Raw genomic sequence first — 100175 nt, forward strand, 5'->3', positions numbered from 1 at the left:
CGATCTCGCTGAAACGCAGCACCCGACCACCCTCGGCATTGGCCATGCGTTCCGCGTCTGCGAGTTCGGAGAATGACGCGAGGGTGGCGCCCATGGCGCCGGGACGCTTCACCCCGACCACGTAGAAGGCGCTGGTGGCGTCGATCAGGTGGCGGTCGTCGGGATGGTTCCAGTCGCTGCGGGCCATGTCATGCACATACAGGCGCGCGCCGCTGTGTTGGTTTTCCGGCTGCAGCCACCAGCCCAGCAACTCGGCGGTGGAACAGAACTTGTGTACGGCTCCGGGGGCCACGGCTTCACCCTTGGGACCGGCGAAGTCGCTGATGACCATACCGCAGACGTGGCATTCCTCACCGTTCTGGAAGGGCACAGGGCCCAGGTTGGCACTTTGTTGGGCAGCATCGTCGCAGCCGCCGAGCAGCAAGCTGAAGAACCCGGCGGCGAGGCCGAGGCGAAGGGGACGGGACAGCAGCATGGGGGCTCCTTGAGTCAGATCGGGCGTCGGCGGAACAGCGCATAGGCCAGCGCGAGCGCGGCCAGGGTCCAGGCGCTCAGCGCCAGCCAGAGGCCGGCGACGGGAACGGCGAGGTCGCGGCCGAGGGTCAGTACGCCGCCCAGCTCGGAACCGAAGTCAGGCAGGTTGATCAGCCGGTACAGGTCGGTGGGGTTGAGCAACAGCAGCCAGGGCAGCAGGTTGGCGCTGAGCTGGCCCTTGCCTATCACCAGCAGGGCGAGCAGGGCCAGGTCGAACAGCAGTACGAAGAAGAACCACACACCCAGCGCCAGGCCGGCGGCGGTGGATTTTTCGCTGACCCGCGCGCTCAGCGCGTAGGCCATCGCCAGGAAGGTCCAGCCCAGCAGGCAGGACGACAGGATGAAGCGGGCGAACGAGCCCAGCAGTTGCCCCAGCGGGATACCCGGCACCAGCAGGCCAATGGCCAGGGCGGCAGCGGAGAAGCCCAGCAGCGTGGCGAGGCCGAGAATCAGGCCGTGGCCAAGAAACTTGCCGATCAGCAGCTGCCCGCGCCCCAGCGGGTAGGTCAGCAGGAGCAACAGGGTGCCGCCTTCCTCCTCGCCGACGATGGCGTCGTAGGCCAGCAACAGGGCAATCAGCGGCATCAGGAAGGTAGCGAGGCTGGTCAGGCTGGCCAGGGTTGCCGGTAGCGAGGTGAAGCCTACCTGGCCACTGGCGGCGGCACCGAGCCAGGCGATGCCGACCGCCAGCAGGGCGAACAGCAGGCTGATGGCGAGCAACCAGCGATTGCGCAGGCCGTCTGCCAGTTCCTTGCGCGCGATGTTCCAGATCGGGTTCATGCCGTGGCTCCCGCGTGCGCGCTCTGCATATGGTGGCGATAGAGGTCCTCCAGCGATGGAGGCAGCACTTCGAGCTCCTGCGCCTGCTCGGCGAGCAGCACGCTGAGCACTTCGTGCTGGCGCCCTTCATCGACCCGTAGCTCCAGGCGTCGGCCATCCAGGGCGGCGACTTCATGGCCGACGGTGCGCCAGTGTTGCGGCCAGTCGCTGTCGGGTTTACCTGCGTAGCGGATACGTACCGGCAGGCCGGCGTCCCGGCGCAGGTCGGCAAGACTGCCGGCGGTGAGCAGGCGGCCCTTGGCCAGGATCGCGGCGCGGTCGATATGCGATTCCACGCCGGGCAGTACGTGAGAGCAGAGGATGATCCCGGTGCCCTGTGCGCGCAGGCGGTCCAGCCATTGGTAGAGCTCGATGGTGGCCAACGGATCGAGGCCGACGGTGGGCTCGTCGAGCAACAGCAGTTGTGGCTCGCCGAGCAGCGCCTGGGCCAGCCCGAGGCGCTGGCGCATGCCCTTGGAGTAGGTTTTCACCCGGCGCTGCGCGGCGTGGCTGAGGCCGACCTGTTCGAGCAACTCGTCCACTTCGGCAGGCCGCGCGCCCTTGAGCCGGGCGAAGTGCTGCAGGGTTTCGCGGCCGGTCAGCTGTGGATAGAAGGTCACGTTTTCCGGCAGGAAGCCGATGCGCCGGCGCACCGCCGCATCGCCCGGCGACTGGCCGAAGACTCGCACCGAGCCTTGTGTCGGGCGCAGCAGGCCGAGGATCAGCTTGATCGTGGTGGTCTTGCCGGCGCCGTTATGTCCAAGCAGGCCGAGGACTTCCCCGGCCCCCAGTTGCAGATCGAGCCCATGCAGGGCAGTGAAGCCGCCGTAGTCCAGGGTTGCGTCACGGATTTCCACGGGGTTCATGGTTGCGGCTCCAGGTCAGCGGCTCGCATCAGCGGGAAGCTGTCGCGCACGCCGGGTGGACGGGTGACGGGAAAGGCGCGCTGGACCCAGCGCAGCAATTCGATGGCGGGGCTGGTCATCAGCAGTTGCACCTGTGGGTACAGCCAGAGCAACTGGTCGACCTTGTCGTTGGGCTCGTAGGCGACGTCGCCGATGCCGTCGGCGTTGCGGTCCCAGCCCAGGTAGTCGCTCCAGTAGTTGCCGCGCCCGTCGGCGGACCATTCCTGGGTCCGGCTGGCGACGTACTTGACCTGCTGGCGGTTGCCGATGAAGGCGTTGCCACTGATGCGGTTGTCTTCGGAGCCGGCGGTCAGGTGGATGCCCAGGGCGCTGCTTTCGAAGCGGTTGTCCTCGATGCGGTTGAACAGTGAGTTGTAGATGAACAGGGCCTTGCCCTCGGCGCCTGCAATCATCGCGTCGCCGCCGCCATCGCCGCTGCGCACGGCTTCGACGCGGTTGCCGGTGAGGGTGGAGTAGGTGATGTAGTTCATCAGGATGCCGTAGTTCTGGTCGTCCACCGAGCGGTTGCCGACCACGGTGAGCTTGCGGCTCTGCATCAGCGCATAGCCGGTGCGCGTGTGCCGGGTGGTGTTGCCGATGACGCGGCTGTTGTGGGTGAACATGTAGTGCACGCCGTAGCGCAGGTCCTCGAAGAGGTTGTCTTCGATGCTGCTGTCGTTGGAGGTGTCGATGTAGACGCCGTCGCGGGTCTGGCGCACCTGGTTGCCGCGCACCAGGGCGTTCTTCACCGCATAGAGGTGGATGCCGTTGCCGCGGTCCTGGGAGCGAACGCTGGGGTCGCCCTGGATGCGGTTGTCGAGCACCTGCACGTCAGCCGTCGCGTCGAGCCAGATGCCAAAGCTGGCGCCCTGCAGGTCATTGCCGCGCACCACGGTGCCGTGGGCGGCCTTGTCGATGAATATCGCCGCGTCCATGGCGGTCAGGTCGCGGCCCCAGTTGCGCAGCGCGCAGCCCTCGATGACGACGCCGGGCACCCGCACGTGCAACGTGCTGCCGGTCCCTTCTCCGTCGAACAGGGCGCCAGGCGCGCAGCGCAGGTGCAGCGGATGGTCGATGGTGAAGTTGCCGCTGTACGTACCGGCCGGCAGCGTGCGGATGTCGCCGTCGCCCTGCAGGGGCAACTGGTCGATGGCTTGCGGTTGTGCCTGGACGCTTGCCGCGAGCAGCAGCGACAGGGCAAGGTCGGGCCGGGTGAGTCCCATGCAACACCTTCTCGTCGATACCCCGCCGGCGCTTGCCGGCGGGGCCAGGGGCCTGCTCGTCAGGCTTTTTCCACCAGCATGCGGCCGACCATTTCCATGTGCAGCGCATGGCAGAACCAGCTGCAGTAGTACCAGTGCAGGCCGGGCTTGTCGGCGGTGAAGGTGATGGAGGAGGTCTGTTGCGGGCTGATCTCCATGCTCACGCCGTGGTTGACCACGACGAAGCCGTGGGTGACGTCCTCGATCTCGTCCAGGTTGGTGATGGTGACGGTGACTTCATCGCCCTGTTTCACGGTGAACTCGGTAAGACCGTAGGCGGGCGCGGAAGAGGTCATGTAGACGCGGACCTTCTTGCCGTCGCGGATGACCTTGTTGTCCTGCATCAGGTCGATGCCGTCGCGCTTGGCGATGGCCACGGTCTCGGCGAAGAACGGGTCCTTGCGGTCCCAGATCTTGCGGGTCTTGATCTGGTCGCGGCGGGCGAGGATGCAGTCATGCGGCTCGGCGAAGGTGGGGCCGTCGTGCACCAGCTTCATCTCGTCGCCGGAGATGTCGATCAGCTGGTCGTTCTCCGGGTGCAGCGGGCCGGTGGGCAGGAAGCGGTCCTTGGAGAACTTGCTGAGCACGATGATCCACTTGCCGTCGGCCTCCTTGGTCTCGGTCAGCGTCGCGTGGTTGTGGCCTGGCTGGTAGTGCACGTCGAGCTTCTGGCGGATGTAGTCGACCTTCTCGCCCTTGTAGGCGCGAATTGCGTCGGCGATGTTCCATTTCACCAGCTGGCTGTCGATGAACAGCGTGGTATAGGCGTTGCCGCGGCCGTCGAAGGTGGTGTGCAGCGGGCCCAGGCCCAGCTCCGGTTCGCCGACGATGACGTCGCGCGGGTCCTTGAGCTTGCCGGAGAACAGGTCGGGCAGCTTGTCGATGGCGATGATGCTGCAGGTGGGGGAGAGCTTGCCGTTGGCGATGAAGTACTTGCCGTCCGGCGAGGTATTGAGGCCGTGGGGGTTCTTCGGCACCGGGATGTAGCGGGTGACGACGCTGTCCTTGCCGTCCTTCTTGCGCCCGTCGACCACCGGCACCTTGCTGTCGCCCAGGGTGATGAAGCGTTTGGCCTTGATCTCCTTCTCGATCGCCGGGACGTCGAACACCACCACCCAGTCGCGCTCGTTGCGCATCATGCCGGCCAGATCGGTGGCCTTCTCCGAGTTGTAGCAGGTGGCGGCCGTGAAGCGGCCGGTGTAGTCCATGTCGCTGTTGTCGAGGTTGCCGTCGACGATGACCTGCCAGGCCACTTCCATGGTCTCGGCATCCAGCGCGTTGTACATGGTGAAGGCGTTGTCGCCGGTGATGTCGAAGCTCGTCCCGTCATTGGGGTGGGGGATGATGAACTCGGCGTTGCAGAACACGTACTGGGTGTGCGGCACCTTCTGCAGGCGCAGGCCGTGGATGGCCTGGACGTTGGGAATGGTGGTGATGCGGTCGCACTTCATGATGTCCAGGCGGATGCGCGCGACGCGGCTGTTGGCCTTGTCGTTGATGAACAGGTACTTGCCGTCGTACTTGCCGTCGGTCATCGAGATATGCGGGTGGTGGCAGTCGCCGTTCTGGAAATGCGCGCTGTCGCCGAGGACGCGTTTGCTCTCGTTGGTCAGGCCCCAGCCGGTGGCCGAGTCGACGTTGAACACCGGGATGCGCATCAGCTCGCGCATCGATGGGATGCCCATCACGCGAACCTCGCCCTGGTGGCCGCCGCTCCAGAAGCCGTAGTACTCGTCCAGCTCACCGGGGGCGATGTGGATCTTGTCCTGGGCCGACTTGACCGCGTCGGCCCAGGCCTCGCGAGAGGTGAACGCGCCCATCGAGCCCGCGGTCACCAGCGCCGCTGCGCCGGTGACCGCGGAGGCACCGAGGAAGCCCCGCCGGCTGAGCCCGGCGATCTCGTCGTGCTGCTGTTTCTTGTCAGTCATTTCCTGCTCCTTCCTGAAGGCAAATGGTCAGATCTGTTGCACTGCAATCAACTGGTCGTCGTCGCTGGCAGTTGCCCGCTTGCCGCGCTTCTTGCGCTTGTTCACCAGCGGCGGGCACTTGTTCTCGTTGTGGTAGGTCATCTGGCAGTCGAGGCAGTAGTGGCACTCGTTGGCGTTGATCCTTCCATCGGGGTGGATGGCCTGGATCTCGCATTCCTTGGCGCACAGCTGGCAGGGCTGGCCGCACTCCTTGCGCCGCTTTAGCCAGTCGAACAGGCGGGCCTTGCCGGGGATCGCCAGCGCCGCGCCGAGCGGGCAGACGTAGCGGCAATAGACCTTGCGGGTGAACAGGTTGAGGACCAGCAGCAACACCACGTAGGCGACGAACCACCACTGGCGGTCGAAGTGCAGGGTGATGGCGGTCTTGAAGGGCTCGACCTCGGCGAAGCGCTCGGCGGTGGAGAGCGACTCCAGGGATAGGCCGAACAGCACCAGCAGGACGATGTACTTGATCGCCCAGAGCCGCTCGTGGACGGCGAAGGGCAGCTCGTACTGCGGCACCTTGAGCTTGCGCGCGGCCTCGTTGAGCAGCTCCTGCAGGGCGCCGAAGGGGCACAGCCAGCCGCAGAACACGCCGCGGCCCCAGAGCAGGATGCTGGCGGCGGTGAAGGTCCAGAGGATGAACAGCACCGGGTCGATGAGGAACAGTTCCCAGCGGAAGCCTTCGAACAACGCGTGGACGAAGGTCAGCACGTTGACCACCGACAGCTGCCCCAGGCAGTACCAGCCAATGTAGGTCAGGGTGAACAACAGGTAACCCCGGCGCAGCCAGTGCAGCAGTTGCGGACGGCGGGTCAGGGTGTCCTGCAGGAACAGGATCACCGCGAGCAGCCCCAGGGCACTGAGCAGCACGCCGATCTGGAAGCTCTTCTGGTACCAGACGCGCAACCACATCGGCCGCTTGGCATCGGCCAGCGCCTCCAGTTCCGCAGCGGTCGGTTGTGGCCGGTCGAGGTAGCCTTCGGGCGTCTGGTAGCCCAGGTCGAAGGTGGTGAAGAGGCTGTCCACCGGGCCGGTCTGGCGCCGCACCAGCAGTTCCAGGTCCCACGGGGTGCCGGGGTCGAAACGCTGCGCGGCGCGGACGATGAAGATCGCCATCTCGACGAAGTGCGGCATGCCCTCGGCATAGGTATCCGACAGGCGCTGGTAGTCGAGGTCGCGGAAGCTGAGGATGTCGCCGAACTGGCGGATCTGCACCCGGTCGAAGATGCCGCCGCGCACATAACCCGAGCCCTTGAACGAGTACTCGCCGCTGCCCATTACCACCACGGCGTATTCGTTCGGCTTCAGGGAGTCCATCAGCTCGCGGTACTGCCTGTCGCCGAGCAGGTTTCGGCCGACATTGGGCGGGTTCAGCAGGGCGGTATAGAGGTCTATGAAAGTGTCTTCGCGCTGCTGCGCATCGCGGGCCTGGTCGACCTTCTCCGCGGCGGTGCCCTTGAAGGCATCATCGATCTGCCCGCGGGTCAGTTTCAGCTGGCGGATCGCGCCATTGCCCAGCAGCTCGCTCCAGCTCGCCGGCTGGTAGGCGTCGGCGCGGACGATGGCGGGCTTGGGCCGCACCTGTCCGTCGTCCTTGATCAGCTTGAGCGACACCGCCACGGTACGGGCGGCGCGCATGACGATCTCGTTGACCACCATGACCGTCACGGTGGCGCCGGCGACGGCATCCACGGTGACCGTCTGCGGATCGCCGGAGCGGCCCACGGCGACCCGCTGGTCGGCGCGCAGCCCGGAGTAGCCGGCGGTGAAGGCGTGAAGTTTCTCTTCGGGAATGCCGATCAGCAGGATCGGCTCATGGTGTTCGAGGACGTAGCTGTCGCGGATCACCGCCTGCGGATCGAGGATCACCTGGAGGTTGATCGGCTTGCCCGAATACGCGGGCATGCGGGTGACGCGGATGCTCTGGAAGGCATAGCCCAGCAACTTGTCGCCGTGGGACAGGCGCCGCACGCCGTACTCGCCTTCGGGTTCGCCGATATGATCGGCCTGGGGAAACACCTGCTGGATGCGCGTCCGCTCCAGATCACTGAGCTCCGCACCCTGGACCACCAGGCCGGCCATCAGCAACAGACAGCCGACCAGGAGCCTGAACCACTCGCGAACGCCCACCATGAGGCCTCCTTCCTCCATGCCCGAACGGGCAGAACTGCGTCAGAAGGCGGTGGGCGCCCATCTCACGCGGCAGGTCACTTCAGGGTGACGATCCACTCGGCCAGGGTCTTGGCTTCTTCCGGGCTCACGGCGTTGGCTGGCATCGGAATCGGGCCCCAGTTGCCCTTGCTGCCGGTCTTGATGCTGTTGGTGATGTGGGCGACACCATCGGCCTGCGGGCCGTACTTGGCGGCGACGTCATGGAAGGCGGGGCCGACGAGCTTCTTGTCGACCGAGTGGCAGGCCACGCAGGCCTTCGCCTTGAACAGCTCCTCGCCGGTGCTGGCCATCGCGGTTGTCTGGACCAGCAGGCCGCCGAACAGCAGGGCTACCAGGGCTTTGTTCATGAACGTCTCTCCTCACAGGCTTGGCGCTTCGAGGCGCCGATCGTTTTCGCCGGCTTCCCGCCCGGCGTCTGTGGCGATTCTAGGAGCGGCCCATGCGGCTTCCGCTTGATGCCAATCAAGAACTTCCGGCGACGTGCTTGAGGCAATCCGTCGCGCTGGATAGCTTGCTACCCGAAACTTCCTACTGAGATTCGCCCGTCATGAATGCCCCTGTGCAGAACGATCCGCCGCTCTTCTACCAGCCTTCAGGCAATGAGGTGGCGCTGTTCACCCACGCCTCCGCGCAGGGCATGCCGGTGCTGATCAAGGGCCCGACTGGCTGCGGCAAGACGCGCTTCGTCCAGCACATGGCGCAGCGCCTGAACCTGCCGCTGTACACCGTGGCCTGCCACGACGACCTGTCGGCGGCGGACCTGGTCGGCCGTCACCTGATCGGCAGCGACGGCACCTGGTGGCAGGACGGCCCGCTGACCCGCGCGGTGCGCGAGGGCGGCATCTGCTACCTGGACGAGGTGGTGGAAGCGCGGCAGGACACCGTGGTGGTGCTGCACCCGCTGGCGGACGATCGCCGCGAGCTGTTCATCGAACGCACCGGTGAATCCCTGGTGGCGCCGCCGGGCTTCATGCTGGTGGTGTCCTACAACCCCGGCTATCAGAACCTGCTGAAGGGCATGAAGCCCAGTACGCGCCAGCGCTTCGTCGCCCTGCGCTTCGATTACCCGACGCCGGAAGTGGAAGCCGGCATCATCGCCCGCGAGGCCGGGGCTTCTTCCGAGCTGGCGCAGCGCCTGGCACAACTGGGCGTGGCCCTGCGCCGCCTGGGCCGGCAGGAGCTGGAAGAGGTCTGCTCGACGCGCCTGCTGGTACTCACTGCGCGCCTGCTGCAGGCCGGCGTGGCGCCGCGTGATGCCTGTCGCGCCGGGCTGGCCGAGCCGCTGTCGGACGACGAGGCCACGGTCGCCGCGCTGATGGACCTGGTCGATGTCCACTTCGCCTGAGGCGACGCTCAGCGCCCGGCACCTGCCGGGCGACCTGGCGATGTGGTTCTTCATCCTCGCCGAGCTGACCGTCTTCGCCATCCTCATCATCGTCTTCGCCGTGACCCAGCACCTGGACGTCGAAGGCTTTCGCGCCGGGCGCGCGCAGCTGGACCTGTCCACCGCCCTGGCGCTGACCCTGACCCTGCTTACCGCCGGCTTCTGCGCGGCGCTGGCGGTGGAGCAGATACGCCACGGCCGCCAGCGCCGAGCGGCCGTGTTGCTGGGCATTGCCGTGCTGCTGGGACTGGCCCATGTGGTGCTCAAGTCCGGCGAATACCATCACCTCGCCGCACGCGGGCTGGACCTGGAGTACAGCACCTTCTTCACCCTGTTCTGGCTGATCACCGGCTTCCACTTCCTGCACGTGCTGCTGGGGTTGGTGATCCTCGGCTGGATGACCCTGCGTTGCCTGCGCGGCACCTACCGCAGCGACGCCCTGGGCGGGCTGGAGTCCGGCGCGTTGTATTGGCACATGGTCGACCTGGTCTGGGTGGTGCTGTTCCCGCTGGTCTACGTGCTGGCGCCTGGCTCATGAGGACGTTGCTGCTCGCCTGGCTGCTGATGCTGCCGATGTCCGTCGCCTCGGTCTGGCTCGGTCACCATGCACCCGACCTGCTGCTGCCGGTGGCGGCGATCCTGCTGCTGGGCCTGGGCAAGGCCTGGATCATCACGCTGCGCTTCATGGAGCTCAGCCACGGCCCGCGACTGTGGCAAGCGCTGCTGCTCGGCTGGCCGCTGGTGGTCACCGGCGTGATTCTGGCCCTGCACGCAACTCCCTGATTTTTCTTCGAAAAAATACCTGACTGGAAGCATTGGTCTTTCTTGATTGCCATCAAGCGAGAGGTCCTAGGTCGCTTCCTACAATGGCCCCGACCGTGACCTAGGAGGGCCCCATGTCAGAGACATTTACCAAAGGGATGGCGAGGAACATCTACCTGGGAGGAGGCGTTTTCTTCTTCCTGGTATTCCTCGCGCTGACCTATCACACCGAAACCACCTTCCCCAAGCGCACCAACCAGAGTGAGCTCACCGAATCGGTGGTGCGCGGCAAGCTGGTGTGGGAGCAGAACAACTGCGTGGGTTGCCACTCGATCCTCGGCGAAGGCGCCTACTTCGCGCCGGAGCTGGGCAACGTAGCGGTCCGCCGTGGCGGTGACGCGGCCTTTGGCAGCTTCCTCGCGGCCTGGATGAAGATGCAGCCGCTGGGCGTGCCCGGTCGCCGGCAGATGCCGCAGTTCCACCTGAGCGACCAGGAGGTCACTGACCTTGCGGCGTTCCTGCTGTGGACATCGAAGATCGACACCAACAAATGGCCGCCGAACAAGGAGGGTTGAACATGAACCCGGGCAATCCCTATCTGAAATTCGCCTCGCAGTCGGTGGCCAAGCCGTACTTCGTGTTCGCCCTGATGCTCTTCGTCGGGCAGATCGTCTTCGGACTGATCATGGGCATGCAGTATGTGGTCGGTGACTTCCTGTTCCCGGCGATCCCCTTCAACGTCGCGCGGATGGTGCACACCAACCTGCTGATCGTCTGGCTGCTGTTCGCCTTCATGGGCGCGGCCTACTACCTGATCCCCGAAGAGGCCGACCGCGAGCTGTACAGCCCGAAACTGGCCATCGTGCTGTTCTGGGTGTTCGCCATCGCCGGCGTGCTGACCATCCTGGGCTACCTGCTGGTGCCCTACGCGGGCCTGGCGAAGCTGACCCACAACGAGCTGCTGCCGACCATGGGCCGGGAGTTCCTCGAGCAGCCGACGATCACCAAGATGGGTATCGTGGTGGTGGCGCTGGGCTTCCTCTTCAACATCGGCATGACCATGCTCAAGGGCCGCAAGACTGCCGTCAGCGTGGTGATGATGACCGGCCTGGTAGGCCTGGCGGTGTTCTTCCTGTTCTCCTTCTACAACCCGGAAAACCTGTCCCGCGACAAGTACTACTGGTGGTGGGTCGTGCACCTGTGGGTGGAAGGCGTGTGGGAACTGATCATGGGCGCGATGCTGGCCTTCGTGCTGATCAAGATCACCGGCGTCGACCGCGAGGTCGTGGAGAAATGGCTCTACGTGATCATCGCCATGGCCCTGATCACCGGGATCATCGGCACCGGCCACCACTTCTTCTGGATCGGCGCGCCGCAGGTCTGGCTGTGGCTGGGTTCGATCTTCTCCGCGCTGGAGCCGCTGCCGTTCTTCGCCATGGTGCTGTTCGCCTTCAACATGGTGAACCGTCGTCGCCGCGAGCACCCGAACAAGGCCGCCGCGCTGTGGGCGCTGGGCACCACCGTGACCGCCTTCCTTGGCGCCGGCGTGTGGGGCTTCCTGCACACCCTGGCTCCGGTGAACTACTACACCCACGGCTCGCAGCTCACCGCCGCCCACGGCCACCTGGCCTTCTACGGCGCCTACGCGATGATCGTCATGACCATGATCAGCTATGCCATGCCGCGCCTGCGGGGCATCGGCGAAGCGCCTGACGCCCGTGCGCAGAGCCTGGAGATCTGGGGCTTCTGGCTGATGACCATCTCCATGCTGCTGATCACCCTGATGCTCACCGCCGCCGGCATCGTCCAGGTCTGGCTGCAGCGCATGCCCGCCGATGGCGCCGCCATGCCGTTCATGGCCACGGTCGACCAGCTGAAGATCTTCTTCTGGCTGCGCCTGTACTCCGGTGTCGGTTTCTTCATCGGGCTGATCTGCTACCTGCTGAGCTTCCGCCAGCGCGGCCGCGTGGCCGTTGCCTCGGGCGCGGCTCAGGTGAGCTGATCGATACCGTCCACCCGGGCCCGACCGCTTTGCGGCGGGCCCTTTTTTCGTTCTGCAGGGGGCGCCATGACCATCCACCTCGAAATCGAAGAAGGCTTCGGCCGCGTCTGGCACCGCTTCATCACGCGCCGCGCCAGCCCGGAGTTCGAAGAGGCGGCAGTCAGCCTGGAGGAAGTGCGGCGCAGCCTGCTGCTACTGTTCCGCGGCACCGGCGGCGAGGCCGGGGTCGGCGTGGAGGCGGCCAGCGCCCGCGAACTGCTGGTGCGCCGCAGCCTGCTGCAGCAGGTGGCCGGCACCTGCCAGCAATTGCCGGTGGCCTGGTTCGACGCTGATTCCCTGCGCCTGCCCGCGCAGTTGGCTGTATACCCCGACGCCGAACTGAACCGCGAGCTCTACCGCTGGCTGGCGCTGCTGGCCGCGCACAGCCAGCCGATGCGCCACTGGGCGCGCGACAACCAGACCTGGACCTGCGCCGTGCTGGAGCGCTACCCGCTGCTGCGCCCGCGCTACCGTCGACTGGTGGAAGCGCTGCTCGGTCTGCGTCCCGACCCCGCTGATCTGCCACCGGCGGAAGCAGAACTGGAGCTGGCGCTGCAACGGGCGCTGCGCGATCCGGGTAGCGTCGAGCGTCTGCCACGCAGTGAAAAGGCGCCGTGGCCGGTGCCGTTGTGGCTCTACCCGCCGCAACGACTGGCCGCGCCGCAGCACACCGACCTGATCGACGGCGACGAGCACGGCCGCTCCGCCCACAGCGAAGCCAAGGGCCTGGCACGCAAGCGCGCCGAGCGGGTCGAGCAGGACCCCGGTCGCGGCGGCCTGCTGCTGTTCCGCCTGGAAAACCTGTTCAGCTGGTCCGAGCACATCGAACTGGATCGCGCCGGCGACGACAGCGAGGACCTCGACGCGGCGAAGGTCGCCGACGACCTCGATCACCTGAGCATGTCCCGACAACGGCAGAAGAAGGGCGGCGGGCTGAAGCTCGACCTCGACCTGCCGGCCGCCGACTTCGACGACGTGCCGCTGGGCGAGGGCATTCGCCTGCCGGAATGGGATTACCGTCGCCAGCAACTGATCGACGACCACGTCTGTCTGCAGCCGATGCTGCCCCGCGATGCCGTTCCGGCGCCGCTGCCGGACTCCCTGGCGCCCATTGCGCGGCGCCTGCGCCGGCAGTTCGAGAGCCTGCGCCAGCAGCCCCAATGGCTGCGCCGGCAACCCCAGGGCGCGGAGCTGGACCTGGAAGCCTGGCTGGACTTCAGCGTCGAGCGGCGCCTCGGCGCCTGCAGCGAGCCCGGACTGTTCCTCGAGCGCCGGCAGACCCGCCGCGACCTTGCGTGCCTGCTGCTGGCGGACCTGTCGATGTCCACCGACGCGCACATCGACAACGACCACCGGGTGATCGACCTGATCAGCGACAGTCTGCTGCTGTTCGGCGAGGCGCTGCAGGCGGTGGGCGACCGGTTCGCCCTGTACGGGTTCTCCTCGCTGCGCCGCCAGCAGGTGCGCCTGACCCAGCTGAAGACCTTCGATGAGCGCCACAACGATGTGGTGCGCGGGCGCATCCGCGCGCTGCGACCGGGCTACTACACGCGCATGGGCGCGGCGATCCGTCGGGCGACGCAGTTGCTGCTCGAACGCAAGGAGCGCCAGCGGGTGCTGCTGATCCTCACCGACGGCAAGCCCAATGACCTGGACCTGTATGAGGGGCGCTACGGTGTCGAGGACACCCGCCAGGCCGTGCTGGAAGCCCGTCGCGCGGGGCTGGTGCCGTTCTGCATCACCATCGACCGCGAGGCGGCCGACTACCTGCCGCACCTGTTCGGCAGCCAGGGCTATCTGTTGATCAACGATCCGGCGCAGCTGCCGGTGCAGTTGCCGCAGCTCTACCGGCAGCTCACCCGCCGGCAGGGCTGACCATTGTGGGGGCGCGCCCTGCGCGCGATCGCGGGCATGGCCCGCTCCTACAGGGTGAAACCACGGGGTCGGATCGGGGACGTAGGGCGAATGAAGCGGGACGCTTCATCCGCCGCGGCGGATAACGCCTGGGGCGTTATGCGCCCTACAGGGTGTTCACAGGTAGCGGCGGAAAGCGGGAATCAGCGCGGCAACCACACCATCATCACCCCGCAGAACACCGCGAGAATGGCGCAGTACCAGGCGAAGCGCCGCAGCCTGCGTTGCTTCGCCAGTTCCTGGTCCACCGGCAGGGGCATCCCGCACTGCGGGCAGTCCGCAGCATCCTCGGGGCTCTCGTGCTGGCAGTACAGGCACTGGCGCATGGCTTACTCGAACTGTTCCAGCCGCGCCACATCGAGCACCTGCACGGTGCGGCCGTTGAGGTCGATGATCTTCTCGTCGATCAGTCGCCGCAGCACGCGGGAGAAGGTCTCCGGCTGGATCGACAGGTGCCCGGCCACCAGTTGCTTGGCCATCGGCAGTTCGAAGCGGCCGTCCTGGTTGCCATGGCGGTTGAGCTGGGTGATCAGGTAGCGCACCACGCGGTGGGTGGAGTTCTTCAGCGACAGCGTCTCGATCTCGTTGATCCGCCGGTGCAGGCGCACGCAGAGAGTGGCGAGCAGGGAGAAGGGCAGCTGCGGGTTGCTGTGCAGCAACTCCATGTAGGTGCGGTTGGCGAAGCGGTAGACCTGCGTGGGCTCCAGCGCCTGGGCCGAGGCCACGTAGTCGGAGGTGTCCATCAGCATCATGGCTTCGGCGAAGGTCTGCCGGCTGCCGACGACCTCCAGCACCTTTTCCTGTCCCTCCGGCGTCAGGCGGTAGATCTTCACCGCACCGGAAATCACGAAATAGAAGGAGTGGGCCGGCTCACCCTGGAGGAACAGCTTGTCGCCTTTCTCCAGGTTGAGCAGCGTGCTGGTGGCGAGCAGCTGCTCCAGCTGTTCTTCGTTGAGCACGTTGAACAGATGGTGGCCGCACAGAATCTGGTGGTGGACGCGATGCGCGAGCATGGCGGAGCGCTCCTGGGCGGGGACAATCCCGCCAGTATGCGCGATGCCGCTGGGCAGCGTGGTGAGACAAGCTGTCACTGGTCGCCCTCCTGGCTCCCGGTCCGGCACTCAGGCCGGGTGGTTGGCGCCCAGGAACAGCAGGTTGTTCTCCAGGTGGATGTGCTGCATCAGGTCGCGGCGCAGCTCTTCCAGGCCGCTGTAGAGCCGGCGCCAGCTGTTGCAGCCGTCCGCCGGCACGGTGAGGTCGTCGGTCAGGTCAGCCAGCGCGGCGAGGGATTGCGAGTGTTCGTCGTGCTCATGGCGCATCACGCCGATCGGGCCCTGCACGTGGGTCAGCGGGATGCCCTGGCGCAGCCAGGGGAACAGCACGCTTTCCTCCTTGCACATGTGCCATTCCAGTTCTTCCTGCATCTTCTTCAGGTGCGCGGTCAGCCCGGCCGGGCATTGCGGATGCGCGGCGTGGGTCTTCTCGACGCGCTCGGCCAGCGGAATCAGCGCCGGCAGCTGTTCGCGATGGACCTTGTGGTAGCGCTCGAGGATGTGGTCGATCAACTGGTCGTTGCTGGTCAGGCGCCAGTCGGTCTGGTCGTTGGCAGGCGGCAGCGACTGCAGTTCGGCGGCGATGCGCTGGGCGTCGAGGCCCTGTTCGCTGGCGGCTTCGCCCAGGCTGCGCTGGCCGGCGCAGCAGAAGTCGAGCTTGTAGTCGTGGAACAGCGCGGAGCTGCCCGGCAGGCTGAAGGCCAGGTCGCTCAGGGTGCGCTCGGTGAGGTTGTCGGTCATGGCGGGCCTCGGGTGGAGTGGGGCACGGCGGCCGCAGTCGTCGTGGCGGTGGTGGTGAGTCTAGGGAAAGCGGCGCGTCGGTCTCCTTGATTGCAGTCAAGCGCCCTCGTGCACCACTTCCCGCTCGTCGCCGCCGGCGACCCGCATCAATTGCTGCGGGTTGCACACCAGCAGCTTCTGCCGGCCGCCGACCACCAGGCCGCGGTCTTCCCAGGCGCTCAGGATGCGCGAGACGGTGTGCAGGGTGGTGCCGGTCATCTCGGCGATGTCCTGGCGGGTGACCGGGAAATCGATGCGGATGCCGTCGGCCTCCGGTCGACCTGACTGCTGCACCAGGCGCAACACGGTGTGGGCGACGCGCCGTTCGACCTCTTCGGTGGCCAGCTCGCAGAAGCGCACGTGGGCTTCCTGCAGGCGCTCGCCGATGGCCTGCACGGTGTTCAGGGCGAAGCCGGGGTGGCGGGCGAGCAGGGGTTCCCACTGGCCGGTGGGCCAGGCGAGGACCAGGCTGTCCTGGCTGGCCGTGGCGGTGGCGGGGTAGTCGCGCCGGCCGAGGGCGCGGACGAAGCCGAACAGATCACCCGGATTGACCACGCGCACCAGCACGCGCTGGCCGTCGCCGGTGAGCTGGGTGGCTTTGAGCCGGCCGTGCACCAGCAGGTAGAAGCTGGTCGCCGGCGAGCCTTGCTCGAACACGGCCACGCCGCTGTTCAGGCGCAGGATGCTGGCCTGGCGGAGGATGTCGTCCTGTTCCTCGCGGCTGCTGTTGGCGAATGGCGGCAAGCTGCCCAGCCAGGCGCGGTTCAGCGAGATATCAGCGGTCACGGCAGTGATTCCCGTCGGTTCGCCGCAGCATAACGGTTAAGCGCTGCGACGAAACTTGAGGGGAATCAAGGGATATCTCTGACCAGGCGGAAACCGAGGTTGTCCGGTGGCTGGCCGGCGCTGCAGCCGCCGCCGCGGGCATCGCGGACGAAGTCGTTGATCGCCGCGCGATGGCGCCCTTCGGCGATGCGGATCGAGCAGTACTCGGCGCGGTGGGTCTGGGTGCCCTGGGCGTCGAGGTTGACCCGCTGGTGGCAGCTCTGGGTCCACTCCCAGACGTTGCCGCCCAGGTCGGCCACGCCGTATTCGTTCAGCCCGTGGTTGCCGCGCGCCTGGGGCAGCGCCGAGGCGCTGGTACGGGTCTCCGCTTCCAGGCGGTAGCGAGCCAGCCAGCGTCGGGCAGGGTTGCTGCCATCATCGTCTTCGATGCGCAGGGCATCGTCGGCCCAGCGCGTGCCGGCGAAGAAGGCCCACTCGCGGTCGGTCGGCAGCCGCCATTGCTGGCCGGTGCGTTTGGACAGCCAGTCGGCGTAGAGCTGCGCGTCCAGCAGGCTGGCACCGGTCAGGGGCAGGTCGTCGCGGGGAGCGCTGTTGTCCAGTGCCAGGTTGTCCAGCGCCAGGCAATCGCCCTCGGCCACGCAGCGGGCGTATTCGCCCTGGCTGACCTGGAATTTCATGACTTCGAAGCGCGGGGACAGGTGTTCACGCTGCGACGGCGCATCCACCGCCTGCTTCTCCAGCCAGTAGTCGCCCGCCGGGCGGAAGTCGAAGTCGCGGGGCTCGAGCCGCACGGTTTGTGGCGCGAGCTCTGGTGCGTACTGTGGCCGCAGCAGGAGGAGGGCCCCGCCCAGCAGCAGTACGGCGGGTACGCCGATCAGGATGGTCTTGCGCATGGTCTGCCTGGTCGCCGGTATCGATTAGGGGGAAAGGGCCGGCCCGGATGGGCCGGCCTCGGGGCTTACTTGATCGCAGTCGGTGGCTGGATCTGGCTCATCAGGTCGTTGTTCCATTGGCCTTCGACCTGGATGTGCGCCGCAGCGCCCAGCAGCACAGCCTCGATGAGGTTGTGGTTGAGGTAGGTGTACAGGCCCGGCTGCAGGAAGGTGTACAGCGCCGCACCGGCCGCGCCGCCCGGGATGAACCAGGTTTCCAGGTCTTCCTCCGGCGGGTTGTGGAACTTGCCGGTGGCCCAGACGTGGTCGCCATGGCCGCCGATGAGGTGCGGGCGGGTATCGCGGTTGGCCTGGGAGTGGACGATCAGCACGGTCTCGCCGACGTTGGCCTTGAGCGCGTTCTTGCCGGTGAGGGCGCCGACCTTGCCGTTGAACACGATGTGGCTGGGGATCAGCCCCTTCATGACTTCCTGCATGTCGTTGTAGCTTTCCATCGGCGTGCCGTAGCGCTTGAACTTGCCGTCCTTGTCACGCGGGACGTAGTAGTCCTGCTCGCCGATGTAGACCACCTTGTCGTACTTCAGGGATTTACCTTCGCGGTCCTTCAGGCCGTCGCGCGGCAGCACCATGATCGCGCCGTTCATGCCCGAGACCACGTGCCATGGGATCATCGCGCCGCCCGGTGCGCAGTGGTAGACGAACACGCCGGGGCGGGTGGCCTTGAAGCGCAGCTTCACTTCCTCGCCGGGCTGGATGATGGTCAGCGCGCCGCCGCCCAGGGCGCCGGTGGAGGCATGGAAGTCGATGTTGTGGGTCAGGGTGTTGGTCGCCGGGTTGACCAGGGTGAGCTCCAGGTAGTCGTCCTGGTGTACCACCATCATCGGGCCGGGCACCGAGCCGTTGAAGGTCATGGCGTGGATCTCGGTGCCATCGTCGTCGATGACCAGCTTCTTCTCCTCGATCACCATGCGGAACTGCACGACCTTGGGCTTGCCCTTGGCGCGCTGTTCATGGGCATGGACGAAGGGCGGAGCGACCAGCTCGACCTGGACGTGCTCCAGCTTCGAGAGGTCCAGGGCCGGACCCATGTTCTTCGGCGCTGCCTCCCCGTCGGCCATGGCCTTGCCGCTGCCGAGCATGCTGCCGGTAACGCCCAGCACCACGGCGCCGGCCAGCAGGGTGCGGCGGGAAAGCGAAATCTCTTCCTGATCAAACATGGATAACTCTCCGTAATCGACGAACTGTCGTTGGCTACAGAAATACCCGGTCGGCAGATTCCTTCTTTGAGCCGGAACAAAGAAGGAATCAGCTGGACAACGTGTCGCAGGCTCTGTTGTGCGGTAGATCGCGTTTACAGTCTTGTACCCATGCAGGCGGGCAAGACCGGGCGCGGCGAGGTAAGATTCTTCCTGCTCTGAATTCCGGCCCGGCGTGCGGGCTGCAACGGACAAGGATCATTCATGCGTCTGTACGGACTGACCCTGCTGGCCCTGATCACCGGCTGCCTTGGCGTGCAGGAAGCGCGCGCGAGCAGCGACGACTCCTGCTACCCGAGCTGGAACCTCAAGCGCGACTCGCTGGACGTGTGCAACAGCTTGCCGTTCCTCAGCCCGGGCAACGACAGCCGGGTCAACCTGCAGCTGCTGCTGGCCGACGCCGGCCAGGCCAGCATTCCCAATCGCGCGCTGACCGACGATGAGCAGCAACTGGGCTACGGCCAGGTGCCGTTCCCGCTGGCGCGCTGGCTGGAAGGTGCCGCGCCAGGGGATTCGACCGACAGCGCCAGCGCTGCCAGCACCGCACCGCTGGCCGACCTCGCCGCGCGTATCGGCCTGCCGGCGGATGCCGTGCAATCCTCCGCGGACAGCTTCGCCAGCGGCGAAGGCAGTCGCTGCCGCAGCAACAACGCGGGCACCGCCCAGGATTTCCTCAGCCAGCTGTTGCTGGTCGACAGCCTTTCCGCCGCCGAACGCCAGGACCTGGCCCGCGCGCGCCTGACCCTGCTGGGCGCCTGCCAGTGGGACGAAACCCAGCTCAGCGTGCTGCTGCCGGGTGACCTGCAGAGTGCGCAGGCCTTGGCCTACCGCAGCTACCTCAAGGGCGCCGCGGACTTCTACAGCGGGCGTTTCGGCGACGCGCTGAAATCCTTCCGCGCCCTGCAGGACAGCGACCAGCCCTGGCTGAAGGAAACCTCGCGCTACATGGTCGCCCGTGCCCTGCTCAACCAGGCGCAGCAGAACGCCTTCGACGAGATGGGCTACCCGGACCTGCGCAAGGTCGACAAGAAAATCCTCGCCCAGGCCGACACCGCGCTGGGCGACTACCTCAAGGCTTATCCACAGGGCCGGTACAGCGCTTCGGCCAAGGGCCTGACGCGCCGCGTCTACTGGCTGATGAGCGATGAAAGCCGACTGGCTGGCGAGTACGCCGAACTGTTCGCCCGCGAGGATGCCGATGACCTCGCCCAACTGGTTCAGGAAGTCGACAACAAGCTGCTGGTCACCGCCCATCCTGCCGACGTGCGCGACGCGCGCCTGCTGGCGGTGCTCGACCTGATGCAGATGCGCCACCACGAACCCAACGAGCCCCGCGCCCTCGACGCCGCCGGGCTGGCCGCGCAGAAGGACCTGTTCGCCAAGTACCCCGGCCTGCACGACTACCTGACGGCGGCCTTCCTGCTGTACGTCGAGGAAAAGCCCGCCGAGGCACTGAAATCCCTGCCCGAAGAGCTGCCGGCCAAGCTCGATTACCTTGCCTTCAGCCAGCAGGCCCTGCGGGGCTTCGCCCTGGAAGCCGGCAATGACTGGATCGCCGCCGAGAAGCTCTGGCTACGCCTGCTGCCGCTCGCCGAGCAACCGCTGCAGCGCGAACAGCTGGAGCTGGCGCTGGCTTTCAACTACGAGCGCAGCGACCGTCTGGTGAAGGTCTTCGCCGAAGGCTCGCCGGTGCATACGCCGATCATCCGCGAGATTCTCCTGCGCCATGTCGCCGGCCCCGACCTGCTGCGCCAGCAGGCGAAATCCACCAGCATCTCGGTGGAGGAGCGCGATACCGCGCTGTTCGCGCTGCTCTACAAGGACCTGCTGCACGGTCAGTACCAGGCCTATATCGACGACCTCGCGCTGTTGCCCACCGACGGCAGCGGCAAGCCGCTGGGCGCGAGCATCGGCTACCTCTACGGCAGCATGCCGCTGTCGCTGTTCCAGTGGCCGGGCGGCAAGAACGACAGCGGCTACGAATGCCCGGCCATCGTCGACGTCGCCCGCGACCTGCTGCAGAGCCCGCAGCCGCCCAAGGCGCTGAACTGCCTCGGCGAGTTCATCCTGCGCAACGGCCTGGACGGCTTCCCGCTGGATACCCAGCCCAGCGAGCGCGAACTGGGCGGCGGCGAATCGCTGTTCCCCGGGACGGCCTACTCGCGCATGGACGGCTACCTCAAGGTCATCGCCGACAAGCAGGCCGTGGAAGAGGACCGCGCCTACGCGCTGTTCCGCGCCATCAATTGCTTCGCGCCCAGCGGCTATAACGGCTGCGGCAGCCAGGACATCGCCCCGTCGCAGCGCAAGCAGTGGTTCCGCACCCTCAAGGGCCAGTACTCCGCCACGCCCTGGGCGAAGTCCCTGAAGTACTACTGGTAAGCCCCGTGCGGCGCGTGCTGGCCCTGGCGCTGGCGTTGCTCGCGGGCAACACCCCGGCGGCCGGCGTGGACGCCGCGGACCACGACGCGTTCTGGCTCTGGAGCGGCGTCGCGCCCCAGCCCGTGCTGGCCCAGGCACGCACTCTCTACGTCCTGCAGGGGCAGGTCAGCGCGCCGCGCCATAGCGATGGTCGCGCCCGGCTGATCGCCCAGGGCATCGCCATCCCGCGCCTGAAACAGGGCGAGGTGTGGGTGGTCTACCGCGCCCACACCTTGCGCTGGAACGAAGACATCTACCGCACCCTGCTCTCGCAACTGCGGCGCTGGCGAGCCGCCGGCAATCCGGTGGTCGGCGTGCAGATCGACTTCGATGCGCGCACGCGCTACCTGAACGAGTACGTCGACTTCCTCCAGGACCTGCGCACGCGCCTGCCTGCGGGCTGCAAGCTGAGCATCACCGGGCTGATGGACTGGGGCAGCAACGCTGCGCCTGAGACCATCAACCGCCTGGCCGGCGTGGTGGACGAAGTGGTGGTACAGACCTACCAGGGGCGCCAGACCATCCCCAACTACCAGGCTTACCTGCCGCGCGTGGCGCGCCTGCAACTGCCCTTCCGCATCGGACTGGCGCAATACGGGGAATGGCAGGCACCGGCCTACCTGGCGAAGAGCCGGTGGTTCAGGGGGTATGTGGTGTTCCTGCAGAACCCTTAGCAGCGCAGGTCGGAATTGCGCAGGGCTCCCCTGCAGGGGCGCCCCACGGGCGCGATCACGGGCATGGCCCGCTCCTGCAGGGAAACTCCGGCGGTCAGTCAGTTCCCGCCACACCCGCACTTTCCGCAATCGCTCCCGCAACCGCCGGCTGCCGCCGGTTCCCGCGCATCGCGGGTCGAGCCGCCCTTCAGGTTGCGCATCAGCAGCGCGTATTGCAGGTCCAGCTCCTCGGGTAGTGGGAGGTAGACCACATGCCCGTCGCCGGGCGCGACGCCGATGGATTCGCCGCGGTTGTTCTCCAGCGCGTGCAGGCGGAAGGTGCGGTTGCCCGCCGGGGTCATCAGTTCGACGCTGTCGCCCATCTCGAAACGGTTCTTCACCCGCACCTCGGCCAGCCCATTTCGGCGCTCGCCGGTGAACTCGCCGACGAACTGCTGGCGCTCGGACAGCGAGTGGCCGTACTGGTAGTTCTGGTACTCGTCGTGCACATGGCGGCGCAGGAAGCCCTCGGTGTAGCCGCGGTGGGCGAGGGACTCCAGGGTGTCCATCAGGCCGAGGTCGAAGGCGCGCCCGGCGACGGCATCGTCGATGGCCTTGCGGTAGGCCTGGGCAGTGCGCGCGACGTAGTAGTGGGACTTGGTCCGACCTTCGATCTTCAGCGAATGCACACCCATCTGCGTCAAACGTTGCACGTGCTGGATGGCTCGCAGGTCCTTGGAGTTCATGATGTAGGTGCCGTGCTCGTCCTCGTACGCCTCCATCAGCTCGCCGGGGCGGTTGCCTTCTTCGAGCAGGACGATTTCCTTCGTCGGCGCGCCGATGCCCAGGGTCGGTTCGACGTTGCGCACCGCGTGGCCCAGCTCGTCCTCATGGGCGGCGTGGGTCTGGTATTCCCAGCGGCAGGCGTTGGTGCAGGTGCCCTGGTTGGGGTCGCGGCGGTTGATGTAGCCCGACAGCAGGCAGCGCCCGGAGTAGGCCATGCACAGCGCACCGTGGACGAAGACTTCCAGCTCCATGCCCGGCACGCGCTCACGGATTTCGCCGATTTCCTCCAGCGACAGCTCGCGGGACAGGATCACCCGCTTGAGCCCCTGCTGGCGCCAGAACTCCACGCTGGCCCAGTTCACCGCATTGGCCTGCACCGAGAGATGGATATCAACCTCGGGGAAATGCTGGCGAACCAGCATGATCAGGCCGGGATCGGACATGATCAGCGCATCCGGGCCAAGGGCGATCACCGACTCCACGTCCTGCAGGAAGGTCTTCAGCTTGGCGTTGTGCGGGGCGATGTTGACCACCACGTAGAGGCGCTTGCCCTGGGCGTGGGCCTCGTGGATGCCGGTGGCGAGGTTGGCGTGGTCGAACTCGTTGTTGCGCACCCGCAGGCTGTAGCGTGGCTGGCCGGCGTAGACGGCATCGGCGCCATAGGCGAAGGCGTGGCGCAGGCTCTTCAGCGAGCCGGCGGGGCAGAGCAGTTCGGGGGAAAACGGCGTGGGGGACATGGCGGCGCAGCGGGTAGTGGGAAAAAGGCCGCCACTCTAGGAAATCCGCGGGCTGCGCGTGCTGAGCGAGGTCAACGGATGCGCTATCCGCGCCGTCAGGCTCTTCGTAGGATGGTGTGGAGCGAAGCGATACCCATCAATACCTGGCGCCGGCAGCATGGGTATCGCTGCGCTCCACCCATCCTACGTCGTGTTCATCCGGTGAGATCGGCTCGGTGCATCACTCCAGCCAGCGCCGCCCCTGCAGCTCCAGCAGCGTCTGCGCCGGTTCCGGCCCGTTGCTGCCGGCGGGGTAGGGGCGCGGGCTCAGGTAGTGCTCGTGCCAGCCCTTGATGATCGGGTCGACCCAGCTCCAGGCCGCTTCCACCTCGTCGCGGCGCATGAACAGCGTCGAGTCGCCCTCGATCACGTCCAGCAGCAAGCGTTCGTAGGCGTCCCAGCGGCGCTTGTTGGTGCTGAAGGCCTGGGCAAGGTTGAGGTCCAGCTCCACCGGTTCCAGCTGCATGCCCTTGCCGGGGGTCTTGGCCATCAGCTGCACGCTGATGCGCTCCTCCGGCTGCAGTCTTATCCACAGGCGGTTGGCCGCGCCGGCACCGCTGCCGATCAGGCTGTTGGGCACCGGCTTGAACTGGATGACGATCTCCGAGCACTTCTTCGCCATGCGCTTGCCGGTGCGCAGGTAGAACGGCACGCCGCTCCAGCGCCAGTTGTCGATCTCTGCCTGAACGGCGACGAAGGTCTCCGTATCGCTGTCGTTGTCGACATTTTTCTCGAACCAGTAGGCCGGCACTTCCTGCCCGCCGATGTGCCCGGCGGTGTATTGGCCGCGCACGGTCTTGTCCTGCACGTCCTGCCCGGAAATCGGCCGGAGCGCCTGGAGAATCTTCACCTTCTCGTTGCGCACCGCTTCGGCGTCGAAGCGCACCGGCGCCTCCATGGTCACCAGGCAGAGCAGCTGCAGCAGATGGTTTTGCACCATGTCGCGCATGGCCCCAGCATGGTCGTAGTAGCTGCCGCGGTTCTCCACGCCCAGGGTTTCGCTGACCGTGATCTGAACGTGGTCGATGTGCCCGTTGCGCCACACCGGCTCGAACAGGGTGTTGGCGAAGCGCAGGGCCATCAGGTTCTGCACGGTTTCCTTGCCCAGGTAGTGATCGATGCGGAACACCCGCGACTCGTCGAATACTTCGCCGATGGCCTGGTTGATCGCCACCGCCGACTCCAGCGAATGCCCCAACGGCTTTTCGAGCACGATGCGCGCCAGCGGCCCGGCGAGACCGGCAATCTTCAGGTTCTGCGCAATCGGCGCGAACAGGCTCGGTGCGGTGGCCAGGTAGTGCACCAGCACCCGGCCATCCGTGCGCTTGAGGGCCTTGGCCACGCGGCCGAAGTCGGCGCTCTGGGAGGCGTCCATCGCCACGTATTCCAGGCGCTGGGCGAAACTGCGCCAGGCCTCGGCGGAAAAGTCGCTGCGCGCCACCTGGGCGCGGCAGTTGCGTTCGGCCAGGGCGAGGTAGGCGGCGTTGTCGCGCTGGCTGCGGGCGAGGGCGAAGATCCGCGTGTCGGCCGGCAGGCGATTCTCCCGGTGCAGGTGGTAGAGCGCCGGCAGCAGCTTGTGCAGCGCCAGGTCACCGCTGCCGCCGAACACCAGAATGTCGCAGGAGCTGGGAAGACTAAGGCTGGCGGGCGTATTCAAGACTTATTCCCTGGGCGTGGCGGTTAGTTTTGTAGTATAACTACAACAAGACTACATAAATTTCAGACAACTATCACCGAGCCTATCCCTGTGAACCTTTTGCAGCACATTGCCCAGTCGCGTCATCTGCTCCGCAAGTCGGAGCTCAAGGTTGCCGATCACGTGATGCAGGACCCTGCATCGGTCATGCACAGCTCCATGGCAGACCTCGCCCACAGCGTGGGCGTCAGCGAGCCGACCATCGTGCGCTTCTGCCGCGCCATCGGTTGCACCGGCTTCCAGGACCTCAAGCTCAAGCTGGCGCAGAGCCTGGCCGCCGGCGCCAGTTTCGGCCAGTTCTCGATCAACGAAAGCGACTCGGTGGCGGACTTCAGCCTGAAGATCTTCGACACCACCCTGCACTCGCTGATGGAAGTGCGCGAGAACCTCGACACCCACGCCCTGGAGCGCGCCATCGCGGCCATCGCCCATGCCCAGCGTGTCGAGTTCTACGGCTTCGGCGCCTCCGGCGCGGTGGCGGCGGACGCCCAGCACAAGTTCTTCCGCCTGCTGCTGTCGGCGGCGGCCTACTCGGACCCGCACATGCAGGCCATGTCGGCGGTAACCCTGAAGCCCTCGGACGTGGCGATCTGCATCTCCCAGTCCGGCCGCTCCAAGGACCTGCTGGTGACCGCCAACCTGGTGCGCGAAGCCGGTGCCACGCTGATCACCCTGTGCCCCAGCCAGACCCCGCTGGCGGACCTGGCCACGGTGAACCTGGCGGTGGATGTCCACGAAGACACCGATATCTACACCCCGCTGACCTCGCGTATCGCTCACCTGGTGGTGATCGACGTGCTGGCGATGGGCGTGGCCATGGCCCGCGGCCCGGACCTGGTGAATCACCTCAAGAGCGTGAAGCGCAGCCTGCGCAGCCTGCGCCTGTCGCCGAAGGTGGTGAAGAACCATGAGGAGCGCCCGGAAGAGGCGTCCTGATCCGTCCCTGACGGTGTCGCCGACCGCCCGTCGGCGTCACCGGGGCTTCACCACCACGTCGTCAAACGGTCATCCGTCGTCAGCATGCTGGCGTCTCCAGCCCTTAGGCCTTGGGAGATGCGAGATGCCCCGCCATATCGACGACACCCAGCTCCAAGTGGATAGCAAGACCCGCCGCAAGCTCGAAGACCAGCGCCGCATGCAGTTCCGTCGCGCCATCGAGGACCGCATGGAGGCCCAGCGCCTCGCCCTCGAAACCTCCGATTACCCCGACCTGATCGCGGCCGCCTACCTCACTTCGGCGAAGGCGGGCCGGCGAAGCGTTCGGCCAGCTGGCTGATCAGCGCCCGCTCTTCACGGATGAAGGCGACGAACGCCTGGGCCACCGGGCTCAGGCGCTTGCCGCGGGCGTGCACCAGACACCAGCTGCGGTAGAGCGGCAGTTCTTCCACCGGCAGCTCATGCAGCAGCCCGGATTGCAGCTCGCGGCTCACCGCGTGGCGCGGCAGCAGCGCCAGTCCCAGACCCGCCAGCACTCCTTCGCGTGAACCTTCCAGCGAGGCGAACTCCAGTGTCTGCGGGAAGTGCGCGCGCTTCTGCTGGAAATGTTCCTCGCAGGCCTTGCGCGTGCCCGAGCCGGGCTCGCGGATCAGCAGCGGGTAGGGCTCCAGGTCCTTCAGCGAAAGCTTCGCGGCGTTGCACAGCGGATGGTCCGGCGGCGCCACGGCCACAATGGGGTTGTTCAGGAAGGGCAGGAATTCCAGCGCCATGTCCTGCGGCACCAGGGACATGATCACCAGGTCGTCGCGGTTGTCCGACAGGCGTTTGATCACCTGGGCGCGGTTGACCACCGTGAGGTTCAGGCTGACGTCCGGGTGCTGCGCGTGGAAGGTGGCGAACAGGTGCGGGGTGATGTACTTGGCGCTCGATTCCACTGCCAGGCGCAGTTGGCCCTGCAGCGAGCCCTTGAGGTCGGAGAGGTTCATGTCCAGCACTTCCAGGCGCTGGAAGATGTCGGTGGTGGCGCGCAGCAGGGCGTCGGCGGCATCGGTCTGGTAGAGCTTCTTGCCGATGTACTCGAACAGCGGCTGGCCGACCAGTTCTTCCAGCTGGCGGATCTGCAGGCTGACCGCCGGCTGGGTCAGGGCCATTTCCTCCGCGGCGCGGCTGTAGGAACGGCTTTCGCACACCGCACGAAAAACCTGCAGCTGGCGAAGGGTCATACGCATCAATGACTTACGCATAGAACACGGCCTGATCGCGACATTTCCGCTCAACTATAAAGCATTCTTTATGGCTACCCCAATAATTATTGATTTTGGTTAATCCTCCCTCCCGCGCTAGGGTAAAAACACGCCGGAACCCGCTCCGGCCGAGAGAGCCAGCTGCCGCGACCGGAGCTGCCGATGGGTTTTTACGCCGGGGTCCAAAAGGCCCGGGCCGAGGGAAAGCCGCAGTGATCAAGAAAATCCTGATCGCCAACCGTGGGGAGATCGCTGTCCGGATCGTGCGCGCCTGCGCCGAGATGGGCATCCGTTCGGTGGCCGTCTATTCCGATGCCGACCGTCACGCCCTGCACGTCAAGCGCGCCGACGAAGCCCACAGCCTGGGCGCCGATCCGCTGGCGGGTTACCTGAACCCCCGCGCCCTGGTGAACCTGGCGGTGGAAACCGGCTGCGACGCCCTCCACCCGGGCTACGGCTTCCTCTCCGAGAACGCCGAGCTGGCCGATATCTGCGCCGAACGCGGGATCAAGTTCATCGGCCCGTCGGCGGAAGTCATCCGCCGCATGGGCGACAAGACCGAAGCGCGCCGCAGCATGATCGCCGCCGGCGTGCCCTGCACCCCCGGCACCGAAGGCAACGTCGCAGACCTGGCCGAAGCCCTCTCCGAAGCCGAGCGCATCGGCTACCCGGTGATGCTCAAGGCCACCTCCGGCGGTGGCGGCCGCGGCATCCGCCGCTGCAACAGCCGCGAAGAGCTGGAGCAGAACTTCCCCCGCGTGATCTCCGAGGCCACCAAGGCCTTCGGCAGCGCGGAAGTCTTCCTCGAGAAGTGCATCGTCAACCCGAAGCACATCGAGGCGCAGATTCTCGCCGACTCCTTCGGCAACACCGTGCACCTGTTCGAGCGCGACTGCTCGATCCAGCGCCGCAACCAGAAACTGATCGAGATCGCCCCCAGCCCGCAGCTCACCCCCGAGCAGCGTGCCTACATCGGTGACCTCTCCGTGCGCGCGGCGAAGGCCGTGGGCTACGAGAACGCCGGCACCGTGGAGTTCCTGCTCGCCGATGGCGAGGTGTACTTCATGGAGATGAATACCCGCGTGCAGGTGGAACACACCATCACCGAGGAAATCACCGGCATCGACATCGTCCGCGAGCAGATCCGCGTGGCCTCCGGCCTGCCGCTCTCGGTCAAGCAGGAAGACATCATCCACCGTGGCTTCGCGTTGCAGTTCCGGATCAACGCCGAAGACCCGAAGAACAACTTCCTGCCGTCCTTCGGCAAGATCACCCGCTACTACGCGCCCGGCGGCCCCGGCGTGCGCACCGACACGGCGATCTACACCGGCTACACCATCCCGCCGTACTACGACTCGATGTGCCTGAAGCTGGTGGTCTGGGCGCTGACCTGGGAAGAGGCGCTGGACCGTGGCCTGCGTGCGCTGGACGACATGCGCGTGCAGGGCGTGAAGACCACTGCGGCCTACTACCAGGAAATCCTCAAGAACCCGGAATTCCGTAATGGCCAGTTCAACACCAGCTTCGTCGAAAGCCACCCGGAACTGACCCAGTACTCCATCAAGCGCACCCCGTCGCACCTGGCCATCGCCATCGCTACCGCCATTGCCGCCCACGCTGGCCTGTGAGGAATTCGTACATGACCGTTTCCAAGAAAGTCACCGTCACCGATACCATCCTGCGCGACGCCCACCAGTCGCTGCTGGCGACCCGGATGCGCACCGAAGACATGCTGCCGATCTGCGACAAGCTCGACCAGGTCGGCTACTGGTCGCTGGAAGTCTGGGGCGGCGCCACCTTCGACGCCTGCGTGCGCTTCCTCAAGGAAGACCCGTGGGAGCGCCTGCGCAAGCTCAAGGCCGCGCTGCCCAATACCCGCCTGCAGATGCTCCTGCGCGGGCAGAACCTGCTCGGCTACCGCCACTACAGCGATGACGTGGTCCGTGCCTTCGTCGCCAAGGCGGCGGTCAACGGCATCGACGTGTTCCGCATCTTCGACGCGATGAACGACGTGCGTAACCTGCGCGTCTCCATCGAGGCCGTGAAGGCCGCCGGCAAGCACGCCCAGGGCACCATCGCCTACACCACCAGCCCGGTGCATACCATCGACGCCTTCGTTGCCCAGGGCAAAGCCATGGCCGACATGGGCGTGGACTCCATCGCCATCAAGGACATGGCCGGCCTGCTGACCCCCTACGCCACCGGCGAGCTGGTCAAGGCGCTGAAGGATGCGCTGCCGCTGGACGTGGTCGTGCACTCCCACGACACCGCCGGCGTCGCCAGCATGTGCCAGCTCAAGGCTGTGGAAAACGGCGCCGACCGCATCGACACCGCCATCTCCAGCATGGCCTGGGGCACCAGCCACCCGGGCACCGAGTCGATGGTTGCCGCCCTGCGCGACACCCCGTTCGACACCGGCCTGGACCTGGAGCTGATCCAGGAAATCGGCATGTACTTCCACGCCGTGCGCAAGAAGTACCACCAGTTCGAGAGCGAGTTCACCGGCGTGGATACCCGCGTGCAGGTCAACCAGGTTCCGGGCGGGATGATTTCCAACCTGGCCAACCAGCTCAAGGAACAGGGCGCGCTGAACCGCATGCCGGAAGTGCTCGCGGAAATCCCGCGGGTTCGCGAAGACCTCGGCTTCCCGCCCCTGGTCACCCCGACCTCGCAGATCGTCGGCACCCAGGCGTTCTTCAACGTCCTGGCCGGCGAGCGCTACAAGACCATCACCAACGAAGTGAAGCTCTACCTGCAGGGCCGCTACGGCAAGGCGCCGGGCAAGATCGACGAAACCCTGCGCCGCCAGGCCATCGGCAACGAAGAAGTCATCGACGTGCGCCCGGCCGACCTGCTCAAGCCGGAGCTGAACAAGCTGCGCGAAGAGATCGGCAGCCTGGCCAAGTCCGAGGAGGACGTGCTGACCTTCGCCATGTTCCCGGACATCGGCCGCAAGTTCCTCGAAGAGCGTGCCGCCGGCACCCTGAAGCCCGAAGAGCTGCTGCCGATCCCCAACGGCAAGGGCGTGGCCGCTGCTGGCGGTGAAGGCGTACCGACCGAGTTCGTGGTCGACGTGCACGGCGAAAGCTACCGCGTGGACATCACCGGCGTCGGCGTGAAGACCGACGGCAAGCGCCACTTCTACCTGTCGGTGGATGGCATGCCCGAAGAGGTGGTGTTCGAGCCGCTCAACGAGTTCATCGGCGGCGGCGGCAACAAGCGCAAGCAGGCCAGCGAGCCGGGCCACGTCAGCACCACCATGCCGGGCAACATCGTCGATGTGCTGGTCAAGGAAGGCGACAGCGTGAAGGCCGGCCAGGCCGTGCTGATCACCGAAGCAATGAAGATGGAGACCGAAGTGCAGGCGGGCATCGCCGGCACCGTGAAGGCCATCCACGTAGCCAAGGGCGACCGGGTCAACCCCGGTGAGATCCTGGTTGAAATTGAAGGCTGACCAAGGACAGACGGGTCTTTAAGGTTCAGTCCCACGGGGGAGCACGATGCTCCCCCTTTTTTTGCCCGGAGGATTTCCGGCGTCGCGCCATTGGTTGATCTGCGTCGGAAAATTCCTTCAGAAAGGCTCTATGTTCCACGCTGGGAAAATTGACTGACCAGGGTGCGGCGATGGGGAGAGTCGTTCTGTTGTGGGTGCTGCTGTGCGGGGCCACCCAGGCTTTGGCGCAGTCATCGGAGATGATGGATCGCCTTGCCGCCCTGGAGCAGGACCCGGCCAAGCGCGAGCAGGCCTATACCGCCGCGCAGGAGCGCATCCTGCTGTGCAGCAAGTGCCACGGCAAGGATGGCAACAGCAAGCGCGACTACATCCCCAACCTGGCCGGGCAGAACCCGCAGTACCTCTTCGACGCCTTCGAGAAGTACGTCGACGGCCAGCGCACCGACTTCGTGATGAACCAGGCGGCCAAGCTGCTGAGCATCAACGAGCGGGTCAACATCGCCTACTACTTCAGCCAGCAGAAGGTCCTGCCCCGCGCGGAGGCGGCGCCGGACAAGGCGCTGGTGGAACAGGGCGCCCGGCGCTTCGCCACCGTCTGCGTCACCTGCCACGGCGAGAAGGCCATGGGGCACGACGGCTTCCCGCGTATAGCCGGGCAGCCGCAGGTCTACCTGACCCATGCCCTGCAACGTTACCGCGACAAGGATCCGAGCCGTGCGGACTCGCCGATGCTGGCGGTGGCGGCACTGCTCAACGATGACGACATCACCTCACTGGCTGCCTATATCAGCCAGCTGCAGCCCTGAAAGCAGCCAGCCGCCCGGAGGCGGCTGGCTGTTGGACTGAACGGCGGAGGCTTACTGCTGCTTGTCGTCGGCCGGCTTGGCTGCTTCAGCGTCCGGCTGGACCGGGGCGGCGGCTTGTTCGGCAGGCGCCGTCGACTCTGCCGGCGCGGTCTGTTCAGCAGGGGCTGTCGGTTCTGCCGGCTTGGCTTCCGGTTGGATCGCAGGCTTGGTTTCCTGCTGGGCAGCTGCGGGGACGGCAGTCTTCGAGGCTTGTTCCTCTTGCTTGCCACAGGCGGCAAGAACGGCGCAGGCAGCGATCAGGATGCAAAGCTTTTTCATGGGAGTGCTCACTCATCGAGGTTGGGCGGATACCGGTCGGCTGACCGGGGCGGCAAGCTTTGCCGTCGGCGCTCGCTGAGGCTATGTGTCGGGATCCGAGACAGGCCGCGAAATTTCCGAATCTCTCGTCTTAACAGCGCCCAAGAAAAAGCCCGGCTTGCGCCGGGCTTTTTCGTCAGTGGATCGCGATCAGAACGCCATCTGCCACTGGGCGATCAGCGCGTGGTTCTGCGCGTTGCTGCCCATCTGCCCGCTGTAACCGATGCCGACGGTGTTGCGCGCCGAGACGCCGACATCGAAGCCGACGTCCAGCAGCAGGCTGTTGCGATCCAGCGCGGTGCCCTGGACGCTGAAGGCGTCGCCGCCGGCGAGGAAGGACTGGCGGGTTTCGCTGTCGATGTCGCCGAAGGTGTGACGCCAGCCCAGGCCCAGGCGCGGGGTGAAGCTCATGCCGTTGCTCAGGGTGTCGAGGCGGGCGATGCGCAGGCCGAGGGTGCTGCTCAGGTTGTCCTGGTCCTGGGAGTCGACGTGCAGCGCGGCGGCGCCGCCCTTCTCGTCGTACGAATCGCGCTCGTAGCGCTGGTAGTCCAGGCGTGCGTAGGGCTCGGCGCTCAGACGGCCGCTGCCCATGGCGTAGCCGGTCTCGGCGAACGCCTGCCAGCTGTCGGCGTCGTAGTCGCCCTTGGGACGATCACTGAAGCCGTCGAACTCCACCCGGCGTTTGCTCTCGCCGTCATGGCTGCTGTAGGCCGCACCCAGACGCACTGCCAGCGGGCCGCTCTGGTGCAGCGCGTAGGCGCCCAGGTGCCAGCTGTCGATGTCGCCGGAGACGCCGCCGCTGCCGTCCAGGTCGGTGTGCGAGTAGCCGCCGAGCACGCCCAGGCGCCAGTCCGGAGTCACCGCCCAGTCGGCACCGAGCAGGGTTCCGCCGGTGTTCTGTTGCAGGTCGCCGCTGTTGTCGTGTTCGTCGAGCTTGCCGTGGCTGCCGATACCCTGCACCCAGAGGCGACCGGCGGCGTTCGGGTCGTTCAGGTTGCGCGCTGCGCTGGGTACGCCGGTGGCGGCGAGCATCGGTGTGTCGCTGCGCTCGGTGGCCGCCAGCAGGCTGTTGCTGCCCAGCTGGCGCACGGCGTTGAGCATGGCGCTGCCGACCTGCTGGCTGCCGGCGATGGTCGCGGCGGCCAGGCTGGCGTTGCTGGCGCCGGCCAGTTGTTCCAGGGCGGAAGTGGCGTTGCTCGCGTCGCTGGTGATCAGCGCGTTGTACAGCGCGCCGCCGTTCTGGCTCTGCAGGGCGGAGCCGGCGTTGCGGCCGTTGCTGCTGCTGGCCAGGTCGCCGAACTGCACGTCGTTGCGGGTCAGTTGCAGGTCGACGCTGTTGGCGCTGTAGCTCAGGGTCGGGGTGAGGAAGGCGAAGTTGCTCTTCACGTCGGCGAACTGGCCGCTGACGCCGCCGGTGGAGCTGATCACCTGTACGCTGCTCTGCCACGGCCAGTTGCCGCTGCCGGCCTGCACGGCGAGGTGCGAGCCGTCGATGCGGGTGCTGCCGTCCACCAGCACGGTGGCGTGGGCGCCGCTGGGCTCCACGCCGAAGGCCAGGGTCGAGCCGCTCTGCAGGTTCAGGTTGCCGGTCACCTGGGCGGCACCGGTTGCCGGCGAGGCGACCAGGGTACCGGCGACGTTCAGCCCGCCGACGCTGCCGCTGCCCGAGTAGGTGGCGCCCTGGTCGATCTGCAGGGTGCCGAGGAGGCTGCCGGTGTTGTTCAGGCTGGCGCCGCTGAAGACTTCGCCGCCTTCGCTGAAGTCGTCGGTGCTGGAGAGCGTCCAGCTGCCCTGTTTCACGTCCAGCCATTCGAAGTTGGCGCTGTTGCCGAAGCTGCCGCCGGCGGCGTCATCGAAGGTCACGGTGTCGCGGCCGCTGCCGCCGTCCACCAGGCCTTCGAAGCGGCTGCCGGAGAGCAGCACCAGGCTGTCGTTGCCGCCACCCATTTCCAGGGCCACGCCATTGCCGCCGTGGATCAGACCATCGTTGATCACGGTGTCGTCGAGGTCGCCGGACAGGGTCACGCCGGAAAGCTTCTCGCCAGTGATGGTGCCGTGGTTCTCCAGGTAGGTGGAGCTGAAGCCGCTGTTGCCGTTGCCGTCGTCGACCAGGATGCCGCGGTCGACGCTGCGGATGATTGCGCCGGCGTAGTTGATGATGGTACCGCCGCCCATGGCGATGCCTTCGCTGCCATTCGGCGAGCCGTCCTTGGAGCCGGCGGCGCCGGTGCCTTCGATGATGCCGTGGTTCTCGATGTGGCCGGTGTAATCGATGTCCACACCGTCGCCGTCGCCATCCGGAACCAGCCCGTTGTAGGAGCCTGTGATGCGCCCGTAGTTGATCACGGTGCCGTCGCCGTCGGAGCCGAAGCCCGAGCCATTGCGGCCGATGATCACGCCGTCGGCGTAGTTGATCAGGGTGGCGCCGACATCGGTGGTGATGCCGTGGCGGCCGCCGCTGATCAGGCCGTGGTTTTCCACGTAGCCGCCCGCTGCGCCCTGGAAGTCGATGCCGTCGTTCTTGGTGTCGGCGGTGATCATGTCCGAGCTGCTGATCTCGCCGTAGTTGGTGATCGTCGCGTTGCCGCCGGGGCGGATGGCGTCGTTGCCATCGCTGTGGATGACGCCGCTGGCGCGGTTGATCAGGGTGACAGTGGCATTGCTCTGCAGCTTGTCGAAGTCCAGCGCCTGGCCGGTGGCGGAATAGATGCTGCCGGCGTTGTCGACCAGCACGTTGCCGGCGCTGAACGGGTTGTTCATGCGGATGGCGTCGTCGTAGCCGAGGATGCGCCCGCCTTCGCGGTTGATGATCTGGTAGAAGCGCGTGGTGCTGTCGCTGCCGGAGGTATCGACCACGCGGCCGGTGGTGGACTGCATCAGGCCGCTGTTGTCGATGACCACGCCGCTGCCGGTGGCCGCGCCCTTGAGGTCGACGCTCTTGCCGCTGGTGACCAGGCTGCCGGTGCTGGTGACGGTCAGGGTGTCCTGGTTGGCCAGGGTGCGGCTGCTGGTCTGCGCGTCGCTGATGATGGGCGATACCGGCACGGCGTGGGCGGTTTCGGCGGCCAGGCTCGCCAGTACCAAGGCGATGCTCAGCGCGAGCGGGGAGGGCTTGTGCAGCATGGTACGGGCGTCCTTTTTCTTATCGAAGTGGCCGCCTTTTATAGCGATGGATTCTTACGCTTTTGTAACGGTGCTGGCCCCTTGCCAACTTCGTCGCCGGGCAGGGACGGGAGAAACCTTATATACTCTGCGGTCTTTTTACCGTTTCCAGTGTGAGAATCGCCGTGAGCCAGCTGCCGCCCTGCCCCCAATGCAACTCCGAATACACCTACGAAGACGGCGCCCAGCTGGTCTGCCCCGAGTGCGCCCATGAGTGGTCCGCCGACGGCTCGGGCGAGGCCGAAGGCGATACCCGCGTGATCAAGGACGCGGTCGGCAACCTGCTGCAGGATGGCGACACCGTCAGCGTGATCAAGGACCTCAAGGTCAAGGGCTCGTCCCTGGTGGTGAAGGTCGGCACCAAGGTGAAGAACATCCGCCTGGTGGACGGCGACCACGACATCGACTGCAAGATCGACGGCATCGGTGCGATGAAGCTGAAGTCGGAGTTCGTGAAGAAGGTCTGAGCCTTCTCGCTGCCCATAAAAAAGCCCGGCCATGTGCCGGGCTTTTTTTGTTCGCCGTTTTCAGCCGTGGAGAGGGCTCAGGATGAGCGCAAAACTTGCGATACCCATCGCTCGCTGTTGCAGGAACTGATGGGTATCGCTTCGCTCCACGCCATCCTACGGGGTGAGCAGTGGCTCACTCCTTGTAGTAAACCACCTGGTTGCTGGTCGCCAGCAGTGCGCCGGACTGGCTCCACAGCTGGGCGCTCTGGTCGAAGAAGCCGTTGCGGAATTCCTGGGCGCGGGCGTCGCCGAGCAGGTAGCCGCTGCCGACCTCGGCCATCTGCGCGGCGTCGGTGTGGAAGTAGGTGGTGATCGACACGGTGCCGGCCGGCACCGGGGTGGCGCGGCGCAGCCAGATGCGCGGGTAGAAGATGTCACTCATCGCCGCCAGGGACAGGAAGTCCAGCGGGCGGTCCTGGGCATCGCGCAGCCAGAGCTGGCTGCGGCTGGTCTCGCCGCTGCCGTCCCATTGGGTGGGGAAGGCACCAGAGACCGGGCGCATCTCATATTGCTTGGGCCAGGCTACCCCCTTGGCGGCGGGGCTCATCGGCTCGAAGTCGCTGGGCGGGGCGAGGTCCGGCGCGGGGATGTCGGTCAGGCTCCAGGTCTCGCGGCGCAGCGCGGTGACCAGGGTGGCGGTGGTGGTGACCTGCTGCTCGCCGGCTTCATCAGCCTGGGTCAGTTGCAGCAGCCAGTGCTGGGTGCTGCGGTTGGTGCGCACCGGCACGGCTTCGACCTGGAAGGCGCCGGCCACGACTGCCGCAGCGTAGTTCACCGTCAGCGACACCGGGCTGCCGAGCAGTTGCGGGTGGCGCAGCGCGCCCTGCAGCAGGACCGCAGCGGTGACGCCGCCGAAGGGGCCGACCATGTTCCAGTAGTCCTGGCTGGTATGGCCCTCGTAGAGGTTGGGCTGGCCGGTCACGGGTTGCAGGGCCACGGCGCGGTCGAACGGGTGCTGGGCGGTATCGGTCATGACTCTCTCGGCGCTTTTTGTTCTGGGGAGAGGGTCTTGTAGGGGAAAGCGCCGAGTCGGGTCAAGGAGACCGAGTGGTCAGGGCGTGACCTCGAACCTGAGCGTACCGATCACCTGCCCGGCTTCCGTGAGCACCTGCACCTGCCAGTTGCCGCTGGGGTCGGTGGGGAAGTTCTGCTTGTGTGTCCAGGCGCGGTAGCCGGCCTCGCGGCCGCCCTTGATGTCGAGGGCGATGCGGTCCACTTCCTGGCCGTTCAGCCGCCAGGCATGGTAGATGCGCTCGTTCAGCCCGCGCGGGGCGTTGATCGCGGTGTAGGCGTAGAGGCCCTGACTCTTGATCTGCGCAACGCTGACCGTTTCCAGACTGTCGCCGGGGGTGCGCTGGGCGTTGTCGAAGCTCTCGGTCACCGCCATCTCGGTCATCCACAGGGTCGAGGGTGGCACCCAGGCGCGGGCGAACCATCCCACCGCGCCGATGGACAGGGTCAGGCCGACGAGGGCGAACCAGCGCCACCATTTGTGGATCTTCACCGTCACCGCCAGGCTCGGGAAGGACAGCAGCACGGCGATGCCGAGTGCCGCCTGGTAGCTCTGCGGGGTGCTCAGGTGGAGGATGATCGGCAGCGCGGTGAGCAGCACCGCGAACAGCGTCAGGGTGTGGTAGCCGAGGAAGGTCCAGCGCCGCACCGACAGCCACTTGTAGTAGACCGGGTCGGTGATCGCCGCGAGGCCAGCCAGCGTCAGCACGCCGGTGAACAGAGCCTGCCCGCTGTTCCAGGTGGTGGTGACGAAGAAGAACGGCAGGCAGAAGAACAGGCTTTCCTGGTGGATCAGCTGGGTCGCGTAGCGCAGCAGGCCCGGTGGCACTTCCCAGCCGAAACGGCGTTTGAAGCGGTCGGTAAGCAGGTTCTCCAGCATCAGCCAGATCCAGCTGACCAGCATGACGATGGCCATGGCGCGGGCGAAGCCGGCGCGGTGGCGGTCCACCATGATGAAGCTGAAGACGCCGGAGCAGAAACCGAACAGGGCGATGACGCGCGGATACTTCTGCAGCAGGCCGAGGACGAGAGTGATGAGGCGCTGCACGCGCTCTTTCCAGATGAGCATGGGGCGGGAAGGCATTGCGGATTGGGGGCGAGATTGTAACCCCGGATGTCGGCGCGGGGCACGGGGAGTGACGGGAGGGGGTTCGGGCGTGGCCCCTCACCCCAGCCCTCTCCCGGAGGGAGAGGGGGCCGTCCGCAGCGTTGGGGCATTTACGGAGTCAGTCGGCGAGCGTCGGTCCTTCAGCCTGTGGAGGACAGTTCCCTCTCCCTTCAGGGAGAGGGTTAGGGAGAGGGCAGCCGCCGCGCAGGAGGACGGGTTCGCGAGCAAGGACTAGGCGTCCCCCTCGGTCCTACGAAAAGCGAGATGTCAGGAGCGGGACTCAGTGCTTCCCGCTCAACTCCTCCCGCGCATAGTCGACGAACAGCTGCGCCGGCTTGGTCAGCTGGGCGCGCTTGAGCCAGGCGGCGACCAGGCCGGAGGTGCTGACCTCTTCGGCGACATCCACTGTCACCACCTTCTTGCCGTCGTAGGTGCACTCGGAATGCGGACGGGTGACCAGCAGGGAGAAGCCGAAGCCCTGGCCGACCATGCCGCGCACCATCTCGATCGAGGGCGAGCTGAAGGCGATGTGCGGGTTCAGCCCCAGTTCCTCGAAGATGCGCACGAAGTAGGTGCGGCTGGGCTGCACGTCCAGCAGGATCATCGGCTCCAGCACCAGATCGCGCAGGGAGACCTTGTCCTGCTTGGCGAAGCGGTGGTTCTCCGGCAGCAGCGCGTAGGGGCGCTGGGCGGGCATCAGCGGGTCGGTGGAGATGGTGGCGTCGAGGTCATGCTCGTAGAGCAGCGCCAGGTCGAAGCGGCCGGCGGTCAGGCCCTGCACCAGCTCCTGCTGCTCGCCATCGCTGATGCGGATTTCCACGCCGGGGTAGCGCTCGCGGAAACCCGAGATCAGGCGCGGCAGGTAGAGCGGGGCGACGGTTTCGAAGCAGCCGATGTCGATCTGCCCGGCCACCACGTCGTTGTCGGCGAGGGCGTTCTGCTCGAATTCGTGGGCCATGCGCAGCAGTTCCTGCGCCTTGCGGTAGAAGCGCGCGCCACTGGGGGTGAGCGACACGCCCTGGGCGTGGTGGCGGATGAACAACTGCACGCCGAAGCTCTCTTCCAGTCCCTTGATCGCCGTGGAAATGGACGGCTGCGCGATGTACAGCTTGCGCGACGCCTCGGCCACGCTGCCGCACTCCACGGTGGTCACGAAATACTTCAATTGCCGCAAGGTATAGGAAGCCACTGCACGCCTCGTTGATGCTTTTTTATACAAGATACCGCGTTGGGCCGGCCGGCGGGGGCGGCCCATGGCGAAGATTTTCCTCGCCGGGGACCACATTTTTCATGGCCTTGGCCGCCTGCTGCGACCCTCCGGGCGCGGGCATACTCCAGCGCAGTGCGTGAAAGCGCCCTGCAAATCCCGTACACGCAGCCTGGAGTAAAGCTCATGCGCATGGCCCTTTGGCAGACCTGCGGCCTCCCCGGCGATGTTGCCGGCAACCTCGACCAACTGGAGCGCCAGGCCGGCGCCGCCGCTGCTGCCGGCGCGCACTTGCTGCTCTGCCCCGAGCTGTGGCTGGGTGGCTACAACGTACCGCAGCGGATGAACGAGCTGGCCGAGGCGGCGGACGGCCCGTCTGCCCAGCGCATCGGCGAGCTGGCGCAGCGCTTCGGGCTGGCCATCGCCTACGGTTACGCCGAGCGCCATCCGCAGGGCGGCAAGCCGTACAACTCGGTGCAGGTGATCGGCCCGTCCGGCAGCGCGCTGGGCCACTACCGCAAGGCGCACCTGTTCGGTGCCATGGAGCGCGAGGTGTTCAGCGCCGGCGATGTGCTGGAAGCGCCGTTCGACTATGCCGGCTGGCGCATCGGCCTGCTGATCTGCTTCGACGTGGAGTACCCCGAAGCGGTGCGCACCCACGCACTGAACGGCGCTGGGCTGATCCTCATTCCCACCGCGCTGACGCCCGAATACGGCGCGGTGCCGGGGGTGATAGTTCCGGCGCGGGCGGTGGAGAACCAGCTGTTCGTCGCCTACTGCAACCACTGTGGCGTGGAGGACGGGCTGGCCTTCCTCGGTGGCTCCTGCATCGTCGCGCCGGATGGCGAGCGTCTGGCTGCCGCCGGGCCCGCGGAGAGCCTGCTGATCGTCGATCTGCACCCGCAGCAGCGCGCCCGCCAGGCCGGCACTTTCCCCTACCTGCCGTGCCGTCGCCCCGAGCTTTACGAGGCGCTGACCCGCTGAATACGGGCCCTGCAGCGGTGCGCAGGCGCGCACCGTGATGGTGCGCAACGCTCCGGGCCGGTGCGTGGCTGCCCAGCTTTTTCATATACCCCGAAGACAAATTTAATAATTTTCCTTGGCAAGGCCTTGGGCGACCATCCAATCCACATTCGAACAACAACGTCCCTCGAGGGCGAGCGAAGCAGGAGTGCCCTGGTGTACGAGCTCAACGATTGGCGGCAGCGTGCTGCCCGGCAGACTTTCATCGACAGCGCGCTGATCGGCGGCCGCCGCGTGACTGCACAGGATGGCGCGACCTTCGCCGCCATCGACCCGGCGACCAATCGCCTGCTGGCCAATGTCGCTGCCTGTGGCGCGGCCGAAGTCGACGCCGCCGTGCGCGTCGCCCGCAAGGCCTTCGAAACCGGCCCGTGGGCACGCATGGCGCCGCGTGAGCGCAAGGCCGTGCTGCAGAAGCTCGCCGAGCTGATGATGGCCCACCGCGACGAACTGGCCCTGCTCGACACCCTGAACATGGGCAAGCCGGTGATGGACGCCTGGAACATCGACGTCCCCGGCGCCGCTGGCGTGTTCTCCTGGTACGCCGAAAGCCTCGACAAGCTCTACGACCAGGTCGCGCCGACCGCGCAGAACGCCCTGGCCACCATCACCCGCGCGCCGCTGGGCGTGATCGGCGCCGTGGTGCCGTGGAACTTCCCCCTCGACATGGCCGCCTGGAAGCTGGCGCCCGCGCTGGCCGCCGGCAACTCCGTGGTGCTCAAGCCCGCCGAGCAATCGCCATTCTCCGCCCTGCGCCTGGCCGAGCTGGCGCTGGAAGCCGGCATCCCCGAAGGCGTGCTGAACGTCGTGCCGGGCCTGGGCGAAAGCGCCGGCAAGGCGCTGGGCCTGCACCCGGACGTGGACGCCCTGGTGTTCACCGGTTCGACCCAGGTCGGCAAATACTTCATGCAGTATTCCGCGCAGTCCAACCTCAAGCAGGTCTGGCTGGAGTGCGGCGGCAAGAGCCCGAACCTGGTGTTCGCCGACTGCCGCGACCTCGACCTGGCCGCCGAGAAGGCCGCCTTCGGCATCTTCTTCAACCAGGGCGAAGTCTGCTCGGCCAACTCGCGCCTGCTGGTGGAGCGCTCGATCCACGACGAGTTCGTCGAGCGCCTGATCGCCAAGGCCCGCGACTGGACTCCGGGCGACCCGCTGGACCCGGCCAGCCGCGCCGGTTCCATCGTCGACAACAAGCAGACCGCCGGCATCATGGCCTGCATCGATCGCGCCCAGAGCGACGGCGCGCAGCTCGCCTGCGGTGGCCGTCAGCTGAGCTTCAATGGCTCGGACAATTTCATCGAGCCGACCATCTTCACCGGCGTGCGCCCGGAGCAGTCCCTGGCCCGCGACGAAGTGTTCGGCCCGGTGCTTGCAGTCATCCCCTTCGACAGCGAAGAAGAAGCCGTGCGCCTGGCCAACGACAGCATCTACGGCCTCGCCGCTTCCCTGTGGAGCGACGACCTGCATCGCGCCCACCGCGTGGCGCGCAAGCTGAACGCCGGCACCGTGTCGGTGAACACCGTGGACGCGCTGGACCCGGCGATTCCGTTCGGTGGCGGCAAACAGTCGGGCTTCGGCCGCGACCTCTCGCTGCATTCCTTCGATAAATACACGCAGCTCAAGACCACCTGGTTCCAGCTGCGCGACTGAATGAAAGACAGGCCGCCGGGGTCGCGCCCGGCGCCTGAGCAACACCCGAATTCCTAACCGAACCGTTCGAGACGGCCGGTGAGACTGCCTAGGTAAGTCCGTCGCCCTCGATCCCCTGAAGACCCCTCAGGCCGGCTGCCGGAGCACCGCCGAGGGATAGAGGAGAAAGTCGATGACCGACCCGAAGAGAGCGCCACGTGATACCCGCGAATATCAGAAAGCGGACGCGGCCCACCACATCCATGCCTTCCTCGACCAGAAGGCGCTGAACGCCGAGGGCCCGCGCGTGATGGTGCGTGGCGAAGGCCTGCACCTCTGGGACAACGATGGCAACAAGTACATCGACGGCATGTCCGGCCTGTGGTGCACCAACCTGGGCTACGGCCGCAAGGACCTGACCGCCGCCGCCACCGCCCAGCTCGACGAGCTGCCGTACTACAACATGTTCTTCCACACCACCCACCCGGCGGTGATCGAACTCTCCGAGACCCTCTTCAGCCTGCTGCCCGACCACTACAGCCACGCGATCTACACCAACTCCGGCTCCGAGGCCAACGAGGTGCTGATCCGTACCGTGCGCCGCTTCTGGCAGATCGAAGGCAAGCCGCAGAAGAAGATCATGATCGGCCGCTGGAACGGCTACCACGGCTCCACCCTGGCAGCCACCGCGCTGGGCGGCATGAAGTTCATGCACGAGATGGGCGGCCTGATCCCGGACATCGCGCACATCGACGAACCCTACTTCTTCGCCGCCGGCGGTGACCTGACCCCGGCCGAATTCGGCCGTCGCTGCGCGCTGCAGCTGGAAGAGAAGATCCTCGAGCTGGGCGCCGACAACGTCGCCGGCTTCATCGCCGAACCCTTCCAGGGCGCCGGCGGCATGATCTTCCCGCCGGAAAGCTACTGGCCGGAAATCCAGCGCATCTGCCGTCAGTACGACGTGCTGCTGTGCGCCGACGAAGTGATCGGCGGCTTCGGCCGTACCGGCGAGTGGTTCGCCCACCAGCACTTCGGCTTCCAGCCCGACACCCTGTCCATCGCCAAGGGCCTGACCAGCGGCTACATCCCCATGGGCGGCCTGGTGCTGAGCAAGCGCATCGCCCAGGCGCTGGTGGAAGAGGGCGGCGTGTTCGCCCACGGCCTGACCTACTCCGGCCACCCGGTGGCGGCAGCGGTGGCGGTGGCCAACCTGCGTGCGCTGCGTGACGAGGGCTGGGTGAATGCGGTGAAGAACGACACCGGCCCGTACCTGCAGCAGTGCCTGCGTGAAGTCTTCGGCAACCACCCGCTGGTGGGCGACATCCAGGGCACCGGTTTTGTCGCTGCGCTGCAATTTGTCCAGGACAAGGCCACCCGCAAGCGCTTCGACAATGAAAACGACATCGCCTGGCGCTGCCGCACCATCGGCTTCGAGGAGGGCGTGATCATCCGCTCCACCCTTGGCCGCATGATCATGGCCCCGGCGCTGGTCGCCGGCCGTGCCGAGATCGACGAACTGGTCGACAAGACCCGCCGCGCGGTGGATCGCACGGCCCAGGAAATCGGCGTGCTGTAAGGCGCCGGAGCCGACTGTAGGGCGGATAACGCGCCAGCGTTATCCGCCCTGCGGCTCCATGAATACCTGATAACAACGCCGCGAGCGCAAAGACGCCCGCGCGATGGAACCCTTTTGTCCGGCTTCTGGCCGGGAGTACTGCCCAGCAACACAACAACGCCAATCCGGCTGTGGGAGTCGTTCCATGAAAGTGTCCTTGCTCACGCGCATCTCCATCACCTGTGCCCTTGCTGCCGCTGTCGGCAGCGTTAATGCACAGCCCCAAAGCATCACCGTCATCTCCTTCGGCGGCGCCACCAAGGCGGCCCAGGAGCAGGCCTACTTCAAGCCCTTCGAGGCCAGCGGCGCCGGCAAGATCGTCGCCGGCGAGTACAACGGCGAGATGGCCAAGGTGAAGGCCATGGTCGATGTCGGCAAGGTCACCTGGGACGTGGTCGAGGTGGAAAGCCCCGAGCTGCTGCGCGGCTGCGAGGAAGGCCTGTTCGAACGCATCGACCCGGCGGCCATCGGCGACGAGAAGAACTTCGTCCCCGGCACCCTCAGCGAGTGCGGCGTGGCCACCTACGTCTGGTCCATGGTCATGGCCTACAACGGCGCCAAGGTCGCCAAGGCCCCGCAATCCTGGGCCGACTTCTGGAACACCGCCGAATACCCGGGCAAGCGCGGCCTGCGCAAGGGCGCCAAGTACACCCTGGAGATCGCCCTGCTGGCCGACGGCGTGAAACAGGAAGATCTCTACAAGGTGCTCGGCACCAAGGAAGGTGTCGATCGCGCCTTCGCCAAGCTCGACCAGCTCAAGGGCAACATCCAGTGGTGGGAAGCCGGCGCGCAACCGCCGCAGTGGCTGGCCGCCGGTGACGTGGTGATGAGCGCCGCCTACAACGGCCGCATCGCCGCCGCGCAGAAGGAAGGCGTGAAGCTGGGCATCGTCTGGCCGGGCAGCCTCTATGACCCGGAATACTGGGCCGTGGTGAAGGGCACGCCGAACAAGGCGCTGGCCGAGAAGTTCATCGCCTTCGCCAGCCAGCCGCAAACCCAGAAGACCTTCTCCGAGAACATCCCCTACGGCCCGGTGCACAAGGGCACGCTGGACCTGCTGCCGGCGGACGTGCGCGACGCGCTGCCCACCGCGCCGGCCAACCTCGAAGGCGCCCGCTCGGTGGACGCGGCCTTCTGGGTCGACCACGGCGAAGAGCTCGAGCAGCGCTTCAACGCCTGGGCCGCCCGCTGATCCTTTCCTGATCCAAGCCCGGCGTCCGCGCCGGGCCTGCCTTGCCAACGACGCGTGAGAAACACAATGACAACGACGCAAAACCAGGCGACGACTCTGGAGCTGAGCACCATCCAGCCCATCGCCGCACACGAACGACACGGCCGCGCCCGCGACCTCTTCACCATCTGGTTCGGCAGCAACATCATGCTGTTGACCGTGGTCACCGGCGCCCTGGCGGTCACCGTGTTCAAGCTGCCGTTCTTCGCCGCCGTGCTGGCGCTGGTACTCGGCAACCTGGTGGGTGGCGTGTTCATGGCCCTGCACTCGGCCCAGGGTCCGCAGCTGGGCGTGCCGCAGATGGTGCAGACCCGCGGCCAGTTCGGCTCCTTCGGCTCCCTGCTGGTGGTCGCCCTGGTGGTGATCATGTACCTGGGCTTCTTCGCCTCGAACCTGGTGCTCGGCGGCCAGGCGCTGCACGCGCGCTTCGAGATGATCGGCACCAACACCGGCATCCTGCTGGTGGGCGCGATCAGCGTGATCGCCACGGTGTTCGGCTACCGCCTGATCCACGGCTACACCCGCGTGATGTCCTGGCTGTCCGGCGCTGTGCTGCTGGTCAGCTTCGTCTGGCTGGTGTTCGTCCACGGCCTGCCGGCGGACCTGCTTGAGCGCAACGAGAACAACATCCCCGGCTTCCTCGGCGCGCTGTCCATCGCCGCCCTGTGGCAATTGGCGTATGCGCCCTACGTGTCCGACTACTCGCGCTACATGCCGCAGGGCACCGGTTCGCGCACCGCGTTCTGGTCGAGCTACTGGGGCTGCTGCCTGGGTTCGATCCTGCCGATGCTGCTGGGCGTGCTGGTCGGCCTGTCGGTGGGCGAGGGCGACGTCATTGCCGGCCTGATCGAGATGACCGGCGGCTTCAGCGCCATCATGGTCGCGGTGTTCTCCATCGGCATCGCCGCCACCAACTCGATGAACCTGTACTGCGGCACCCTCTCGGCCATCACCGTCGGCCAGACGCTGATTCCCGCCTGGTCGGCCAAGGCCGGCTGGCGCGCGGTGATTGCCCTGGCGCTGTTCGGCGGTTCGCTGACCATCGCCCTGCTCGGCCAGGACAACTTCATGGCCAACTACACCAACTTCATCCTGCTGCTGCTCTACGTGCTGGTGCCCTGGAGTGCGATCAACCTGGTCGACTACTACCTGATCGCCCATGGCGAGTACGACGTGCTGTCGTTCTTCCGGCGTGACGGCGGCATCTACGGCACCTTCAACTGGACAGCGGTGAACTGCTACATCCTCGGCATCCTGGTGCAGGTTCCGTTCATGTCCACCGCGCTCTACACCGGCGCCGCCGCGCAGGCCATGAACGGTGCGGACATCTCCTGGGTGGTCGGCCTGGGCGTGGTCTCGCCGGTCTACTGGCTGTTCAGCCGCAAGCGCCAGCGTGCCCTGAAGGCGGCCCGCGCATGAGTCGTCGTACCGGGTTCTTCTTCGACGAGCGCTGCTTCTGGCACGCGACCGGGCTGCACGCGCTGATCCTTCCCGTCGGTGGCTGGTTGCAGCCGCCGGTGGGCGGCGGCCACGCCGAGTCGCCGGAGAGCAAGCGTCGGCTGAAAAGCCTGATGGATGTGTCCGGGCTGAGCAGCCAGCTGCACCTGTCCAGCGCGCCGCCGGCCAGCGAGGAAGATCTGCTGCGGGTGCACCCGGCCAGCTACCTGGAGCGCTTCAAGGCCTACAGCGAAGTCGGCCACGGCGACATGGGCGAGGAAACCATGGTCAGCCATGGCACCTACGACATCGCCCGGCAGTCCGCCGGCCTGACCATCGCCGCGGTGGATGCGGTGCTGCGCGGCGAGCTGGACAACGCCTACGCGCTGTCCCGTCCGCCGGGCCACCACTGCCTGCCGGATCGCGGCATGGGCTTCTGCTACCTGGCGAACATCGCCGTGGCGGTGGAGACGGCCAAGGCGCGCCACGGTATCAAGCGTGTGGCAGTGCTGGACTGGGACGTGCACCACGGCAACGGCACCGAGGCGATCTTCTACGGTCGCGACGACGTGCTGACCCTGTCGATCCACCAGGCCGACTGCTACCCCACCGGCACCGGTGCGGTGGGTGACATCGGCGAGGGTGCGGGCAAGGGCTACAACCTCAACGTGCCGCTCTATCCGGGCAGCGGTGACGACGCCTACCGCGTGGCGATGGAGACCATCATCGTGCCGGCGCTGGAACGCTTCCAGCCGGAGCTGATCGTGGTTGCCAGCGGCTTCGACGCCAACGGCGTGGACCCGCTGGCGCGCATGCTCGCCCACAGCGAGACCTTCCGCTTCATGACCGCCGCCGTGCGCGACGCCGCCGAACGCCTGTGCGAAGGGCGTCTGGTGGTGGTGCACGAAGGCGGCTACGCGGAAGCCTACGTGCCGTTCTGCGGCCACGCGGTGATCGAGGAAATGGCCGGCGTGCGCACCGAGGTGGTCGATCCCTTCCTGCCGATGCTCGAAGGCCAGCAGCCCGACGCGGACTTCCGCGCCTTCCAGCGCCAGGCGCTGGAGCGGATGGCGGCGAAGCTGCTCGGCTGATGTTGCTAGCATGGCGCCTGGCGACGTAACGGCGGATAACCGCAAGCGGTTATTCGCCCTACGTTTCTACCGGGCCTGAGCGCGTGCGTAGGGCGCATAACGGCCCAAGCGTTATCCGCCGCTTGGCCGGATCATGACCGAAGCGGCTAGAGTGGGGGTTCCATCCAAAACAACGGATCGCGTCTTATGAAGTCCCTGTCCTTCCTCTTGCTCCTGCCTGCCAGCCAGCTGGTGTTCTTCGCGGCCGCCCAGGCCGCCGACGACTGTGCCGACGCCCAGACTCAGGGCGAGATCAATGCCTGCACCGGCGCTGCCTACAAGGCCAGCGACAAGCGTCTCAACGACCTCTTCGGGCAGTATCGCCAGCGCCTGGATGCTGGGCAGAAGAAGGCCCTGACCGCTGCGCAGAAGGCCTGGCTGAATTACCGGGACCTCAGCTGCCAGTTCGAGACGGCCGGCGCCAAGGGCGGCTCGGGCTACCCGATGGCCTACAACAATTGCCTGAAAGTCATGACCGACAACCGCATCAAGGAACTGCAGGTGCTGTCCGACTGCCAGGAAGGCGACTTCAACTGCCCTGCGCCCAAGCCCTGATACTTGCAGGAGCAACGGTTCTTCCCCGGGTAGCTTCGTGTTTGCGCGTCCCCCTCACCCCAGCCCTCTCCCTCAGGGAGAGGGAGCAGACCGTGCCGGCTGAAGCTGCGGTTTCATCCTCCACCGCACGGTCCCCTCTCCCTTTGGGAGAGGGTTAGGGTGAGGGTCGACCTGAGCGGAGGAATATCTGGCAGGAACGGGCTCTAACCTGCGGGCAGAAAAAAAGGGAGCCTTGCGGCTCCCCTGGAGAGACGGCCGCGGAAGTGGAGTCGCGGCCGGGGGTTAAGCTGCGCTGTCAGGCTGCGCTGAACAGGCTGTGCGGGTCGATGACGAATTTCTTCGGCACGCCGGCATCGAACTCGCCATAGCCCTTGGGCGCCTGGTCGAGGGTGATGACTTCCACCCCGACGACGTCGGCGATCTTGATGCGGTCCCACATGATCGCCTGCATCAGCTGACGGTTGTACTTCATCACCGGGGTCTGGCCGGTGTGGAAGCTGTGCGACTTGGCCCAGCCCAGACCGAAGCGGATGCTCAGCGAGCCCTGCTTGGCGGCCGCGTCCACCGCGCCCGGGTCCTCGGTGACGTAGAGGCCCGGAATGCCGATCTTGCCGGCGACCCGCACCACACCCATCAGCGAGTTCAGCACGGTGGCCGGAGCCTCGTGCTGCGAGCCCGAATGCCCATGGCCACGGGCCTCGAAGCCCACCGCATCGACCGCGCAGTCCACTTCCGGCTCGCCCAGCAGATCGGCGATCTGCTCGTGCAGCGGAGTGTCCTTGGACAGGTCGGCGATCTCGAAGCCCTGGGCCTTGGCGTGGGCCAGGCGGGTCGGGTTGACGTCACCGACGATCACCACGGCCGCGCCCAGCAGGCGGGCCGAAGCGGCGGCGGCGAGACCGACCGGACCGGCGCCGGCGATGTACACGGTGCTGCCCGGACCGACGCCGGCCGTCACCGCACCGTGGTAGCCGGTGGGGAGGATGTCGGAGAGGCAGGTCAGGTCGCGGATCTTCTCCATCGCCGCGTCGCGGTTGGGCAGGCGCAGCAGGTTGAAGTCAGCGTAGGGAACCATCACGTACTCGGCCTGGCCACCGACCCAGCCGCCCATGTCGACGTAGCCATAGGCGCCGCCGGCGCGGGACGGGTTGACCGTCAGGCAGACGCCGGTGTGCTGCTCCTTGCAGGTGCGGCAGTGGCCGCAGGCGACGTTGAACGGCACCGAGACCAGGTCGCCGATCTTCATGGTTTCCACGCCACGGCCGATCTCCACCACCTCGCCGGTGATTTCGTGGCCCAGCACCAGGCCTTCGGGCGCTGTGGTACGGCCACGGACCATGTGCTGGTCGGAGCCGCAGATGTTGGTGGAAACGACGCGCAGGATCACTCCGTGGTCGATCTGCTTGCCCTGCGGGTCCTGCATCTTCGGATAGGGGATGTTCTGAACTTCGACCTTGCCCGGGCCGAGATAAACCACACCACGATTGCCAGACATACGCATTCCTCATTGTGTTTGTGGGTACAAAGGCGGGCCTCGCGGCTCGCGGTTCTGCACTGGGATGTCGTGTGTTGCGCGACAGGGCCGGGGATTGGCAGCCGGTGGTCTGTCGGTGTTGCTCGTGCAGGGGAGCCAGGCTTCAAGAGCCCCTCTCCCTAACCCTCTCCCGCAAGCGGGAGAGGGGATATCCGTGTGTGGGGCGGACACCGTGCAAGCCGGTGGCGCCGAACTGCTCCCTCTCCCTTCAGGGAGAGGATTGGGGAGAGGGCGCTTTACCGCGAGCGCCACAGTCCAGGTCGGAACGTAGGGCGGATGAGCTCCATCCATCCGCCGTTCGGGCGTCACGGCGGATAACGCCTGCGGCGTTATCCGCCCTACCTGCTTGTTGCCTGCAGCCTTTCGCCTGCAGCCTGCCGCCGCTCTAGAGCACCACCGTCCGGTTGGCGTTCAGGAAGACGCGTTTCTCGATGTGGTAGCCCACGGCTTTCGCCAGGGTCAGGCACTCCACGTCGCGGCCCTTGGCGATCAGGTCCTCGGGGTAGTGGGAGTGGTCCACAGGCTCGACGCCCTGGGCGATGATCGGGCCCTCGTCGAGGTCGTTGTTGATGTAGTGGGCGGTGGCGCCGACCAGCTTCACACCCTTCTGGTAGGCCTGGTGGTAGGGCTTGGCGCCCTTGAAACCGGGCAGCAGCGAGTGGTGGATGTTGATCGCCCAGCCGTCCAGGCGGCGGCACAGCTCGGGGGACAGCACCTGCATGTAGCGGGCGAGGATCACCAGTTCGGCGCCGGTTTCCTCGATCACCTGCCAGACCTTCTCCTCCTGCGCGCCCTTGTCGTTGGGGTCGAGGGCGAAGTGGTGGTAGGGGATGCCGTGCCAGCGCGCCAGCGGTTCCAGGTCCGGGTGGTTGGAGACCACCGCTACCACGTCCATCGGCAACTGGCCGATGCGCTGGCGGTAGAGCAGGTCGTTCAGGCAGTGGTCGGCCTTGGAGACCATGATCACCACCTTGCTGCGGTAGCCCGGCGGGGTCAGTTCGACGTTCATCTGGAAGGGCGAGACGCGGTCGGCGAGGCCGGCGCGGAAGGCCGCTTCGTCGAAGCCGTCGCCGGCGCGGAACTCGATGCGGATGAAGAAGCGCTGCGCCAGGCGGTCGTCGAAGGAGTGGTGCTCGGTGACGTAGCAGCTCTGTTCGAACAGGTAGCGCGTGACCACGTCCACCGTGCCCAGCAAGCTCGGGCTGTCGGCGGTAAGGATCCAGGTTTCGGGGGTGCGGCTCATGGTCTGACTCCGAAGGATTTCCCCCCGCCGGTGCGGCAGGGGGAATCGACGCCTGTTACGCCGCTACCTGCAGGCCGTACTCGGCGCAGGCGTCCTGCAGCCACAGCCAGAAGTAGTCGGAGAAGCTGCGGCGCACCACCAGCTCCCAGGTGTGCTCGCCGGTATGGCGGATCACCAGCTGGGACTTGGCGAAGTTCGTGCCGATAGCCTTGCCCACCGGGAAGTTGCTCGGGTGCACGTCGTAGCCGGTGGACTTCATCAGCACTTCGCGGACCTTGGCGCCTTCGAGCTCCAGCAGGGTCTGGCCGCCGCTGACGTTGATCACCGAGTAGTGCAGTTCTTCGCCCAGCGCCTCGCGCAGGCGCTGTTCGACGGCGAACTCCTCGCCGCCGGGGACGATCAGCAGCCACTCGTCCGGGCCGAGCCACTGCAGCGAGGTTTCGCCCTTGGCCACCAGGCCCAGGGCCACCGGCAGCTCCAGGCCCAGGGCCTTGTGCACGCCGCCGGCGAAGGCCGGGTCGTGGGCATCGCCACGCAGGGTCAGGTGGCCGAGGAACTTCTTCTCGCGCAGGGTCACGCCGGCGTTGGCCACCTTGCGCGCGGCGAGCTTGTCCAGCTCGGCGTGGTGCAGGGGCGACTCGGCCTGGATGCCGTCTTCGGGGCGTTGCTGGTAGAGGTTGGCTTTGCTCATGTTCTGTTCACCTTGGGGCGCGTTGCGCCTGGAAATCGGTCAGCCCGCTCCGTGTGGGGAGCGGGCGCGAGGGATCAATCCACGTTCTGCCGTTCGCCTTTCGGGTCGTAGAACACCGAGCTGCAGATTTCCGCCTCGATCACCCGGCCGTCCGCCAGCGGGGCATAGACCTTCTCGCCCAGGCGCTTGATGCCGCCCTTCACCACCGCCAGGGCAAAGCTGTAGCCCAGGCTGCTGCTCATGTAGCTGGAGGTGACGTGGCCGACCATGGTCGCGGGGATGCTGTGCTGCGGGGTGAACAGCAGTTGCGCGCCCTCGGGCAGCAGGTCCATCGGGTTGGTGGGCTTGAGGCCAACCAGCTGCTTGCGGTCTTCGCGCTGGCAGTCGGCGCGGTTCATGCCGCGCCAGCCGATCCAGGAGAACGGCTTGGTGCGACCCACCGCCCAACCCATGTTCAGGTCGTCCGGGGTCACTGAGGCATCGGTGTCCTGGCCGACGATGATGAAGCCCTTCTCGGCGCGCAGGACGTGCATGGTCTCGGTGCCGTATGGCGTCAGGTTGTACTTGGCGCCGGCGGCGACGATGGCCTCCAGCACACCCATGGCGTAGTTGGCCTGGATGTTCACCTCGTACGACAGTTCGCCGGTGAAGGAGATGCGGAACACCCGCGCCGGAACGCCGGCGACCTTGCCTTCCTTCCAGGTCATGAAGGGGAAGGCGTCCTTGTCCAGGTCGATGTCGGTGACTTCGGCCAGCAGCTTGCGGCTGTTGGGGCCGGACAGGGTGAGGGTGGCCCAGTGGTCGGTGACCGAGGTGAAGTACACCTTCAGCTCCGGCCATTCGGTCTGGTGGTACAGCTCCAGCCACTCCATGACGCGCGCCGCGCCGCCGGTGGTGGTGGTCATGACGAAGTGGTTGTCCGCCAGGCACGCGGTGACGCCATCGTCGAAGACCATGCCGTCTTCCTTGCACATCAGGCCGTAGCGGGCCTTGCCCACATCCAGCTTGGTCCAGGCGTTGGTGTAGACGCGGTTGAGGAACTCGCGGGCGTCCGGGCCCTGGATGTCGATCTTGCCCAGGGTCGAGGCGTCCAGCAGGCCGACCGAATCGCGCACGGCGCGGCACTCGCGGGCCACGGCGGCGTGCATGTCTTCGCCGCGCTTGGGGAAGTACCACGGGCGCTTCCACTGGCCGACGTCCTCGAACTCGGCGCCGTTCTTCACGTGCCAGGCGTGCAGGGCGGTGAAGCGCACCGGTTCGAACAGGTGGCCGCAGTGACGGCCGGCGACCGCGCCAAAGGTCACCGGGGTGTAGTTCGGGCGGAACATGGTGGTGCCGGTGTCGGCGATGCTCTTGCCCTGGGCGCGGGCGGCGATGGCCAGGCCGTTGATGTTGCCCAGCTTGCCCTGGTCGGTGCCGAAGCCCAGCGCGGTGTAGCGCTTGACGTGCTCGATGGACTCGAAGCCCTCGCGGCAGGCCAGTTCGATGGCGGCGGCGGTGACGTCGTTCTGGGTGTCGACGAACTGCTTTGGCGCCCGCGCCGTGGTTTTCTCGTGGGGCACCTGGAACAGCGCGAGGGTGGCGTCCTCGGCGCGCTCGGCAACCACCGGCAGCTCGCCTTCGACGGACTTGAAGCCGCCGTCGACAGCGGCCTGGCTGCCGGCCTGGTAGCCGTCGGCCAGGGCGTCGGCGAGGCGGAATACGCCGTTCACCGCGCCGGCGCAGAGGCGCTTCTGGAAGGCCAGGCCGGGAACGAAGGCGAGGATGTCCTCGCGCCATTCCGGCTTGCCGCCCAGGTGCGAAGCCAGGTGCACCACCGGGCTGTAGCCGCCGGAGCTGGCGATGAGGTCGCAGTCCAGCCACTCACCGGGCGCATTGACCTTGTGGCGGAAGGTGTCGATGGAGGCGACCTTCGCACCGGTCACGCGTTTGCTGCCGCGTGCCTCGATCACTGCGCTGCCGGTGATGACCCGCATGCCGCGCTTGCGCGCTTCCTCGACCCATTCGCCGCGCGGATTGGGGCGGGCGTCGGCGATGGCGACCACCTGCAGACCGGCTTCCTGCCAGTCCAGGGCGACGCGGTAGGCGTAGTCGTTGTTGGTGGACAGCACCAGTTTCTTGCCCGGTGCCACGCCATAGCGGCGGACATAGGTGGAGACAGCGCCGGCGAGCATGTTGCCCGGCACGTCGTTGTTGCCATACACCAGCGGGCGCTCGTGGGCGCCGGCGGCGAGCACCACGCGGTTGGCGCGGACCCGGTGTACGCGCATGCGTACCTGGCCCAGCGGAGCGGTCTCGCCGATATGGTCAGTGCGGCGCTCGTGGATGGTGAGGAAGTTGTGGTCGTGGTAGCCGTTGACCGTGGCGCGCGGCAGCAGGATCACGTCCGGGTTGCCTTGCAGCTCGGCGATGGCCTTGGCCACCCACTCCTCGGCCGGCTTGCCGTCGAGGGTCTCGCGGGTGTCGAGCAGGCTGCCGCCGAACTCTTCCTGTTCATCGGCGAGGATCACCCGCGCACCGCTGCGCGAGGCGGCCAGCGCGGCGGTGAGGCCGGCGGGGCCGGCGCCGACGATCAGCACGTCGGCGTGGTGGTTCATCCAGTCGTAGCTGTCCGGGTCCACTTCGGTGGGCGCACGGCCCAGGCCTGCGGCCTTGCGGATGTACTTCTCGTAGGTCAGCCACATGGACTGCGGGTACATGAAGGTCTTGTAGTAGAAGCCGGGCGGCATCAGCTTGCCGCCGACCTTGCCGAAGATCCCCATGAGGTCGTTCTGCACGTTCGGCCAGCCGTTGGTGGCGGTCGCCACCAGGCCGCTGTACAGGGCCTGCTGGGTGGCGCGCACGTTGGGCACCTGGGTGGATTCGCGCGAGCCGATCTGCAGGATGGCGTTGGGCTCTTCGGCGCCGGCGGCGACGATGCCGCGCGGGCGCGAGTACTTGAAGCTGCGGCCGAGGATGTCGACGCCGTTGGCCAGCAGGGCGGCGGCCAGGGTGTCACCGGCGAAGCCCTGGTAGCTCTGGCCGTTGAAGCTGAAGGTGAGCGGCTTGTTGCGGTCGATGCGACCGCCACGGGACAGGCGATTGATCTGGCTCATTAGGCCTTCTCCACGGCGGGCTGGACGGCGGATTTCTTCTCGGATTCGGCGCTGATGCTTGGTTTTTCGCCGATCTTGTAGGTTTCCAGGATTTCGTAGGTCACGGTGTGGCGGGTGACGTTGAAGTACTGGCGGCAGCCGGCGGCGTGCACCCACAGCTCGTGGTGGATGCCGCGCGGGTTATCGCGGAAGAACATGTACTCGCCCCACTCGGCGTCGGTGCAGGCAGCCGGGTCGAGCGGGCGCGGGATGTGCGCCTGGCCCTTGGCGTGGAATTCCTCTTCGGAACGCAGCTCGCCGCAATGAGGGCAGAAGATATTCAGCATGGTTTTTGCCCTCTTAGTGCGCGACGGCGGCAGCGCCGTGTTCGTCGATCAGCGCGCCGGTGTGGAAGCGTTCGATGGAGAAGGGCGCGGCCAGCGGATGCGGCTCGCCCTTGGCGAGGGTGGCGGCGAAGACATTGCCCGAGCCGGGGGTGGCCTTGAAGCCGCCGGTGCCCCAGCCGCAGTTGAAGAACAGGTTCTTCACCGGGGCCTTGCCGATGATCGGGCAGGCGTCCGGGGTGGTGTCGACGATGCCGCCCCACTGGCGGTTCATGCGCACGCGCGAGAGCACCGGGAACATCTCGACGATGGCCTGCAGGGTGTGCTCGATGACCGGGTAGGAGCCGCGCTGGCCGTAGCCGTTGTAGCCGTCGATGCCGGCACCGATGACCAGGTCGCCCTTGTCCGACTGGCTGATGTAGCCATGCACGGCGTTGGACATGATCACGCTGTCGATGATGGGTTTCAGCGGCTCGGAAACCAGTGCCTGTAGCGGGTGCGATTCGATCGGCAGGCGGAAGCCGGCGAGCTTGGCCATGTGCCCGGAGTTGCCGGCGGTGACCACGCCGACGCGCTTGGCGCCGATGAAGCCGCGGTTGGTCTCGACGCCGATGACGGCGCCGTCCTGCTTGCGGAAGCCGATCACTTCGGTCTGCTGGATCAAGTCCACACCGAGGGCATCGGCGGCGCGGGCGAAGCCCCAGGCCACGGCATCGTGGCGGGCCACGCCGCCGCGACGCTGCACGGTGGAACCCATGACCGGGTAGCGGGCGCTTTTGGTGCAGTTCAGGTAGGGAATCTCTTCGGCCACCTGCTGGGCATTGAGCAGCTCGCCGTCGACGCCGTTGAGGCGGTTGGCGCTCACGCGGCGTTCGCCGTCACGCATGTCCTGCAGGGTGTGGCAGAGGTTGTAGACCCCGCGCTGGGAGAACATGACGTTGTAGTTGAGGTCCTGGGACAGGCCTTCCCACAGCTTCATGGCGTGTTCGTAGAGCAGCGCCGACTCGTCCCACAGGTAGTTGGAACGCACGATGGTGGTGTTGCGCGCGGTGTTGCCGCCACCCAGCCAGCCCTTCTCGACCACCGCGACGTTGGTGATGCCGTGCTCCTTGGCCAGGTAATAGGCCGTGGCCAGGCCGTGCCCGCCGCCGCCGACGATGACCACGTCGTAGACCTGCTTGGGCGTGGGCGTGCGCCACATGCGCTGCCAGTTCTCGTGGTGGCTCAGGGAATGCTTGAACAGGCCGAAGCCGGAGTAGCGTTGCATGGGGTGCTCCTGATTGTTCTTGTCGCCGTGGCTGCTCTTTGTAGGAGCGAGCTTGCTCGCGAATGAGTTGTCGGGATCGCGAGCAAGCTCGCTCCTACAGACGGCTGAAATTTCTCAACGGTAGACCGGGAAGTCCGCACACAGGCCCGCGACCTGGGTGGCCACCTTGGCCTCCACGTCGGCGTCGCCCAGGTGGTCCAGCACGTCGCTGATCCAGCCGGCCAGCTCGCGGCACTGTTCTTCCTTCAGGCCACGGGTAGTCACCGCCGGGGTGCCGATGCGGATGCCGGAGGTGACGAACGGGCTCTGCGGATCGTTCGGCACGGCGTTCTTGTTCACCGTGATGCCGACACGGCCCAGGGCGGCGTCCGCTTCCTTGCCGGTCAGGCCCTGCTTCACCAGGCTGATCAGCATCAGGTGGTTGTCGGTGCCACCGGAGACCACGTCGTAGCCGCGCTCGATGAACACCGAAGCCATGGCCTGGGCGTTCCTGATCACCTGGGCCTGGTAGTCCTTGAAGCCGGGCTCCAGCGCTTCCTTGAAGCACACCGCCTTGGCGGCGATCACGTGCATCAGCGGGCCGCCCTGGGCGCCGGGGAAGACGGCGGAGTTGAGCTTCTTCTCGATCTCTTCGTTGGACTTCGCCAGGATCAGGCCGCCGCGCGGGCCGCGCAGGGTCTTGTGGGTGGTGGTGGTAACCACGTCGGCGTAGGGCAGCGGGTTCGGGTACAGACCGGCGGCAACCAGGCCGGCGACGTGGGCCATGTCGACGAACAGCAGCGCCCCGACCTTGTCGGCGATGGCGCGGAAGCGCGGGAAGTCGAGGGTCTTGGAGTAGGCGGAGAAGCCGGCGACGATCATCTTCGGCTTGTGCTCCACGGCCAGGCGCTCGACTTCGTCGTAGTCGATCAGCCCGGTGTCGGTGTTCAGGCCGTACTGCACGGCGTTGTAGAGCTTGCCCGAGGACGACACCTTGGCACCGTGGGTCAGGTGGCCGCCGTGGGCCAGGCTCATGCCCAGGATGGTGTCGCCGGCATTGATCAGCGCCAGGTACACGGCGGAGTTGGCCGAGGAGCCCGAGTGCGGCTGGACGTTGGCGTAGTCGGCGCCGAACAGCTGCTTGGCGCGATCGATGGCCAGCTGCTCGACTTTATCCACATGCTCGCAGCCACCGTAGTAACGCTTGCCCGGATAACCTTCGGCGTACTTGTTGGTCAGCCCGCTGCCCTGAGCCTGCATGACGCGCTTGCTGGTGTAGTTCTCCGAAGCGATCAGCTCGAGGTGGTCCTCCTGGCGCGCTTCCTCGGCATCCATCGCCGCGAGCAGTTCGTCGTCATAACCCTGGATCTGGTCTTGCTTGCTGAACATCGCTGGTCTCCCTGCGGCGCGGTGGGGCGCCATGGCTGGTGCGGGGCGCGAGCTGGCCCCCTTGGAAGCGATGGTATGACTGGCCCCGTCAGCCCAGATGCCTGCGCACGTCGCGGGTAGGTGCGTTTGCGACATGCCGCGAAGGGCGCAAAAGCGACCGCGTGCGTGGAATTGCACGCGACGGCTGGTCAGAATGCGACATGCCCGCGCCAGGACGGCGCGGCCCGCGGAGCCCTGCCCGATGAAGCGCTTCTTCTTATGTGGTTCGCTGTGCCTTGCGCTGCTGGCGCCGGCGTTGTCGGCCTGGGGCATGTCGCGCCTGTTTGACGGCGACGCGCGGGTCTGGGTGCAGGGCCGGACGCTGTGCTTCGGCGGCGCGGCATTCAAGTCGCCCGGCCTGTTCTTCAACCGCACGCGGCAGGTGGATGAACGGCAAGTGGCCGTATATTCCATCGAAGTCGCCCGCCAGCCTTACGAGCCGTTCTGGTCGTCGGCCAGCATCGAACCGACCCAGGGTGTACCGCTGCGCAGCGAGACCTGCTTCGCCTATGGCCAGGCCATCACCGGCTTCCGCGAGAAAGTCCCGGCACGGGCCCTGGAGCCTGGCCTGTACAACGTCACCCTCGGCGGGCGCGACAGTGCCGGGGACGGCCAGCGGGCGACCTTCATGAAGACCTTCTGCCTGGAAGCACGCGGCGCCGGGGTGGCGGTGATCGATGCCGGCTATGACGAGAAGCAGGGGCGCTGGGTCTGCAACCCCCCGCAATGAAGCTGCCGATAGGAACCGCTGGGCCAAGGGACTAAACTGCGCCCCTCACGAAATGCGAGGACGCCATGAACCGTTCCCTGACTCTGCTTTCCGCCCTGCTGCTCACCGCGACACTGCAGGGCTGTGGTGACGACAGCAAACCCGCCAAGGCCGACGCGCCCGAAGCTGCCGGCACCGCCGCCGCGGCCACCCCGGCGGGCGACAGCTGCACCGGCCATGTACTGGAGAAGGCGCTGCCGCCGACCAAGGCCGTCTACGGCTATCCCTACCTGTCCCGCGAGTGCGGCTACGATGACGCCACCATCGTCTACGGCAAGGCCGATGGCAGCCAGCATCTGGTCGTGACCCTGACTGACACCGGCCTGCCGGCGCCGGGCGCCGACCAGCAGGGCGAGGCCGCCAGGCAGTACCTGGCCGCCCAGGCCAAGCTGCGCGACACCACCGCCAAGAACGTCTCGCTGCTCAACCAGGCCCGCCAGGCCGCGCTGCAGAATGGCACCGCCGCACAGTTCGGCGGCGAGCAGTACCTGCCGGTGATCGACAGCACCCGCATGGGCGACCCGCTGGCCATCAGCGTGCCGGGCCCGGACGACAAGGCCGGCGAATCCAGCCTGACCGGCCTGATCAAGGGCCGCTACGTGCTCAACATGACCTCGCCGGACAAGCCCAACGGCGGCACCGCCCAGTCCCTGCGCGAGCTGTTCGTGCCGATCTCCGAGCAGATGGCGCTGACCAAGTTGCCCTGATCGATCAAGAGAGTTCTGACAGGGGGTCGTCCCACTTTCTGATCCTCCACCGTGCCTAGTTCTTAGGAAAATTCCCGGCGTCGTTAATTACCCCCAACGCCGGGAAGAGGTGGATGACCATGAATTTCAAGACGAGAGGCCTGCCTGTATTCCTGGCGGCCCTGCTGTCGCTTTCCGTGCAGGCGACGCAGATGCCGGCGCCGGTCCATGAAATCAAAGCCTACAGCGGCGCCGACGGCGTCAAGGTATGGGTGGAGCAGATCGGGCCTCGCCGGGCCAACATGTTTCTGGTGCGTATTGGCGGCGTCGATCATGCCTGGAACATGCGCATCCACCGGATGGATGGGCTGAGCCTGCTGGATGAGTCGCTGTTCAAGCTCCATTCCCGGCGGGAGGAGCCTGTTGCCCTGGTGCTGCGTGGCGAGTGTGGCGAAGTGATGCTCCCCGGCGAGCGCAGCGGTCGCAAGGTCTGCTACGACCAGGGACTCTCCGAGACCCAGGATGCCCAGCAGTTCGTGACGTCCTACGTGAACCAGCGCATGTAAGACCGGCGGGTGCACGAGAGGCGGGGATTTCGCTACGCTGCTGACTGACTTTCCGTGCAGTTCCGAGGCAGCGCCATGACCGACAACACCCAACAGTTCGCCAGTGACAACTACTCCGGCATCTGCCCCGAAGCCTGGGCGGCCATGGCCGAAGCCAACCGCGGTCACGAACGCGCCTACGGCGACGACCAGTGGACCGCCCGCGCCTCTGATTATTTCCGCGAACTGTTCGAGACCGACTGCGAAGTCTTCTTCGCCTTCAACGGCACCGCGGCCAACTCCCTGGCCCTGGCGGCGCTGTGCCAGAGCTACCACAGCGTGATTTGCGCCGAGACTGCCCACGTCGAGACCGACGAGTGCGGCGCGCCGGAGTTTTTCTCCAACGGCTCCAAGCTGCTGCTGGCGCGCACCGACGCCCAGGGCAAGCTGACCCCGGAGGCGATCCGTGAGATCGCCCTCAAGCGCCAGGACATCCACTACCCGAAGGCGCGGGTGGTCACCATCACCCAGGCCACCGAGGTCGGCACCGTCTACCGCCCGGACGAGTTGCAGGCGCTCAGTGCTACCTGCCGCGAGCTGGGCCTGCACCTGCACATGGATGGCGCGCGTTTCTCCAACGCCTGCGCTTTCCTTGGCGCGACCCCGGCCGAGCTGACCTGGAAAGCCGGCGTCGAAGTGCTCTGCTTCGGCGGCACCAAGAACGGCATGGCGGTGGGCGAGGCCATCCTGTTCTTCAACCGCGAACTGGCCGAAGGCTTCGACTACCGCTGCAAGCAGGCCGGCCAGCTGGCCTCGAAGATGCGCTTCCTCGCCGCGCCCTGGGTCGGCGTGCTGCAGGATGACGCCTGGATGCACTACGCCAGCCACGCCAACCGCTGTGCACAACTGCTGGCCGAGCGCGTCGCCGACGTGCCGGGTGTGCAGCTTATGTTCCCGGTGGAAGCCAACGGCGTGTTCCTGCAGATGTCCGAGCCCGCCCTGGAAGCCCTGCGCCAGCTGGGCTGGCGCTTCTACACCTTCATCGGCGCCGGCGGCGCGCGCTTCATGTGCTCGTGGGATACCGAGATCGCCCGGGTCGAAGAGCTGGCGGCTGACATTCGTAGGGTGATGGGCGCCTGAGCCTGAGTTGTCCCCAGGCGCTGGGGACGGTTGCTCGCGCAACCTGTCCCCAACCTGTGGATGAATGCCTGCAGGCCACGGTCGGCATGGCCTGCATCATCCTGCTCAAGATTTGACCAATGCCTGTAGGAGCGGGCCATGCCCGCGATCGCGCGCGTGGCGCGCTCCTACAGGTACCCTCGACGTCAGATACGCACCGCCGTACCGCTCACGCTGACCATCAGCATGCTGCCGTTCTGCCCCACGACCTCGTAATCCAGGTCGATGCCGACCACGGCATTGGCGCCCAGCTCCTGCGCGCGCTCCTGCAGCTCCTCGAAGGCGATCTCCCGCGCCCTGCCCAGTTCCTTCTCGTACGCCCCGGAGCGGCCGCCAATGATGTCGCGCAGGCCGGCGAACAGATCGCGGAACACGTTCGCGCCGAGGATCGCCTCGCCGACCACGATGCCGCGGTATTCCTGGATGGTCTTGCCCTCGATGGTGGGCGTGGTGGTCAGGATCATGGGCTGACTCCTCTGCTGGGGGAAATCCAGCATAGCCCCGCACCCCACCGAAGGCCGCGCCGGCTGTGTTTCAGCATTTGGCGGAAATCCGGGGGAAACCTTGTGATAAAGCTGTGGATAAAGGGGTGGAAAATGACAGCGGCATGGCACTTTCATGAACGACCGAAAATCGTCGCAGAATTTCAGAGAAGCGCCGTCATTCGTGGCTTTCAGAGGTTTCTGGGTGAGGTGTGGAGATCTCCACAGCCGCTGTGGAGGCAAGCTTGCCCAACCTGTGGAAAAACTGTTGGGCAGTGGCTGCGGAGCCGATGGTACGGGGTTTCCCTGAAGCTGGCTATTTTCTGAGCAGTCGCGTGTTTTCAATCACTTGCGGGCCTGTGTATCGATTGCGACGAAATTCCTGTGCACGATCCTTCCACCGCTATCCCCGGTTTGTGTTGACCCACTTGTGTGCCTCCTGTGGAAAACATCGTCGGCGCCACGGGCAGCGGGGCTTCCAAAGGGTTGTTCAAAGATTGATCAGCGAAGGATGCAAGCGACTGATCCACGGCGACTTTTCCCCAGTGATGCGGGCTGCGTGAAACTTTCCACAGTGCCTGTGGGGCGAATCTCGCAGAAGGTGTGGACAACCTGTACCCAGATCGCTGCAGGCCACGCGCGGCGCGGCCCAGTCTGCTTAGTACGTTTTTTGATCAATTGGCGAAAGTCGCGCCGTTACTGGCTTTCAGCGAATTTTCCGGCGGGTTTTCCACATTGGCTGTGCAGCGTTCTGCCGGGAACTTGTGGGCGGGTTGTGGATGAATCGCTGGAAAGCCCGTTGTGTCTGGTTTGCGCTGGGCTGATCAATATTTGTCCAGGGGCGCAGGGCCCGCTGCCTATACTTCACTCACCCTGGGGGCGGGAGATTCAGCATGTCCAGTTACTCGGTGGAACAGATCCGCACCGTGGCCCTGGTCGGCCACGGCGACAGCGGCAAGACCCTGCTTGCCGAAGCGCTGCTGCAGCACAGCGGCGCCATTCCCAGCATGGGCTCGCTGGAGCGCGGCGACACGCTGTGCGACTCCGACCCGCTGGAACGCGAATACCACCACTCGCTGGCCGCTGCCCTGGTGCACTTCGAGCACGAGGGCGCGCAGGTCCGCCTGATCGATACGCCTGGTTATCCCGACTTCATCGGCCATGCACTGCCGGCTCTGGCGGCGGTGGAAACCGCGCTGGTGGTGGTCAATGCGCAGAACGGCATCGAACTGAGCACCCGCCGCATGATGGATTGGGCCGGCGAGCGCGGGCTGTGTCGGATGCTGGTGGTGAACAAGATCGACGCCGAGCGCATCGACCTGCCGGGCCTGCTGGCGGGTTTGCGCGAGTCGTTCGGCAAGGAGGTATTGCCCATCAACCTGCCTGCCGAGGGCGGAGCACGGGTTGTGGATTGTTTCTTCAATCCCGACGGCGAGGCGGATTTCTCCTCGGTGGCCGAGGCGCACCAGGCGCTGGTGGACCAGGTGGTGGAGGTCGACGAGGCGTTGATGGCGCATTACCTGGAGGAGGGCGAGGTAGCGCCCGAGGCGCTGCACGAACCCTTCGAGCGCGCCCTGCGTGAAGGCCACCTGATTCCGCTGTGCTTTGTCTCCGCCCGCACCGGCGCCGGCGTGCCGGAGCTGGCGAACATCCTCGCGCGCCTCGCGCCGAACCCTACCGAGGGCAACCCGCCGCTGTTCCTGCGCACCGATGACAAGGGCACCGAGCACCCGGTTAAGGCCAGCCCCGACCCGGCCGCCCACGTGCTGGCCCATGTGTTCAAGGTGGTGATCGACCCCTTCGTCGGCCGCCTCGCGGTGTTCCGCGTGCACCAGGGCACGATCCGCCGGGAGATGCAGTTGTTCGCCGGCGATGGACGCAAGCCGTTCAAGGTCGGCCATCTGTTGCGCCTGCAGGGAAAGAAGCACGAAGAGGCGCCGTGGCTGATCCCCGGTGACTTCGGCGCGCTGAGCAAGGTCGACGAACTGGAGTACGACGTGGTGCTGCACGATTCCCACGACGAGGACCACATCCACCTCAAGCCCCTGGATTTCCCCACACCCATGCAGGGCCTGGCCATCGAGGCGAGCCGCCGCGGCGACGAACAGCGCCTGGCGGAAATCCTCCAGCGCCTGCAAGCCGAAGACCCCTGCGTGCGCCTGGATTACAACGCCTCCACCCAGGAAACCGTGCTGCGCGGCATGGGCGAGCTGCACCTGCGCTATCTGCTCGAGCGCATGGCCGGGCAGTACAAGCTGGAAGTGCAGACTCGCGCGCCCAGCGTGCCTTACCGCGAAACGGCGACCCGCAGCGCCGAAGGCCACAGCCGGCACAAGAAGCAGACTGGCGGGGCGGGGCAGTTCGGCGAGGTCTACCTGCGCATTGAGCCAATGCCGCGCGGCGAAGGCTTCGCCTTCGTCGACGCGATCAAGGGCGGGGTGATTCCCGGCAACTTCATTCCCTCGGTGGAGAAGGGCGTGCGCTCGGCGCTGGCGGCCGGGCCGCTGGCTGGTTTCCCGGTGGAGGACGTGAAGGTCACGGTGTTCGACGGCAAGAGCCACTCGGTGGATTCCAAGGACATCGCCTTCCAGGCCGCCGGGCGCAAGGCCATGCTCGATGCGCTGCGCAATGCCGGCGGCATCGTGCTGGAGCCGGTGATGCAGATCGAGGTGACCACGCCGGATACCCACCTGGGCGACATCACCGCCGACCTCACCGGCCGCCGGGGCCAGGTACTGGGCACCGAGTCGCTGTCGGCGAGCGTCGCGCTGGTGCGCGGGCAGGTGCCGCTGGCGGAGCTGGACGGCTACGCCAACCGGTTGAAATCCATCACCGCCGGCCAGGGGCTCTACAGCCTTTCTTCCAGCCATTACAGCGCCGTCCCACAGGACGTGCAGCAGCGCCTGTCGAGTGGCTACAAGGCCGTCCCGGAAGAAGACTGAGCGAATGTGGATAGTTGTCGCAGCCGCTGCCCGAAAAGGCCCGTGGCTGGGCCTCCGCACGCGGTGGCCCGGCGTGTTCACGGAAAAGGTGAAAGCCACGTGGCATAAGGGTTGCAGACGGGATCGAGGCGGCCAGCCGGTTCGGCCAGAGGTGTCTCCGAGCTTGCCTCGGGACACCTTCAGCCTGTGGATAACTCAGTGGGTAACGTGTGGGACAGGTGGGGGCAGGCTGTGATCAGTACTCGATCACCACGTCACCCTTGGGCACGCTGCAGCAGGACAGGATGTAGCCTTCGGCGACGTCTTCGTCGGTGATCCCGCCGTTGTGCTCCATCTCCACTTCGCCCGAGCGCTTCATGACCTTGCAGGTGCCGCAGATGCCCATGCCACAGGCCTTGGGAATGTGCAGGCCGAGCTGCGCGGCGGCGGCATGGACGGTCTCGCCCGGTGCCACGCGGATGCTCTTGCCGGTCTCGCAGAACTCCACCAGGTTCTGATCGGCCAGGGGCACGGCCGGCGCCTCGGCGGCTTCGGCGGCCAGTTCCTTCACGTCGGCGCGGACTTCCGGCGGGGTCGGGCCGAAGGCCTCCTCGTGGTAGCGCGACATGTCGTAGCCCTCGGCTTCGAGCAGGCGCCTGACCGCGTGCATGTAGGGCGTCGGGCCGCAGCAGAAGACCTCGCGCTCGAGGAAGTCCGGCGCCATCAGCTGCAGCATCGCCTTGTTCAGGAAGCCCCGGTAGCCGGCCCAGGACTCACCCATCTCGTACTTCTCGCAGACCAGGTACAGCTTGAAGTTGTTGATCCGCGAGTTCATGTGCTCCAGCTCGCGGTGGTAGATGATGTCCTTGGGCGTGCGCGCGCTGTGCACGAAGACCATGTCGACGTTGCCGTTGGTGTCGAAGAACCAGCGCGACATGGACATCACCGGGGTGATGCCGACGCCGCCGGAAAGGAACAGCACCTTCTCGGCGGGGAAGTCGATGGCGTTGAAGTTGCCCACCGGCCCGTGCACCGGGATCTGGTCGCCTTCCTTGAGGTTGTCGTGCAGCCAGTTCGACACCTTGCCGCCGGGCACGCGCTTGATGGTGATGGAGAAGCTGTAGGGCACCGAGGGCGAACTGGAGATGGTGTAGGAGCGCATGATCGGCTGGCCGTCGATCTCCAGCTCCAGGGTGACGAACTGCCCCGGCTTGAAGAAGAACATGATCGGCGCGTCGGCCATGAAGCAGAAGGTGCGTACATCCCAGGTTTCCTGGATGGCCTTCACGCAGCGCACCAGGTGGCGCCCGTTGGCCCAGGTCTGGGTATTCACCGGATTGAGGAAGTTGTTCGTCGACATGCTGTCTCTCCGCGCACGCGGGCCGTGCTGGGCCTGATGGGGCAGCGCCGGGGCCCGTTTGCCTACGTCGCTTGAGCGTAGAAAGCACGGGGCCTTTCGGCATGCCTGATGGGGCGGATTGTGTGCACGAGGATGGCCGCTGCATTTACCTGCCAGCGACATTTGCATGCTTATCGCGACCTGCCGCCTGGGACGTGCCGTTGCGCGTCGGGAAATGATGTGGCCGTGTCGCCCATGGATAAGGGTAATCCCGGGGTGCGGCCCCACACTCAGCTCCATGCCGAGCAACTCCCAAGGTTGAGCGAGACGGCGGGAAACGGCGCACTCGGCGCGCCTGGCACCTGCCGCAAACAAGCCCTGCGTGGCAAACCGTATCAGCCACTTATTTCCGCCGGCAGCCCGACCGGGCTGCGGCATGAGGACCGAGCAATGGACGTCACCACTACCCTGAGTCTGGGCGACCCGCTGGAACCGGCCCGCAAGGCCACCGCCGAGATGCTGCGCAGCCGCGACCACAGCTTCTCGCTGCCGCAGCCCTTCTACAACGACGAGCGCCTGTTCCAGCTGGACATGCAGGAGATCTTCCACAAGGAGTGGCTGATCGCTGGCATGACCTGCGAGATCCCCGCCAAGGGCAACTTCCTCACCCTGCAGATCGGCGACAACCCGGTGATCGTCCTGCGCGGTGCGGAAGGCAAGATCCACGCCTTCCACAACGTCTGCCGCCACCGTGGCTCGCGCCTGTGCGTCAGCGACAAGGGCAAGGTCGCCAAGCTGGTCTGCCCCTACCACCAGTGGACCTACGAGCTGGACGGCCGCCTGCTGTTCGCCGGCACCGAGATGGGCGCCGACTTCGACATGAAGAACTACAGCCTCAAGCCGGTGAACGTGAAGACCGCCGGCGGCTACATCTTCATCTCGCTGTCGGAGAACCCGCCGGCCATCGATGACTTCCTGCGTACGCTCGAGCACTACATGGAGCCGTACGACATGGAGAACACCAAGGTCGCGGTGCAGACCACGCTGATGGAAAAGGCCAACTGGAAGCTGGTGCTGGAGAACAACCGCGAGTGCTACCACTGCAACGGCTCGCACCCGGAGCTGCTGAACACCCTGCTGGAGTGGGACGACGTCACCGACCCGCGTGCCAGCCAGGCGTTCAAGGACCAGGTCGCCGCCTGCACCACCGCCTGGGAAGCCGAGAAGATTCCCTATGCCCATGAAAGCTTCGGCCTGCGCAACCGCATTGTGCGCATGCCGCTGCTGCAGGGCACCGTGTCCATGACCATGGACGGCAAGCAGGGCAGCAAGAAGCTCATGGGCCGCATCCAGAACCCGGACCTGGGCTCGATGCGCATCCTGCACCTGCCGCATTCGTGGAACCACTGCATGGGCGACCACCTGATCGTCTTCACCGTGTGGCCGATCAGCGCGCAGGAAACCATGGTCACCACCAAGTGGCTGGTGCACAAGGATGCGGTGGAAGGCGTCGACTACGACGTCGCCCGCCTGCGCGAAGTCTGGGATGCCACCAACGACCAGGACCGTCGCCTGGCCGAGGAGAACCAGCGCGGCATCAACTCCACCGCCTACCAGCCGGGGCCGTACTCCAAGACCTACGAGTTCGGCGTGATCAACTTCCTCGACTGGTACAGCGAGCGGCTGCTGAACAACCTGGGCGAGGAATCCGCCCACGCCCGCCTGGTCGCCGAGAAGTAAGCCCCAGCCATCCAGCGCCCCCTCTACGGGGGCGTTGTCGTTCAGGAGGAAGCCACGTGGACGCCATGCTCTTCTACAGCAGCTCCGCTTTCGTCACCGGCCTGGTGGCGTGGAACCTCTTTGCCTGCTGGCGCAAGCGCTGATCCCTGTCGCTGTGCTCTTTGTAGGATGGGTGGAGCGAAGCGATACCCATCGGCGAAGCGCGGTCGTGAATTGATGGGTATCGCTGCGCTCCACACCATCCTGCGTCTCGGTTCTGCATCTCCCCTCACTTGGTAATCCGCGGCTTCCGAGCCTTTGCGCGGCACGCATTCCCCTGTGCGACGCAAACGCTGTCGCCCATGTCGTGAGGTTGACGCTTTCGGCACGACCCTGGTCGTTTTCGAACCGGGTCGCCTCGGGGTGCAGGGATATCCTGCCTGCAAAGCGTCGGGGGAAAACCCGCCGCGCCAAGCCTGACAAGCCTTGCCTGACCAGCCGGCCCTGATAAGAGAGACGCCAAGATGAGCCCAGCCGAACTTCACGCCGACAGCATCGTCATCGATGGCCTGATCATCGCCAAATGGAACCGCGAGCTGTTCGAGGACATGCGCAAGGGCGGCCTGACCGCCGCCAACTGCACCGTGTCGGTGTGGGAAGGATTCCAGGCGACGGTGAACAACATCGTCTCCAGCAGCAAGCTGATCCGCGACAACAGCGACCTGGTGCTGCAGGTGCGCACCACCGCCGACATCCGTAAGGCCAAGGAGCAGGGCAAGACCGGCATCCTCTTCGGCTTCCAGAACGCCCACGCGTTCGAGGACCAGTTGGGCTACGTCGAGGTGTTCAAGCAGCTGGGCGTGGGCATCGTGCAGATGTGCTACAACACCCAGAACCTGGTCGGCACCGGCTGCTACGAGCGCGACGGCGGCCTCTCCGGCTTCGGCCGCGAGATCGTCGCGGAGATGAACCGCGTCGGCATCATGTGCGACCTGTCCCACGTCGGCTCCAAGACCTCCGAGGAAGTCATCCTCGAGTCGAAGAAGCCCGTCACCTACTCCCACTGCCTGCCGTCGGGCCTCAAAGAGCACCCGCGCAACAAGTCCGACGCCGAGCTGAAGTTCATCGCCGACCACGGCGGCTTCGTCGGCGTGACCATGTTCGCGCCGTTCCTCGCCAAGGGCATCGACTCGACCATCGACGACTACGCCGAAGCCATCGAGTACGTGATGAACATCGTCGGCGAGGACGCCATCGGCATCGGCACTGACTTCACCCAGGGCCACGGCCAGGACTTCTTCGAGTGGCTGACCCACGACAAGGGTTACGCCCGCCGCCTCACCAACTTCGGGAAGATCGTCAACCCGCTGGGCATCCGCACCGTGGGCGAATTCCCCAACCTCACCGAAACCCTGCTCAAGCGCGGCATGCCCGAGCGCGTGGTGCGCAAGGTCATGGGCGAGAACTGGGTGCGCATCCTCGGCGAAGTCTGGGGCGAGTAATCCCTTTTCCCCCTCTCCCTCAGGAGCGGGGCGCGCAGCTAGGGCCGGGGTGAGGGCTGCCGCGCTCACCCGTAGAACCCCTCACCCCAACCCTCTCCCCAAGGGAGAGGGAGCCAAAAGAATTGGAGCGAAACCTCATGGCCAAACACGCCCCCGAACTGCCCATCGAAGTCGACAGCGAAACCGGCGTCTGGACCTCCGACGCCCTGCCGATGCTCTACGTACCGCGGCACTTCTTCGTCAACAACCACATGGGCATCGAGGAAGAGCTGGGCGCCGAGCGCTATGCCGAAATCCTCTACAAGGCCGGCTACAAGTCCGCCTGGCACTGGTGCGAGAAGGAAGCCGAGTGCCACGGTCTGGTCGGCGTGGAAGTCTTCGAGCACTACATGAAGCGCCTGTCCCAGCGCGGCTGGGGCCTGTTCCAGATCGAGCAGATCGACCTCGACAAGGGCACTGCCCAGGTACGCCTGAAGCATTCGGCCTTCGTGTACGTCTACGGCAAGGTCAACCGCAAGGTCGACTACATGTTCACCGGCTGGTTCGCCGGCGCCATGGACCAGATTCTCCAGGCGCGCGGCAGCGCGTTGCGCACCGTGGCCGAGCAGGTCTACAGCGGCGCCGAGGAAGGCCACGACGACGGCCTGTTCGTCGTCAAACCTCTCTGATCCACGACTTCGGCACCGGCGGCCCGCGGGCCGCCACCACAACAAGAAACCTCTGATCCCGTGAGGATGCCGCAATGGCTTTCGAGGCAATGTTCCAGCCGATCCAGATCGGCAAGCTGACCATCCGCAACCGCGTGCTCTCCACCGCCCACGCCGAGGTCTACGCCACCGACGGCGGCATGACCACCGAGCGCTACGTGAAGTACTACGAGGAGAAGGCCAAGGGCGGTATCGGCCTGGCCATCTGCGGCGGTTCCTCCGTGGTCGCCATCGACAGCCCGCAGGAATGGTGGAGCTCGGTGAACCTCTCCACCGACCGCATCATCCCGCACTTCCAGAACCTGGCCGACGCCATGCACAAGCATGGGGCCAAGATCATGATCCAGATTACCCACATGGGCCGCCGCTCGCGCTGGGACGGCTTCAACTGGCCGACCCTGATGTCGCCCTCGGGCATCCGCGAACCGGTGCACCGCGCCACCTGCAAGACCATCGAGCCGGAAGAGATCTGGCGGGTGATCGGCAACTACGCCCAGGCGGCACGCCGGGCGAAGGAAGGCGGCCTGGACGGCGTCGAGCTGTCCGCCGTGCACCAGCACATGATCGACCAGTTCTGGAGCCCGCGCGTCAACAAGCGGACCGACGAGTGGGGCGGCACCTTCGAGGGCCGCATGAAGTTCGGCCTGGAAGTGCTCAAGGCCGTGCGCCGGGAAGTCGGTGACGACTTCTGCGTCGGCATGCGCATCTGCGGTGACGAGTTCCACCCGGACGGCCTCACCCACGACGACATGAAGCAGATCGCCAAGTACTACAGCGACACCGGCATGATCGACTTCATCGGCGTGGTCGGCTCGGGCTGCGACACCCACAACACCCTGGCCAACGTCATCCCGAACATGACCTATCCGCCGGAGCCTTTCCTGCACCTGGCTGCCGGCATCAAGGAAGTGGTCAATGTGCCGGTGCTGCACGCGCAGAACATCAAGGACCCGAACCAGGCCACGCGCATCCTTGAGGGCGGCTACGTGGACATGGTCGGCATGACCCGCGCGCACATCGCCGACCCGCACCTGATCGCCAAGATCAAGATGGGCCAGATCGACCAGATCAAGCAGTGCGTCGGCGCCAACTACTGCATCGACCGCCAGTACCAGGGCCTGGACGTGCTGTGCATCCAGAACGCCGCCACCTCCCGCGAATACATGGGCGTGCCGCACATCATCGAGAAGACCACCGGCGTGAAGCGCAAGGTAGTGGTCGTCGGTGGCGGCCCGGCCGGCATGGAAGCGGCGCGCGTCGCCGCCGAGCGTGGTCACGACGTCACCCTGTTCGAGAAGAAGGACCAACTGGGCGGGCAGATCACCACGGCCTCGAAAGCCCCGCAGCGTGACCAGATCGCTGGCATCACCCGCTGGTACCAGCTGGAACTGGCGCGCCTGAATGTCGACCTGCGCCTGGGCACCGGCGCGGACGCCGACACCATCATGGACCTGCGTCCCGACGTGGTGGTGCTGGCCAACGGCGGCCACCCGTTCCTCGAGCAGAACGAACACTGGGGCGCCGCCGACGGGCTGGTGGTCAGCAGCTGGGACGTGCTCGACGGCAAGGTGGCGCCGGGCAAGAACGTGCTGGTCTACGACACCATCTGCGAATTCAGCGGCATGTCGGTGGCGGACTTCCTCGCCGACAAGGGCGCCCAGGTCGAGATCGTCACCGACGACATCAAGCCGGGCGTGGCCATCGGCGGCACCACCTTCCCGACCTACTACCGCAGCATGTACCCCAAGGAAGTGATCATGACCGGGGACCTGATGCTGGAGAAGGTCTACCGCGAGGGCGACAAGCTGGTGGCGGTGCTGGAGAACGAATACACCGGCGCCAAAGAGGAGCGGGTGGTCGACCAGATCGTCGTGGAGAACGGCGTGCGCCCGGACGAGACCCTGTACTACGCGCTCAAGCAGGGTTCGCGCAACAAGGGCCAGATCGACGTCGAGGCGCTGTTCGCGATCAAGCCGCAGCCGTGTCTCAGCGAGCCCGGCGACGGTTACCTGCTGTTCCGCATCGGCGACTGCGTGGCCCAGCGCAACACCCACGCCGCGATCTATGACGCGCTGCGTCTGTGCAAGGACTTCTGATACAGGCCCGGTAAGGATCTCCGGCTGGCTCGGATAGCGCCCTCTCCCGCTTGCGGGAGAGGGCGGGGGGAGAGGGTGTTTCAGGCCATGCGCAGTGCCGGCTCGAACACCCTCTCCCTAACCCTCTCCCTGAAGGGAGAGGGGACTGGTCCGGAGTCCCCATTTCGGTCCCTGCGAGGAGACCCATGACAATGCTCAACATCATCCTCCCCATCCTGCTCTTCAGCGCCCTCGGCCTCGCCGTGCTGGGCGCCGTGAAGCGCTTTACGATGTGGCGCCGCGGCCGGCCCGCCCAGGTCGACTGGATCGGCGGCCTGCTGAAGATGCCGCGCCGCTACCTGGTGGACCTGCACCACGTGGTCGAGCGCGACAAGTACATGTCCAAGACCCACGTGGCCACCGCTGGCGGCTTCGTCGTCGCCGCGCTGCTGGCTATTCTCGTGCACGGTTTCGGCCTGCACAGCCGCATCCTCGGCTTCGCCCTGCTGGCCGCCACAGCGCTGATGTTCTGCGGCGCGCTGTTCGTTGCCAAGCGCCGCCTCGACCCGCCGTCGCGGCTGTCGAAAGGCCCGTGGATGCGCCTGCCGAAAAGCCTGCTGATGTTCTCGGCGAGCTTCTTCATCGCCACCCTGCCGGTGGCCGGCATCCTGCCGGAAGGTTTCGGCGGCTGGTTCCTCGCTGCCATCCTCGCCGTCGGTGTGGCCTGGGGCGTGTCCGAGCTGTTCTTCGGCATGACCTGGGGCGGGCCGATGAAGCACGCCTTCGCCGGCGCCCTGCACCTGGCCTGGCACCGCCGTTCCGAACGCTTCGGTGGTGGTCGTTCCACCGGCCTGAAACCGCTGGACCTGGAAGACCCCATGGCGCCGCTGGGCGTCGAGAAGCCCACCGACTTCACCTGGAACCAGCTGCTCGGCTTCGACGCCTGCGTGCAGTGCGGCAAGTGCGAAGCCATGTGCCCGGCGTTCGCTGCCGGCCAGCCGCTGAACCCGAAGAAGCTCATCCAGGACATGGTCATCGGCCTGGCTGGCGGCAGCGACGCCAACTTTGCCGGCAGCCCCTATCCCGGTAAGCCGCTGGGCGAACACAGCGGCGGCCCGCACCAGCCGATCGTCGCGCTGGACGGCAAGGCGCTGGTGGATGCCGAGACCCTCTGGTCCTGCACCACCTGCCGCGCCTGCGTCGAGGAATGCCCGATGATGATCGAGCACGTCGACGCCATCGTCGACATGCGCCGCCACCTCACCCTGGAAAAGGGTGCGACCCCGAACAAGGGCGCCGAGGTGCTGGAAAACCTCATCGCCACCGACAACCCCGGCGGCTTCGCCCCTGGTGGCCGGCTGAACTGGGCGGCGGACCTGAACCTGCCGCTGCTGGCCGACAAGCAGCAGGCCGACGTGCTGTTCTGGGTCGGCGACGGTGCCTTCGACATGCGCAACCAGCGCACCCTGCGGTCCTTCGTGAAGATCCTCAAGGCCGCCAATGTCGACTTCGCCGTACTCGGCCTGGAAGAGCGCGACAGCGGCGACGTGGCCCGCCGCCTGGGTGACGAAGCCACCTTCCAGACCCTGGCCAGGCGCAACATCGCCACCCTGGCCAAGTACCGCTTCAAGCGCATCGTCAGCTGCGACCCGCACAGCTTCCACGTGCTGAAGAACGAATACGGCGCACTGGGCGGCAACTACCAGGTGCTGCACCACACCACCTTCATCGACGAGCTGGTACAGAAGGGCGCGCTGAACCTCGGCCAGAGCAAGGCCGCCAGCGTGACCTACCACGACCCGTGCTACCTCGGCCGCTACAACGGCGAGTGCGAGGCGCCACGCGCTGTGCTCAAGGCCATCGGCATCGAGGTCAAGGAAATGCAACGCTCCGGCTTCCGCTCGCGCTGCTGCGGTGGTGGTGGCGGCGCGCCGATCACCGACATCCCCGGCAAGCAGCGGATTCCCGACATGCGCATGGCCGACATCAAGGAAACCGGCGCTGAGCTGGTGGCCGTGGGCTGCCCGCAATGCACCGCGATGCTCGAGGGCGTGGTCGCGCCACGCCCGGAGATCAAGGACATCGCCGAGCTGGTTGCCGAGGTCCTCATCGAGGCCACCGAGGTGCCGGCAAAAAAGCCCTCGCTGGCGCGCCGTGAAGAAACGGCGGAGGTGCACTGATGAACGCGCCGGACGCCTTCGTAGGGCGCATAAAGCCAACGGCTTTATCCGCCGTCTCGACGTCATCGGCGGATAACGCTGCGCGTTATTCGCCCTACACCTGCCAGGAGCATCGAGCATGAGCGACATCTTCCGCCGCGACCCACGCGCCGAGTGGATCGCCCGCAACCGCCTGCATCCGCTGCACGCGGCCATGCAATCAGCCCAGGGTGGCGAGAGCCGCTGGATGGGCCCCAACGGCGTGGTGCGCAAGAACCCCCATGCGGTCGGCTTCATCGGCCCCAATGGCGTCAAACGCATCGACCGCTCCGGTGGCCAGCAGGGCACCGGCGGCAAGCGCAGCAGCGCTCCGGAAGTGGTGCAGCTGCCGCTGGTGATTCTCGAACAACCGGCGTTCCTGATTGCCGTGGTGCCGGACATGGTCGGCGGTCGTCTGTCCAGTCACGACCGCGATCTGCTGGGCCTGGCCCGCATGCTCGCCGGCAGCGACGGCGCGGTGCTCGCTGTGGTGTTCGGCGAGCACAAGGAAAGTGCCTTCGATACCGCCGGCGTCGACCGCCTGCTGATGATCGAAGGCAACGAGTACGACGGCTACGCCCCGGAACAACGGGTGCTGGCGCTGCGCTCAGCCAACAGCCAGTTCGCTCCGCGCCACTGGTTGCTGCCCGACAGCCGCAGCGGTGGCGGCGAACTGGGCCGCCGCTTGGCCGCGAGCCTGGGCGAGCGCCCGGCGACCCGCGTCTGGCAGGCCGAAGGCGAGCGCTGCGTCGGCCGTGCCGGTGCCGGTCAGCAGGACCTGCACCGCGAGCTGCCGCGCCTGATCCTGGCCGCTGCCGAGTGCGCCGAACCGGTCAGCGAGACCCGCCACGAAGCCCGTGCCGTGGAGCTGGACTCCAGCGTCGCGCGCAACATCCCGCGTATCGAGGACCTCGGCCCGGTGGCCGTGGACCCGGCGCAGATTCCCATGGCCGAGGCGGAGTTCATCCTCTCCGGCGGCAATGGCGTGAAGGACTGGGACCTGTTCCACCGCGCCGCTGTCGCTCTCGGCGCCACCGAAGGGGCTTCCCGCGTGGCGGTGGACGACGGCCACATGCCGCGCGCGCGCCAGGTCGGCGCTACCGGCACCTGGGTCACTGCGCGGGTCTATCTCGCCGTCGGCATTTCCGGGGCGATCCAGCACCTGCAGGGCATCGGCTCCTGCGACAAGGTGGTGGCGATCAACATGGACCCGGGCTGCGACATGATCAAACGCGCCGACCTCTCGGTAATCGGCGATTCCACGGCGATCCTCAAGGCGCTGATGGCCCTGGCCGAAGCCCATCGCAATGGAGCGGCGCGCGATGCGGCCTGAGGCGTTTTCTCCGACTGTAGGGCGCATAAAGCCGAAGGCTTTATCCGCCGCCGTAGCCACATCGGCGGATAACGCTGCGCGTTATTCGCCCTACGCCAGCTTGCAAGCCCGAGGTGGCTTATGAACGACCTGAACATCGTCGCCCTGGTTTCCATCGGCGCCCACCCGGCCTCCGGTCGTGCGCGTCGTGCCGACCAGGATGCCCGCGCGGTGGAGCTGGGCATGAGCCTCGCTGGCAAGCGCCTGCGCGTGGTACACGCCGGCGACGCCGGGGAGGAAGCGCTGCGCGGCTACCTCGGCATGGGCCTGGACGAACTGGCGGTGCTGGAACAACCCGCAGGCGCCGACGCCCTGCCGGCGCTGGCGGCCTACCTCGGCGACAGCGATGCGCAACTGGTACTCACCGGCACCCAGGCGGAAACCGGCGAAGGCTCGGGCATGCTGCCCTTCCTGCTGGCTGAGCGGCTGGGCTGGCCGCTGGTGGTCGGCCTGGCGGAAGTGGAGAAGGTGGAAGGCGGCAGCGCCCAGGTGCTGCAGGCCTTGCCCCGAGGCCAGCGGCGCCGGCTGAAGGTGCGCCTGCCCTTCGTCGCCAGTGTCGACAATGCCGCGCCGGTGGCTCGCCAGAGCGCGTTCGGCCCGGCTCGTCGCGGCTATCTGGAAGCCCATGAAGTGGAGGTGGTGGACGACCCGCTGCTCGCCGAAGGCAACCTGCAACCGGCGCGCCCGCGTCCCAAGCGGCTGAAGGTGATCAAGGCGAAGACCGGCGCCGAGCGCATGAAGGCCGCCACCGCCAAGGCCTCCGGCGGCACCGGGCAGGTGCTCAAGGACGTCACGGCCGAAGCGGGTGCCGAGGCGATCTTCAAGCTGCTGCGTGAAGAAGGCGTGATTCGCGTCTGACACCGCGCTCCCTGTAGGAGCGCTCGATGGGCGCGATCGCGGGCATGGCCCGCTCCTACAGATGTCCGCGCCAGCGAACCTTGCGGGCGATTTTCCGGTCGAAATCATGCTGGTGGCCGGAAATCATTGAAATGACACGAGAATTATCTCGTAAGCTATTGAATTGACAGCATACGGCTTGTCAGAAGATTCCCGTTTCTGCTGGCCCCGCCGCGCCCCTTTCTTTATCCTCCGCACCCTTTGAAAGGCTTTGCGGAGGCTCCCATGCTTGATTCCACCCTCGAACAACTTGAACAGCTGGTCGCCGAACTGCTGCAGCAGAACGAAGTGCTGGTGCAGGACAACGTCGCTGTGCGTGAAGAGCTGCTCAAGGCCCGTGAGGAAAACGACAGCCTGCAGCTGTCCCTGATGGAGCAGGAAGAGAAGCACAACGCCACGGCCACCCGCCTGCAGGCGCTGATCCGCCGCGTCAGCGACAGCCGCGCCCACGCATGAGTGGCGACGGCGTCCGCGTCCTGCGCATCCTCGGGCGCGAATACAGCGTCCGGGCGCCGGCCGGTGAAGAGCGCCGGCTGCAGGACGCGGCCGCGCTGTTGCAGGCGGAGATCACCGCCAGCAAGAAGAAATTTCCCTACGTCACCAGCAATGAGCTGATGGTGCTTTCCGCGCTCAACCTCTGTGCCCGCCAGCTCGGCGCGCAGGATGGGGAGTGCGACGAGGCGGACGCCGTGGAGCGTATCGCTGCCCTCAACCGCCGGATTCTCGATCACCTGCAACGGCAGGACTGATCCCGCGCGTCTCTTTTGTACATGCAGGGCATCGCGGACAACGTTCGCGGTGCACTTTGTCGTACCCGAATCGCAGGCAAAAAAAGGGGACACCGGGGTAAGCGGTGTCCCTTCTAAAGGAGAGTGGGCCAGGAGGCCCCTCAACCGGTGAGACGTGGCGCTTCGGACAAGTCCGCCGCGCCGGGCATAAAAGAAGGGAGTGGGGGTAACCAATCCCTGAAAGGTGAGGAAGGAGTACTCCCCCTCAACCGGTGAGACGTGCCCGGCTCGCGCCGGGCGGGTGATCAGGCGCGCAGCGGAATCAGGCGCGGGGCGATCATGTTTTCCGGCAGCAGGATGTCGGCCAGGGTGGCTTCGTCCAGCAGCTGTTCCTCGCGAACCAGTTCCAGTACGCCGCGGCCGGTTTCCAGCGCGATCTTGGCGATGCGGGTGGAGTTCTCGTAGCCGATGTACGGGTTCAGCGCGGTGACCAGGCCGATGCTGTGCTCCACCAGCTGGTGGCAGCGCTCGACGTTGGCGGTGATGCCGGTGATGCAATGCTCGCGCAGCATGTCCATGGCGCGCTGGAGCAGGCGGATCGAGTCGAAGATCTTGTAGGCGATCAGCGGCTCCATCACGTTCAGCTGCAGCTGGCCGCCTTCGGCAGCGATGGTCAGCGCCAGGTCGTTGCCCATGATTTCGAAGGCGCACATGTTCACGGCCTCCGGGATCACCGGGTTGACCTTGCCCGGCATGATCGAGCTGCCCGGCTGACGCGGCGGCAGGTTGATCTCGTTGATGCCGGTGCGCGGGCCGCTGGATAGCAGGCGCAGGTCGTTGCAGATCTTCGACAGCTTGACCGCGGTGCGCTTGAGCATGCCGGAGAACAGCACGAAGGCGCCCATGTCGGAGGTGGCTTCGATCAGGTCGGCAGCCGGGACGACCGGCTGACCGCTGATTTCAGCCAGGCGCTCGACAGCCAGCTTCTGGTAGCCGGGGTCTGCGTTGATGCCGGTGCCGATCGCGGTGCCGCCGAGGTTCACTTCGGTCAGCAGTTCCGGCGCCAGGCGACGCAGGCGGTCGAGGTCTTCGCCCAGGGTGGTGGCGAAGGCGTGGAATTCCTGGCCGAGGGTCATCGGCACGGCGTCCTGCAGCTGGGTGCGGCCCATCTTCAGTACGCCGGCGAACTCGACGCCCTTGGCGGCGAAGGCCTGGATCAGGCTGTCGAGGCTGGCCAGCAGGGTGTCGTGGCCGAGCAGCAGGCCCAGGCGGATGGCGGTCGGGTACGCGTCGTTGGTCGACTGCGCCATGTTCACGTCGTTGTTCGGGTGCAGGTGCTTGTACTCACCCTTGGTGTGGCCCATGGCTTCGAGTGCGATGTTCGCGATGACTTCGTTCGCGTTCATGTTGGTCGAGGTGCCGGCGCCACCCTGGATCATGTCCACCACGAACTGGTCGTGGAAATCGCCACGGATCAGACGGGCACAGGCTTCGCTGATGGCGGCGTGCTTGTCTGCCGGCAGGTGGCCGAGCTTGTGGTTGGCATCGGCTGCCGCCTGCTTGACCATCGCCAGGGCGACGACCAGTTTCGGGTAGTGCGACAGCGGCACGCCCGAGAGACGGAAGTTGTTCACAGCGCGCAGGGTCTGAATGCCGTAGTAGGCGTCAGAAGGTACTTCGAGGGTGCCGAGGAGGTCTTTCTCGATGCGGAACGATGCAACAGGGGACATGACAGGGATTGTCTCAAAGGAACACGGCCAGTGCCGCGATGCCCGGTAGACTAGGGATTTCGCCTTTCGTCGGCCAATGCTGTTAAAGGCTGCCTCATGCACGAACGGCATAATGTACCCTGTGACGAATTGATGACGGCGAGCGTATGACTGTGTTACGCGCGCCCGGATCCTGACCAATCGATCAGCGTGTGACAGCGTTGGAGTTGACGTGAACCTCGAGACCAAATGGCTGGAAGACTTCAGCACCCTGGCCACCACCCGCAGTTTTTCCCAGGCCGCTGAAAAGCGCTTTGTCACCCAGCCCGCGTTCAGTCGGCGCATCCGCAGCCTGGAAGACGCCCTCGGCCTGACCCTGGTGAACCGCCAGCGCACGCCCATCGAGCTGACCGAGGCCGGTCAGCTGTTCCTGGTCACCGCCCGCGCGGTAGTCGAGCAGCTCGGCCAGGTGGTGCGTCACCTGCACCACCTGGAAGGCGGGCAGGGCGAGGTGCTGCAGTTCGCCGCCGCGCACTCCCTGGCGCTGGGCTTCTTCCCGGCGTGGATCTCGCGCCTGCGCTCCGAGGGCCTGAACATCGCCAGCCGTCTGGTGGCGACCAACGTCGGCGAGGCGGTGCATCTGCTGCGTGAAGGCGGCTGCGACCTGATGATGGCCTTCTACGATCCGGACGCCGCGCTGCAGATGGACCCGGAAGTCTTCCCCTCGCTGCACCTGGGCCGTACCGAGATGCTGCCGGTGTGCGCGGTGAACTCCGCCGGCGTGCCGCTCTACGACCTGGACAGCGGTCAGAGCGTGCCGCTGCTGGCCTACAGTGCCGGTGCCTTCCTCGGTCGCGGGGTGAACCTGCTGCTGCGCCAGCGCAACCTGCGCTACACCACTGTCTATGAAACGGCGATGGCCGACAGCCTGAAGAGCATGGCGCTGCAGGGCATGGGCGTGGCCTGGGTGCCGCGCCTGAGCATGGAGTCGGAGCTGGCGCGCGGCGAGCTGGCGTTGTGCGGCGGCCCGCACTGGATCGTCCCGCAGGAAATCCGCCTGTACCGCTGCGCCCTGGTGCGCAAGGCGCAGATTCGCCTGCTCTGGCGCAAGCTGGAAGGCGGCCTGGGGCTGGACGAGACGCCCTGATCCGCCGCGCGGAGGCGGACGACCGGGGCTGTTCCGTTTATTTGATAAGCATTATCATTTGCGGCTTTCCAGGGTCTTCCCCTCGTGCCGGCTTCGGTGCGGACCGCTGGCGAGCCTCCGTCCCCGATGCCCCATTCCGACCGCCCGGCCGACTCCCGTGCCGCGGACGCCCCGGCGCCCGCCGAGGCACTGCCGCGCGAGGACTTCCTGCAGGTGTTCCTGACCCAGCGCCCGCGCATGGAGGCACTGGTGCGGCGTCGCGTCGGCTGCCGCGCCACCGCAGCGGACCTGGTGCAGGACCTGTTCCTGCGCTTCTGGAAGCGCCCGCAGGCACCGGTGGAAGAACTCGGCAGCTACCTGCTGCGCAGTGCGCGCAACCTCGCCATCGACCATCTGCGTGGCGAGGACTCGCGCGGCCGCACCTTGAGCGCGCTGCTGCCCGATGACGACGATGCCCAGCCTTCGCCGGAACAGGCCGTGCAGGCCGGCGCCGACCTGGCCCTCATAGAAGACGCCCTGCGCCAGTTGCCCGAGCGCACTCGCCACATCTTTCTGCTCAGCCGCGTGCACGGCCGCACCTACGGCGAGATCGCCACGGCCGTGGGGCTTTCCCAGAGCGCGGTGGAAAAACATATGATGCGCGCCCTCGATGCCTGCAAGGCGAGCCTGATGCCCGCCGCGCCGGGCCACTCGCCGTGGAGCCGCTGACCGATGAAGCCTGAAATCGCCACCTCGCCCGAGGACGCCCAGCGTCAGGCGCGCCAGTGGCTGCTGCGTCTGCAGGATCGTGGCGGCGAAGCCTGGCTGGATGCTTTCCAGGCGTGGCTGGCGGCTGATCCCCGGCACGCCAGCGCCTATGCCGAAGTCGATGCGCTGTGGCAGGCCAGTGCCGCGCCGGCGCAACGGCTGGCGGCGGAGGAGGACGCTGTCCTGAACGACTATCTGGTGCAGATGGATCGTCCCGCCATCCGCCGTGCGCAAGGTAATAACCGACGCTGGGGCTATCCGCTGGCCAGCGCCGCCTGCCTGCTGCTGATGCTCTGGGCCGGTGGCTGGTGGTCGCCGGGCAACTGGGTCACCGATCTGTCCGCCGACTACGTCAGTGCGCCGGGTGAAGTGCGCGAGATCACCCTGAACGATGGCTCGCGCCTGACCCTGGATGCCGACAGCGCCGTTGCGGTTTCCCTGGATGGCGAGCAACGCCGTGTCGACCTGCTGCGTGGTGCCGCGTCCTTTGCCGTGAAGCACCTGCCCAAGCCCTTCGTGGTGCGCGCCGGTGAAGGCGAAGCGCGGGTGCTGGGCACCGAATTCGAAGTCCGTCGCCTGGGCGAGCAGACCCGCGTCACCGTCGCCGAAGGCCGCGTCTCGGTGCGTGGCAGCCGCGCGGTTGGCGTGCCGGAAGTGGTGCTCGGCGCGGGCGAACGCATCGGTATCGACGGCACCAAGCTGGGCGACGCGCAGCCCGCCGACGCCCAGGCCGCGCTGGCCTGGCGTCAGGGCTGGTTGACCTTCTACCGCGCGCCGCTGAGCGAGGTGCTGGAGCGCCTGGGTACCTACTATCCGGGGCGCATCGTGCTGCTCGATAACGAACTGGCGCAGCGTCGGGTCAGCGGCAGTTTCCGCAGCGCCGACCCACAGGCTGCGCTGGATTCGCTGCAGGCGGTGGTGGGCTTCCGCCAGCAGCCGCTGCTCGGGCGTTTCGTGCTGATTCGCTGAGCGCGAAAAATAATTCCGAAAAGGCGTGAGGTACTGCCTCGGCTGCTCCGTGTAATGGTCATGAATGCGATTTATTCGCATGTGGTATCGACCTTTCGAGCAAGTGAGCCCCCGATGATTCCGCTGCGCCGCGCTGTTCCCGAACTGTCCCTGAAACCGCTCGCCGCCTTCGTGCTCGGCACCGCCCTGGTCGCCGCGCAGGCGCCGGCCGCGTTGGCGGATGAAGTCGCCGCCAGCTCCGCGCTACTGGCGAAACATGGGTTCGCCATCACCGCCCAGCCGCTGCCCCAGGCGCTCAGCGAGTTCAGCCGGGTGACCGGCCTGAGCGTGGTCTACACCGATGAAACGCCGTACGACCTCAAGGCCCCGGCAGTCTCTGGCCGGCTCAGCGCCAACGACGCGCTGAACCGCCTGCTCGCCGGTTCCGGCTACCGCTTCCGCGCCCTCGACGGTCATACCCTGACCCTGGAGCGCCTGCCCGCCGATCCCCTGAGCCTGACCGACACCACCGTCACCGGCCAGGCCGCCGCCACCAGCTACCAGCCGGCGCCGGTGGCCTCCATCGGCCGCACCGATACGCCGGTGCTGGAGACCCCGCAGAGCATCGTCACCGTCCCGGCGCAGGCGCTGCGCGACCAGAAGCCGCGCAACCTCGACGACGCGCTGGGCAACATCAGCGGCGTGACCCAGGCCAATACCCTCGGCGGCACCCAGGATGCGGTGATGAAGCGCGGCTTCGGCGACAACCGCGACGGCTCGATCATGCGTGACGGACTGCCCTCGGTGCTGGGCCGCAACCTCACCGCCACCGCCGATCACGTCGAGGTGCTCAAGGGCCCGGCCTCCGTGCTCTACGGCATCCAGGACCCGGGCGGCGTGGTCAACGTGGTGAGCAAGAAGCCGCAGCTGCAGCAGTACAACGCCGTCACCCTGCGCGGCTCGACCTTCGCCCATGGCAAGCAGGGCAGCGGCGCGCAGATCGACAGCACTGGCGCGCTGGGTGAAGGCAACCTGGCCTACCGGTTGATCGTCGATCACCAGGACGAGAACTACTGGCGCAATTTCGGCCAGCAGCGCGAGACCCTCGTCGCGCCGTCGCTGGCCTGGTTCGGCGAGGACACCACGGTCAACCTCAGCTACGAGCATCGCGAGTTCAAGACGCCGTTCGACCGTGGCACCGCCATCGACCCGCGCACCAACAGGCCGCTGGATATCCCGCGCACACGCCGGCTGGACGAGCCGTTCAACATCACCGAAGGCCGCTCCGACCTGAGCCGCCTGGATATCGAACACCGTCTCGACGATGCCTGGAAGGCGCACTTCGCCTACGGCTGGACCCGCGAGACCTACGACGACAACCAGGCGCGGGTGACCAAGGTGAACAGCAACGGCACCGTGACCCGCCGCGTCGACGGCACCCACGGCGCGGTGAGCAGCGACAGTTTCGCCACCGCCAGCCTGAACGGCGACCTGCAACTGGGTGGCTTTCGCCACGAGCTGGTGGTCGGCATCGACAGCGAGAAGCGCAAGATCTACCGCGCCGACCTGATCCGCGACACCAAGAACACCACCCTGAACTACCTCGACCCGGTCTACGGGCAGATTTCCCCGGCCACCAGCGTCAGCGCCAGCGACAGCGACCAGACCGACAAGCTGCGCAGCGACTCGCTGTTCCTGCAGGATTCCTGGCACCTGGACGACCACTGGATTCTGGTCGCCGGCGGGCGCTACCAGATGTACGACCAGTACGCCGGGCGCGGCCGGCCGTTCAAGGCCAACACCGACATCAGCGGGCAGAAGTGGGTGCCGCGCGCGGGTGTGGTCTACAAGGTCAACGACGAGGTCTCGCTGTACGGCAGCTACACCCAGTCGTTCAAGCCCAACTCCACCATTGCGCCGCTCTCCACCGGCGAGGTGATCGACTCGGCGATCCAGCCTGAGGAGGCTTCGTCCTGGGAAATCGGCGGCAAGCTCGACATCCCCGGCCGCGTCACCGCCAACCTGGCGCTCTTCGACATCCGCAAGCGCAACGTGATGGTCACCCAGCTCGACGCCAACGGCGACAGCCGTGTCAGCACCGCCGGCAAGGTGCGCTCCTATGGCGCCGAACTGGACGTCACCGGCCAACTGAGCGAAAGCTGGAGCCTGCTCGGCAGCTACGCCTGGCTGGACGCCGAAGTGACCGATGACCCGGAGCTGGAAGGCAACCGCCTGCAGAACGTGGCGAAGGAGACCGCCTCGCTGACGGCGGTGTACGACGCCGGCTCGCTGCTCGGCGGCGACGATCTGCGTCTTGGAGGCGGCGCGCGTTATGTGGGCAAGCGCGCGGGCGATCCGTCCAACTCCTTCGAGCTGCCGTCCTACACCGTGGCCGATGCCTTCGCCAGCTACGACACCAAGCTGGGCGGGCACAACGTCGGCTTCCAGTTCAACGTGAAGAACCTGTTTGACCGCACCTACTACCCGTCGGCGGCGAACAACCTCTACGTGGCTATCGGCGAGCCGCGGCAGTTCGAGTTCTCGACCACGGTGGAGTTCTGATCCGGAAGACGCGTTCGTGTTGTAGGGCGCATAACGCCCTCGGCGTTATCCGCCGTTCTGGCGGATAACCCGTTCCGGGTTACTCGCCCTACAGGTTTTACCGGGAACTCCCTGTAGGAGCGCGCCATGGGCGCAATGGCCTGGCTACGCGCCTTGCTCCGAAGGGAGAGGAGCAGGTCGTGCCGACTGACGCCATTGTTTCATCCTGCACCGAACGGTCCCCTCTCCCGCTTGCGGGAGAGGGTTAGGGTGAGGGGCTCTTGCTCTGTGCGGGACAAGCCTTACATCTCGACGACGATCCGCCCTTCGATCTGCCCGGCGCGCATGCGGTCGAGGATGGCGTTGATGTCGTCCAGCTTGCCGGAGGCGACGGTGGCCTTCACCAGGCCTTCGCCGGCGAAGTCCAGGGCTTCCTGCAGGTCGGCGCGGGTGCCGACGATGGAGCCGGTGATGTGCAGGCCCTTGAGCACCACGTCGAAGATCGGCGTGGGGAAGTCGCCCGGCGGCAGGCCGACCAGCGACACGGTGCCGCCGCGACGGGCCATGCCGATGCCCTGGCCGAAGGCGCTGTTGGACACCGCCGTGACCAGTACGCCGTGGGCGCCGCCGATATCGCGCTGCACCACCTCGACCGGGTCTTCCTTCTTCGCGTTGACGGTCAGGCTGGCGCCCAGGCGCCTGGCGAGCTCCAGCTTGGCGTCATCCACGTCCACCGCCACCACGTGCAGGCCCATGGCCTTGGCGTACTGCACAGCCACATGGCCGAGGCCGCCGATACCGGAGATCGCCACCCACTGGCCGGGGCGCGCGCCGGTTTCCTTCAGGCCCTTGTAGACGGTGACGCCCGCGCAGAGGATCGGCGCGATTTCCAGGAAGCTGACGTCCTTGGGCAGGATGCCGACGTAGTTCGGGTCCGCCAGCACGTATTCGGCGTAGCCACCGTTCACCGAATAGCCGGTGTTCTGCTGGCTCTCGCAGAGGGTTTCCCAGCCGGTCAGGCAGTGTTCGCAGCAGCCGCAGGCGGTGTACAGCCAGGGCACGCCGACGCGGTCGCCCTCCTTCACGCGGGTGACGCCGGAGCCGACTGCAGCGACAAAACCGACGCCTTCATGGCCGGGAATGAACGGCAGGCTCGGCTTCACCGGCCAGTCGCCTTCGGCGGCATGCAGGTCGGTGTGGCAGACGCCGGACGCCTCGATCTTCACCAGGATCTGCCCGGGGCCGGGCAGCGGGACTTTGACTTCCTCGATCCGCAGTGGCTCGCCAAAGGCGTGGACGACAGCGGCTTTCATGGTCGTGGGCAGGGTCGTGGACATTGCGCTCGCTCCTTGAAGGGTGAGGGACCTGCCCCATCCGGGCAGGTTCGTGTCAGACGAGTCTGAGCCTCTGAGCCTAGGCCATCTTGAGCTGCGGCAAGCTTTTCCGCGGTCGTCGCAGGCCTTGTCGATGGTGGAATGACGAAATCGGGACCAACGGTCATGCCCAGTGCACTGCCGCACAGTCTTTGCGGTATACTGCGCCGCCTTCAAGCCGGCACTGCCCGCCGGTTTGGCCACGTACAAGCCACGCCCTCACGGAGTCGTGGCTTGTTGGTTTCTGACGCGCCCAAGAGCGCACTTGAGAGAGGCACGACGATGAGCGCACTGGTTGGCGTGATCATGGGTTCCAAATCCGACTGGAGCACCCTGAGCCACACCGCAGACATGCTGGACAAGCTCGGCATTCCGTATGAAGTGAAGGTGGTTTCCGCCCACCGTACTCCGGACCTGCTCTTCCAGTACGCCGAAGAGGCCGATGGCCGTGGCATCGAAGTGATCATCGCCGGTGCCGGCGGTGCCGCCCACCTGCCGGGCATGTGCGCCGCCAAGACCCACCTGCCGGTCCTCGGCGTGCCGGTACAGTCCTCCATGCTCTCGGGCGTCGATTCGCTGCTGTCCATCGTGCAGATGCCCGCCGGCGTCCCGGTCGCCACCCTGGCCATCGGCAAGGCCGGCGCGACCAACGCAGCCCTGCTTTCCGCCAGCATCCTGGGCGCCAAGTACCCCCAATACCACGAGGCGCTGAAGCAGTTCCGCGCCACCCAGACCGAGACGGTGCTGGACAATCCCGATCCGCGCGAGGCCTGAGTACGACCATGAAGATCGGTGTCATCGGTGGCGGCCAGCTGGGCCGCATGCTGTCCCTGGCGGGTACCCCGCTGGGCATGAACTTCGCCTTCCTCGACCCGGCGCCGGACGCCTGCGCGCAAGCCCTGGGCGAGCACATCCGCGCTGACTACAGCGACCAGGACCACCTGCGCCAGCTGGCCGATGAAGTCGACGTGGTGACCTTCGAGTTCGAGAGCGTGCCGGCCGAGACCGTGGCTTTCCTCTCGCAGTTCGTGCCGGTCTATCCGAACGCCGAGTCGCTGCGCATCGCCCGCGACCGCTGGTTCGAGAAGTCCATGTTCAAGGACCTGGGCATCCCGACCCCGGCTTTCGCCGACGTGCAGTCCCAGACCGACCTCGACGCCGCGGTAGCCAGCATCGGCCTGCCGGCGGTGATGAAGACCCGCACCCTGGGCTACGACGGCAAGGGCCAGAAGGTCCTGCGCAAGGCCGAGGACGTCACCGGCGCCTTCGCCGAATTGGGCAGCGTGCCGTGCATCCTCGAAGGTTTCGTGCCCTTCACCGGCGAAGTCTCGCTGGTGGCGGTACGCGCCCGCGACGGCGAAACCCGCTTCTACCCGCTGGTGCACAACACCCACGAGAACGGCATCCTGCGCCTCTCCGTGGCGAGTACCGGGCACCCGCTGCAGGCGCTGGCCGAAGACTACGTCGGCCGCGTGCTGGACAAGTTGCAGTACGTTGGCGTGATGGCTTTCGAGTTCTTCGAAGTCGACGGCGGCCTGAAGGCCAACGAGATCGCCCCGCGCGTGCACAACTCCGGCCACTGGACCATCGAAGGTTCCGAGTGCAGCCAGTTCGAGAACCACGTGCGCGCCATCGCCGGCTTGCCGCTGGGCTCGACCGCGAAAGTGGGCGAGAGCGCCATGCTCAACTTCATCGGCGAAGTGCCGCCGGTGGCCGAGGTGCTGAACATCGCCGACTGCCACCTGCACCACTACGGCAAGGCTTTCAAGGCCGGGCGCAAGGTTGGCCACGCCACCCTGCGCAGCGCCGACCTGCCGACCCTGAAAGCGCGCATCGCCGAAGTCGAGGCGCTGATCGCCAAGGTCTGACGGCCCGCCGATCCAGGTGACAGGAGAAAGCCGCGTCAATCGCTGACGCGGCTTTTTTCATGGGCGATCGGCGGAGTGCTGTAAGGCCCACGAAACACTGCGGGTCGCTCTGGCGCGCGGGAATACACGGAACGCGAGGCTTTCCTACACTGTCCCATGACACGCGCGAATACGCCGCGCACATCCCACAAGGAGGGACTGTCATGGGCTTCATCGGAACCATCGTCATCGGCCTGATCGTCGGACTCATCGCACGCTTTCTGAAGCCGGGCGACGACAGCATGGGCTGGATCATGACCATCCTGATCGGCATCGGCGGCTCGCTGCTGGCGACCTACGGCGGCCAGGCGCTCGGCATCTACGCGGCCGGTCAGGCGGCAGGTTTCATCGGCGCGGTGATCGGCGCCATCGTGCTGCTGGTCATTTACGGCCTGATCAAGAAGAATTGACGGTGATTTCCGCCCCTCTCCCGCCCAGGGGGAGGGCGCAGGAAGCCCCTGCCGCCTGTGCCCGACCGGGCCCTTCGAGTCCACGATGCGCCGACCACTGCTCGCCTGCTGTCTGATCCTGCTGACTTCCCTGGCGTCCGCCGCCGAACTTCCCGAAACCGACTGGCTGTCCCTGATGCCGCCGAGCGACCGCAAGGCGCTGGAGGACATGCCGGAAATCACCCACAACGGCCCCGAGGCCAACGGCACCTTCACCAGCAAGGGCGGGCTGAAGCAGTCCGACAAGAAGCTGCCGCAGGTGATGTATTCGACGAAAACCGTGGCCGCGCTGAACGGCAAAGCGTTGCGCCTGGGCGGCTACCCGGTGCCGCTGGAGAACGACGCCAAGGGCCGTGTCACCGAGTTCTTCCTGGTGCCTTACCCGGGCGCCTGCATCCACGTGCCGCCGCCGCCGCCGAACCAGATCGTGCTGGTGCGCTACCCCAAGGGCATCCAGATCGACGATATCTACAACCCGATCTGGGTCAGCGGCACGCTGAAGGTGGAGAAGGTCAGCAATGACCTGGCCGACGCGGCCTACGCCATCGACGACGCCAAGGTGCGGCCGGTGGAAGAGAGCGACCTTTAAGGTCTGTCGGCGTACAACCTTATGCCGATTTTCCGAGGGCGAACGTAGGGCGGATAACCTGGAACAGGTTATCCGCCGGCCCGCCTGCGGCGGATAACGCTGGCGCGTTATGCGCCCTACTCAGAGGTCACGCCTAGCCGGGCAGCGGCTCGCCCCAGATTTCCACGCTCATGGTCTCGCTGCGCCCCGGCGCCACGCTCATGGCGTCGTCCATCACCCGCGCGGTCTCGATGCAGAGCATGCCGGTCCAGGCATCGTCGAGCATCTGCGACAGGCGCGCGGCCTTGTCGATCCAGGGGTTCCACACCACCGCCGAGCGCGAGCTGCCGGCCTTGACGTGGATGCCGCGCTCCCACAGCGGGTCCTGGATTACCAGGGCCTTCTCCACGTCCAGGTAGACGCGGTCGGTCTCGCCGGTGAAGCGGATCAGGCCGTGCTGCTGGCGCTCCTCCCAGTTCTCCATGGCGTCCAGGTAGCGGTTGCCCTGCAGGCCTTCGATGCTCACCTGGCGGCAGTCGCTGACGGCGAAATAGGTGTGCAGCGCCTGGGTCAGCGGCAGCGGTTTGTCGCCGAGGTTGTGGGTGGTCATTTCCAGGGTCAGGCGTTCGCCGAAGCGCATCACCAGCTCCAGTCGCGCCGAGTGCGCCCAGCCGGGCAGGCCATGGCTGGCGTCGTAGCTGAAGTGCACCGACAGCTGGCCCTGCTCGTCGGCGATGTCGTCCAGCTGCCAGTCGAGGGCGCGCACCAGGCCGTGGGCTGGCGGCTTGTCGCCCTGGTAGGCGGTGCGGATGTCCACCGGGTTGCGGTCCAGATTGCCGAACCAGGGCCAGCACACCGGCACGCCGCCGCGCACGGATTGGCCGTGGCGGTACTCGGCGGTCTCGCTCAGCCACACCAGCGGTGGCTGTTCGTGGGGCTGGTAGCTGAGCAGTTGCGCACCCTGCTGGGCGATCAGGGCTTCACCATGGGCGGTGTGGATGCGCCAGCAGGACAGTTGATCGATCTGTACCTGCTCGACGCGGGGAGTCTGGATGTCGCTGCTCATGGGGGTCTCCGGGACTGCGCTGCGAAAGTTTCAGTATCACCGATCCTTCGCGCAGCGGGCAGTTCCCGGAGAATGAAAAGATCAGCTCTGGCGCAAGGCTTCGAGCCGTTCGCGCTGCTGGCCGTCGGCATCGAGGTTGGCGGCGTCCAGCCAGCCTTCGAAGGCCCGCTGGCAGCGCGGCCATTCGCTGTCGATGATGGAGAACCACGCGGTGTCGCGGTTGCGGTCCTTCACCACCGTGGCCTGGCGGAAGGTGCCCTCGAAGACGAAGCCCAGGCGCACGGCGGCACGCATGGAACGGGCGTTGAGCGCGTTGCACTTCCATTCCAGGCGGCGGTAGCCCATCTCGAAGGCCCCGCGCGCCAGCAGGTAGACCGCTTCGGTGGAGGCCGGCGAGCGCTGCATCACGCGGCCGTAGGCGATGTGGCCGATCTCGATGCTGCCGTCCTTCGGGAAGATCCGCAGGTAGCTGAGCAGGCCGACGGCGCGGCCGCTGGTGCGGTCGATCACGGCGAAGAACAGCGGGTCGTTGCTCGCTGCGTTGCCCGCCAGCCAGCCGTCGAAAGGCGCGCGCTCGGGGAAGGGGCCGTAGGGCAGGTAGTCCCACAGCAGCGGGTCGGAATCCGGACCTTGCAGTGCCTGCCACAGGTCGTCGCCATGCAGGGCGACGTCCAGCGCTACGAGGTTGACGTAGCGGCCGGTCAGGGTACGGCGTTCCGGGCTGGCGGCGGGGCGCCAGTTCAGCAGGGGTTGTTCGTTCATGGGCGCTCCGGCTCAGAGGATCTTGCGGTACTGGACGAACCCGGAGCGGTCGGCAATCCGGTCATAAAGGAACATGGCGTCGGTGTTGCTCTCGTGGGTCAGCCAGTGCACCCGCGAGGCGCCATTGGCGCGGGCGTCGGCGTAGACGTGCTCGATCAGCTGCGCGCCGATGCCGCCGCCGCGCTTGCCTTCGGCAACGAACAGGTCCTGCAGGTAGACGTAGTCGCCCTGGGTCCAGCAGGAACGGTGGTAGATGAAGTGCACCATGCCGATGGCCACGCCATCGCGCCAGGCGAGGGCCGCGTGCATCGGTTCGGCCGCATCGAGGAAGCGCTGCCAGGTGACGGCTGTGGTGGCCTCGTCGATGGTGGTCTTGTAGAAGCGCTGGTAGCCCTGCCAGAGCGGCAGCCAGGCGGTGTGATCAGCGGCGCTGATCGGGCGGATCTCGACGGCGGAAGACATGCTGACAACCTTGTGTGCGTTGGAATGCTTCCAGACTAGGTCGGGAATTGGTTCTGCTAAAGAGCCATTCATGGTGAAATCAAGGGAACCATTGCCGTCGTCCTGGTAGCCTCCTCCATGAGCGTCCCGTTGCCTTTCAACCCTTCCGGTATCCGTCTCGATCCGGCCCGCCCGCTGGGCGTGCAGCTGTTTCAGGCGTTGCGCGAGCGCATCCTCGATGGTCGTCTCGCGGCGCGCTCGCGGCTGCCGGCCAGCCGCGATCTGGCTTCATCGCTGGGGGTTTCCCGCAATACCGTGGTGCGCGCCTACGAGCAGCTCTACGCCGAGGGTTACATCGAAGGCCGCACGGGCGATGGCACCTACGTGGCGGAGCGGGTTCAGCCCTCGGTCGACGCGGTTCGCAGCGAAGCCCGCAGCCCGGATGCGCCCTCGCTGGAGCGCCTCGCGCGGCACCATCTGCCGCTGCCGCCCACCGGCGCGCCACGGGCGTTTCGGGTCGGCGTGCCGGCCTTCGACCTCTTCCCCTTCGATACCTGGGCGCGGCTGCAGGCGCGCTTCTGGCGCGATCCGCCGCTGGATTGCCTGGGTTACGGCGACCCGGCCGGCGAGCAGCGCCTGCGCGAACTGGTCGCCGCCTACCTGCGCACCACCCGTGGTCTGCATTGCGACGCCGGGCAGATCATCATCACCAGCGGCGCCCAGCAGGGCATCGCGCTGTGCGCCCAGGTGCTGCTCGCCGAAGGTGACGGCGCGGCCATCGAGAACCCCGGTTACCGCGCCGCCGGCCATGCATTCGCCACGGCGGGTGCGCGCCTGCACGGTGTGCCGGTGGATGCCGATGGCCTGTGCACGGCGCAGCTGGAACAGCTGCCGGACTGCCGGCTGGTCTACGTCACGCCGTCGCACCAGTACCCCACCGGCGTGACCCTGTCGCTGGCGCGGCGCCTGGAGCTGCTGGAGTGGGCCGAGCGCAGCGGTGGCTGGATAGTCGAGGACGACTACGACGGCGAGTACCGTTACAGCGGCACGCCGCTGATGCCGCTGGCGGCGCTGGATCGCCATGACCGCGTGCTCTATGTCGGCACCTTCTGCAAGATCGCCTTCCCGGCGCTGCGCCTGGGCTACCTGGTCGTGCCGCCGGCACTGGCGCAGGCCTTCGCCCGCCGCCGTGCGCTGGATGTGCGGCATTCCGAAGTCGGCACCCAGCGGGTGATGGCGGACTTCATCGCCGAAGGACACTTCCAGCGCCATGTGCGGCGCATGCGCCGCGCCGCCCGCAGCCGTCGCGACGCGCTGCTGCGCGGCTGGCCGGAGGTGGCTGGGTGCGCGCCGATGCCAGCTGTCGAGGCGGGATTGCACCTGTGCGTGCGCGTCGACAGCCGCGAACGCGAGCTGGAACTGGTGCAGCGCGCGGCGGCGGTTGGCGTAGAGGTTAACGCCCTGAGCGATTACTGGTTGCCGGAGTCCGTCGAGCCGGCGGATCAACGTGCCGGACTGGTGCTGGGCTTTGCCGCAGTACCGGAGGCGCGGATCGCCGAGGCACTCACGGCACTGCGCAAGGCCTGGGCTCGAACGTAGGGCGGATAACCGTTTACGGTTATCCGCCATCCGGGCTTCGCGGCAATCGAGGCGGCGGATAACGCTTGGGGCGTTATGCGCCCTACGGTCGGCTGGGGTTTTCCGGAGGCTTGTAACTTCCGGCTATTTCCTTAGCTGCCTTACGAAGTTGGCGGGAGGCACTAGGCTCCCTAGAATATCGCCCCTCTCGAAAATGCCCCGGAGTCGCCATGAGCCTAGCCCTGTCCACCGTTCCCGAGCGCAAGTCAACGGCGCCCTGGGTCGCCTTCCTCCTGCTGCTGGCGGGCGCGCTGTTCCTCGCCCAGGTGGTGAGCGGCCGGCAGGCATTGCTGTTCCTGGTCGGCGGCGCGCTGGGGCTGACGCTCTACCACGCCGCCTTCGGCTTCACTTCCGCCTGGCGCGTGTTCATCCGTGAACGCCGTGGCGCCGGATTGCGTGCGCAGATGGTGATGCTGGCGCTGGCCGTGCTGCTGTTCTTCCCGGCCCTGGCCGCCGGCACGCTGTTCGGCGAACCGGTGAAGGGGCTGGTGTCGCCGGCCGGTACGTCGGTCGTCGTCGGCGCCTTCATCTTCGGCATCGGTATGCAGCTGGGCGGCGGTTGCGCCTCCGGCACATTGTTCACTGTCGGTGGCGGCAACTCGCGGATGCTGGTGACGCTGCTGTTCTTCATCGTCGGCTCGGTGGTCGCCACCCACCATATCGGCTGGTGGTTCGCCCTGCCGTCGCTGCCGCCGACCTCCATCGTGCAGTCGCTGGGCCTGTTCCCGGCGCTGGCGCTGAGCCTCGCGCTGTTCGCCGCCATCGCCGCCGTCAGCGTGGTGCTGGAGCGACGCCGACATGGCGTGCTGGAGCTGATCGCCAGCAATGGCGAGAAGGGCATCGGCCGGTTCTTCCGTGGCCCCTGGCCGCTGGTGTGGGGCGCGGTGGCGCTGGCGCTGCTGAACTTTGCCACCCTGGCGCTGGCCGGGCGTCCGTGGGGCGTCACCTCGGCGTTTGCCCTGTGGGGCGCGAAGGCGTTCGAGAGCCTGGGCATCGCCGTCGACCAGTGGGCCTTCTGGCAGGTCGAAGCCAATGCCAAGGCGCTCGCCGCGCCGGTCTGGCAGGACGTCACCAGCGTGATGGACTTCGGCATCATGATCGGCGCGCTGCTGGCTGCCGGTCTCGCCGGCCGTTTCGCCCCGAGTCTGAAGATCCCGGCGCGCTCGCTGATCGCAGCCGTCATCGGCGGCCTGTTGCTGGGCTACGGCGCGCGCCTGGCCTACGGCTGCAACATCGGTGCGTACTTCAGCGGCATCGCTTCCGGCAGCCTGCACGGCTGGCTGTGGCTGGTGGCGGCGTTCTTCGGCAACGCGGTGGGCGTGCGTCTGCGCCCGATCTTCTTCCCCGCCGAGCGCGTGGAAGCGCGCCTGACCGGCTGCTGAGTCAGGCCGGGCGGGGCGTCTCGCGCTCCGCCCAGTAGGTCTGTCGGTGGCCGCGGGCCTGGTAGTCCTGCGCCAGGGCTTCGGCCTCGGCACGGCTCAGCTGGCGGCGCATGACGAAGCGGTTGCCGTTGTCGTCCAGGCGCAGCAGGCACCAGTCCCGCTCCTCAGGCATTGAAGGTCGACGTCTTGCGCAGGCGCAGCGCGAGCATGATGAGCAGGGCGCCGAAGAACACCGAGTAGGCGCCGATCACCCAGGCCACGGCGATCGCCCCGGCTCCCGGATTGCCGATCATCAGCACGCCGAACAGCACCGATACCGCGCCGGAAAGCCCCAGCCACCATTCGTTCTGCAGCGCCTTGCGCAGGCGGATTGCGGCGATGATCTGCAGCACGCCCATCACCAGCGCCCAGCCGGCGATCAGCATCAGCAGGCCCAGCGCGGTCAGCTGCGGCCAGAGGAAGGCGATCAGCCCGGCGGCAATACCCAGCAAGCCCACCAGTACCAGCGGCCACAGCGGCCGGCCGGATTCGCGCATCTGTGCGGCGGCGATCAGCGTGAACAGGCCGTCGACGAACGCATAGGCGCCGAAGAACAGCACCATCACGGTCAGCACGATGCCCGGCCAGACCATGGCCAGGATGCCGAACAGCAAGGCAGCGACGCCGCGCAGGGCGATCCATTTCCAGTGGCGGCCCAGGGCTTGCCAGAGCGGGTGTTGCGACATGGCGGCGATCCTCGCGAGGGGTATGGCTGAAACCATAGTCGCTGGCGCGCGGCGCAGGCCCTGACATGGGGCAAAAGAAAGCCCGGCATGGCCGGGCTGTGAAAGGCCCGTCGCAACGGGCAGGTGCCGTCAGGCGACGTCACCGGGGAGAGCGGCTGCGACACATCCGGCGCGGATTCTGCGATCCTTGCCGGTGGCGTAGCGATGAACGGTACGGGCCCCGCCATGCGGGCGCCTCGGAGCTGTTGATGCAACGCAGCATATTCTTAGTTGATTGAGCGTTCAATAAAAAACGAATAGACTGGCCCACATTATCGCCGGACGGCACAGGTACGCCCGGCGAAGAGGAGATTGAAAAATGCCCAAGGTCGGTATGCAGCCGATTCGCCGCTCCCAGCTGATCCACGCGACCCTCGAGGCGGTGGACCAGGTGGGCATGAGCGACGCCAGCATCGCCCTGATCGCCCGCCTGGCGGGGGTCTCCAACGGCATCATCAGCCACTACTTCCAGGACAAGAACGGGCTGCTGGAAGCGACGATGCGACATTTGATGTCGGCATTGAGCAAGGCTGTCGCCGAGCGCCGCGCTACCTTGCGCAACGACGAACCGCGCTCGCACCTGCGGGCCATCATCGCCGGCAACTTCGATAGCTCCCAGGTCAACGGCCCGGCCATGAAAACCTGGCTCGCGTTCTGGGCGACCAGCATGCACCAGCCGGCGCTGCGCCGACTGCAGCGGATCAACGACCACCGGCTGTATTCGAACCTGTGCAGCCAGTTCCGCCGCGAACTGCCGCTGGCTCAGGCCCGCAGCGCCGCTCGCGGCCTGGCCGCGCTGATCGACGGCCTCTGGCTGCGGGGCGCGCTCTCGGGCGATGCCTTCGACACCGAGCAGGCGTTGGCGATTGCCTACGACTACCTCGACCAACAACTGGCCAAGCGCCCCGGATAGCGGGCGCAGCCTTGCGCTGACACCGACAAGAGAGGACCACCGCACCATGGCTCGATTCGAAGTACAGAAGCTCTACATTGGCGGTCGCTACGTGGAAGCGACCAGCGGCGCCACCTTCGAGACCATCAATCCGGCCAACGGTGAAGTCCTCGCCCAGGTACAACGCGCCTCGAAGGAAGACGTCGAGCGCGCCGTGCAGGCGGCGGTGGAAGGGCAGAAAGTCTGGGCGGCGATGACCGCCATGCAGCGCTCGCGCATCCTGCGTCGCGCCGTGGACATCCTCCGCGAGCGCAATGACGAGCTCGCCGAGCTGGAAACCCTCGACACCGGCAAGCCGCTGGCCGAGACCCGCTTCGTCGACATCGTCACCGGCGCCGACGTGCTGGAGTACTACGCCGGCCTGGTACCCGCCATCGAGGGCGAGCAGATCCCGCTGCGCGACACCAGCTTCGTCTATACCCGCCGCGAGCCGCTGGGCGTGGTCGCCGGCATCGGTGCCTGGAACTACCCGATCCAGATCGCCCTGTGGAAATCCGCCCCGGCCCTGGCCGCGGGCAACGCGATGATCTTCAAGCCCAGCGAAGTCACCCCGCTGACCGCGCTGAAGCTGGCCGAGGTCTACACCCAGGCCGGCCTGCCCGATGGCGTGTTCAACGTGCTCACCGGCAGCGGCCGCGAAGTCGGCCAGTGGCTGACCGAACACCCGCTGATCGAGAAGATTTCCTTCACCGGTGGCACCTCCACCGGCAAGAAGGTCATGGCCAGCGCTTCTAGTTCCTCGCTCAAGGAAGTGACCATGGAGTTGGGCGGCAAGTCGCCGCTGATCATCTTCGAGGACGCCAACCTCGACCGTGCCGCCGATATCGCCGTCATGGCCAACTTCTTCAGCTCCGGCCAGGTCTGCACCAACGGCACCCGCGTGTTCATCCCGCGTAACCTGCAGGCGCGCTTCGAAGCCAAGGTGCTGGAGCGTGTCAAGCGCATCCGCCTGGGCAACCCGCAGGACGAAAACACCAACTTCGGCCCGCTGGTGAGCTTCCCGCACATGGAGAGCGTTCTCTCCTACATCGAGTCCGGCAAGGAACAGAGGGCCCGCCTGCTGTGCGGTGGCGAGCGCGTCACCCAGGGCGAGTTCGGCAAGGGCGCGTATGTCGCGCCGACCGTGTTCACCGACTGCCGTGACGACATGACCATCGTCCGCGAGGAAATCTTCGGGCCGGTCATGAGCATCCTCGTCTACGACACCGAGGACGAGGCCATCCGCCGCGCCAACGACACCGAGTACGGCCTCGCCGCTGGCGTCGTGACCCAGGACCTGGCCCGCGCGCACCGGGCGATCCACCGCCTGGAAGCAGGCATCTGCTGGATCAACACCTGGGGCGAGTCGCCGGCCGAGATGCCGGTTGGCGGATACAAGCAATCGGGTGTCGGTCGTGAGAACGGCCTGACCACCCTGGCTCACTACACTCGCATCAAATCCGTACAGGTAGAGCTGGGCGACTACACCTCGGTGTTCTGATCGCCGCGATCGAGCCATGAAAGGCCGGTCGCAGGCATGACTCCCTGACCACCGGCCATTCCCAACACGCAGACACCGGCGCGCACGCGTCGCGGGCGGTGTCGTGCCTGAAAAAGAGGAAGGCCTGCATGTCCCAGGAATACGACTACATCATCATCGGCGCGGGTTCCGCCGGTAACGTACTGGCTACCCGCCTGACCGAGGACGCCGACGTCAGCGTGCTGCTGCTCGAAGCCGGCGGCCCGGACTACCGCGCCGACTTCCGCACACAGATGCCGGCGGCGCTGGCCTACCCGCTGCAGGGCCGTCGCTACAACTGGGCGTACCTGACCGACCCGGAGCCGCACATGAACAACCGCCGCATGGAGTGCGGACGCGGCAAGGGCCTGGGCGGCTCCTCGCTGATCAACGGCATGTGCTACATCCGCGGTAACGCCATGGACTTCGATGGCTGGGCGAAGGAGAAGGGCCTGGAAGACTGGACCTACCTCGACTGCCTGCCGTACTTCCGCAAGGCCGAGACCCGCGACATCGGCCCCAACGACTACCACGGCGGCAATGGTCCAGTGAGCGTCACCACGCCCAAGGCTGGCAACAACCCGCTGTTCCACGCCATGGTCGAGGCCGGCGTGCAGGCCGGTTACCCGCGTACCGAGGACCTCAACGGCTACCAGCAGGAAGGCTTCGGTCCGATGGACCGCACCGTCACCCCGCAAGGACGGCGCGCCAGTACTGCCCGCGGCTACCTGGACCAGGCCCGCGAGCGGCCGAACCTGACCATCGTCACCCATGCGCTGACCGACCGCATCCTGTTCAGCGGCAAGCGCGCCATCGGCGCGACCTATCTGCATGGCGATGACAACGCGCTGAAGGAAGTCCGCGCACGCCGTGAAGTGCTGGTGTGCTCGGGCGCCATCGCTTCTCCGCAACTGCTGCAGCGCTCCGGCGTCGGCCCGTCCGCGCTGCTGCGTGACCTGGGCATCGAGGTCGTGCATGACCTGCCCGGCGTCGGCCAGAACCTCCAGGACCACCTCGAGATGTACCTGCAGTACGCCTGCAAGCAGCCGGTGTCGCTGTACCCGGCGCTGCAATGGTGGAACCAGCCGCAGATCGGCGCCCAGTGGATGTTCCTCGGTACGGGGCTGGGCGCGAGCAACCAGTTCGAGGCCGGCGGTTTCATCCGCAGTCGCCCGGAATTCGAGTGGCCGAACATCCAGTACCACTTCCTGCCGGTGGCAATTAACTACAACGGCAGCAATGCGGTGAGCGAGCACGGCTTCCAGGCCCACGTCGGCTCCATGCGCTCTCCCAGCCGCGGGCGGATCAACGTGACCTCCCGCGATCCGCGCAAGCACCCGAGCATCCTGTTCAACTACATGTCCTGCGAGCAGGACTGGCAGGAATTCCGCGACGCCATCCGCATCACCCGCGAGATCATGAACCAGCCGGCACTCGATCCCTATCGTGGTCGCGAGATCAGTCCGGGCCTGGACAAGCAGAGCGATGCCGACCTCGATGCCTTCGTCCGCGAACACGCAGAAACGGCTTTCCACCCGTCCTGCTCCTGCAAGATGGGCGACGACGACATGGCGGTGGTCGATGGCGAAGGCCGCGTGCACGGCATGCAAGGGCTTCGGGTGATCGACGCGTCGATCATGCCGCTGATCATCACCGGCAACCTCAACGCCACCACCATCATGATGGCCGAGAAGCTCGCCGATAAGGTGCGCGGTCGCCCGTCGCTGCCGCGCAGCACCGCCGACTACTTCAAGGCCGAAGGTGCACCGGTACGCGGGAAACCGCAGCGCTGATTCTGAAAGATAGAAACGAAAACGCCGGCGAGAATGCCGGCGTTTTCAGTTTTCAGCCACGACGCGGAGGAACCGGTCGGGTGCGCCCGCTACCGTCGATGGCAACGAAGACGAACACTGCCTCGGTGACCTTGCGCCATTCGCTGGACAGCGGGTCATCGCTCCATACCTCGACCAGCATGCGGATCGAGCTGCGGCCCACTTCCAGGGTCTGGGTATAGAAGGAGAGCTGCGCGCCGACAGCGACCGGGACCAGGAAGGCCATGCGGTCGATGGCTACCGTGGCCACGCGGCCTCCGGCAATGCGGCTGGACATGGCGGTTCCGGCGAGATCCATCTGCGCCACCAGCCAGCCACCGAAGATGTCGCCAAAGCCGTTGGTCTCGCGCGGCAGGGCGGTGATCTGCAAGGCCAGGTCGCCTTGCGGGATAGGATCTTCTTGTTCGAGCTCGATCATAGGTAAGGGCCTCTTGCCCCCGGCGTACTCATGGTGAGGGTATGGAAAAACTCTCCCAAGACACCTGCCGGCGCAAGGCCTTGGGACAGCTTTTGATCGGCCTGCCCGCATTATATAGAGGGAGGACCGGCGCGACGACCGCAGGATGGGATGAAATTCCCGCGGGCGCGGCCGCTGTGTCGCCTCCGCGCAATTTGCTATGGTGCGGCACCTGCGGCTGCCGGCCGCAGCCTCCTTGCCTGCAGAGATAACAAGCACCATGCCTTCTGTGAACGCTCCTGCCGCGCCCGCGTCACGTCCGTTGACCCGCAGCGACTACAAGACTCTTTCGCTGTCCGCCCTGGGCGGCGCCCTCGAGTTCTACGACTTCATCATCTTCGTGTTCTTCGCCACCGTGGTCGGCAAGCTGTTCTTCCCCGCCGACATGCCCGACTGGCTGCGCCAGCTGCAGACTTTTGGCCTGTTCGCCGCCGGCTACCTGGCCCGTCCGCTGGGTGGGGTGGTGATGGCCCACTTCGGCGACCTGCTGGGCCGCAAGAAGATGTTCACCCTGAGCATCTTCCTGATGGCCGTTCCCACGCTGATCATGGGCTTGCTGCCCACCTACGCACAGATCGGAATCTGGGCGCCGCTGGCGCTCCTGCTGCTGCGCGTCATCCAGGGCGCAGCCATCGGTGGTGAGGTCCCGGGTGCCTGGGTGTTCGTAGCCGAGCACGTCCCCCATCGTCATGTGGGCTATGCCTGCGGCACGCTCACGTCGGGTCTGACCGCGGGCATCCTCATCGGTTCGCTGGTGGCGACCCTGATCAACAGCGTCTACAGCGCCGAGGAAGTGCAGGGCTATGCCTGGCGTATTCCGTTCCTGCTGGGCGGCATCTTCGGTCTGTTCTCCGTCTACCTGCGCCGCTGGCTGCACGAGACGCCGGTATTCGCCGAGCTGCAGCTGCGCAAGCAACTGGCCGATGAGGTGCCGCTGGGTGTGGTGGTGCGTGAGCATCGCCCGGCCATCGTGCTGTCCATGCTACTGACCTGGGTGCTGTCCGCCGGCATCGTGGTGGTGATCCTGATGACCCCGTCGGTGCTGCAGACCGTCTATGGCTTCGACGCGGCTACGTCGCTGAAGGCCAACAGCGTGGCTATCGTCTGCCTGAGCGTCGGCTGCATCCTGTCCGGGCGTCTCGCCGACCGTTTCGGCGCGGGCCGCACCTTTATATATGGAAGCATCCTGCTGGGCGTCGTCTCCTGGACCTTCTACACCAGCCTCAAGGCGCATCCGGACTGGCTGTTCCCGCTGTATGCGGTCACCGGCCTGTGCGTCGGCGTCATCGGTGCGGTGCCTTACGTGATGGTCAACGCCTTCCCGGCGGTGGTGCGCTTCACCGGCCTGTCCTTCTCCTACAACCTGGCCTACGCCATCTTCGGAGGCCTGACACCCATGGTGGTTGCCCTCCTCATGAAGGAAGACCCGCTGGGCCCGGCTTATTATGTAGTGGCGCTGTGCGTGGTTGGCCTGCTGGTGGGTGCCTACCTGTTGCGCCAGGAGCGCAGGTTGGTAGGGCAGGGAATGGCCATAAACTGATCGACCGGGCAGTTTTTTGCAGAAAGTTTAAATTAGTCGTTGACGGCCGATTTAAACTCCCTATAATGCGCACCACTCCCAGCGACGAAGCGCTGAAAGAACTTGAAAATCAAGTACTTACAGAGATTCGAAGTTGAGAGTGGTGGTCAGGCAGGTGATTCACTTGCCGCTCTTCATTAGCTGCTCCGGCAGCGAGCTGAAAAGAAGATCGCCGAGGTGGTTGACAGCGAGTTTGATCGCTGTAGAATGCGCCTCCCGCTGATGAGAAGGCTTCCTTCGCTGAAGCACAAGCGATTGAGTAGAAAAGAAATTTTCGAAAAATAAAGCTTGACGGAAGATGAGGTTAGCGTAGAATGCGCGCCTCGGTTGAGACGAAAGCCTTAACCAACTGCTCTTTAACAAGTTGAATCAAGCAATTCGTGTGGGTGCTTGTGATGTAAGACTGATGATCGACTGATTATCAGCAACGCAAGTAACACTCGTGAATTCGAGAGTTTTA

The 100175-nt window shown here is 66.3% G+C and carries 87 protein-coding genes (1 of these 87 running past the window's edge); 49 read left to right on the forward strand and 38 right to left on the reverse strand.

Going from position 1 to position 100175, the window contains the following annotated elements:
• The 7 genes from IB255_RS14545 to IB255_RS14575 all read right to left on the reverse strand — a co-directional run.
• On the reverse strand, nucleotides 1-475 hold the 5' portion of the coding sequence (locus IB255_RS14545; protein WP_081519079.1) for a nitrous oxide reductase accessory protein NosL. It extends 47 nt beyond the left edge of the window; only the first 475 of its 522 coding nucleotides appear in the window; it begins with the start codon at nucleotides 473-475; the stop codon falls past the left edge of the window.
• A 14-nt stretch (nucleotides 476-489) separates the two neighbouring features.
• Nucleotides 490-1314, reverse strand: a complete 825-nt coding sequence (locus IB255_RS14550) for an ABC transporter permease (RefSeq protein ID WP_081519080.1) — start codon at nucleotides 1312-1314, stop codon at nucleotides 490-492.
• Entirely contained in the window at nucleotides 1311-2219 is a 909-nt protein-coding gene (locus tag IB255_RS14555) for an ATP-binding cassette domain-containing protein (RefSeq protein WP_081519081.1), read from the reverse strand. Before IB255_RS14555 ends, IB255_RS14550 begins: the two co-directional genes overlap by 4 nt.
• Nucleotides 2216-3481: a nitrous oxide reductase family maturation protein NosD gene (locus IB255_RS14560; protein WP_081519082.1), complete on the reverse strand. Its 1266-nt coding sequence runs from the start codon at nucleotides 3479-3481 to the stop codon at nucleotides 2216-2218. The genes IB255_RS14555 and IB255_RS14560 overlap by 4 nt, the downstream gene beginning before the upstream one ends.
• A 59-nt stretch (nucleotides 3482-3540) precedes the next feature.
• A complete protein-coding gene (nosZ, locus tag IB255_RS14565) occupies nucleotides 3541-5448 on the reverse strand; it encodes a TAT-dependent nitrous-oxide reductase (protein ID WP_081519083.1) in 1908 nt (635 codons plus the stop codon).
• A 27-nt stretch (nucleotides 5449-5475) separates the two neighbouring features.
• Nucleotides 5476-7623 (reverse strand): transcriptional regulator NosR, encoded by a 2148-nt coding sequence (gene nosR / locus IB255_RS14570; RefSeq protein WP_081519084.1) that lies wholly within the window; start codon nucleotides 7621-7623, stop codon nucleotides 5476-5478.
• Between the two features lie 74 nt (nucleotides 7624-7697).
• Complete coding sequence (locus IB255_RS14575) at nucleotides 7698-8009, reverse strand: c-type cytochrome (RefSeq protein ID WP_054910310.1); 312 nt, start codon at nucleotides 8007-8009, stop codon at nucleotides 7698-7700.
• Nucleotides 8010-8209: 200 nt separating this feature from the next.
• On the opposite strand from IB255_RS14575, the gene IB255_RS14580 reads away from it, so the two are divergent.
• From IB255_RS14580 to IB255_RS14605, 6 genes are all read left to right on the forward strand, one after another.
• On the forward strand, nucleotides 8210-9007 hold the full coding sequence (locus tag IB255_RS14580) for a CbbQ/NirQ/NorQ/GpvN family protein (protein WP_081519085.1): 798 nt from the start codon (nucleotides 8210-8212) through the stop codon (nucleotides 9005-9007).
• Nucleotides 8991-9584 (forward strand): cytochrome c oxidase subunit 3, encoded by a 594-nt coding sequence (locus tag IB255_RS14585; protein ID WP_081519086.1) that lies wholly within the window; start codon nucleotides 8991-8993, stop codon nucleotides 9582-9584. The genes IB255_RS14580 and IB255_RS14585 overlap by 17 nt, the downstream gene beginning before the upstream one ends.
• The gene (locus tag IB255_RS14590) at nucleotides 9581-9829 is read left to right on the forward strand and encodes a cytochrome C oxidase subunit IV family protein (RefSeq protein WP_081519087.1); all 249 of its coding nucleotides are present in this window, start codon (nucleotides 9581-9583) and stop codon (nucleotides 9827-9829) included. Before IB255_RS14585 ends, IB255_RS14590 begins: the two co-directional genes overlap by 4 nt.
• A 113-nt stretch (nucleotides 9830-9942) precedes the next feature.
• Nucleotides 9943-10383: a c-type cytochrome gene (locus IB255_RS14595; protein ID WP_045213987.1), complete on the forward strand. Its 441-nt coding sequence runs from the start codon at nucleotides 9943-9945 to the stop codon at nucleotides 10381-10383.
• Between the two features lie 2 nt (nucleotides 10384-10385).
• Nucleotides 10386-11810: a cbb3-type cytochrome c oxidase subunit I gene (locus tag IB255_RS14600; protein ID WP_081519088.1), complete on the forward strand. Its 1425-nt coding sequence runs from the start codon at nucleotides 10386-10388 to the stop codon at nucleotides 11808-11810.
• 66 nt (nucleotides 11811-11876) lie between these two features.
• On the forward strand, nucleotides 11877-13724 hold the full coding sequence (locus IB255_RS14605; RefSeq protein WP_081519089.1) for a nitric oxide reductase activation protein NorD: 1848 nt from the start codon (nucleotides 11877-11879) through the stop codon (nucleotides 13722-13724).
• A gap of 182 nt (nucleotides 13725-13906) precedes the next feature.
• On the opposite strand, the gene IB255_RS14610 is transcribed toward IB255_RS14605, so the two are convergent.
• The 6 genes from IB255_RS14610 to nirK form a co-directional block, all read right to left on the reverse strand.
• Nucleotides 13907-14089: a protein DnrP gene (locus tag IB255_RS14610; RefSeq protein ID WP_081519090.1), complete on the reverse strand. Its 183-nt coding sequence runs from the start codon at nucleotides 14087-14089 to the stop codon at nucleotides 13907-13909.
• Nucleotides 14090-14092: 3 nt separating this feature from the next.
• Nucleotides 14093-14776, reverse strand: coding sequence for a Crp/Fnr family transcriptional regulator (locus IB255_RS14615; protein WP_081519091.1), 684 nt, complete (start codon nucleotides 14774-14776; stop codon nucleotides 14093-14095).
• A 108-nt stretch (nucleotides 14777-14884) separates the two neighbouring features.
• Nucleotides 14885-15556 carry an iron-sulfur cluster repair protein YtfE gene (ytfE, locus tag IB255_RS14620; protein ID WP_081519092.1) on the reverse strand — a complete coding sequence of 224 codons (672 nt, stop codon included), beginning with the start codon at nucleotides 15554-15556 and terminating at the stop codon, nucleotides 14885-14887.
• 96 nt (nucleotides 15557-15652) lie between these two features.
• Complete coding sequence (locus IB255_RS14625) at nucleotides 15653-16381, reverse strand: Crp/Fnr family transcriptional regulator (protein ID WP_139791608.1); 729 nt, start codon at nucleotides 16379-16381, stop codon at nucleotides 15653-15655.
• A gap of 65 nt (nucleotides 16382-16446) precedes the next feature.
• Entirely contained in the window at nucleotides 16447-17274 is an 828-nt protein-coding gene (locus tag IB255_RS14630) for an SUMF1/EgtB/PvdO family nonheme iron enzyme (RefSeq protein WP_081519093.1), read from the reverse strand.
• Between the two features lie 65 nt (nucleotides 17275-17339).
• The gene (nirK, locus tag IB255_RS14635) at nucleotides 17340-18491 is read right to left on the reverse strand and encodes a copper-containing nitrite reductase (RefSeq protein WP_081519094.1); all 1152 of its coding nucleotides are present in this window, start codon (nucleotides 18489-18491) and stop codon (nucleotides 17340-17342) included.
• Between the two features lie 243 nt (nucleotides 18492-18734).
• Here nirK and IB255_RS14640 point away from each other — a divergent pair, with 243 nt between their 5' ends.
• Together IB255_RS14640 and IB255_RS14645 are read left to right on the forward strand one after the other, a co-directional pair.
• Nucleotides 18735-20912 carry an outer membrane assembly lipoprotein YfiO gene (locus tag IB255_RS14640; protein ID WP_081519095.1) on the forward strand — a complete coding sequence of 726 codons (2178 nt, stop codon included), beginning with the start codon at nucleotides 18735-18737 and terminating at the stop codon, nucleotides 20910-20912.
• Between the two features lie 5 nt (nucleotides 20913-20917).
• Nucleotides 20918-21625, forward strand: coding sequence for a DUF3142 domain-containing protein (locus tag IB255_RS14645; RefSeq protein WP_081519096.1), 708 nt, complete (start codon nucleotides 20918-20920; stop codon nucleotides 21623-21625).
• A gap of 98 nt (nucleotides 21626-21723) precedes the next feature.
• Here the strand turns inward: IB255_RS14645 and yegQ are convergent, their stop codons facing one another.
• Both yegQ and zwf read right to left on the reverse strand, forming a co-directional pair.
• On the reverse strand, nucleotides 21724-23127 hold the full coding sequence (gene yegQ / locus IB255_RS14650) for a tRNA 5-hydroxyuridine modification protein YegQ (RefSeq protein ID WP_081519097.1): 1404 nt from the start codon (nucleotides 23125-23127) through the stop codon (nucleotides 21724-21726).
• 220 nt (nucleotides 23128-23347) lie between these two features.
• Nucleotides 23348-24823, reverse strand: coding sequence for a glucose-6-phosphate dehydrogenase (gene zwf, locus IB255_RS14655; RefSeq protein ID WP_192210519.1), 1476 nt, complete (start codon nucleotides 24821-24823; stop codon nucleotides 23348-23350).
• 90 nt (nucleotides 24824-24913) lie between these two features.
• Between zwf and hexR the strand changes: the two genes are divergently transcribed.
• Together hexR and IB255_RS14665 are read left to right on the forward strand one after the other, a co-directional pair.
• Nucleotides 24914-25798: a transcriptional regulator HexR gene (gene hexR / locus IB255_RS14660; RefSeq protein WP_045214017.1), complete on the forward strand. Its 885-nt coding sequence runs from the start codon at nucleotides 24914-24916 to the stop codon at nucleotides 25796-25798.
• A 124-nt stretch (nucleotides 25799-25922) separates the two neighbouring features.
• Nucleotides 25923-26138 carry a PA3496 family putative envelope integrity protein gene (locus IB255_RS14665; protein WP_081519099.1) on the forward strand — a complete coding sequence of 72 codons (216 nt, stop codon included), beginning with the start codon at nucleotides 25923-25925 and terminating at the stop codon, nucleotides 26136-26138.
• Here the strand turns inward: IB255_RS14665 and IB255_RS14670 are convergent.
• Entirely contained in the window at nucleotides 26092-27027 is a 936-nt protein-coding gene (locus tag IB255_RS14670; RefSeq protein WP_192210520.1) for a LysR family transcriptional regulator, read from the reverse strand. The genes IB255_RS14665 and IB255_RS14670 overlap by 47 nt on opposite strands.
• Before the next feature lie 227 nt (nucleotides 27028-27254).
• On the opposite strand from IB255_RS14670, the gene IB255_RS14675 reads away from it, so the two are divergent.
• The 3 genes from IB255_RS14675 (at nucleotide 27255) to IB255_RS14685 (ending at nucleotide 31302) form a co-directional block, all read left to right on the forward strand.
• Nucleotides 27255-28670 (forward strand): acetyl-CoA carboxylase biotin carboxylase subunit, encoded by a 1416-nt coding sequence (locus tag IB255_RS14675; RefSeq protein WP_024766119.1) that lies wholly within the window; start codon nucleotides 27255-27257, stop codon nucleotides 28668-28670.
• A gap of 11 nt (nucleotides 28671-28681) precedes the next feature.
• Nucleotides 28682-30496, forward strand: a complete 1815-nt coding sequence (gene oadA / locus IB255_RS14680) for a sodium-extruding oxaloacetate decarboxylase subunit alpha (protein ID WP_081519101.1) — start codon at nucleotides 28682-28684, stop codon at nucleotides 30494-30496.
• Between the two features lie 170 nt (nucleotides 30497-30666).
• The gene (locus tag IB255_RS14685) at nucleotides 30667-31302 is read left to right on the forward strand and encodes a c-type cytochrome (RefSeq protein WP_225594832.1); all 636 of its coding nucleotides are present in this window, start codon (nucleotides 30667-30669) and stop codon (nucleotides 31300-31302) included.
• A 51-nt stretch (nucleotides 31303-31353) separates the two neighbouring features.
• Here IB255_RS14685 and IB255_RS14690 read toward each other — a convergent pair whose 3' ends face one another.
• Both IB255_RS14690 and IB255_RS14695 read right to left on the reverse strand, forming a co-directional pair.
• The gene (locus tag IB255_RS14690) at nucleotides 31354-31620 is read right to left on the reverse strand and encodes a hypothetical protein (RefSeq protein ID WP_081519102.1); all 267 of its coding nucleotides are present in this window, start codon (nucleotides 31618-31620) and stop codon (nucleotides 31354-31356) included.
• A 189-nt stretch (nucleotides 31621-31809) separates the two neighbouring features.
• Entirely contained in the window at nucleotides 31810-34782 is a 2973-nt protein-coding gene (locus tag IB255_RS14695) for an autotransporter domain-containing protein (protein ID WP_081519103.1), read from the reverse strand.
• 164 nt (nucleotides 34783-34946) lie between these two features.
• Between IB255_RS14695 and IB255_RS14700 the strand changes: the two genes are divergently transcribed.
• Nucleotides 34947-35288: a zinc ribbon domain-containing protein YjdM gene (locus tag IB255_RS14700; protein WP_081519104.1), complete on the forward strand. Its 342-nt coding sequence runs from the start codon at nucleotides 34947-34949 to the stop codon at nucleotides 35286-35288.
• A 175-nt stretch (nucleotides 35289-35463) separates the two neighbouring features.
• Here the strand turns inward: IB255_RS14700 and IB255_RS14705 are convergent, their stop codons facing one another.
• From IB255_RS14705 to IB255_RS14715, 3 genes are all read right to left on the reverse strand, one after another.
• On the reverse strand, nucleotides 35464-36303 hold the full coding sequence (locus tag IB255_RS14705; protein ID WP_192210521.1) for an acyl-CoA thioesterase: 840 nt from the start codon (nucleotides 36301-36303) through the stop codon (nucleotides 35464-35466).
• 78 nt (nucleotides 36304-36381) lie between these two features.
• A complete protein-coding gene (locus tag IB255_RS14710; RefSeq protein WP_192210522.1) occupies nucleotides 36382-37410 on the reverse strand; it encodes a DUF5924 family protein in 1029 nt (342 codons plus the stop codon).
• A gap of 319 nt (nucleotides 37411-37729) precedes the next feature.
• Nucleotides 37730-38638: a LysR substrate-binding domain-containing protein gene (locus tag IB255_RS14715; protein WP_081519107.1), complete on the reverse strand. Its 909-nt coding sequence runs from the start codon at nucleotides 38636-38638 to the stop codon at nucleotides 37730-37732.
• Nucleotides 38639-38842: 204 nt separating this feature from the next.
• Between IB255_RS14715 and IB255_RS14720 the strand changes: the two genes are divergently transcribed.
• The 7 genes from IB255_RS14720 to IB255_RS14750 all read left to right on the forward strand — a co-directional run bounded on the left by IB255_RS14720 (nucleotide 38843) and on the right by IB255_RS14750 (nucleotide 47276).
• Nucleotides 38843-39640 carry a carbon-nitrogen hydrolase family protein gene (locus IB255_RS14720; RefSeq protein WP_192210523.1) on the forward strand — a complete coding sequence of 266 codons (798 nt, stop codon included), beginning with the start codon at nucleotides 38843-38845 and terminating at the stop codon, nucleotides 39638-39640.
• Nucleotides 39641-39835: 195 nt separating this feature from the next.
• Nucleotides 39836-41329, forward strand: coding sequence for an aldehyde dehydrogenase (locus IB255_RS14725; RefSeq protein WP_192210524.1), 1494 nt, complete (start codon nucleotides 39836-39838; stop codon nucleotides 41327-41329).
• Nucleotides 41330-41501: 172 nt separating this feature from the next.
• Nucleotides 41502-42884, forward strand: coding sequence for an aspartate aminotransferase family protein (locus tag IB255_RS14730; RefSeq protein ID WP_138213622.1), 1383 nt, complete (start codon nucleotides 41502-41504; stop codon nucleotides 42882-42884).
• 184 nt (nucleotides 42885-43068) lie between these two features.
• The gene (locus tag IB255_RS14735; protein ID WP_151188765.1) at nucleotides 43069-44115 is read left to right on the forward strand and encodes an ABC transporter substrate-binding protein; all 1047 of its coding nucleotides are present in this window, start codon (nucleotides 43069-43071) and stop codon (nucleotides 44113-44115) included.
• A 66-nt stretch (nucleotides 44116-44181) separates the two neighbouring features.
• Nucleotides 44182-45573, forward strand: coding sequence for a purine-cytosine permease family protein (locus IB255_RS14740; RefSeq protein WP_192210525.1), 1392 nt, complete (start codon nucleotides 44182-44184; stop codon nucleotides 45571-45573).
• Complete coding sequence (locus tag IB255_RS14745) at nucleotides 45570-46682, forward strand: class II histone deacetylase (protein WP_192210526.1); 1113 nt, start codon at nucleotides 45570-45572, stop codon at nucleotides 46680-46682. Before IB255_RS14740 ends, IB255_RS14745 begins: the two co-directional genes overlap by 4 nt.
• Nucleotides 46683-46868: 186 nt before the next feature.
• Entirely contained in the window at nucleotides 46869-47276 is a 408-nt protein-coding gene (locus IB255_RS14750; protein ID WP_081519114.1) for a lysozyme inhibitor LprI family protein, read from the forward strand.
• A 295-nt stretch (nucleotides 47277-47571) separates the two neighbouring features.
• Here the strand turns inward: IB255_RS14750 and fdhA are convergent, their stop codons facing one another.
• From fdhA to glyA, 7 genes are all read right to left on the reverse strand, one after another.
• Nucleotides 47572-48771, reverse strand: a complete 1200-nt coding sequence (fdhA, locus tag IB255_RS14755; RefSeq protein ID WP_081519115.1) for a formaldehyde dehydrogenase, glutathione-independent — start codon at nucleotides 48769-48771, stop codon at nucleotides 47572-47574.
• Nucleotides 48772-49195: 424 nt separating this feature from the next.
• Nucleotides 49196-50053, reverse strand: coding sequence for a formyltetrahydrofolate deformylase (locus IB255_RS14760; RefSeq protein ID WP_192210527.1), 858 nt, complete (start codon nucleotides 50051-50053; stop codon nucleotides 49196-49198).
• A 55-nt stretch (nucleotides 50054-50108) separates the two neighbouring features.
• Nucleotides 50109-50744: a sarcosine oxidase subunit gamma gene (locus IB255_RS14765; protein ID WP_081519117.1), complete on the reverse strand. Its 636-nt coding sequence runs from the start codon at nucleotides 50742-50744 to the stop codon at nucleotides 50109-50111.
• A gap of 74 nt (nucleotides 50745-50818) precedes the next feature.
• Nucleotides 50819-53839 carry a sarcosine oxidase subunit alpha gene (locus IB255_RS14770; protein ID WP_081519118.1) on the reverse strand — a complete coding sequence of 1007 codons (3021 nt, stop codon included), beginning with the start codon at nucleotides 53837-53839 and terminating at the stop codon, nucleotides 50819-50821.
• On the reverse strand, nucleotides 53839-54165 hold the full coding sequence (locus IB255_RS14775) for a sarcosine oxidase subunit delta (RefSeq protein ID WP_081519119.1): 327 nt from the start codon (nucleotides 54163-54165) through the stop codon (nucleotides 53839-53841). Before IB255_RS14775 ends, IB255_RS14770 begins: the two co-directional genes overlap by 1 nt.
• Nucleotides 54166-54178: 13 nt before the next feature.
• Nucleotides 54179-55429 carry a sarcosine oxidase subunit beta gene (locus tag IB255_RS14780; protein ID WP_081519120.1) on the reverse strand — a complete coding sequence of 417 codons (1251 nt, stop codon included), beginning with the start codon at nucleotides 55427-55429 and terminating at the stop codon, nucleotides 54179-54181.
• Nucleotides 55430-55543: 114 nt separating this feature from the next.
• A complete protein-coding gene (gene glyA / locus IB255_RS14785) occupies nucleotides 55544-56797 on the reverse strand; it encodes a serine hydroxymethyltransferase (protein WP_081519121.1) in 1254 nt (417 codons plus the stop codon).
• Between the two features lie 241 nt (nucleotides 56798-57038).
• Between glyA and IB255_RS14790 the strand changes: the two genes are divergently transcribed.
• The 4 genes from IB255_RS14790 to IB255_RS14805 all read left to right on the forward strand — a co-directional run bounded on the left by IB255_RS14790 (nucleotide 57039) and on the right by IB255_RS14805 (nucleotide 59976).
• Nucleotides 57039-57566, forward strand: a complete 528-nt coding sequence (locus tag IB255_RS14790; RefSeq protein ID WP_081519122.1) for a hypothetical protein — start codon at nucleotides 57039-57041, stop codon at nucleotides 57564-57566.
• 65 nt (nucleotides 57567-57631) lie between these two features.
• The gene (locus tag IB255_RS14795; protein ID WP_081519123.1) at nucleotides 57632-58312 is read left to right on the forward strand and encodes a hypothetical protein; all 681 of its coding nucleotides are present in this window, start codon (nucleotides 57632-57634) and stop codon (nucleotides 58310-58312) included.
• Nucleotides 58313-58425: 113 nt separating this feature from the next.
• A complete protein-coding gene (locus IB255_RS14800; RefSeq protein ID WP_192210528.1) occupies nucleotides 58426-58857 on the forward strand; it encodes a hypothetical protein in 432 nt (143 codons plus the stop codon).
• A gap of 75 nt (nucleotides 58858-58932) precedes the next feature.
• Complete coding sequence (locus IB255_RS14805; protein ID WP_081519125.1) at nucleotides 58933-59976, forward strand: low specificity L-threonine aldolase; 1044 nt, start codon at nucleotides 58933-58935, stop codon at nucleotides 59974-59976.
• Nucleotides 59977-60161: 185 nt separating this feature from the next.
• Here IB255_RS14805 and IB255_RS14810 read toward each other — a convergent pair whose 3' ends face one another.
• Nucleotides 60162-60479, reverse strand: coding sequence for a heavy metal-binding domain-containing protein (locus IB255_RS14810; RefSeq protein ID WP_017521552.1), 318 nt, complete (start codon nucleotides 60477-60479; stop codon nucleotides 60162-60164).
• Between the two features lie 911 nt (nucleotides 60480-61390).
• Between IB255_RS14810 and fusA the strand changes: the two genes are divergently transcribed.
• Complete coding sequence (fusA, locus tag IB255_RS14815; protein ID WP_081519126.1) at nucleotides 61391-63439, forward strand: elongation factor G; 2049 nt, start codon at nucleotides 61391-61393, stop codon at nucleotides 63437-63439.
• A 235-nt stretch (nucleotides 63440-63674) separates the two neighbouring features.
• Here the strand turns inward: fusA and gbcB are convergent, their stop codons facing one another.
• A complete protein-coding gene (gbcB, locus tag IB255_RS14820) occupies nucleotides 63675-64778 on the reverse strand; it encodes a glycine-betaine demethylase subunit GbcB (RefSeq protein WP_081519127.1) in 1104 nt (367 codons plus the stop codon).
• A gap of 429 nt (nucleotides 64779-65207) precedes the next feature.
• On the opposite strand from gbcB, the gene gbcA reads away from it, so the two are divergent.
• The 9 genes from gbcA (at nucleotide 65208) to IB255_RS14865 (ending at nucleotide 75976) form a co-directional block, all read left to right on the forward strand.
• Nucleotides 65208-66497 carry a glycine-betaine demethylase subunit GbcA gene (gbcA, locus tag IB255_RS14825; protein ID WP_081519128.1) on the forward strand — a complete coding sequence of 430 codons (1290 nt, stop codon included), beginning with the start codon at nucleotides 65208-65210 and terminating at the stop codon, nucleotides 66495-66497.
• 503 nt (nucleotides 66498-67000) lie between these two features.
• The gene (locus IB255_RS14830; protein ID WP_081519129.1) at nucleotides 67001-67978 is read left to right on the forward strand and encodes a dipeptidase; all 978 of its coding nucleotides are present in this window, start codon (nucleotides 67001-67003) and stop codon (nucleotides 67976-67978) included.
• 137 nt (nucleotides 67979-68115) lie between these two features.
• Entirely contained in the window at nucleotides 68116-68646 is a 531-nt protein-coding gene (locus IB255_RS14835) for a 4-vinyl reductase (RefSeq protein ID WP_081519130.1), read from the forward strand.
• 74 nt (nucleotides 68647-68720) lie between these two features.
• Complete coding sequence (dgcA, locus tag IB255_RS14840) at nucleotides 68721-70781, forward strand: dimethylglycine demethylation protein DgcA (RefSeq protein ID WP_081519131.1); 2061 nt, start codon at nucleotides 68721-68723, stop codon at nucleotides 70779-70781.
• 191 nt (nucleotides 70782-70972) lie between these two features.
• Entirely contained in the window at nucleotides 70973-72940 is a 1968-nt protein-coding gene (gene dgcB, locus IB255_RS14845) for a dimethylglycine demethylation protein DgcB (RefSeq protein ID WP_192210535.1), read from the forward strand.
• Between the two features lie 118 nt (nucleotides 72941-73058).
• On the forward strand, nucleotides 73059-74291 hold the full coding sequence (locus IB255_RS14850; RefSeq protein WP_081519133.1) for an electron transfer flavoprotein subunit alpha/FixB family protein: 1233 nt from the start codon (nucleotides 73059-73061) through the stop codon (nucleotides 74289-74291).
• A gap of 120 nt (nucleotides 74292-74411) precedes the next feature.
• Nucleotides 74412-75188, forward strand: coding sequence for an electron transfer flavoprotein subunit beta (locus IB255_RS14855; RefSeq protein ID WP_081519134.1), 777 nt, complete (start codon nucleotides 74412-74414; stop codon nucleotides 75186-75188).
• Between the two features lie 264 nt (nucleotides 75189-75452).
• Entirely contained in the window at nucleotides 75453-75683 is a 231-nt protein-coding gene (locus IB255_RS14860) for a hypothetical protein (protein ID WP_081519135.1), read from the forward strand.
• Complete coding sequence (locus IB255_RS14865; protein WP_081519136.1) at nucleotides 75680-75976, forward strand: cell division protein ZapA; 297 nt, start codon at nucleotides 75680-75682, stop codon at nucleotides 75974-75976. Before IB255_RS14860 ends, IB255_RS14865 begins: the two co-directional genes overlap by 4 nt.
• 284 nt (nucleotides 75977-76260) lie before the next feature.
• On the opposite strand, the gene IB255_RS14870 is transcribed toward IB255_RS14865, so the two are convergent.
• Nucleotides 76261-77685 carry an aspartate ammonia-lyase gene (locus tag IB255_RS14870; protein ID WP_081519137.1) on the reverse strand — a complete coding sequence of 475 codons (1425 nt, stop codon included), beginning with the start codon at nucleotides 77683-77685 and terminating at the stop codon, nucleotides 76261-76263.
• Nucleotides 77686-77896: 211 nt separating this feature from the next.
• Between IB255_RS14870 and IB255_RS14875 the strand changes: the two genes are divergently transcribed.
• From IB255_RS14875 to IB255_RS14890, 4 genes are all read left to right on the forward strand, one after another.
• A complete protein-coding gene (locus tag IB255_RS14875) occupies nucleotides 77897-78811 on the forward strand; it encodes a LysR substrate-binding domain-containing protein (RefSeq protein WP_045214108.1) in 915 nt (304 codons plus the stop codon).
• A 126-nt stretch (nucleotides 78812-78937) separates the two neighbouring features.
• Entirely contained in the window at nucleotides 78938-79519 is a 582-nt protein-coding gene (locus IB255_RS14880; protein ID WP_081519138.1) for an RNA polymerase sigma factor, read from the forward strand.
• Between the two features lie 3 nt (nucleotides 79520-79522).
• Nucleotides 79523-80527: a FecR family protein gene (locus IB255_RS14885; RefSeq protein ID WP_081519139.1), complete on the forward strand. Its 1005-nt coding sequence runs from the start codon at nucleotides 79523-79525 to the stop codon at nucleotides 80525-80527.
• A 114-nt stretch (nucleotides 80528-80641) separates the two neighbouring features.
• The gene (locus IB255_RS14890; RefSeq protein WP_081519140.1) at nucleotides 80642-83068 is read left to right on the forward strand and encodes a TonB-dependent siderophore receptor; all 2427 of its coding nucleotides are present in this window, start codon (nucleotides 80642-80644) and stop codon (nucleotides 83066-83068) included.
• 281 nt (nucleotides 83069-83349) lie between these two features.
• Here the strand turns inward: IB255_RS14890 and adhP are convergent, their stop codons facing one another.
• Nucleotides 83350-84384 (reverse strand): alcohol dehydrogenase AdhP, encoded by a 1035-nt coding sequence (adhP, locus tag IB255_RS14895; protein WP_081519141.1) that lies wholly within the window; start codon nucleotides 84382-84384, stop codon nucleotides 83350-83352.
• Nucleotides 84385-84702: 318 nt separating this feature from the next.
• On the opposite strand from adhP, the gene purE reads away from it, so the two are divergent.
• The 4 genes from purE to IB255_RS14915 all read left to right on the forward strand — a co-directional run bounded on the left by purE (nucleotide 84703) and on the right by IB255_RS14915 (nucleotide 87365).
• Nucleotides 84703-85194 carry a 5-(carboxyamino)imidazole ribonucleotide mutase gene (purE, locus tag IB255_RS14900; RefSeq protein ID WP_017521570.1) on the forward strand — a complete coding sequence of 164 codons (492 nt, stop codon included), beginning with the start codon at nucleotides 84703-84705 and terminating at the stop codon, nucleotides 85192-85194.
• A gap of 8 nt (nucleotides 85195-85202) precedes the next feature.
• The gene (locus tag IB255_RS14905) at nucleotides 85203-86288 is read left to right on the forward strand and encodes a 5-(carboxyamino)imidazole ribonucleotide synthase (RefSeq protein ID WP_081519142.1); all 1086 of its coding nucleotides are present in this window, start codon (nucleotides 85203-85205) and stop codon (nucleotides 86286-86288) included.
• Between the two features lie 203 nt (nucleotides 86289-86491).
• Nucleotides 86492-86737, forward strand: a complete 246-nt coding sequence (locus tag IB255_RS14910; protein ID WP_081519143.1) for a GlsB/YeaQ/YmgE family stress response membrane protein — start codon at nucleotides 86492-86494, stop codon at nucleotides 86735-86737.
• 85 nt (nucleotides 86738-86822) lie between these two features.
• On the forward strand, nucleotides 86823-87365 hold the full coding sequence (locus tag IB255_RS14915; protein WP_081519144.1) for a DUF3299 domain-containing protein: 543 nt from the start codon (nucleotides 86823-86825) through the stop codon (nucleotides 87363-87365).
• A gap of 133 nt (nucleotides 87366-87498) precedes the next feature.
• Here the strand turns inward: IB255_RS14915 and IB255_RS14920 are convergent, their stop codons facing one another.
• From IB255_RS14920 to IB255_RS14930, 3 genes are all read right to left on the reverse strand, one after another.
• On the reverse strand, nucleotides 87499-88410 hold the full coding sequence (locus tag IB255_RS14920) for a D-hexose-6-phosphate mutarotase (protein ID WP_081519145.1): 912 nt from the start codon (nucleotides 88408-88410) through the stop codon (nucleotides 87499-87501).
• A gap of 81 nt (nucleotides 88411-88491) precedes the next feature.
• A complete protein-coding gene (locus IB255_RS14925) occupies nucleotides 88492-89172 on the reverse strand; it encodes a GNAT family N-acetyltransferase (RefSeq protein WP_081519146.1) in 681 nt (226 codons plus the stop codon).
• A 12-nt stretch (nucleotides 89173-89184) separates the two neighbouring features.
• Nucleotides 89185-89634, reverse strand: a complete 450-nt coding sequence (locus IB255_RS14930) for a GNAT family N-acetyltransferase (protein ID WP_081519147.1) — start codon at nucleotides 89632-89634, stop codon at nucleotides 89185-89187.
• A 117-nt stretch (nucleotides 89635-89751) separates the two neighbouring features.
• Here IB255_RS14930 and IB255_RS14935 point away from each other — a divergent pair, with 117 nt between their 5' ends.
• Nucleotides 89752-91212: a PLP-dependent aminotransferase family protein gene (locus IB255_RS14935; RefSeq protein ID WP_081519148.1), complete on the forward strand. Its 1461-nt coding sequence runs from the start codon at nucleotides 89752-89754 to the stop codon at nucleotides 91210-91212.
• A 209-nt stretch (nucleotides 91213-91421) separates the two neighbouring features.
• On the forward strand, nucleotides 91422-92633 hold the full coding sequence (locus IB255_RS14940; RefSeq protein ID WP_081519149.1) for a YeeE/YedE family protein: 1212 nt from the start codon (nucleotides 91422-91424) through the stop codon (nucleotides 92631-92633).
• A gap of 1 nt (nucleotide 92634) precedes the next feature.
• On the opposite strand, the gene IB255_RS14945 is transcribed toward IB255_RS14940, so the two are convergent.
• A complete protein-coding gene (locus IB255_RS14945; protein WP_167523245.1) occupies nucleotides 92635-92805 on the reverse strand; it encodes a hypothetical protein in 171 nt (56 codons plus the stop codon).
• A complete protein-coding gene (locus IB255_RS14950) occupies nucleotides 92798-93358 on the reverse strand; it encodes an HdeD family acid-resistance protein (RefSeq protein ID WP_081519150.1) in 561 nt (186 codons plus the stop codon). Before IB255_RS14950 ends, IB255_RS14945 begins: the two co-directional genes overlap by 8 nt.
• Before the next feature lie 358 nt (nucleotides 93359-93716).
• Between IB255_RS14950 and betI the strand changes: the two genes are divergently transcribed.
• The 3 genes from betI to betA all read left to right on the forward strand — a co-directional run bounded on the left by betI (nucleotide 93717) and on the right by betA (nucleotide 97640).
• Nucleotides 93717-94310 carry a transcriptional regulator BetI gene (betI, locus tag IB255_RS14955; protein ID WP_045214133.1) on the forward strand — a complete coding sequence of 198 codons (594 nt, stop codon included), beginning with the start codon at nucleotides 93717-93719 and terminating at the stop codon, nucleotides 94308-94310.
• Nucleotides 94311-94356: 46 nt separating this feature from the next.
• Nucleotides 94357-95829: a betaine-aldehyde dehydrogenase gene (gene betB / locus IB255_RS14960; RefSeq protein WP_081519151.1), complete on the forward strand. Its 1473-nt coding sequence runs from the start codon at nucleotides 94357-94359 to the stop codon at nucleotides 95827-95829.
• A gap of 128 nt (nucleotides 95830-95957) precedes the next feature.
• Nucleotides 95958-97640 (forward strand): choline dehydrogenase, encoded by a 1683-nt coding sequence (gene betA / locus IB255_RS14965; protein ID WP_081519152.1) that lies wholly within the window; start codon nucleotides 95958-95960, stop codon nucleotides 97638-97640.
• A 52-nt stretch (nucleotides 97641-97692) separates the two neighbouring features.
• On the opposite strand, the gene IB255_RS14970 is transcribed toward betA, so the two are convergent.
• The gene (locus tag IB255_RS14970) at nucleotides 97693-98097 is read right to left on the reverse strand and encodes an acyl-CoA thioesterase (protein WP_017521585.1); all 405 of its coding nucleotides are present in this window, start codon (nucleotides 98095-98097) and stop codon (nucleotides 97693-97695) included.
• A 259-nt stretch (nucleotides 98098-98356) separates the two neighbouring features.
• Here IB255_RS14970 and IB255_RS14975 point away from each other — a divergent pair, with 259 nt between their 5' ends.
• Complete coding sequence (locus tag IB255_RS14975; protein WP_081519153.1) at nucleotides 98357-99676, forward strand: MFS transporter; 1320 nt, start codon at nucleotides 98357-98359, stop codon at nucleotides 99674-99676.
• Nucleotides 99677-100175: the final 499 nt, after the last annotated feature.

The sequence above is a fragment of the Pseudomonas sp. PDM22 genome, assembly GCF_014851965.1.
Taxonomy (GTDB): domain Bacteria; phylum Pseudomonadota; class Gammaproteobacteria; order Pseudomonadales; family Pseudomonadaceae; genus Pseudomonas.

Excerpts from the sequence above, each read along its gene's own strand:
- betB (WP_081519151.1), top strand. The coding sequence starts at position 94,357 with ATGGCTCGATTCGAAGTACAGAAGCTCTACATTGGCGGTCGCTACGTG.
- IB255_RS14935 (WP_081519148.1), top strand. The coding sequence starts at position 89,752 with ATGAGCGTCCCGTTGCCTTTCAACCCTTCCGGTATCCGTCTCGATCCG.
- IB255_RS14695 (WP_081519103.1), bottom strand. The coding sequence starts at position 34,782 with ATGCTGCACAAGCCCTCCCCGCTCGCGCTGAGCATCGCCTTGGTACTG.
- IB255_RS14760 (WP_192210527.1), bottom strand. The coding sequence starts at position 50,053 with ATGAGCCGCACCCCCGAAACCTGGATCCTTACCGCCGACAGCCCGAGC.
- IB255_RS14720 (WP_192210523.1), top strand. The coding sequence starts at position 38,843 with ATGCGCATGGCCCTTTGGCAGACCTGCGGCCTCCCCGGCGATGTTGCC.
- dgcA (WP_081519131.1), top strand. The coding sequence starts at position 68,721 with ATGGCTTTCGAGGCAATGTTCCAGCCGATCCAGATCGGCAAGCTGACC.
- IB255_RS14600 (WP_081519088.1), top strand. The coding sequence starts at position 10,386 with ATGAACCCGGGCAATCCCTATCTGAAATTCGCCTCGCAGTCGGTGGCC.
- IB255_RS14905 (WP_081519142.1), top strand. The coding sequence starts at position 85,203 with ATGAAGATCGGTGTCATCGGTGGCGGCCAGCTGGGCCGCATGCTGTCC.
- nosR (WP_081519084.1), bottom strand. The coding sequence starts at position 7,623 with ATGGTGGGCGTTCGCGAGTGGTTCAGGCTCCTGGTCGGCTGTCTGTTG.
- IB255_RS14640 (WP_081519095.1), top strand. The coding sequence starts at position 18,735 with ATGCGTCTGTACGGACTGACCCTGCTGGCCCTGATCACCGGCTGCCTT.
- IB255_RS14810 (WP_017521552.1), bottom strand. The coding sequence starts at position 60,479 with ATGATCCTGACCACCACGCCCACCATCGAGGGCAAGACCATCCAGGAA.
- yegQ (WP_081519097.1), bottom strand. The coding sequence starts at position 23,127 with ATGTCCCCCACGCCGTTTTCCCCCGAACTGCTCTGCCCCGCCGGCTCG.
- IB255_RS14805 (WP_081519125.1), top strand. The coding sequence starts at position 58,933 with ATGACCGACAACACCCAACAGTTCGCCAGTGACAACTACTCCGGCATC.
- IB255_RS14925 (WP_081519146.1), bottom strand. The coding sequence starts at position 89,172 with ATGAACGAACAACCCCTGCTGAACTGGCGCCCCGCCGCCAGCCCGGAA.
- IB255_RS14585 (WP_081519086.1), top strand. The coding sequence starts at position 8,991 with ATGTCCACTTCGCCTGAGGCGACGCTCAGCGCCCGGCACCTGCCGGGC.
- IB255_RS14580 (WP_081519085.1), top strand. The coding sequence starts at position 8,210 with ATGAATGCCCCTGTGCAGAACGATCCGCCGCTCTTCTACCAGCCTTCA.
- ytfE (WP_081519092.1), bottom strand. The coding sequence starts at position 15,556 with ATGACCGACAACCTCACCGAGCGCACCCTGAGCGACCTGGCCTTCAGC.
- IB255_RS14575 (WP_054910310.1), bottom strand. The coding sequence starts at position 8,009 with ATGAACAAAGCCCTGGTAGCCCTGCTGTTCGGCGGCCTGCTGGTCCAG.
- gbcB (WP_081519127.1), bottom strand. The coding sequence starts at position 64,778 with ATGTCGACGAACAACTTCCTCAATCCGGTGAATACCCAGACCTGGGCC.
- IB255_RS14610 (WP_081519090.1), bottom strand. The coding sequence starts at position 14,089 with ATGCGCCAGTGCCTGTACTGCCAGCACGAGAGCCCCGAGGATGCTGCG.
- fdhA (WP_081519115.1), bottom strand. The coding sequence starts at position 48,771 with ATGTCTGGCAATCGTGGTGTGGTTTATCTCGGCCCGGGCAAGGTCGAA.
- IB255_RS14670 (WP_192210520.1), bottom strand. The coding sequence starts at position 27,027 with ATGCGTATGACCCTTCGCCAGCTGCAGGTTTTTCGTGCGGTGTGCGAA.
- IB255_RS14710 (WP_192210522.1), bottom strand. The coding sequence starts at position 37,410 with ATGCTCATCTGGAAAGAGCGCGTGCAGCGCCTCATCACTCTCGTCCTC.
- IB255_RS14665 (WP_081519099.1), top strand. The coding sequence starts at position 25,923 with ATGCCCCGCCATATCGACGACACCCAGCTCCAAGTGGATAGCAAGACC.
- IB255_RS14595 (WP_045213987.1), top strand. The coding sequence starts at position 9,943 with ATGTCAGAGACATTTACCAAAGGGATGGCGAGGAACATCTACCTGGGA.
- nirK (WP_081519094.1), bottom strand. The coding sequence starts at position 18,491 with ATGTTTGATCAGGAAGAGATTTCGCTTTCCCGCCGCACCCTGCTGGCC.
- IB255_RS14945 (WP_167523245.1), bottom strand. The coding sequence starts at position 92,805 with ATGCCTGAGGAGCGGGACTGGTGCCTGCTGCGCCTGGACGACAACGGC.
- IB255_RS14830 (WP_081519129.1), top strand. The coding sequence starts at position 67,001 with ATGAGCCCAGCCGAACTTCACGCCGACAGCATCGTCATCGATGGCCTG.
- IB255_RS14790 (WP_081519122.1), top strand. The coding sequence starts at position 57,039 with ATGAAGCGCTTCTTCTTATGTGGTTCGCTGTGCCTTGCGCTGCTGGCG.
- IB255_RS14750 (WP_081519114.1), top strand. The coding sequence starts at position 46,869 with ATGAAGTCCCTGTCCTTCCTCTTGCTCCTGCCTGCCAGCCAGCTGGTG.
- adhP (WP_081519141.1), bottom strand. The coding sequence starts at position 84,384 with ATGTCCACGACCCTGCCCACGACCATGAAAGCCGCTGTCGTCCACGCC.
- IB255_RS14740 (WP_192210525.1), top strand. The coding sequence starts at position 44,182 with ATGACAACGACGCAAAACCAGGCGACGACTCTGGAGCTGAGCACCATC.
- dgcB (WP_192210535.1), top strand. The coding sequence starts at position 70,973 with ATGCTCAACATCATCCTCCCCATCCTGCTCTTCAGCGCCCTCGGCCTC.
- IB255_RS14865 (WP_081519136.1), top strand. The coding sequence starts at position 75,680 with ATGAGTGGCGACGGCGTCCGCGTCCTGCGCATCCTCGGGCGCGAATAC.
- IB255_RS14630 (WP_081519093.1), bottom strand. The coding sequence starts at position 17,274 with ATGCGCAAGACCATCCTGATCGGCGTACCCGCCGTACTGCTGCTGGGC.
- IB255_RS14690 (WP_081519102.1), bottom strand. The coding sequence starts at position 31,620 with ATGAAAAAGCTTTGCATCCTGATCGCTGCCTGCGCCGTTCTTGCCGCC.
- IB255_RS14970 (WP_017521585.1), bottom strand. The coding sequence starts at position 98,097 with ATGATCGAGCTCGAACAAGAAGATCCTATCCCGCAAGGCGACCTGGCC.
- IB255_RS14560 (WP_081519082.1), bottom strand. The coding sequence starts at position 3,481 with ATGGGACTCACCCGGCCCGACCTTGCCCTGTCGCTGCTGCTCGCGGCA.
- nosZ (WP_081519083.1), bottom strand. The coding sequence starts at position 5,448 with ATGACTGACAAGAAACAGCAGCACGACGAGATCGCCGGGCTCAGCCGG.
- IB255_RS14940 (WP_081519149.1), top strand. The coding sequence starts at position 91,422 with ATGAGCCTAGCCCTGTCCACCGTTCCCGAGCGCAAGTCAACGGCGCCC.
- IB255_RS14835 (WP_081519130.1), top strand. The coding sequence starts at position 68,116 with ATGGCCAAACACGCCCCCGAACTGCCCATCGAAGTCGACAGCGAAACC.
- IB255_RS14590 (WP_081519087.1), top strand. The coding sequence starts at position 9,581 with ATGAGGACGTTGCTGCTCGCCTGGCTGCTGATGCTGCCGATGTCCGTC.
- fusA (WP_081519126.1), top strand. The coding sequence starts at position 61,391 with ATGTCCAGTTACTCGGTGGAACAGATCCGCACCGTGGCCCTGGTCGGC.
- IB255_RS14860 (WP_081519135.1), top strand. The coding sequence starts at position 75,453 with ATGCTTGATTCCACCCTCGAACAACTTGAACAGCTGGTCGCCGAACTG.
- IB255_RS14910 (WP_081519143.1), top strand. The coding sequence starts at position 86,492 with ATGGGCTTCATCGGAACCATCGTCATCGGCCTGATCGTCGGACTCATC.
- IB255_RS14745 (WP_192210526.1), top strand. The coding sequence starts at position 45,570 with ATGAGTCGTCGTACCGGGTTCTTCTTCGACGAGCGCTGCTTCTGGCAC.
- IB255_RS14890 (WP_081519140.1), top strand. The coding sequence starts at position 80,642 with ATGATTCCGCTGCGCCGCGCTGTTCCCGAACTGTCCCTGAAACCGCTC.
- IB255_RS14850 (WP_081519133.1), top strand. The coding sequence starts at position 73,059 with ATGAGCGACATCTTCCGCCGCGACCCACGCGCCGAGTGGATCGCCCGC.
- IB255_RS14885 (WP_081519139.1), top strand. The coding sequence starts at position 79,523 with ATGAAGCCTGAAATCGCCACCTCGCCCGAGGACGCCCAGCGTCAGGCG.
- IB255_RS14730 (WP_138213622.1), top strand. The coding sequence starts at position 41,502 with ATGACCGACCCGAAGAGAGCGCCACGTGATACCCGCGAATATCAGAAA.
- IB255_RS14795 (WP_081519123.1), top strand. The coding sequence starts at position 57,632 with ATGAACCGTTCCCTGACTCTGCTTTCCGCCCTGCTGCTCACCGCGACA.
- IB255_RS14880 (WP_081519138.1), top strand. The coding sequence starts at position 78,938 with ATGCCCCATTCCGACCGCCCGGCCGACTCCCGTGCCGCGGACGCCCCG.
- purE (WP_017521570.1), top strand. The coding sequence starts at position 84,703 with ATGAGCGCACTGGTTGGCGTGATCATGGGTTCCAAATCCGACTGGAGC.
- betA (WP_081519152.1), top strand. The coding sequence starts at position 95,958 with ATGTCCCAGGAATACGACTACATCATCATCGGCGCGGGTTCCGCCGGT.
- IB255_RS14705 (WP_192210521.1), bottom strand. The coding sequence starts at position 36,303 with ATGACCGATACCGCCCAGCACCCGTTCGACCGCGCCGTGGCCCTGCAA.
- IB255_RS14780 (WP_081519120.1), bottom strand. The coding sequence starts at position 55,429 with ATGCAACGCTACTCCGGCTTCGGCCTGTTCAAGCATTCCCTGAGCCAC.
- glyA (WP_081519121.1), bottom strand. The coding sequence starts at position 56,797 with ATGTTCAGCAAGCAAGACCAGATCCAGGGTTATGACGACGAACTGCTC.
- betI (WP_045214133.1), top strand. The coding sequence starts at position 93,717 with ATGCCCAAGGTCGGTATGCAGCCGATTCGCCGCTCCCAGCTGATCCAC.
- oadA (WP_081519101.1), top strand. The coding sequence starts at position 28,682 with ATGACCGTTTCCAAGAAAGTCACCGTCACCGATACCATCCTGCGCGAC.
- IB255_RS14855 (WP_081519134.1), top strand. The coding sequence starts at position 74,412 with ATGAACGACCTGAACATCGTCGCCCTGGTTTCCATCGGCGCCCACCCG.
- IB255_RS14555 (WP_081519081.1), bottom strand. The coding sequence starts at position 2,219 with ATGAACCCCGTGGAAATCCGTGACGCAACCCTGGACTACGGCGGCTTC.
- IB255_RS14735 (WP_151188765.1), top strand. The coding sequence starts at position 43,069 with ATGAAAGTGTCCTTGCTCACGCGCATCTCCATCACCTGTGCCCTTGCT.
- IB255_RS14800 (WP_192210528.1), top strand. The coding sequence starts at position 58,426 with ATGACCATGAATTTCAAGACGAGAGGCCTGCCTGTATTCCTGGCGGCC.
- IB255_RS14550 (WP_081519080.1), bottom strand. The coding sequence starts at position 1,314 with ATGAACCCGATCTGGAACATCGCGCGCAAGGAACTGGCAGACGGCCTG.
- IB255_RS14685 (WP_225594832.1), top strand. The coding sequence starts at position 30,667 with ATGGGGAGAGTCGTTCTGTTGTGGGTGCTGCTGTGCGGGGCCACCCAG.
- IB255_RS14765 (WP_081519117.1), bottom strand. The coding sequence starts at position 50,744 with ATGAGCAAAGCCAACCTCTACCAGCAACGCCCCGAAGACGGCATCCAG.
- IB255_RS14930 (WP_081519147.1), bottom strand. The coding sequence starts at position 89,634 with ATGTCTTCCGCCGTCGAGATCCGCCCGATCAGCGCCGCTGATCACACC.
- IB255_RS14870 (WP_081519137.1), bottom strand. The coding sequence starts at position 77,685 with ATGTCCCCTGTTGCATCGTTCCGCATCGAGAAAGACCTCCTCGGCACC.
- IB255_RS14775 (WP_081519119.1), bottom strand. The coding sequence starts at position 54,165 with ATGCTGAATATCTTCTGCCCTCATTGCGGCGAGCTGCGTTCCGAAGAG.
- IB255_RS14615 (WP_081519091.1), bottom strand. The coding sequence starts at position 14,776 with ATGCTCGCGCATCGCGTCCACCACCAGATTCTGTGCGGCCACCATCTG.
- IB255_RS14770 (WP_081519118.1), bottom strand. The coding sequence starts at position 53,839 with ATGAGCCAGATCAATCGCCTGTCCCGTGGCGGTCGCATCGACCGCAAC.
- gbcA (WP_081519128.1), top strand. The coding sequence starts at position 65,208 with ATGGACGTCACCACTACCCTGAGTCTGGGCGACCCGCTGGAACCGGCC.
- IB255_RS14920 (WP_081519145.1), bottom strand. The coding sequence starts at position 88,410 with ATGAGCAGCGACATCCAGACTCCCCGCGTCGAGCAGGTACAGATCGAT.
- IB255_RS14975 (WP_081519153.1), top strand. The coding sequence starts at position 98,357 with ATGCCTTCTGTGAACGCTCCTGCCGCGCCCGCGTCACGTCCGTTGACC.
- IB255_RS14950 (WP_081519150.1), bottom strand. The coding sequence starts at position 93,358 with ATGTCGCAACACCCGCTCTGGCAAGCCCTGGGCCGCCACTGGAAATGG.
- IB255_RS14605 (WP_081519089.1), top strand. The coding sequence starts at position 11,877 with ATGACCATCCACCTCGAAATCGAAGAAGGCTTCGGCCGCGTCTGGCAC.
- IB255_RS14915 (WP_081519144.1), top strand. The coding sequence starts at position 86,823 with ATGCGCCGACCACTGCTCGCCTGCTGTCTGATCCTGCTGACTTCCCTG.